This window comes from Victivallis lenta (genome assembly GCF_009695545.1).
In the GTDB taxonomy this organism is placed as follows: domain Bacteria; phylum Verrucomicrobiota; class Lentisphaeria; order Victivallales; family Victivallaceae; genus Victivallis; species Victivallis lenta.
Genome location: NZ_VUNS01000009.1, coordinates 57,672 through 163,395 on the forward strand (window position 1 = coordinate 57,672; position 105,724 = coordinate 163,395).

Here is a 105,724-nt window from a genome sequence, read left to right on the forward strand (position 1 = left end):
GTCTCCATCCCGGCCCGCCCGAGCGTGAGGAACCAGCCGGGCGGGGAACCGCAGATCTGCACGGAGTCTCCGCCCTCCTTGTAGAAGCGTCTCGCGAGCTCCCGCCAGCTGTAGTTGTGCGAGTGTTCGACCCGCGCCTCCGGCACATAGCGGATTTTCCGGCCGCGGCCGACCGCCCGGAGGGCCCATTCGACATCCTCCGAACAGCAGACCGTCTCCGAGAACGGGAATGCCTCCAGCTCCGCGCGCCGGGCGGCCGACGAGGCCAGCGAGAAGAAGAAACGCCACTTCGCCGCCGTCCGGCCGTCGCCGAACGCACGGATATGGTCCTTGCGGACCAGGTACGAAGCGTCGGCGCGCGGCAGCTGGTTCGCATAGGCGGCCGCCAGTCCCGCCTCCGCGAAGAGCGGAGAGGTCAGCCGCTCGAGCCAGTCGTCATCCAGCGGGATTGCATCGGCATTGTTGAAGACCACGACTTCTCCCCGGCACGCCTTCACCGCGGCATTCAGCGTCCGGCCCGGAACATACGGACCGGCGGGCGGCTCGACATGCCGGATCTCCGGATAAGACGCGATGATTCCGCGCGTCCGGTCCGTCGAGCCGTCGTCGATCGAAACGATCTCGAAGCTCCGCGGACAGCGCTGGCGGGCCAGACTTTCGAGCGTGCGGCCGATATGGCGGTCATCGTTGTGCGACCGCATCACAATACTGATTGCCGGGGCCATCGGTCTGCCTTCCGGTTATTTCGCTTCGGCGCCGAACGAGGCGAGCGCCGCGTCGACCGAATCGAAAATCTCGAAGATCCGGTAGACCTTGGTGATGTCGAACACGATCCGGGGCCGCGGCTGCAGGCAGGCGAGCTTCGCGGAGCCGTCCTGCGCGTTCGCCTTCTGCAGCACGTAGACCAGAGCGCCGAGTCCGCTGCTGTCGATATGATTCATCTGCGACAGGTCGAAGAGCAGAAAGCGGTTGTCGGCCAGCCAGCCGGAAACCGTCTCCTTGAACTCCTCCGAACAGGCGGCCACCAGACGGCCGTCCACCGTGATTTTCAGCACATTGCCGATTTTGTCAAATTTGAGTTCCATCATCACCTGATTCCTTTTATTTTGACCAGATTGACATAAGTTCTTATTTTACGGAAAATCTTTCCGCGCTCCTTTTCGTCCGCGACCAGCCGGAAAGAGGCGGCCGGATACAGAATTGCGGCCGTCCCTCCCGCAACGGCGAGCAGCCAGAAATCCGGGATCCGGCCTTCGAACAGCCGCAGCTCCGCATACCAGGCCGCCGCCGCCGGCAGAGTCGCGCCGAGCTGCCGCAGACAGGTGTCGCACAGCAGAGGCCGAAAGCCGATGCCGGTCCGGCGCAGAAACCGCGGCACGACCAGAACGCAGGTGCCGGCAAGCTTGACCCCGAATGCGCAGCAGACCACCGCAATCTCCTGATAATGCGGCAGAAACACGATCGAAAGGATCACAAAGCAAACGCTCTCGCCGATCACCAGCCACGAGAGGAAGCGGTGGCTGTCCGCCATCAGGAAATAACGCTCCGGAATAGTCCGGAACACCAGACTCAGGTAGATCGAAAGCGTCATGATCCGGCAGACGGCGATCGCTTCCGGACTCTCCACCCTGAAGAGAAAACGCAGCAGCACGGGAGAAAAGAACAGGATTCCGACCGTCATCCCCGTTGCCAGAAAGCTGTTCCAGCGCATCGAATTCCGCAAAATCAGACCGAGCCTGCGCACCTTGTTCCGGGAGTGCAGCAGCGCCGTGATCGGCGAAATGTTCTCCTGATACGGCCCGGTCAACTGCCCCATCAGGGCCGGCAGCCGGCCGCCGAGCTGGTAGACCGCCGTCGGGCCGAGGCCGCAGAAGATGCTGATGAGCAGCGCGCCGCTGCGCCCCCACGCCAGCCGGGCGACCGAGGTCAAATAGACGAAGCCGCTGAAGTGGAAGATCTCCCGGAAGAGCTCCGGGTCCGGCAGAACCCGGAACCGGAGGCGGAAACCCGGAATCAGCCGCCGGATGAAAAACAGCATCGACAGCTGCGTCAGCGCCGTCAGGATCACCGTGAACAAAATCAGCGTGATCAGGCCGCCGCCCAGCGCGAAAATCACCAGGATTCCGGCCAGCTCGACCAGCTTCGAAACGACATTGATGTAATTCCGGAGATAGAGCCGCTGCAGCCCGACCAGAATCTCCTGAAACATGCCGAACGGAAACACGAGCGCCGAACCGATGCCGAAGCAGAGGAAACAGCTCCGGAAATAGGCCAGCTCCTCCGGCGAAGAGTGTTCGACATGGAGCAGCACCGGCACGAAAAAAGCGGCGACGCCGGTTCCGAGCAGGATGACGGCGGACATTGCGGCGTGAAACGAAAACACCGTCGATATCGTCCGGTTGTAGCGGTCGATATCACGCCGGTAAAGCTCCGTCGACGTACTCTTCTGCGCGGTCACGCCGAAGCCGAAATCGAGCAGCAGCGAATAGCAGAAGAACGACCACAGCAGCGCCCACAGCCCGTAATACTCCTGCCCGAGGCTGGCGAGCAGCCAGCGGGTCACCAGAATCCCCTGCGCGAGACGGACGGCCATGATCAGGTAGTTCGTCGCCGTATTCCTGAATACCGGGATTTTCATCGGCGCGCCTCCGCGAGCTGCCCGATCCGATGTTTCATAAGCCGGAAATAGTCGGCGACCTGCGTCACATCGTCCGGCAGCGGCGTATTCGACAGGATCGCGGCGGCGGAGTCGCGGTCGGCCGGGTCGAAGCCGTGCATGCCGTTCAACGCCTTGCCGCCCATGTCGGACGGAACGATCTGAATGCCGGGATTCATGAGGAAAATCGCGTCGCCGAACCTGCGGTCCGCGCGGTAGATGCCGTATCCGCGCTCCTCTTCCTCCGTCAGCCAGCGGCCCGAACCGGCGAACGGGGCGAGCGCATCGCAGAGCGCCTGCTTCGCGCCGGGTTTCAGAAAGTGCACTCTCAACATGGTCGAATCGTAGCAGGCCGCGTAATCCTCGCCGAAGCGCAGGCCGCTCTTTTCTACCGCCGCGCGAAGGTCGGCCGTACCGGCAAGCGGCGTCATGCCGTGATCCGAAATCACGGTCAGGCGGAAATTCCGGGCGTGGGCGCGCCCGGTTTCGAGCAGCCGGGCGACCCGCTCCTCATAAAACGCGAGCTTCCGCCGGATTATCTCCGGCCGGCCGACGCACTCGTGCTCAAGCCCGTCGAGCTCCGCCGTGTAGACGAAGAGGAAATCGCACGCTTCCGCTTCGGTCAGCCGGCACGCTTCGGCCAGATTTTCGGCGTCGCTGCTCCGCCAGTCGGAGATATGGAAACCGAGCCCGCTTGCGGCCAGCAGGTCATACAGATTCCCCGCCTCCCCCATCCCTTTCGCCGCGAACAGATTGCGTTTCTCGCAGTAGTCCATCAAGCCGATCCGGTCCAGGGGCATGCGGTAGAGCTGGAAATATCCGGTAAAGCCGTACAGCTTCTTCACCAGGCGCGAAAGCACATTCCGCACCCGCCCCCGCTCCCAGAACGAGCGCGGACGCAGCAGCGGATGCAGCGCGCCGAGCAGCCTGAACGGCGAATGCGGCGGGTCGTAGCAGAACAGGCACAGGTGTCCGTGCTCGGCCGGCGTGCGCCCCGACAGAATCGTCGGAATCGCGCTGCACGAATAACCGAACTGCATGCGGATGCACCGCCGTTCCGGCAGCTCGCGGCTGAGAAAACCGGTCGACTGCACCAGTTCCCAGCCGAGTGCGTCGATAAAGAGGAATACCTCGATGGCGTCTTTCATTGTCTCCTTCTCTTTCCTCAGGGCAGCGGCGCATAGCCGGGCAGCTGCGTGATATCGGCGGCGGGGACGCGTTCCTTCGCTCCCGGCTCCGGCGGATAGGCGCGGTCGAGCAGAAGCCCGGTCGCCGCCGCCGCCGGAGCGATCGTCTCCCAGACCGTATATTCGCTCGCCGCGACGGAGTACGGCTCGACGTTCGCCCAGCGGCGCCAGATCGGCCACGCCCGCGACAGGAGCTTCGCGCTTTCGTCCTCGGCAAGTTCCCTGCCGCCGCGGAGCGACAGCGGCAGAAGCGATTTCGAAATGCCGGCGAAACCGGCTTCGGGCCGCTTGCCGTAATAGAGCCCGTGCGCCAGCCGGACATCGTCCCGCGCGATGCCGTAGGTGTTGCGGTACGGCGTGATGCCGGGGACGAACTCCGCGATCCCGTCGGCGTAGCTCGTAAAGTCGAGGAAGCGGACCGGACAGCGGTAGCCGAGCCCGCTGGTCATCGTCGTCCCGTTCGGATTCGCCCCGTTGTGGAAATCGTTGCAGAGATAGGCCGCATCGAGAAAACTCTTTTCCCCCGAATAAGCGTAAGCGGCCAGCAGCGTCAGCGCGCGCCGGAGCGGATGACAGTTCCCCCAGGACATCCTGCCCGCCTTCCAGTTCCGCGCGCCGTACCACGCAATCCGGTACGGATAGCCGCCATCGATCTGCCCGGCCATCTCGCGGGCTTCCTGAACAACCCTGCCGGTCCAGAAGCGGCGGAGCTCCCCGAACTCCTCCAGCCGGTCCCGGAAAACCTCGAGCTCGACGAACAGAAACGGCGACCAGCGCCATGACTCCCGCCGGATCAGGTCAGCCAGCTCCTTCCCTCTCCCCGCAAGCGGTTCGAGATAAGCGGCATCGCCGTACAGCAGCCGGAGATTCGCACCGGCTTTGAGCAGGAATTCCGCCGGCAGCTCCTTCGGTTCGCGGTAGCTGATCATCTGCTTGCGCTTGTCCAGGTAATACGAATAATACTGAATCTTCCGGTTCGCCGGATTCAGGGCATACTCCCAGGCCCGGCGCGCCGACTCCCGGCAGAGCTCCGAACCGGCGGCATCCCCGGCCTGCCGCAGCGCGAGCGCGAGCATCGACGCATAGGCGGCATATTCGAGCGTGCCCGCCCGGGTCGCCAGGGAGAGCCGGAACGGTTTCTGCGGGCTCGACGGCAGGTACTCGGCCGGTGTCGGGTGATGATCGGTCTCGATCCAGGTTCCGACGCCGCCGTCCGGCTGCTGCGCGAGCCGCAGGTGTTCGAGTCCCCAGCGCGCCTCGTCGAGAATGTCCGGCACGCCGTTGCCGCTCTCCGGAAGATCGAGCTGCCCGTCGCTGAAGTTCTCCGGTTTCAGCAGATACGCCGCAGCCAGGTCACCGACGATCGACAGGTGGCAGGGACGGCGGTCGAAGTCGGCCGCATCGTGCCAGCCGCCGGGCAGGAACAGCGGCTCCGGGTCGGCCGGAAGATTCTCCGCAATCAGGTTGAAATGCTTGACGGATATGCTGTTGCCGTGTGAATCGAAGAATCCCCAGTCGCGCGTTTTCCCTTTCGGAGCGGCGTTGTACTGACCGTCGTCCGGCGGGAACGTGCCGCGCAGGACTTCGCGGTGGCAGAGCGGCGTCGTCCAGTTCGTATACGGCTTCTCCTTTGCGATCCCGCAGCGCTTGTGGTAGAGCCCGCGGGCGTGGATGTAGAAGGCGTCGGCGATGCTGCGGCCGTCGATCCGGAAATCCGGACTGCGGCCGATGCCGGGCACGCGCAGGAAATAGGTTCCCGGCGCCGAAACGGACGAAAAATCGAGCTCCGCCGTCTCTTCGCCGGTAAATGGCGTCCCCTGCGGCGAAACCGGGTCCTCCATCCGCGCCGCGACCGGACCGGAAAACACCGCACTGCCGGTCGCCGCATCGCACAGCTCGAAGCTCCTGCCGATATATTCCTTCATCGGCAGCGGCCCCGCGTCGCCGAGCCATGCGCCGAGATACGCATATTTGCGCCGGGCCTGCGGCGCATAACCGAGCTGGTTCTGTTTGAACAGGAGGGACGGCACATTGTCCGGGTCGAACCGGTAAGCGAGCGTCTCGCCGGTCGGCAGTGAAATCACATAGCCCGCCCCCGGCGCCAGCGGCTCCGCAAAACGCAGGAAGACGAAGTGCGCGACATCGGCGTTCCGCGTCAGCCGCTCCCGTCCGTTCCCGTCCGGAAAGCGGGCCGCGCCGGTCGGATTCAGCCAGTAACCGGCCTTTTCGACGGCGTGCGCGCTTCCGGCGGCGTCCGTCACCCGGATGCGGTCGAACTGCTGAAGCATCCCGGCGATCTCCGGCCGGTACCGGCCGATCACCCCGGCGGCGGAAAAGTTGAGGCCGAACGTCCGCTTCCACTCCGGCGACGGCTGCCGGCAGAGCTCCTTCAGCGCCTCAAGCTTCTCGGCGGCGTAGCGTTCGCGCAGAAAACTGGTATAATCGCCGGTCAGCGCCAGCGTCCTCCCGTCGAGATGCTCGATTCTCCAGACGCCGCGCGGTTCGGCGGCGGCAAGCGACAGCATCGCCGCAACTGCTGAAATGCAAAGCAGAATTTTCATTTTCCCGCCGCCTTTCCCTTCAGGGCGATCAACGGATAATAGAGATACCTGAAGTAACAGCGCACCGGGTACTCCCAGCCTGTTTTCCACGCCAGCAGCAGCAGCGGCGTCGCCAGACGCTTCGCGCGCGGCGCATGACGGGCCACCTCGCGGCAGCGATGTCCCTGGCGGTTGAAAAACTCGAAAAACGCCTCCCGGCGGTCTTTTTCCGGAAACTTCACGATATATTGCGGATGATAGAAGTACCAGAAGAAAACCGACAGCCAGTGCGAAGCCCATACCCTCCTGAGCTCCCCGGACGCATCGTGACTGAACCAGAAGTCGAAAAGCGCGTCGAGCGCCGCGGCGATGTCATGAATCGACTGCGGAATCAGGCTGGTCGTAACCGACCCCGCGTGCTTCCGGTAATTCACGAAGGAGTAGTCGAGCACGGCCGTCCGTTCCGCGAAATACCAGACCCTCGGCACCCATTCGAGATCCTCGTGCCGCATGCCCGGCACCTGAAAAAGCGCGTGTTCCAGCAGAAACTCCCGGCGGTAGACCGACAGGCAGACGCAGACGCTCGGCAGCCGGCCGGCCCGGAGCACCCGCACCGCCGCCTCGTTCCCGGTCATGATCTTCCCGGCGTCGGCGCCGTCCAGATTCAGAAAGCGCCCCAGATAACGGCAGCCGCCGTCCGGCCGTTCCCCGTACTCGCTGCCGCACGCAAACAGAATGTCGAGTTCGCCGTATTCGCGGACCGCTTCGCGAAATCTCCCGATCGACTCCGGCTCGATCCAGTCGTCGCCGTCGAGGAAAACCAGATATTTCCCGGCCGCATGGCGGATTCCGTAATTGCGCGAATTCGACGCCGAACCGCTGCGCGGCAGGGAGATCACCCGGAAACGCGCATCCCCGGCCGTCTCGGCCCGGCAGATCTCCAGCGTGCCGTCGGTCGACTCCTCGACCACCAGAAGCGCTTCGAAATCCGGATCGGTCTGGTTCCGGATCGAAGCGATCATATCCTTCGCATAACGGCCGACGTTGCAGGCCGGCACGACAATTGAAAATTCCGGCTGCGTCACTGCGTCTCCCATCGTTGTTTCCGACTCTGAATGCTGCATGTCACTGCACCTTTCCCGCGTTCCGGCGGCGTCTCCGGCCGAACGCGTCCTTCTTCCGTTTTGCATGGCACAACAGCGGCAGGAGCGGCAGACAGTGCAGCAGGAAAAACCAGAAGAGCCCTCCCGTGCCGGAACCGCCGCCGCCATCTTCCCGGCGCGCCCGCTCCGCCAGAAGCTTCAGCCGCGCCCGGCGTGCCGCCGCGCCGCAGGAGGGGTCGCAGCAGACGGACTGCGCCGCATGATAGTACTCCCGCAGCCGGAATTCCGCGGCCAGCTCCGGATATCGCTCCGCCAGGCCGCTGTTCCGGAAAATCTCCCGCTGCTTCCGGGCCCGCAGAACCCAGTTCCGCTCCCGGTCTAGATCGGAACCCTCCTTGTAATACGTTGCGCACAGAGAAGCTTCGAAGCGCAGATAATCGTAAAGCGGGCGCTCCGTCGCCGTCAATCTCCGCACCAGCAGAAGATATTCGAGCAGAAAGAGTTCATCCTCCTTCATGCTCAGATTTTCCACAAAGCGGATTTTCCGCTTCTCCACCAGGTCGCGGCGGAACAGGCAGCAGACCAGAAAGCCGTTGCACTCCGGACGCCCGCACAGAAGCGGCAGGAAAAAACGCTCGATGATTTCCCCGCGCTCCATGACGGCCGATTCGCCGCGGAACGGAAAATCCGTCAGAATCCTCTCGCCGTCCGGCGCGATCCGGCGGATCGCGCAGCAGCTGAGTTCGGCATTCCGGGCGACGGCATTGGCGTGCAGAACCCGGTAAAGCTCCGGATCGGCCCGGTCGTCGGAGTCGCAGAAAGCGATCCACTCGCCGGCCGCGGCATCGAGTCCCCGGTTCCTCGCCGCGCTCACGCCACGGTTCGGCCCGCTGAAAAACCGGATCCGGCCGGGATCGCGCGATTGAAACGCCCGGCAGATGTCCGCCGACCGGTCGGTCGAACCGTCGTCAACCAGAATCAGTTCGAGATCCGCCGCAGTCTGCGCCAGCAGCGATTCAAGACACGCCTCCAGCCGTTCGGAGGTGTTGTAGACCGGGACGATGATGCTGAGCAGCGGACGTTTATCCGGCATGGCGCGCCCCCTTCTCCCCCGAACCATTCCGGAACAGCGGCAGGAACCGGTTGAGCCAGAAACGGCAGAAATATTCCGACAGCCGGAAAAATCCCCTTTTCCGCGCCAGATACATCAGCGGAATGAACCAGAGCTGCGCACCGCCCGCCGCACGGACGATGCGGCAGTAGGAACGGAACTGCTCCCTCGTGCCGAGGCAGGCCAGCAGCGCCCGGCGGCAATCCTCCCGCGGGACGAGCCTCCGGAGCCGCTTCCCCGAATAGTTCCGCAGCAGGAACGGCGCATGCAGAAAATGACGGCAGAAATGACGCGCCAGCGTCCGCCGGAACGAGGCCGGATACTCCCCCGCCTCGAAAAACCGGCAGGCCGATTTCACGTTTTCGGCCCGGTCGTACATGGTCTTCGGCCCCGGCGCATGCGTCACCGAAGCGGCGTGAATCCGGTAGTCGTAATGCCGGAACGGCGCAACCGCGACTGCACCGGCCTTCAGAAAAACCCGGTAGGTCCACTCGTCGTCCTGATGCAGGCGCCCGGGCGCCTGATAAAGCCCGTTCCCGTGCAGCAGCTCCCGGCGATAGAGATTCATCCAGGTCGCAGGAATCCAGCGGTCTGCGAAATCGACCGACTCCAAAAATGCGACGCCCGATCCGAACCGCGCTCCCGGCGTTCCCTGCATATGGCCGCCGGAACGGACCGGAACTCCATCCGCCAGCTGCCGGTAATCGTATGACCCGCCGGCAATCAGGTCGAGCTTCGGATGTGCCGCCAGCAGCGTTGCAAATCCTTCCAGCGCATCCGGTTCGATCCAGTCATCTCCATCGACGAAAAGCAGATAGCCGCCGCGCGCGTGGTCGATCCCCCAGTTGCGGGAGGCCGAGGCCGAGCCGGAGCGCGGCAGCGTCACGACCCGGAAACGCGGATCGTCTCCGATCGCTTTGCGGATCACCCGCTCCGTGCCGTCATCCGACTCCTCGACAACGGCCAGGCATTCGAACCCGGCATAGCCCTGCGCCCGGATCGAACCGATCATCCGCTCCGCGTACGGCGCGACGTTGCAGCAGACCGCAATGACGGAAAACAACGGCGCTTCTCTCATCTGCCGCTCCCCTGCGTTTTCATCCTGCGGAGCAGGCGTTTGAACTTGTGCCGGTACAGGACCGGGCCGGCGAGGAGAGAACACCAGGCGCGGTTCTCCCGCCGCAGCGAAAACGGCAGCGGCCCCGGCAGCTCCAGCCCCGCTTCGACCGCGTAGTCGACCACGTCGAGATAACGCCCGAACTTCGGCAGCGACGACGGCGTCCACCCGACCCACGGCTTCGGGTGGCAGACGAAATGGACGAAGAGCGCCTCCGGCTCCCGGTCGAGCCGGTATTCGTCCGAGACGCGCGGCGCGCCGGGCAGGAAGCAGAGCAAACTGTTCAGCACCGATTCATCGAGCTGGTGGTAGAACGGGAGCCTCCGGTCGACGACCCCGACGTTGCCGGAGGGAAGCACCCGCGCCATCTGGTCGCGCCAGGCCTCCAGCAGCGAACGATGCGAACGGTGCAGCGAAAGCAGGCAGTCCGAACAGCAGCGCGGAATCCCCGGCGCCGCCTCCCCCGCCCCCGGCACATCTTTCCGCCACGCTTCAAGCACTTCCGCCGGAATCGCCCGGCCGTCGCCGCCGAAGCGGTGGCTTGCGAATGCGAGGGCGTTCTCCGCTTCGCCGCGCATCCGGATATGGATCTCACCGGGCGAAAGCGGAACCAGCTTCTCCGACACGTTCCCGGTAAAGAAACCGTCGCTGTCCACCCAGGTCACAAACTCCGTATCAGCCAGCAGCATCGCATCCGGCTTGCTGCAGGCCAGCGTGCGCGCGGTCGGCGGGGCCGGAACCACCCGCACGCCGCCGAGCCCTTCGAGAATCCGCGATTCGCGCTCTCCGCAGCCGGCGGCGCAGACGATCACCGGTTCCTCCATGCCGCTTTTCCGCATGGAGGCGATCAGCAGGAAGACACCCCACAGATAGCTGCGGTCCCCGATGGTTACAACCGTATTGTTCCTCATAGTCGTTTCACGCCGCGGCGGGCGTCTCCTCCTTTTTGCGGAAGAGGGCTTCGCGGTTCCGTCTCTTCCGGAGTTCGTTCAGATAGCCGACGACGGCAAACACAATCATGATCTGCATGAAATTGATCTGCTGCTTCAGGACCCACTCCAGGACGGACTGCATATAGACCGCCGCAAGGCCGCCGCATACGCCGGCCGGCACATAAAACCGGGCCGTCCCGGCAAGCCGTGGCAGCAGCCGGGCCGCCAGCACCCAGTAATAGCCGAACCAGCCGAGCAGGACGGCGAGTCCGCCGTAACCGCACTCAGCGCCGACCAGCAGATAGATCGTCTCGACGATGCCGTCCTTGTAATCCTCGTGATAGCCGAGAGCCGGGTCGCGGTGCCGGCTGTAGGTGTACGGCGGATTGATCTTGATCCCCCAGTTGTTGACGCCGACGCCGAGGAGCTTGTCGTCCATCATATTGAACGCGGCGACGGCGAAATTGAGCCGGGTATTGCCCGACGCCTCCGGCGCGGTTTCGAAGCGTTCGACGATCCTCGGCAGGAATACGACGAATACGAGCAGCGCAGCCACGCCGGCCGCAGCCGCCGCAGTCAGCTTTCTCCGGTCGAACGAATAGATCAGCGACAGCATGACCGTCAGCGCGCAGCCGACCGGATAACAGGCCAGCGCCCCGCGCGAATAGGTCAGAACCAGCGAGACGGACGCAACACCGAACGCGGCCGCGAAAAACCAGCGTCCGAACCGGCCGCCGCAGTTGAAGAAGCGGGCCAGAAACAGATTCCCGGCCAGGCTCATGTACATGCTCATGCTGTTCTGGTGCGGAAACACGCCGTGCGCCTGATAGACGCCGCTGCAGTACCCCCAGACGACCGCCGGGAAATTCAGCAGCACCACCGTCCCCATCGCATACCAGAAGAGCTCCACGTCGTCCGTCAGCTCCAGGTAATTCCAGACCGCCAGAAACACGAGGTAGATCATGACCATCTTCCAGAGCTCGAAGAACGAGTAAAGCAGACTGTCGGCATTCAGCGTCGAGACGAGGCAGCTCAGGAAATAGGCGCAGTAAAGCCAGCTCCCGGCTCCCGGCAGGAGGCGCAGTCTCCCGCGCCGCATCAGGATCGCCAGCAGAATGACCAGCGCGCAGAGATAGGAGAGCGACACCTCCATTCCGCGCGACGTTCCGCGATACAGCTCATGCGAGAAGAAGTTGATCGCGGTCTGCTGGAAAGCCAGCGCGCAGAGCGGGATCAGGAACGCCGTGATCCGCAGCAGCCTCCGGTCGTAAACCATGAAGAATGCCGCCGGGATCACGCCCGCCGCCGCAATGCTGAACAGAATGTACTTCATCGCCTCGCTCCCGTGTCAGAATCTCGTCCAGTAGAATGCCGGAGTCAGGAACAGATTGATCAGCTGCCCGGTCGGCATCAGCTTGCGGATGAAAACGTTGTACTCGGAGATGTTGTCTCTCGGGATATAGACGATATCCCCGGGTTCGAGCATGACGTTCGGCTTCTTCCCCTGCAGCACGCCGTCGAGGTCGACCCGGTAGTAGGTCGGGTCCGCGATGCCGCCGCGCATGATGACGGCATATTGCCAGTAGGTCTCCCTGAGCCCGCCGCCGTCGGCGATCAGCTCGAGCAGCCCGAGCGTTCTGTTCCAGATCCGCCGGTGCGGATTATGGACTTCCCCGAGGATCGTGACCATCGTTTCGGAGCGGACCGCGATGTAGATATAATCTCCGCGGTGCAGCTTGATGTTGTTCCAGTAGTCGCCCTTCTCGATCGCGGCGGCGAAATCGACGTCGATGATCCGGTCGCCGCGGATGAACAGCGAGTGCTTGAAATCCGCCACATCGACGACCTGCCCGTCGAACAACCGGCTGGAGGAGCCGCCGGCCTTCGCAAACAGGTCGGAGAGGCGCAGGCCGCTGCTTACGCTGTACATGCCGGGATGTTCCACGCCTCCGGCGATCGTCACGCTCTGGGAGTTGATCGACACCGGCGAAATGCCGACCACCGGATTCTTGATGTAAGTCTCCAGCGCCTGTTCGATCCTCTTCGAAGCCTCCGGCAGCGTACAGCCGCCCACCTTGACCTGGCCGACGAACATCATCCCGACATGGCCGTCCGGAGTGACCGGCGTCTGCGTCTCGAGGTCGGGGTGATTGTAGACCTTGATGTTCAGCACATCGCCGGCGTCAAGCTCATATTGCGGATACGGTTCTTCGGCCAGCTTTTTGAGCCGCTCGAAGCGGACCCGCCGCTCCTCCTCGCTCAAGGTCGCGATCTCCACGATCGAAGCGTTCGTCTCGGTCAGTTCCGGATAGTCCAGATAGTTGCCGGTTCCGCGGTCATATACCGTGCAGGAGCAGAGCCCGAGCAGGAGAGCGGCAGACAGGATACAAACATATTTCAACATATCACCTCACCTCGCACCAGCTGCCGGAGTCCATTTCCTGACTCCAGTTAAAATCACGGCCGCCACATGCCCGCAGGCGCGCTGAAGCGCCACGGTATGCCGAAGCAGCCGCCGGGATGTCGCCCCGGCCCCGAAACAAAGCAGCGAACAATCGCTGAATTCCATCATCTGCCGGAAGAAGAGATCGTTCTGCCGAAGCGGCTCTTTCCGCGAAAGCACCAGCAGATCGCAGTTCCGCAGCAGCTCCTTCGCGTCGCTGCCGAGCATTTCGAGCTCGGCGGGCGAAAGCGCCTGCAGATTTTCGACCGGCAGGAATCCCTGCTGGCCGACGCACTGCACCGCCACAAGCGCCTCGCCGCCGGAACCGTCCGCCGGAGAATCAAAGTCACGGGCCGAAACGATGTTGACCTGAAACAGCTTCATGCCGGTCATCGCGGCATTCCATTTCAGCGACTCCTGAATATCCGGAACGATCGCGCCGCCCTCCAGCGCGCCCTCGAACAGGATGTGCCTGCCGTTCAGCGCCTCGCGGAATCCGTAATAGATTTCATGCAGCACGGCCTCCTTCTCGGCCGTCGAACGGAAAAGCTCCGGCGAGGCCGGATACGAACCGACCGGAACCAGGCCGTTGCAGGCCGCCAGCTCCTCAAGGCTTTCCACCCTGCCGAACAGAATCTGCTGCGCCAGCAGCAGCAGCACGGAGAAGCCGGTCACGAAAAACGCAAGAAACAGAATCAACGCGACGACCTTTTTGCCGAACGCGGACTCCGCGTCGGCGGTACCGACCTTCTCCACCTGCTGAATGTCGCTCGGAGTCGAGGCGATCAGCAGCTGCAGATCGCTGATCGACTCCTCCACCGTGCGCAGAATCGCAATGAACGATTCGCGGCGGGTTTCGAGCTCGCTGTATTTCGGCAGCAGCCCGGTCAGCTCCAGAACCGCGCTGCGGTTCCGCGCGATCTCCGTTTCGAATGCGTGTTTATTCTGCTTCAGAAATTCGAGTTTCCCGGTCGCGTCGGCCAATTGGAGCTGCAGGGACTCCGCCATCCGCAAAGCGTCCGGGTCGTAATTTTCGATCTTCTTCTCCTTCAGGTACGCCCGGTAGGCGGCGAGCGCATCGTCATACTCCGAAACGGCGGCGAGCAGCCGCGGATTCTTCTCCGTATACAATTGCCGCAGGCGGGTTATTTCATGTTTCAGCCGCTCCTGTTCGTCCTGGAACGCCTTCAACTGCGCGGCGTGCTTCAGTGCGGTCGCGTCGATATGCGAAAGCTGCTCCTGAAACTTCCTGCTCTTCGCCTCCTCGTTCGCAATCTGCACATTGATCTCCGAAAGCGACGCCAGAGAGGTCGACATGACCCCGCGCAGCCGTTCGAGCTCCTGCGCCGGCGTCATCGAATTCAGGAGCCTGACCAGTTCGCGCTGCTCCTTCTCGCAGCCGGCCACCGACTCCTCGAGCTCCCGCTTGCGCCCCTCCAGCGTTTTAAGCCGATTCCGCAGATCGTCGGTGCGGAAGGAGACGTATTCGTCGATGCACACCTCCGCCACGGTGTTTGCAAACAGGGTCGCCGCCTCCGGCTGCGCATCCTTCACCGTGATCCGGATCAGGTTCGGGCGCCCCTTCTCCTGGTTGATTTCAAGCCGGCTCTTCAGGGTCGCACGATCCATGCCGCCGAGGTTCAGCCGGTCCGCCACCTGGCGGCGCATGGCGAGGCGGGAGAACAGCTCCAGCGTCTGTTTCGCATCCATCGCTCCGTAACGCTTCGTCTGCTTCGGGTAGAAGAAAAGCCCGGTCCTCGCCTCGTAACGCACTCGCGAATTCATGAAGCGAAACTGAAAAAACGCCGCCAGGCCGATCAGGGTAACCAGAAAAATCAGCACGATCATGCGCCAGCGCTTGAGCAGCACCGAAAAGCACAGCTTCCGGTACAGCTCAAACTGCCGCATCCGTTCCTGCTCTTCCGCCAGCAGGTCGTATTCTTCGTCACGATTCATAAGACAACTCTCTTCCGCTTAACTGATTACCCGCCACAACCGATATAAAAGCGCACGCTCTTCCGGCACTCCGGGCCCATTCCGGTCCGGCTCCGCCGCCGCCAGCAGCCGGTAAATCCGGCGCAGCATCCTGAGTTCCGGCGCATCGAGCCAGTCGCATACGGAACCGGGCGAATGCGTTTTCGCCACCCATCTCAACAAATTCCGGATTCCTTTCCGGCCATGCAGGGCGCAACCGGCATGCAGTTGCCGCAGAACCGTTTCCGTTTCCGCATCCGCGGCGCAGCCGGCCGCGCCGGCCACGCTTTCGCACCAGAAACCGCGTGCCCGTTCCCAGGCCGCCCGCCAGTCGTCCGGCGGGCAGACGTGCGGTGTGCGCCTGAATTCGAGCGCCGCGGCATATTCCTGCACCCGCTCCGGCGCCAGCCCCCGCTCCGCGGCCAGCGCCCCGAACGCCTCGAGCCGTTCCCGCGCCCGCCAGCGGTAACGGTGCGCACAGATCAGCTGCGCTTCCGCCCCGCCGAGAACGGCCTTGTTCAGATTGCGCAGAACAAAGCCGGCGTCCTCCGCTCCGTCACGGACCCGTTCGGCCGCCATCAGGAGCCCCATGCCGCGATTCAGCAGAAGCCGCGCGCCTTCGAGCGGCGGCAGCTCCGATTCCCGCAGCGCCGGCAGCGCGGCCAGCACATCGGCCTCCCCGCAGACCTGCCAGTATCCGTGCTTCAGCTCCTGAAACATCAGAGTATGGGAGACCCGCCCGAGGTCGCCGGTATTCTTGACCGGCCCGAAATCGACGTCGATCCCGAGCGCCCGCGTCCAGCGCCGCGCGACCGGCTCGACCGCCCGGTCGATTTCGCGTTTCCGGCGGCGGCCCGCCCCGGAGGAGAACACGAAAAAATCCAGGTCGTTGAACAGCCGCGGCACACCGTCCGGCCCGGCGCAGACGCCGCCCTCGCCGCGACCGTACCCGCCGCCGAGGCAGACGCCGGCCAGCTCGGGGATGCCGAGCGCCAGCACATCGGCGCCGATCGCCGGAACCACGCGCTCGAGCAGAGCCTCCACCTCCGGCTCCCGGTTCGCCGTGCAGCAGATGTGTGTTCTATAACATGTCATCCGAAAGAAACATCCTGTTCACGAACGCCTTGGCCGCCGTCCTGACGATCAGCAGCGGATTGCGGTGATGATAATAGTAACGGTCGTCCAATTTCTGCTGCAGCGCGTCGCGCCGCATCGAAAAGCTGTCGGAGAAACAGAATACGAAATCCTCGTTGCGCCCGGAGCGCCGGATCAGGCTGCCGCGGTGCCGCACCACCAGCCAGAGCTTCGGATAAAGGTCGAAGGAGCACTTGACGAACCAGCGCGTCCTCCGCAGCAAAAACCGTACCGGCAGCGTCGCGGCATACGGAATCAGGAACAGCACGGCCAGGAACAGCGAAAACAGATATTCGAAAGCGCCGGTCCAGTCGATTTTCCCCCAGCCGCCGTCGAGCCCGGACGATATCCCGGCCTCCTCCAGATCGACGGAGGCCTCGCTGACCGGGTCGATGATCCGCCCGGAGACGACGATCTTGTCGGAGAATTCCATGTTCTTGCCGATGTAGGTATGGTCGAACACGACGCAGCGCCGCAGCACATTTCCGCTGTCGATGATGACGTCGTGCCCGATCACGACTCCTCCTTCGAGGCGGCAGTCGCGCTCGAGACAGATGTTGTCGCCCAGCACCACCGGCGGTTTGATTTCGCAGCCGGGCATGATGACGACGTTCATGCCGGTGTGGACCCCGTTCTCGGCCCGGTACCCGGGCAGCACCTGGTTCCGCGGCGTGTTCAGGAGCTGGAAATTCAGCTCGAAATACTGATTCAATGTGCGCATGCTGCGCAGCGGAGCCGGACAGCGGAACAGCCGCCCCTCCCGGAACAGATAAACGCCGTCGCGCCGCTTTTCGCCGGGCTGAATTTCCTCCAGATTGCCGAACAGCGCCTCCCGGCTCTCGAATTCGGGCAGGACCGGTCCCATGACGAGCAGGACTTCGCCTTCCCCGGCGAAACCGCGGTGCTCGTCCAGCAGCTGCGGAATGTCGCGCCGGATGCCGGAGCCGAGATAGTGCAGCACGAGAGACCAGCGGTCTCCGCGCCCGAGCTTCCGCTTCAGCGCCGAATCGTAGTTGTAGTCGAGCAGCGTGATCTCATCGACGCCGAGAATCGAAACGGAATCGATCTGATACTCCGCGAACTCCTTGCCGGCGACCGGCAGCGAACAGATGCTGCGGTCCGGGAAGAACTCCTCGCACCACCTCAGCGTATGGTTGTACGGGTTGATGATCGCCTTCATGATCAATACGCCCCCCGCCCGGTCAAAATCGCCGGAACCGTTTTGACCAGAATCCGGCAGTCCTGCCAGAAACCGCGCGAAGCGATATACTCCTTGTCAAGCTGGACCTGCTTCGAAAACGGAATGTCGCTGCGGCCCGAGATCTGCCAGATGCAGGTGAGCCCCGGAACCACGTTCAGCCGTTTGCGGTCCTCGAGCGTGTAAAGCCGGACCTCGTCGGGCAGCGGCGGCCGCGGCCCGACCAGGCTCATGTCGCCGATCAGCACGTTGAACAGCTGCGGCAGCTCGTCGATGCTGAACTTGCGCAGATACCGGCCGATCCGGGTCACCCGCGGATCGCGCTTCATCTTGAAGATCACTCCGTCGGCCGACTGATTTTCGGCCATGAGCCGCTGCTTGATCCGGTCCGCGTCGATCCGCATCGTGCGGAACTTGTAGAACCGGAAATGGCGTCCGAACCGGCCGACCCGCACCTGCCGGTAAATGACCGGTCCGGACGAGTCGAGCTTGACCCAGACCGCGACGGCCAGCAGGAACGGCGACAGCGCCGCAAGCGCCGCAAGCGACAGCACAATGTCGAAAAAGCGCTTGAGGCGGTAAGACGTCCCGACCGTGAAATACCAGACATGCATATGGAAAGTCCGCTTCATGCGGTCCCGGCGCCGCCGGGCGAGCTCTCCGGATATGCGGGTCAATTCCCGATCCAGGCTTGTCTTGGAATGACTGATCAAAATATCACTCCAATTCCGCCGCAAGACGGATCAGTTCCGCGATCCGCGCATTGCACGCCGCGATGTCCGACTCCTTCGCCCCGTTCTCGATACCGAGCGAGCATTCGTGCGCCGCGGGGTGGCCGATGTTGAGCGCACACCCTTTCAGCGCATGCCCGAGGCGGCGGAGCCGTTCGAAGTCGGCCGCAGCGGCGGCCTCTTTCATCTGCGCGATCGAATCGGTCACGGTCCGCTTGTATTCCGCAATCAGTTCATCCTGGAGCTCGGCGTCGTCGATGCCCAGCGTCCCGGCCAGGTGCGCTCTGAATTGTTCGTTCATCTGTCTCTCTCCTCTCTGCCTTCGGCGTTTTCGTATTTGACGGTGAAAATCGTTTCGTTGAGGCCGCAGAGATGCCTGCGGCTGATCTGCGGCGAAAGCTTGCGGATCAGCGGAATCCCGCGGCCGCTCTCGGCCTTCTTCCGGCTCAGCTCCGCCAGAAGCTGGTCGACCTCCTCGGTGGAATCCTCATCGCCGTTCTCCCAGAACCTGCCCCGGTCGAGCACGGTGACGTTGACGCCCTCCTCGACCCCCCTGATCAGCACGGCGATCACGTCGGTCGCTTTCTTGTAGTTGCCGAGCCCGTGCTTGAAGATGTTGACCAGAAACTCGCTGAGCTGAATCTCGACCCTGCCCGCCAGTTCTTCGGAGTGCAACTGTTTCTCGATGAATTCCGCCGCCTCCTGCGTGGCCCGGTCGATCGAAGCCATGTCGGGCGGAATCTGGCGCAGGAAGATCGTTCTGCCGACCTCCGAACTGAGCTTCTTCAGCGCGAAGAGCGAATAGTCGTCCATCGGCGTGTCGTAGCCGATCTGCTCGAGCGCCCCGGAAAGACGGAACGGAATCTCCACGACATAGTTGTCCTTCACCGCCGCCGAAGCGAGCTGCTGGAAGGTCTTGACATCGACGCCCGCCTGGTCGTTCGGATGCGTTCCGATATCCCACAATCCGTCGGAATGGGCGAGGAACACGGTGTCGTCGGCGAATTCCAGCTCCACATTGTTCGACTCGAGATAGTCCGCCTCGCGCAGCATACCGACCGGCAGACTGCCGCGCTTGCGCGGATTCGGGTCGAACCATTCGCCGTTTCCGGCGTGGAAGCAGAGCAGATCGGGGTGGCCGGCATTGTGGTAGATCAGCCGGTTGTCCCGGAAATTCCAGATACCGATCAGGCAGGTCATGTAACTGCACATGTTGAGCTTCTCGCAGAAAAAATCGTTCAACTGCCGCAGAATCCGGTCCGGCCGCAACTCGTCCGGCGCATGAATCGTGATCATCTGCTTCAGAATCGACTGGACCGCCGTCATGGTCAGCGCGGAATGAATGCCGTGTCCGGAAATGTCGCCGAATACGCACAGGCAGCTCTGCGGATCGATCGGAATCCACTCGAAGAGGTCGCCGCTGATCTTGAAGAGCGGCCGGTAGATGAAGCTGAACTCATAACACTCCGTGAAACGAATCCACGGCGGCAGCATGGCGGTCTGCACCTGCGCCGCCAGCTCGAGGTCGCTCTCAATCTTCTTCTCGAGCTGGGAGATCTCGTTCTGCGCCTGATACGCCCTCACGACCTGATCGAGCTTTTCAAGCAGGCTCGTGCGCGTGAAGTTCTTGTTCAGGTAATACGAATAACTGTCCTTCATGATCTGGTTGATGAGCGAGTTGTCGATGTCGTCCATGAGGGAGGTCAGGAAGATGATCGGAATCCGCTTGTTGTAGTTGCGGATCATGTCCCTGAACTTGAACCCGTCCACCGAATCCATCATGATGTCGGAGAGCACGGCGTCGAACCGCTTCTGCTTGAAAGCGTCGAGCGCCTGCTCGGCGTGGTCCGCCGTCGTCACCTGAAAGGGGCCGTTCTTGAGGCAGGCGGAAACAGTCAGCAGGATGAACTTTTCATCATCCAGAACCAGTACGTTGTATTTGCGATCACTCATACGATATCCGATAATTTGTTGGTTGTTTTATGTTTGCTGCGGAGCATCTCCGCAAAGTCAATCCGTTCGATATACATCCAGCCGACCGTCTCGATCTTCTGGAAGAAATAGAGCCGGCGCACACCGTCTTCAGTGACGAACAGCCGCCCGTTCCGCCTGTCCCGGATCGTCCGCAGCAGCTCCGGATTCGGGAACTGCCGGAACCCGTCGTCCTCCGGCGCGGTTTCGTCCTCCGGGCCGGAACCGCTGCCGATGATGACGCGGCCGCCCCCGTCAACCAGATAACGGTTCGTGACGGCGCGGGAGGCATTGACGTTCTGCAGCATCATTTCACGGAGCCGGGCCAGCGTGATATCCGCCGCCGCGACGCCGAGCACGCGGCCGTCGTCCCCCGTCACCGCCCGGGCGCAGGTGACGATGAGTTCGCCCCGGCCGGTCTTCGCGGCGGCGCCGTGGCCGACGTACGGTTCGCTCCATACCGCCTGACGGTCCGCGGCCTCTTCCGCCAGCCGGTACCACGGCCGCTGCCGCGGGTCGTAATCCTCATCGCAATCGTCGTGGTACGGGTAGCAGACATACAATCCGGATTTCAGCCCGACATAGACCCACGCAAACGGCGGCTTCGCAAAAGAGCGGATCATCTCTTTCTGCTTCTCCTCCCCGGCCGGAACCGGCGAAACTTCCGCCAGGCTCTGCGAAACGAGCCGGAAAAATCCGCGGCGGAGCGGATCGAGCTTCAGCAGCGTCCCGCGCAGTTCCACCGTCTCCGGCCGTACCGCGCGCGGCACCAGATAAACGAAAGTGTCGAGATCGATCTTCCGCCGGTAGACCGGCGAATAGGCGAAGCCGGGCGGTTCGCCTTCCGGCCGCGCCGCGCCGGAGAACCCGTAAAACGTCATTTTCTCCCCCCCGGCGGCCGGGCGTTCGAGCAGAAGCGACGTCTCCCAGGAGAGCGTATTGAGCAAATTCTCGAAGGAGTGCAGCCGGAAATCGAACTGGGTCGCCGCATGGACCCCCTTCGAATAGATCTCCGAAAACGCCGCCTCCGTCTGCCTGCGTACGGCCTCTTTCTCCATCTCCCGGTAAAGAAACAGCGAAACCAGACACATGCAGCCCAGGAGCAGCATCCCCCAGATCAGAAGCAGCGGCCGGTAATTGCGCCGGAAGCTGCGGAACAGCCGGCCGCGGATGCCGTCCGGATTGGCCGAAACCTCGTCGCACCGCAGATAGCTGCGCAGGTCCTTCATCAGCGATTTGACGTTCTGGTAACGCTCCGCCGGCAGGGGGGCGAGCGCCTTGCGGACGATCATCGTCAGATCCCGGTCCACCCGGCAGCGGAAACGGTGATCGCAGAACGCGATGCGCCCCTTCCGCGCCATTTCGACCGCCTCCGGCATCGAGCCGGACGGATAGGCCGGCTTCAGGTAGACCATCTCGAACAGAATCAGCCCGAGCGAATAGATGTCCGACCGCGAATCGTAAGCCTGGCTGTTGATGATCTCCGGCGCCGCATACTGCACCGTGCCGGAGAATTTGCCGGACGCGCTCCCGGCATCCTTCCAGGACTGGTGCTCGGCGATTCCCCAGTCCATGACGTAAGTCTCGCTGAACGAACCGATCATGATGTTCTCCGGTTTCAGGTCGCGGTGAATCACCTTCCGGTGATGGGCATACGCGACCGCTTCACAGACCCGCAGAAAGATCTCGAGCCGCTGCTGGAGCATTTTCCGTTCGCCGCGTTCGACCTGCCTGCGCGGCATCCTGCGGTACAGAGACGCGGTCTTGTCCAGATACTCCTTCAGCGTATCCCCGCGGACCAGCTTCATCGCCAGATGCAGATTGCCGGCGGAATCCGAATAAAGCCCGTGCACCGGCACGACTGCCGGATGGTCGAGCCGGCCGGTCACCCTCGCTTCGGCGACAAAGGCATTCCGGCTGCTGCTGCGCTCCTTCAATGTTCCATTCAGGGTCTTCACGGCGACGATGCGGTTGAGCTTTTTATCGACCGCCCGGCTGATGAGCCCCTGTCCGCCGTCCGCGATCTGCTCCCGAAGTTCAAAGTTTTCGTCGAAATCGGCAAACTCCTCCCTGACCGTGTTTTTCCGCAGTTCGAGCTCTTCGTCGTCCCCGATGTCCGTCCGGCCCGGCAGTTCGCCGGCATTGGCCGTTTTCGACCCGAACCTGCCGAGGAAGAAGCTGAGCCGCGAAACACGGACGGAGCGCTCCCGGACGTCACCGGACACAACGGTGCATCCGGGCATCCCGGTTCCGGTATTCCGCGTCTCGAAACAGCTCTCCCGCCGTACCATCAGATCTGCGCTCCTTCCGGCCGCTCCGGACTTTCGACGGAACGGATATGCTTCAAACACTCCTGCAGCGCCTCCAGCGTCAGCGGCTTCAGCAGAACTTCCCGGAAATGGCTGCGGACATTCCGGCCGATCTCGAGATCCGACGTCACAACTACGACCGGAACCGAAGCCGTTGCCGGATTCCGGGCCAGGAATCCGGCCAGTTCGTCCCCGCCCATCTCCGGCATCCACAAGTCCGTGAACACCGCCGCCGGAATCGCCCGGCCGACCTCGCCGATCGCCTCGCGCGCCGACGCGCAGCAGGTGTGCGGAATTTCCAGGCGGTTGAACATCGCGCTCATGACCTTCAAATTCATCGGAACATCATCCACGAGAAGAACACGGTCGTTCCTCTCCCCGCCGGGCTCCGCCGGCTCCACCGTTTCCGCCGGTGCGGACGGCACGCACGGCAGCTCCCGGAAAACGACGGTGAACGAACCGCCCCCGCCGGAGCCGCCCGTGCATTCGAGGCTGCCGCCCATCCGGCTGCAGAGCCGCTGCGAAAGCTTGTATTCGAGTCCGGCCTCCCCGGCGCCGCCGAAACGGCCGGTGACCAGGGCGCACTCCACCGCATTGCCGGCCGCGATGATCCGGATCGCCAGCTCGCCGTGACCGGAAGCGGCTTCAGCCATCGCGAATTTCGCCGAGATGACCACGCTCCCGTCCCGTACCGACCTGACCGCCCGGCCGACCAGGTTCAGCAGGACCTGCCGCAGCCGCTGCGGATCGAGCACCACCCGCGGCATGTGCTCAGGCAGAATCAGCTCAAGCTTCAGATTCCGGCCCTCGGCGGTCTGCCGGAAAATCATGAAGATCTCCGAAAGCAGCTCCCGCAGATTCATCGGAGAAGGCTGGATCTCAAGCTTGTCCGTCTCGATCTCCGTAAAGTCGAACACATTGTTGACCATGGCCAGAAGCGTGCGCCCGGCCAAGTTGACGGCCTGCAGATCCCGCAGGACCTCCTCGCGCGGAATGCCGTCCATCTGCAGCAGCTCCGAAAAGCCGATCACGGCATCGAGCGGAGCGCGCAGCTCGTGGCTGACCCCGGCGATAAAACGGCTTTTGTCGCGGTTGGCGGCCTGCGCCGACTCCATCGCCTCGCGGAGTTGCTCGCGCTGGCGGACCAGTTCGGTAATATCCTGAATGATGCCGTAAAACACCCGCGCGCCGTTCTCGCCGGTTTGCGGGGATTTCACGAGGCGCATCTCGTAGCTGCGCTTCGGAGTCTCGCCGCCGGCGCGGTAGAAGCAGTTGACCGCGTCCGCGGCGCCCGAGAAGAGCCGGGTCAGCTCGCGGCGGTATCCGTCCAGATCGGCCGGTTCGAGCCACTCCTCGGCCGGAACCGGCCCGCCGTCGCGGCAGCCCCAATGACGGCCGAAATCGCCGAGCGGCGTCATCCGGCCGGTCTCGTCGCAGCGGAAATAGACGATGCGGGCGACCTCGGTCGCATTGCGCAGAATCGCATTCTGCGCATCGAGCGTGGCACGCTTCTCGAAATCGTCCGTCACGTCCCGGAAAAAGAGAACCGCGCCGGAAATTTCGCCGTCCGCCTCGCGGATCGGAGAAGCGCTGGCCGTAACGTGATACCGTTTGCCGTCGCGGGAAAGCAGCTCCGTGTGATTGTCGAAGCGCACCTCTTCGCCACGGTCGAGCACGGCGCGCACGATCGTCTCCTCCCCCTTTTCCCCGGCCGCCGGGACGACGGCGAACACGTCATCGACCTTCCGGCCGACCGCCGTATTCTCCTCCCACCCCGTCAGCTTCCGCGCCATCGGGTTCATCCGGACAATAACGCCGTCGCAATCCGTCACGATCACGGCATCTCCGATCGAATCGAGGATCAGCCGGAAATTGTCGGCAAGCCGGGTCATGCCGGTATACGCCTTGTGCAGCTGCGTCACATCCGCCGAAATCCACATGACCGCCTCGCGCCGGAAAATCTGCCGGGGCAGACTCAGCAGCTCCAGCTGCAGATAAGTGCCGAATACGCCGTATTCGAGCCGGGCCGGCGCACCGGTGCGGAACACCTCGGCCAGCGGCCGTTCAATCTCCCGCAGAAGCTCGAGCGGCAGTTCCGGCAGCCGCTTCGGCCGCCGGGTCGAAAAGACCGGGTTCCCGGCCTGGTAGAACAGAATCCGCCCCCTGCCGTCCACCACGCCGACATGGATCGGCAAAGCGGCGAACAGCGCATTCATCTTTTTCCGGCTCCGGTCCCGCTGCACCGTGAAAAACAGATAAGCGGTCAGCGCAATCAGCACAACCGCGATACCGGCCGCACCCTCCTGATACCACGCCTTCCAGCCCGGACCGGGCCGGTTGACGAACGCGGTCTCCGGCGGCAGCTGTCCCGGCGACAGCTCCAGTTGCGGCAGGGCGTTCCAGTCCATGACCGGCTGCGCACCGCTCCGGAGAACCGGGAGTTCGCCGGCCCGCTCTCCGCCCAGAATCCGGGAAGCGAGCGCCGCCGTCTCCCGTCCGTGCGCGCCGCCCCGCAGCAGAATCCCGCCGGCGGCGCCGTCGCCGAGTCCCGTGTCGAACAGAGTGAACACCGGCCGGCCGGCCGCGGCGACGATCTTTTCCCGCATGAGCTTTTCCGGAACGGACGGCTCCGGCAGGGCGCTCCGCCAGCCGGCCAGAACCACGAAGGCCTCCTCCGGCAACTGCCGGAGCTGCCGGAGCATCTCTTCCGTCCCCATGAACGAGCCGTGCAGGAACACGATTCCGGGACCGTCGAAACTCTTCGCTTCCGCGGCGAATTCCCGATAAAGCGCCTCGCCCTGCGGCGACCCGGCCGTGACGACCGCGATCTTCTGCGTCCGGGGCAGCAGCGACAGGCCGAAACGCACATTGTCCATCAGGCTGCCGGGCAACTCCACGCCCGTCATATTCGGATATTGAACCCGCTTCGTGCGGTCGAAATTCATATAGCCGCAGAAAACGATCTGCGTCTGCCGCGGAATCTCCGCATGGCGCGACATGACCAGCTCCGTCGCCGCGTATCCCTCCGTGACGACGACATCGTACTTTCGTCTCCGCATGGCTTTCAGCAGATACTCACTGTCCTGCCGCCGCACGGCAAACTCCGGATTGCGCAGAATCCCGAGCTCTGCGACGTCGATCTCCGGCCGGGCGTTCCCGCGGCGGATGCCGTCGAGAAACCCGTCGAGCACCTCTTCCGTCCAGAGGGCGGAGCCGTCGGCGGAAGCGATGTAGAGAATCCGCTTCCGGACGGCGATCTCCTCCGCCGCCCCCGCTTCCCGAGGAAGCAGGCAGCCAAGCAGCAGGAGCAGCAGGAACACGGCCGCAGCCGGGCTCCTCTTCCTCCTTATGCCGGAATCATTTGTTCTGCAGAACGCCATGAATCACTTTCCTCAGCACATCCGGGGTTATGGGTTTCAGCAGGACGCCGTTGAAAACGCCCGGCAGGTCGGCGGCGATCTGCGTATCCGCCGTCACGGCGATGACCGGAACCGGCCGGGCGGAAGCCGCGATCCGTTCGGCAAGCTCCGTCCCGTTCATTTCCGGCATCCACAAATCAGTCAGGACGGCGGCAAACGGGCCGCCCGCCCCGAACACGCGCAACGCCTCGGCGCCGGACGAGGCACAGACGCACTCGAGCCCCAGCTTGCCGACCATGGCCTGCAGGACGCGCAGATTCATCGGAACGTCGTCGACCAGCAGGAGGCGGAGCGGCCCGAGCGGAAGCTCCGCCGTCTCCTCCGGTTCGGCTGCATGTTTCTTCACGGCCTCCGCATAGGCGACCTCCGGCAGTTCGAGAATGAAATTGCTGCCCTTGTCCGGCTCGCTTTCCACGCGCAGCGCTCCGCCCATTCCGACCGCGAGCCGCTGCGAAATGGTCAGTCCGAGCCCGGTGCCGTTGAACACCCGGCTGTCGCGCGCGGCATCCTGCTGAACGAACGGCAGGAAAATCCGCTCCTGCGCCTCCGCCCTGATACCGATGCCGGTATCGGCCACGCTGATCGAAAAATGCCCCTTTCCGGCATCCCGCCGGGTGAAGGCCACCGTCAGAAGGATGCCGCCGCGGGCCGTGAACTTGACGGCGTTGCCGACCAGATTCAGCAGAATCTGGCGAAGCCGCTGGCTGTCGACCTCCAGCACCGGCAGATCCGGCGGGACCACGAGCCGCAGGCTGAGCCCCTTCTCCTGGACCTTGTACTGAAATACCGTCATGATCTCGCGCAGCAGCGGTTCGATCTCGGTCGGCTGCGAAACGATGACCATCTGCTCCGCCTCGATCTTCGAAAGGTCCAGAACGTCGTTGATCAGGTTCAGGAGCGCGTTTCCGGCCAGGTTGATCGACTGCGTATACTCATCCCGCTCCGCCGACGGCAGATTCACCGCCTTCAGAAGCTCGGAAAATCCGATCACGGCATTGAGCGGCGTGCGCAGCTCATGGCTCATCGTGGCCAGAAACGCGCTTTTGGCCTTGTCGGCGGCCTGCGCCGCCCGCATGGCGACTTCGAGCTGGCGGCGGCTTTCGTTGACCTCGCTCATATCGATCATATTTTCGAGCACGTGCAGAATCTTTCCGTAACGGTCGCGGATCGGCGCGGCACTGACCAGACACTCGTGCCCGTTGATCCTGATCTCGTGCGAAAACGGTTCTCCGGTGGAAATCACGTTCCTGACCGGACAGAACTCCGGCACCTCCGCCAGTCCGCACAGATGACGGTTGCACGGCCGGCCGGACAGCTCTTCGGCCGAAACCCCGGCCAGCGCCGCCGCGGCCGGGTTGCAGCGGATCAGCGCGCCATTCTCGTCGAACAGGCAGATCGGCACCTGAATCGAGCCGATGATCATCCGGTTCTGGCGGTCCAGCGCATCGAACGACTCGCGCTGGATCTGATGCTCGCGCGAAATGGCGATCAGTTTCGCGGCGGACCGCATGATATTCTGGTCCAGTTCGGAGATCTCCCGGCACTCCCGGATAAAGCCGACCCCGAGAATGCCGCACAGCTCGCGGTCCACCCAGATCGGGGCGCAAATCAGCGTCCGGCAGCCGGGTTCGCGCAGAATTTCCGCATACTCCGAATGGTGGATGTCCGGAATCATCAGCAGCTCGTTGTCGCGGAATCTGCCGTACCATTTCGGGAACTGGGCGTAAAAACGGCAGTCTCGGATATTCTTCAGCGAAGTCACACCGTCGTTCAACCACTCATGGCAGAAACGGAATTCCGCACCGTCGCGCTCGAACACCCCGAAATAAGCCCGGTCGCTGTCGAGCTGCGTGGCGATGATCCGCAGAATCTCCTCGACGTTCCGGTCGAAATCCTCCTCCAGCACGATCTGGGAGAGCCCGGCATTCACGATCCGCTCGTTCTCGACGTAATTGTTCAGCGACTTGATCAGCTCCTGACGTTCCGCCGCCATGGCGATGTCGGCGGAAATATCGAGCAGGACGCCGATAAACAGCTTCCGGTCGTTCCGGTCGCGCGTCACCACCAGCCGGTAGCTGCGCCGGTCGCCGGCCGCGTCCGAACGGCAGACCATCTCAAGCGTGTCGTGCTCCCCGGAGACAATCCCGGTCCGCAGCTGCGAAAACTCCCCGCGGTCCTCCGGAATCAGCCAGTCCTCAAAACGGAACGACCGGCTGTGTTCCACCGGCAGCCCGGTCCCGGTACTGCCGCCGATGATCCTGGCATCGCCTTCCGCATTGCCGGTGAAATAAGTGATCTTCGCAACCGCCGCCGCGTTGTTGAGCAGCAGATTCTGCATCGACAGCCGGCGGGCCTGCTCCTGCTGCTCCGACACATCCAGCGCGGTCTCCAGCACATGGATCATATCGCCGGCGCGGTCGAACACCGGCTGGGTGTAGACGATATACTCGCGGCCGTGCCCGGCGAATTCGACCCTTGCGCTCCGGCGGGTCTTTACGGTCTCCCTCATCGGGCACCACTCCGGCGGAGAATCGCTGTTGCAGAGCACATGATAGCACTTGGAGCCTACCAGCTCGCTCTCGCGCAGCCCGGTGGATTCGCAGGTGTTCCGATTCACGCTCAGGATGTTGAAATCCGGATCGAACAGAATCACCGGGGTCGGGATATTGTCGATCATCTGGCGGTGAATCGCCGCGCTGTCCTCGATCTCCCGCAGGCGGCGTTCGCGCTCATACGCGAGCAGAAAGAGGCTGCACGCATTGCCGACGCTGCCGGACTCCTCCGCCGTGAAGCAGTGAGCGGAGCTGACGAAATCGATGCCGGCAAAGCCGATCAGACGCCCTTCACGCCAGATTCCCGCTATCAGGAGCGACCGGATTCCATACGACACGGCTTTGTCCGCCAGCGCCTCGAGCCCGGGCGGCGGGCAGAGCGCATCCTGAATCACAACCTCTTCATGCGCGTTCAATATATCGCAAAAAGAGCCGAGTTCCCGCGGATCAAGCCTGTCAAGCCGCCCCTTCAGGGAAAGCGCCTCCGTGCGGCTCCACTCGTGCGAATTCAGAAACGTGCCGCTCGGTTCATCGTAAAGAAAAATAAAACAGCGCGCCGCCTCCGACCTGCCGCAGAGCTCCTGCAGGAACGAAGTCACCACGGTGTCGAAATCCCCGCTGCCGGAGACGAAGCCGAGGCAGCGGTTCATGCTCTGCTCATCGCGGACGTGCCCGTTCAGCTTCTCGATATTCTTCTCGAGTTCAAGCTCAAGCTCGTGCTCATGCGTGACATCGATGCCGATGTCGACGATCAGCCGCGCGCCGTCCGCCCGGACCAGCAGCTGCTTGAAAATCTTCAGGTAACAGACGCTCTGCCCGTCCCGGAAAACGCTGACTCCGCAGAATTCCCTGCCTGTCCGCGCAATTTCCTCATCCTGCCTGCGGTAACGCGCGGCCTCGTCCGGCGGAAACAGCTCCGCATCGGTCATGCCGAGACTCGCTTCGGAATGCCAGCCGAGAAGCGGATGATGCTTCCGGTTGACCTGCACGTAGCGGAAATCGTCATCGGCATCCTTCACGAAAACATAGCCGGGCAGATTGTCGAGAATATTCCGGAACATGAAGTTCGTATTCTCGACTTCCGCCCTGCCGGCCTTGATGTCGGTCACATCGCGGATGATGCCGGTGCAGCCGCCGTCCCGGTCCGCCGCGCGCCGGACCCGCATCTCAAAATATCTGCGGCTGCCGGAACGGTCGGAGCGGTATTCGAGAAGAATTTCCTTTCTTTTTCCGCCGAGCAGCTCCGCCCATCCGGCCAGGAACGGAGCGACATCTTCGGGAATGAGCCACTCTTCGACCGGAACCGGAGAACCGTCCCGGAACGGCCAGAACCCCTCGGCGCCCGACGCTTCGAACGCACGGCCGCCGGAGTCGCAGCGGAACGGCACAATGCCGACCGCATCGCAGGTATCCTGCAGAATCCGGCTCCTGCTCTGCCCGCCCTCGGAGAAAACGGCCGGCGGATATTTCCGCCCGGCGGAAACGCGCATTGCGAAAACGACCGCAACTCCGCCGGCGACGGCGCCGGCACAGGCGGCAAACACGATTCCCGGCCATCCGGCCGCGGGAACGAATCCGGTCAGACAGCCGCCTAGCAGCGCCGACGCCGATAAAGCCATTTCGCCTGTCATCTGCTCATCTCCCGTCCGGTCAGAATGTGTTCGAACATTTTATGCAACGACTCCCGGGTGATCGGCTTGAGCAGAATATCGCGGAATACCCCGGTCTTCCCGGCCAGCACCTGCGTATCGGCGGTAACGGCGACGACCGGAATGCTCCTCCAGTCGGCGGACTCCGCAATCCGCCGCGCCAACTCAAACCCGTTCATGCCGGGCATCCACAAATCAGTCAGCACCGCATCGAACCGCGGCGTGTCGCGCAGCAACCGCAGCGCCTCCTCGCCGGAGCCGGCGCAGGCCGCGGAGATGTCCAGTTTCTTCAGCATGGCTTCGAGAACCTTCAGGTTCAGGGCAACGTCGTCCACCAGCAGTACGCGGCGGCAGGCCGTCGCCGCAGGCAGCGGTGCCGGCGCAGCGGAAGGCGGTTCCGCCGTGTCCGCCGCCGGCAGCTCATATTTCAGATTGTCGATCCGCACCGTGAAGGTGGTGCCGGAGCCGGGAACGCTGGCCAGCTCGATCCGGCCGCCCATTTTGTCCACCAGCCGCCGCGAAATCGCCAGCCCGAGCCCGGACCCCTCGTAAATCCGGGCGCCGCGGGTCGTATCGTCCTGCACGAAGGGGTCGAACACCTTGCCGATATTTTCCGGGGAGATGCCGATCCCGGTATCGGCCACCCGGATCAGCAGGGTGCCGGTTCCGGCTGCCCCGTCCGGAACGAATTCGGCATGGACCGACACGCCTCCCGCCGGCGTGAACTTGATCGCATTTCCGACCAGGTTCAAAATCACCTGGCGCAGTCTCTGCCGGTCGAGGCTGAGCAGGAATCTCACGTGTGAACAGTCGACCTTTAAAAAGAGATCCTTCTCCTGCGCCTTCAGGCGGAAAACCGACGTCGTTTCGGCGACCAGCGAGGCGACGTCGGTCCGCGCCTCCAGCATGTTCATCTGTTCCGCCTCGAGCTTCGAAAGGTCCAGGACGTCGTTGATCAGGTTCAGAAGCGCGGTTCCGGCGAAATTGATCGAACGCAGGTACTCCCTCTGCTCCGCGGGCTCGACACTGCCGGTCTGGAGAAGCTCGGAAAACCCGATCACGGCATTGAGCGGCGTACGCAGCTCGTGGCTGACCGTGGCGAGGAAAAAACTCTTCGCCCGGTTCGCGGCCTGCGCCTGCTCCATGGCGGCCTGGAGTTCCTGCTTCTGCAAAACCAGATCCGTGATGTCCACTTCGGACTTCAGGACATAAATCATCTTCCCGTGCCGGTCGAAAATCGGCTGCGAGGTCACGTCGAAGCGGCGGTGATTGTATTCGGCCTCGACATGGTGCATGCGGCCGTCCCTCAGCGTCTCCCGCATCGGGCACCACGGCGGCGGCTCCGGGTTCCGGCAGATCACATCGTGGCACTTCCGGCCGACGAGCTGCTCCGGCGACAGCTCCGTCAGATCCTGGATGCTCGGATTCGCAGTCACAATCGTGCAGTCGAGATTCAGAATCACGATCGGGATGGCGATGTTGTCGACGATCTGCCGCTGCAGCGACACGCTGTCGGCGATCCGCTCGAGCTGCTGGAAGCGCTCGCGCGTGAGCAGAAAAAGGTTGACGATGCTGCGGACGGTATGGATGTCGCAGTCCGAAAAATCTTTCCGGCTCCGGACGAAATCGAGCCCGACGAAGCCCCACAGCTTATTGTCGATCCAGATCCCGCTGACCAGCAGAGAGCGGATCTGCTGCCGCTTCAGGAAGGCCGCCTCGGATTCAAGTCCGGCAGGCGGATGATCCAGGTCGGAGATGACGATCTCCTCCCGGTTCTGCAGCAGCCGTGTCCACCCCGGCGTGTCGGTCATATCGCTGTGCTGCAGATTGGCGATCTGCGGCTCGATTCCGTCGCGGACCCACTCGTAGATGTTGTCGGAATATTCATACGAACCGTCCGCATACCGGAACACGTAACAGCGGTCGGCGCCGCTCTGTTCCCCGATGATGTCGAGCATGCTCTGCACCGCCGCGTCAAAATCGTTCTCCAGCGTGATCTTCGCCAGCGAGCGGTTGATGATCCGTTCGCAGTTGATGTAATTGTTCAGCGTATCGATCGTGCGCGTCTGCTCCTGCTCGAGCTCATACTGGCGCGAAACGTCGATCCCCATGCCGATCAGCAGCCGGGTTCCGTCGGAGCGGACGATCGCATTCTTGATGGTGCGGACGATGAATTCGCGCCCCCGGACATTGCGGAAGACCTCCTGGCAGTCGAACTGTTCTCCGGAGGCGACCAGCCGCGCATCGTCCTCCCGGAATTTCTTCGCCGCCGCACGGTCCATCGGAAAGATCTCATGATCGAAACGGCCCGGAATCTCCTTCGAATCGACGCCGAGCATTCCGGCGAAGATGCGGTTTCCCAGAATATAGCGGAAATTGTCGTCCGCGTTCTTGACGAAGACATATCCGGGCAGGTTGTCCATGATCGTCTCAAGCAGTTTCAGGTTGTCGCGGTAGCGCATCTCGTTCTCCCGCGCATGGGTGATGTCCTGAATCACGCCGCAGAATTCGCGGCGGCTGTTGAGCGGATTGACGGACTCCTCCGCCAGCATTTCAAAATAACGGCGTCTTTTACCCGTTCCGGCGGAGTAAACCAATTGCAGCTCAGATGATTCGCCGGATTTGAGTTTCCTCCACGCCTCGAGGAATTCGGGCAGCTCCCCGGGCGAAATCCACTCTCCGGGCGAAAGCGGACGGCCGTCGCGGAACGGCCAGAACTGTTCCGGGTCCCCGGAAGCCTCCAGCACTCCGTTCTCCCCGTGCCGGAAATAGAGGATCTTCGCAATCTTCGCCACGCTCTTCAGAATCACGGAATTGGCCCGGAGCCGGTCCAGCGTGCGGTAATCTTCGGTGACGTCGCGGAACACGAGCACGCCGCCGGCGATGCTGCCGTCCTCCGGGTTCCGGATCGGCGCCGCGCTGTCGGCGATGTTCCGCCGCTCCCCGGTCCGGGAAATGAGGTCGGTATGATTGGCCAGCTGCACGATGGCGCCGGTTTCCAGCGCCTTCCGCAGCGGCGACTCCACCGGAGCGCCGTCGGACGAGCCTGCAATGCGGAACACTTCGTCCAGCTTCCGGCCGACGGCGTCCCGGTCCGTAAACCCGGTCAGCCCGGCAGCCACCGGGTTGATCAGCGTGATCCGCTCCTCATTGTCGGTGGCGATGACGCCGTCGCCGATCGATTCGAGCGTAAGCCGGAACCGCTCCGCCAGCTGTTCCACGGCCAGACGGCTGTTGTGCAGTTCGGTCACATCGCCGGAGATCACCATGACAACCCGGGTGCGGAACGGATTGCTCTCCGGCATCGGGATGAATTCGGCATGACGGCAGCGGTCCGAAAGCTGGTAATCGATCTCGATCTTCCTGCCGCCGCGGAACGCCTCATCCACAGCGGAAACGAAAATTTTCCGGACCTGCTCCGGCAGTTCGCCGATTTTCCGGAACCGGGTCGGCATCGACGGCTCGCGGCTGTCCGGCACATGGCTGTACAGGACGTTTCCGGCCGTATCGACCACCAGAATCCGCTGCGGCAGGTTGCTGAACATCGCCTCAAGCTTGCGCTGGGTCAGCTTCCGGTAATGAAGCGCCGCGATATAGAACAGCAGGACCGCGACCAGAAGCGCCATGCCGAAAACCAGTTCCGTGCGATGGACGGAAATAAAGTCCGGAGGTTCATTCACAAATCCGGTCCCGGCCGGCAGCGCTGCGGGGTCCAGCCCGCTCTCCCGCAGCGCGGCATAATCGAACAGCGCCTTGTCGCCGCCCCTCAGTACCGGGATGCTCCCGGCCGGAACTCCGTTCAGGATCCGGACGGCGAGGTCGCCGGCCTGACCGCCCTGCTCCAGCCCGCAGACCACGATGCCGCCTGCGGCGCCGTGTCCGATATAGCTGTCGAACTTGCCGAAGACCACTCCCGGAAAAATCCGGCGGATACGCGGCAGAATCGTGTAACCGTTCTCCGGGAACTCCTCCTTCGCGGAACTCCAGGAGTGGAACAGCATCAGCGACTCTTTCGGCCACGTCGCCAGCTCCCGGAGCATCTCCTCCGTGGACAGGCTGTCGCCCCGCAGCACGCGAATCCGCGCCTGCACATCCGGGGGGAAGCTCTGCTTCACAAAATCCATCGGCAGATTGTCCCCGTCCGCCGAAGCGCCCACGACAATGACGACCGGCACACCCGCCGGCAGCAGACGGAGGCCGTAGCGGAGATTGTCGAGCAGATTCCGCTTCGTCTCCACGCCGGTCATGTTGAATTTCTTCTGCAGCTCCGGCGTCAGTTCCCCGTGATAGGAGGAGGCCAGGAGCGGCGTCCCGGGCGGCAGCGTGAGAATTCCGTCGAAAAACAGATTCGCCGCAGCGTTGTTGGTCGTCACCACCAGGTCATAGCGGGTCGCCGCGAGCTTGCGCCGCAGCGCTTCGACATCGGCTCCGGCCGGCGCGATGCCCGGCTGATAGCGGACCCCGAGCTCGTACTTCTCGTAATTGACCCTCAGCCGGGTCCGGTTCAGGCTCGACCGGAAGCCGCGGCCGAGTTCCACCGTCCAGACATCCGCCGATGAATGGGAATCGACCATGAGGATGCGCTTCACCTCCCGGTTCGCGTCGCCGCCGCACAGCCGGCTGCCCGCGGCAAGGACCGAGAGCAGCAGGATGACGCGGAAACCGCCGCAGGCGGCAATCGGGAGGGAGAACATTTCGCGCATAAAATCATAAATCTGCAAATAAATATGCAAAAAAGAAGCTCCGGAACATGTTGCGGAGCTTCTTCTGCTGCGGTTGTTTGCTGTATTCACATAATTAAAATGCTTATCATAAATCTGCATCGGCAGATATTCCCCCGGTCGGTCCCTGCGATCGACACAATTTTTCATGTTTATTATTATATTGCATCCGGACCGTTTTGTCAAGTGTTCGAACGATCCGGACGATCATTAAAATCATAAATTTTTCCAAAACCGGGTTGACATCGGAACCGCCGCAGGCTAGATTAATGACTCAACCCTGAACCCCCAGGCATGAATGTCACGTATGAATATCCGGGAATTCGCCAAACTCTGCGACGTTTCGCCTTCCACCGTTTCACGGGCGCTCGGCCGTCCGTGGGAGAAGTCGGAGCTGAGCCGTGCCCTCTATGACCGGATCCGCGGCAAGGCGGCGGAGGTCGGCTTCCGGCCGAATTTTCATGCCAAAGCCATGCTCGGCCGCCAGTCCGGCTGCATCGGCTTCATCGCGGGCTACAAGATGTCCTTTGCGGTCGGAACCCTTCTGGAAGGAATCTCCTCGGTGCTGACGCCGCTCGGTAAAAATCTCTCCATCTACCCCTGCCGCAACCAGCGCGACCTTGAGGCGGAGGCGTTCGATACGCAGCTTTACTGCGGCGTCGACGCGATCATCTACCTGCCGTGCCTGCAGCCGTTCAACCGATACGACGCCGACCATATCCGCGGGCAGCTCGACCGGCATTCGCAGCTTCCGCCGGTCATCACGCTCTATTCCGGCAGCGAAATCGCCGCGTTCCACCAGCTCCGCTTCCGGGATTACGAGATCGGCAGCCGCGCCGCGCTGCGCCAGCTGGCTGAAGGCAGCAGCCGTTTCGGGATCATCGACACCATCATCACCACGCTCAGCAACCGGGAGACCGCACGCGGCTACCGCGAAACCCTCCTGCTCCACGGAGTCCCGGCTGAGGAGGTCTGCGAAGTGCTCCTGTACACGCCCGGCCACGAAAAAAACCTTGCGCCGCTGGCCGGAGCCGACGGACTCCTCTGCAGTTACCTCATCACCCTGCCCGGCTGCCTGCCCGCACTGTCGAAACTCTGCAAGGCGGAGGCGATCAACGTCGACGCGCTCTGCTCGACCGAAACGCAATCCCTGTTTCAGTGGCTGCTGCCGGCCGCGACCGGAGAAAACGGCAGCCGGCAGCCGTTCCGGACCCTCCAGCTGCACATCAGGGATTTATTCGACATCGGCGTACGGTCGGCCGAATTCGCCCGGAAGCTGATCGACAATCCCGGGTCCGCTCCGTATACCGAATACCTCGACGTCGTCTCGGACAGCTACGAAAACGCAATCGACGCGGATATTTTCCGCTGACCCCGGAGCAGAGAAGCCGGTCAGCAGCACGTCTGCGCGCGCAAAGGCGGCAGAGCTTCCCGTTTGAAACATGCGGATTCGGAAGTATATTTCCCGCCTTGTCCGACGATGGAGAACTGCGGCGGCATACCGGGATTTTTTACGGAGCAACAGGTGAAAATGCGTCAGGAGCTCCTGACGGCATCTGCCGCACAGCGGTGAACATTGCGGAAACATGGTGCTTTGCACGAAGCTGCCCGATAGATACCGGCCGCACACGGAACGGGAGTTCACGATCCGAACCGGAAACAACCGGCAATCTCCCTGCCGTGCAGGAAAATCAATTTTATCGTCCGCCATGCCCCCCCGGGGACGGGACATCGAATAAAAATGCAAAAAAAATCTTTTTGCTCTTGACTTTTCACATCGATTTGAATATAATATTAATAGCTTTCAAATCGATGTGAAAAGGTTATTGAGCCATGACAATCTATGATATCGCAAAAGAACTGGGCGTCTCGCCGACAACGGTGTCTCAGGCCTTGAACGGCAACACCCGCGTCGCCGCCAAAACCCGGGCGCGGGTCACCGAGTTCGCAATGCACAACGGTTTCCGGCGCAGCGAACAGGCCAGGAATTTCCGGCTGAAGCGCACCTTCAACATCGCAATCGTCGTGTATAATATCGACAATGATTTCTGGTGCGGCTTCGTGAAAGCGGTGGAGGACGCGCTCGGCGAAGAGTATAATGTACTGCTCTGCAATACGGAGGGGAATCCGGAAAAGGAGAAGAAAATCTTCCTCAACCTGATGCAGCGGAATGTGGACGGCGTCATCGTTCAGCCCGCTTCGGATGAAAAAAAACATTTCACGGACATGGTCCGGAACTCCATCCCCGTCGTTCTGCTGGAAGAGACGGAGGAGCCGGAACTCTCCTTCGTCAAAGGCAACGATCATCTGGCGGCATACCGTTCCACAAAGGTCTGCATCGAACAAGGCTACCGTAAAATCGCTTTCCTGTCGATCCCCCCCGACTGCGTCGGAGGCCGGGAATGGATTCGCGGTTTCAAACAGGCTGTCGCGGAAGAGGATTGCACCGGGGAAGTCCTTTATGTGAAGGAAACCACCTGTGAGGAAGTGGAAAAAGTATTTCTGCCGCGGGTCGGGGAGTTCCCCCTGGTGTTCTGCGACACCCATCTGATCTGCATGCTGCTGCGGGTGCTGTTTACCCACCATGTCCGGATTCCGGAAGATCTGTCCCTGATCGCCTGGAGCAACAAATATTTCCTCTCTTACATGACGCCGTCCATTTCGATCATCTCCATCCCCGTGGAGGAGATCGGCAGGCGGGCGGCCGGCATCATTCTCCGGAATCTGAACGGGGAACCGCATGTGGAGAAAACTTTTATCGATGAGACGCTGATTCTGCGGGAATCGTTTCAGCCGTCTGCCGGCTCTCCTCCGGCCGGCGTTTCCGGTCAGTAAAGCACCGGCTGATTTCATATAACAGCAATCCGTGCGGAAACTCGTTTTCCAGCCGCGGCAGGGGCGTTTTGTGTCCGGCCCCGGAAAGGAAGTGTCCATGAGAGAAGCGGCCCGTTTCACGCTGTCCGAATTATTATTGACAATAGTAATTATTATGCTGCTCTTTTCTCTGGCAGCGGCGGCAGCCGGTTCGGCTCAGGGAAGTTCAAAGGCGGCCGGCTGTGCGGACAATTGCCGCCGCATGGGAATGGCGTTCCATACATATGCAAATGATTTTGAAGGACTTCTGATCTTCATGAACTGGACGGAAAAAGACGGGGTCATCCCGTGGACAAGGGTTGTTTTCAAACGCCCGGACGATCCGCGAAGCCTCGGCTATGCGGAGTATGGAATCGGGAGCTGTCCCGATGATGAAAACAGGACAACCGATGGAATCTGGGTGGGGATGAACGGTCTTTACAACTATCGCCGCGATGCCGGTTACTGGGAAAAACAGCGGAAGACAAACAGGAACGGCCGGGATTTCCCGGGCGAACTGGTCTACCGCATGAATGACGACGACGGCTTTTGCCATATCCGGCTGTTCAGTTCCTTAAAACCCGGTCGAACCATTCTTTACGGGGACTCATACCATAAGGCGCACCGGGCCGGAGCCTGGTATTTCACCGGAGACGCGCTGCAGGAAAACGGCAATATCGGCTTTATCCGCCGGCACGCGGGGAAAGGGACCGTGCTGATGTTCGACGGCCATGCCGAAATGCGGGGACGGAAGAGTTCTCAGTTGAAAATCTCCTTTGCGGAAGACGGAACGCCGCAGGACGACCGTGAAAAGCCATAAACGAAAGAAATCAGATGAATTTATTCCGGACAATACTGCTCTTCATCCTGCCGGCCTGCCGGGTGCTCTGCGCCGCGGATGCCCCGGCGCGGGTGATTCTGGACGATTTTTCCACGATCAGCTCCTACTACTGGGATGACGGCCCCGGCTCCAATCCGGACGCGGAGCGTTACTGGTGCCCGCTCGGCAGTGCGGAGGACTCTTCCCGCGACGACGGCTGGTGCGGACGCCTTGAATTCGATTTCCTGCAGGACAACGGCGAAGGCTACGCCTATAAGAACGAGATTTACAAAACGTTTCTGGATCGGAACGCCGTCGGACTCCGGCTGTGGGTGAATCCGCAGGGATTTTCCGGCCGCATCAGTCTGGATCTGGAACGGAGCGACAGGAAAAAGGTCCGCACCGTTCCGGCTGCCGTCTCCGGCAGCGGTTGGCGGGAGATCTTCATTCCGTTCGAACCGGCGCTGGAGGGGAAGGCTCCGTTCGTCATTCACAACCTGATCTTCACGGCCGACAAGGCAGGCAAAGGCGAAATGCTGATCGACGATCTCCAGGTGGAATATTCCACGCTGCCGGAAGAGTCTGCACCGCTCGGAGCGCTGCCGGTTTACCGGCAGCTCGGCTGGCGTCCCGGAGAGCCGGCCGTGCCGGAATACCGTTTCCGCAACCGTCTCGGGAAGCCTTTCCGCGGCATCGTGAAAATGCGCGTCGGCGAGCGCGAGGTCAGCCGTGAAGTCGACCTGCCGCCTTACGGCGCAAAGGTGATTGCATTTGATTTCGGCGTATTCGACCGGAAGACCGCACTGCCGCTCGAGCTGACATGGGAAGGAAAACTGCTTCACCGGGGGTGGGTTACGGTCTTCGAGCCGAACCGCGGCCGCCTCAACCGACGCCCGATGTGGTTCTCCGTCGAGGACCAGGAGCTGAACAACGCTCCGGCCGAGAACGCGCTGCACGCTTCCTGGCTGCCGCTGCTCGGCGTCGACATGATCCGCGCCGGAGTGATGGGGAATGTCGAGATGACCAAAGGACGCTTCAAGGCGGAGGCGCTGCGTAAACTGTGGCAGCCGCATATCAGGGCCGGCGTGATGCTGCAGATCGATTACGCCGGATATTTCCCCCCCTGGGTGGCCGCCCGCCCCCAGACCTCGCCGATGGATTGCAACTGGGCGGAATTCGATCTGTTCATGGAGCATCTGGCGAAATTCTTCCATACCCTTCCCGGCGCGCGTTACTTCGAGTTCATCAACGAACCGAACTTGCACGACGTGACCACACCGGGCAGCAGGATGACCGATCACTACATGGCCGCCATCCGGCGGATGTATCCGATTTTCAAAAAACATGCGCCGGAAATTCAGGTGATGACCGGCGGCGTCTGCCCGGATGTCCCGTATTCGCAGCCCGGATTCATCGAACGGCTGATGGCGCAGCCGGAAACCTTCGACGCGGTCGCCTACCACGAACATTCGGAATATCCCCGTTATGCCGATACCTTCGGCACCATGCGGCGGCTCATGGGGGAGATCCGCAAGCCGGTGTTCAATACCGAAGCGGGCTTCCGGTCGCGTTACACGGAGCCGGATCAGTTTTACCGCCAGGCCGCCCAACTGGTCAAAAAGATCGCTTACAGCAAAGCCGCCGGGATGGAAGGATACAACTGGTTCATGGTTCAGGACTTCTGGGACAAGGGGCGGAATGCCGAACGGGACGACACCTTCGGTCTGGTTACGATCCACAATCAGCCGAAGCCCTCCTTTGCCGCTTACGCCGAACTGATCCGGCAACTGGCCAACCGCACGCCCGGAGAAGCGGCAGAGCTCGACCGGCGGCTTGACGGCTGCCGCTTCGAAGGGGAGACGGACGAAGTGTTCGTGCTTTGGCCCCGGCGGGAAAACGAGACCTTCGACTTCATGGTCCGCTCCGACGTTCCGGTTGAATACCGCGACATTTACGGCAACAGCGAAATGCTGCCGCCCCGGAACGGCATCGTCATGCTCAGTGCTTCGGAACTGCCGTTCTACCTGCGGACGCCGAAAAAGGCGCTGACGGCGATTGAACCGCTGCTCTCGTTCCGGTCTCCCGTATGCGGGATGCCCGGCGATAAGGTTCCCGCGGTTCTGCTGCTGAACAATCCGTACGGAGAGGAGCTCGCCTGGTCGCTGGCAGTGGGCGGAATTCGCCGATCCGGACGGATCGGACCGGGAGAACAGCGGGCTGTACCGGTGACGGTGGCGGTCCCCCCGCATGCGCAGTCGGGAATGCGCACCCTGACCCTGCCGCTCACGCTGCAGGGGAAGCAGGAAAAGCCGGTCTATCAGGGTGGAATTTCGCTGAACTATTTCTGCTGCGGAAAAATCGCCGGAACCAGCCGGAAGGCGCAGCCGATCATTCTTGATTCCGCATCGTCGCTGCAGGAGCTGGTGTTCGATCCCCGGCTGCCCGCCTGGCAGGGGCCGGAGGACCTTTCCGCCGAAATTGCGGTATGGTATTCCGAAGCGGGGCTTTCCTTCGATTTCAAGGTCACGGATCAGGAGCATTGCGGAAATGAGAACGGCATTTACCTCTGGCGGAACGACTGCGTCCAGATCGGCATTGCCCCGATGGAGGGAGAGATGAGGGAGTATGCATTTTCCCTCACCTCCGCCGGGCCGGAAGGCTACTGCCATATTCCTCCGCCGGGCATGGAAGCGGGGCCTTTTCAGGGCGGTTTTTCCATCGTGCGCGAGGGTAATCTGACCCGGTACCGAATCACCATTCCCGGTAATCAACTGTTTTTTCCGCTCCGGCCCGGAACGGCTTTCCGGATGGCGCTGCTGGTTTGCGACAACGATTCCGGCGTGCGTCTCCGCACCATGAATTACTTTGCCGGAATCGACGGCGAAAAGAATACCCGGCTGTACGGAGTCATGCAACTGAGTTCGGAACAATGATTTTTCCATAACGCGGCCGGCGCCGCCTGCCACCGGCCGCGCCGATCCACCCAACATGAAAGGAATAGGAATGAAACAGAGCAGCAAACGGCCGTCCGGAAGCGGGAGAAACAGCTTCGGATTTACACTCATCGAACTTCTGGTCGTGATCGCGATCATCGCGATTCTCGCAGCCATGCTCCTGCCGGCGCTGAACAAGGCGCGGGCGCGGGCGCACAAGATATCCTGCGCGACCAATTTGAAAACCATGGGCACCGGCATTGCGCTTTATGCCGACAGCTACGACAGTTATGTGCCTTACGGCCACTGGTCAAGCTCCTGGGATCACCATTCCCGCATCTGGACGCAGCTGCTCTACGGAGTGATCGGCAACGCCAAGGTCTTCCAGTGTCCGGCCGATTCAAGTCGATTGCCGTTGGAACACGAAGTTTTCTATTTTTATGATCAGAACGATCAGGAAATTTCCCGTTATAACTCCTATGGCGTGAATGGTAATATCGCCGGTTCGTTTTCCCAGCCGAACGTTGCAAGCGACAACTGGCTGACCTGGCCTGCCGTAAAAATCGTCAGCCTGAAAGCTCCCTCGCGTCAGGTATATGCCACAGACTATGCCGGTACCGGAACTACGGCAAAATTCATTTATGCCGCTCCAGAAATTCCGTTGGATTACGCCTTTGAAAGTTTGGTGAAATCCCACGGGGACAGCATCAATCTTCTTTGTACAGATGGTCATGTTTCTTCTGCCCGGCCGCGTTTGACGGATGCGAGCTGGAGCAATGAATTCCGTTGGTGGCGTGATACGACGCGCCTTGCCGGCGGAGCATACGAATAGTCGGGACAGCAGACACATCCTGATGAAACTCGTCACACTTTTCAACGTTAATTTACCTGAAGACATTCTCATGAATTTAAAATTTCTCAAACTCAAGGGGTTGCTGTTCTGCTGCCTGACGGCGGCCACCGCAACCGCGCAGCCGCCGGCCCGGGTGATGTTGGACGATTTTACGACCATCACGACCTGGCAGAACATGGGAGGCACCGAGAATCCTGAAGAAAACATCTACTGGAGCCGCTGCGGCAGCTTTCCGGACGCTTCGCGTCCCGACGGATATTGCGCAAAGCTCACCTTCGACGCCGCGGGACGGGAAGCCGAGTTCGGCATGGGCAACAACCGCGTCTTTCTCCAGAAGCTGGACGAAAATGCGGAAGGCATTCGCCTGCAAGTCAATCCATGCGGTTTCAACACCCGCTTTACGGCTGATCTCAAGTTGAGCGACGGACAGTTGATCCGTACTGCTTATGTACCCGCCTCCGGCGACGGCTGGCGCGAAATCTTCATCCCCTTTCCGAAAGAGAAGATCGCCGGACGCCATCCCTTCTCCGTTTACCGGCTGGTGGTGTGGTTCTCCGGCCCGGCCAGAGGGGAGATCTTCTTCGACGATGTCGAGGTGGATTTCAAAAAACTGCCGGAAGATCTCGCTCCGCTCACCGCCGAACCGGTTTACCGCAAGCTCGGCTGGCGCCCCGGCGAACAGGTGACGCCGGAATATCTGTTCCGCAACCGACTTTCCACGCCGTTCTCCGGCGAAATCACGGTAAAGGGAGCCGGGAAGGAATTCACCCGGAAGATCGAACTTCCTCCCTACGGGCTCTGCTATCAGCAATTCGATTTCGGCAGTTTCGACACGCAGGAGCCCCATCCGGTCGCCGTCGCGTTCGGCGGCGAGCCGCTGCATCTCGGCTGGATCTCGGTTTTCGAACCGAACAGCGGCCCGGTCAACAAGCGGCCGATGTGGTTTTCCGTCGAGGACCAGGAGCTGAACAACTGTTACGAAGAGGGAGTGCTGCACGCCTCCTGGCTGCCGCAGCTCGGCGTCGACATGATCCGCGCCGGCCTGATGGGCAACGCCCAGATGGCCAAAGGCAAATTGCGCGCCGAAGCGCTGCGCAAACTCTGGACGCCTCCGATCGAGGCCGGCGTCAAACTGCTGATCGATTATGCCGGGTATATGCCGCCGTGGGTGATCAGGCCGAACCCGACTTCGCCGCTCGACTGCCGCTGGGAGGAATTCGACGCGCTGATGACCGAATTCGCCAAATTCTTCGGCGCCATGCCGGAAGCGCGGTATTTCGAGTTCATCAATGAACCGAATCTCAACCACTCCCGGACGATGACGGATGATTATCTGACCGCCCTGAGCCGCCTGTATCCGATCTTCAAAAAACATGCTCCGCATGTAAAGATCACCACCGGCGGCTTCTGCCCGGCGATCCCCGGCTCGCAGCCGCAGTTCATCGAGCGCCTGCTGGCCCGCCCGGAGATCTTCGACGTCATCGCCTACCATGAGCACGGCAATTACCCGCACTACCGCTTCACGTTCGACATCGTGAAGAAAATCGCGGGCCCCGGCCACAAGCCGATCATCAATACGGAGGCCGCCACCCGTTCCTTCATGGCCGCCCCCCGGGAATTCTACGCCCAGGCCGACCAGCTGGTCAGGAAGATCACCTACAGCAAGGCGGTCGGCATGGAATATTACAACTGGTTCATGATGCAGGATTACTGGGACAAAGGCATCGGCGCCGACGACACCTTCAGCCTGGTGACGGTCTACAACCAGCCGAAACCCTCCTTCCTGGCTTACGCGGAACTGATCCGGCAGCTCTCCAACCGTGATTTCAGCGGCATGGCGGAGCTCGATCCGCTGCTGGAAGCCTTCCGCTTCACCGGAGAAACAGACGAAGTGACCGTCGTATGGGAAAAACGCCGGGCGGATGGGCTGAAATTCGTCCTCCGTTCCGACGTTCCGGTCCTCCGCACCGACATTTACGGCAACACCCGGACACTGAAGCCGCAGAACGGCCTGGTCACAGTGGAAAGCGCAAGTCTGCCCTTCTACCTGAAAGCACCGAAGGGAAAACTCCAGGCACAGCCCCGGCTCCTTTCCTTCCGGGACGGTTTGGCGGCGGTGCCGGGAGAACGTGTAAAGACGGTTGTGACCCTCGTCAATCCCCTGCCCCAGGCGCTGCGCTACCGGCTGAAGCTCGGCGGACGCTCTTTTTCGGGTGAGCTCAAGCGGGGAGAAAGCAGAGAAATTCCGGTGAATGTCACGATCCCGGCGGAGCAGCTCCACGGCGAAAGCGTGATTCCCGCCGAACTGATCCTTTCGGACAGAAACGGAAAGGTGTTCGAGGATTCGCTGCCGATTCCTTATGTCTGCTGCGTCGAAATCCCGGAGAAAGGCGCTCCGGAAAAGACGGTCGTGCTGGATTCTCCCGCCGCGCTGCGCGAACTGGTGTTCGTGCCGACCATCCCGCGCTGGAGCGGCAAAGAGGATCTCTCCGCGACGCTCTCCTTCAGCTGGTCCGGGGAAGGGCTGCATGTCAGATGCCGCGTGACCGACCAGGAGCACAACGGCGACCACACCGGCCCCCATATCTGGAAAAACGACAGCATCCAGTTCGGCCTCGACCCGATGAACGGCAGGAACTGGAGCGAATACACCTTCTCGCTCACCGGCGACGGCGCGGCCGCCTGGAACCATAATCCGCCGGAAGGATTCAAATCCGGAAAATTCGACGGAGCCTGTTCCGTCACCCGCAGGGGCAACCTGACCGAATACAGCTTCACGATTCCTCCGGAGCGGCTCGGCTTCGAGCTGAAGGACGGCACGCAATTCCGCATCGCCCTGCTGATCAACGACAGCGACGGCGGCATCCGCTCGCGCACGATGCTGTTCTTCGACGGGCTGGACGGCCACAAGGACACCGGCAAGTTCGGCCTTGTGCAGCTGCGTTCCGGGCGCAGGAAATAACCCGGACCAAAAGACCGGGACCATCGTGTTTCGCCGGCCGGAGAAGGACGGCGGGACACAATCGTCCCTTTTTCACCCGCCGACAACCATATTGACATCAAACCTGAACCGGAATAAAATGCTTGACTCTATTCTCTCCCGTCTGCCGGCCCCCGGCAAAGAATTTCGCGGCGCTCCCTTCTGGGCGTGGAACGGCAAACTCGAACCGCAGGAGCTGCGGCGGCAAATCAACGATTTCCGGGGAATGGGCTTCGGCGGATTTTTCATGCATTCGCGCGTCGGCCTCAACACGGAGTATCTCGGGCGGGAGTGGTTCGAGTGCGTCCGGGCCTGCATCGACGAAGCGAAAAAATGCGGCATGGACGCCTGGCTCTACGACGAGGACCGCTGGCCTTCCGGCGCGGCGGGCGGGCTCGTCACCCGCAATCCGGAATACCGCAGCCGTTTCATCCAGTGCATTTCCGGGGACGAAGCCCGGGCGGAGGACGGGTGCCGGACGCTCGGCTGTTTCGCCGCGGCCGACCTGAACGCGCGCCGCTGCTCCTCCTTCCGCCGCCTGGAAAGCGCCGGTGAACCGCTGGCCGAAAATGAAACGCTGCTGCGCTTCCGGCTGTCCGTCGCCCCCGACAGCTCCTGGTTCAACGGCGAAGCCTATCTGGATGTGCTGAATGAAAAAGCTGTGGAGGAATTCATCCGCGTCACCCATGAGAGATACCGGGCTGAACTGGGTTCGGAATTCGGCGGCACGGTCCCGGGAATCTTCTCCGACGAACCGAATTTCCGGACCGGGTTCCTGCCGGGCAGCATGAGCATGCCGTGGACGGAATCCCTGCCGCAGACCTTTGCAGAATTGAGCGGCGGCATGAAGCTGTCCGACCGGCTGCCGGAGCTGTTTTTCAAGGTGGGTGACGAAGATTTTTCGCCGGTGCGCATGCACTACTACAACACCCTGACGCATCTCTTCGTCAATGCCTTCAGCCGCCGGATCGGCGCGTGGTGCGAAAAAAACAACCTGCTTTTCACCGGCCACGTCCTTCTCGAAGACAACGTCGTCAGCCAGAGCAGTTTCGTCGGCAGCGCCATGCGTTTCTATGAATATATGCAGAGTCCCGGAATCGATCTCCTGACCGAGCATTGGAATATTTTCCTGGCGGCCAAGCAGTGCGTTTCGGCCGCCCGCCAGTTCGGGCGGTCTCTCCGGCTCAGCGAAACCTACGGCTGCACCGGCTGGGATTTTCCCTTCGCCGGGCACAAGGCGCTGGGCGACTGGCAGACCGCGCTGGGAATCAACTTCTTCTGCCCCCACCTGGCCTGGTACACGATGGAGGGGGAAGGCAAGCGGGATTATCCGGCCGGCATCTCCAGCCAGTCGCCGTGGTTCGAATCCTATCACCGGATCACGGATTATTTCGCCCGGATCAACCTGGCCCTCTCCGGCGGCGCCGAGGTGCGCGATCTGCTGGTCGTGCATCCGATCGAATCGACCTGGGGCGTCTTCTACGAAGGGCGCGACAGTGCGGAGCCGGAGTGGAACACAGCGGAAGAAAACCGGCTGGTCCATCTGACCAACTTCCTGCTCGGGCAGCATCTGGATTTCGATTTCGGCGACGAAGAGATCATGGCCCGGCACGGCGCGGCGGAAGAGGCCGGACTCCGCATCGGCCAGGCAGTTTATCAGGCCGTGCTGCTGCCGGAAATGCGCACCATCCGCAGGAGCACGCTCGAACTGCTGACTGCGTTCCGCCGCAACGGCGGAACGGTCTGTTTCCTCGGCGCGCCGCCGGAACGGACCGACGGCGCAATTTCCGGGGCGGCTGCGGAGGCTTACCGGAATTTCCGGAAGGCGGCGGAGCACGAACTCGCGGCGGCACTCGGCCCGGCGGTGCGTCATCTCTCCATTGCCGCCGCCGGAACGGAGGCGGAAAGCATTCTCTGCCAGTTGCGCCGCCATGACGATTGCGAAGTTCTCTTCTGCTGCAACACCGGGGTGGAAATGCGCGACCGTCAGATGGAGATGCCGCTGGTGCGCGACCGCAATCTGGAATATCCCGCAGTCCGGATCGCCTGGAAGCTGCCGGCCGCTTACCGGATCTATGAAATCGACCCATCATCCGGGGAGATTTTTCCGGTCGACGGCTTTTATGAAAACGGCTGCCGGGCGGCGGACACCTCCTTCGCCGCGCTGCAATCCCGGCTTTTCATTGCTGCGCAGGAGATTCCGGCCTGCCGTAAACGCCGGGACGCCGCGCCGGGCGCCCCGGTGGTGGAAATCCCGGCGGGCGTTCCGCTCCCCGTCCGGCGCAGCGAGCCGAACGTGCTGCTGCTGGCGGAGCCGGAATACCGGATCGACGGCGGCGGCTGGCAGGCGTCGGAACCGGTTCTGAAGCTGGACGACCGTCTCCGGGAACGGCTCGGAGCCCGGCCGCGCGGCGGCGAAATGATCCAGCCGTGGCTCGCCCCCCGGCGGGAACCGGAACGCAAACTGGCGCTGGAGCTGAAATACGAGTTCGACTGCCGGGATATTCCGCCGGAAGAGTGCCGTCTGGCGCTGGAGAGGCCGGAACTGTACGAGGCCGAATTCAACGGAGTTCCCATCGCGCCGCTGCCGGATGCGTGGTGGGTGGACCGTTCCCTGCGGCTGCTGGCGCTCCCCCGTGCGCTTTTCGTACAGGGCCGGAACCGGATTACGCTCAGAACCGCCTACCATGCCGGAATGCCGGGGCTGGAATACTGTTATTTGCTCGGCGAATTCGCGGTCGGGGAGAACGCCGTTCTGACCGCTCCGCCGCAGACGCTGGTCCGCGGGGACTGGACGAAGCAGGGACTGCCGTACTATTCCGGCAACCTGACTTACCGGTTCGACCTGCCCGACGGCACGGCGGATGGAACGGTTCTGGAGCTCGGCCCCTGGCGTGGAACCGCAGTGCTGGTATCCGTCAACGGCGGAAAGGCGGCGATGGCCGCCTGGCCGCCGTACCGCACGGTACTGACGGGGCTGACCGGCCGCGGCGACCGGGTGGAGGTCACCATCCTCGGTCACCGCCGCAACTCCCACGGCCCGTTCTACCTGAAGGACAAGTGGCCGGTCTGGACCGGGCCGTTCGAGTTCCGGAAGTACGAGACCGGAGAGCCGCAGCTGGTGCCGGCGGGGCTTCTGTAACCGACGGGAGCGAACGCATCCGGCAGGGCGCGTCCGCTCCGGCGCTTCCGGAATCAGCGGCCGCGGCGCCAGGACGCGACGGTTTCGGAATCGTAGAGAAGCCGGATGAAAAGGCCGCCGACCACGGAACGGGCCTGAAAGCCGACCTGCGCCCCGCTTCCGGTATCATACCAGTCGGTCATCGGCACCCGGCTGGGCGACTCCTTCAGGAAATCGATCACCGGAGACAGCAGGGCCTGGAAATCGTCATCTTTTCCGGTCAGGCAGGCGCAGTAGAGAAGCCAGTCCAGCTTGGTGTAATCCGCCCGGCTGTCGAGCGGCAGTCCGTAGCGGTTCTGGTGCGCCCGGTAGAAGGCGACCTCGCGCTCCGCCAGCGACGCAGGAAAAAGCTTCAGTTCGAGCAGCCGGTCATAAACCAGATTGTATTTCTGGCTCCAGGAACCCGCCTGATCGAAGGCCAGACGGGTGCATTCGCCGCCGTCGGCGGCCTTCAGCCATTCAGCGGCGAACTTCTCGGCAACGGCGCGGAAATATTCCGCATCGTCCGTTTCTCCCAGGATTCCGGCCGCCTGCGCGAAAGCGCCCAGCCCGAGGATCGCCTTCAGCGCCAGATTGGCGTTGTGCGCCAGATGCCCGGCGAAATCGTCGGTACAGAGCTGGGAAGCCGGGTCCATGCCGTTGCCGACCAGGTAAACCGCCCACTTTCTGAGCTGTCCGTAGTGGCGGCCGACGAATTCACGGCGGTCGCCGAATTTGAGCAGAGCTCCGGCCAGAAGCAGCATGTTGCCGCATTCTTCGACCGGCATCTGCGTTTCCGGGTTGCAGTCGTACTGGCCGTTGGCCAGCGGATAAGTGCCGAGATCATGCGGGGCGAAATCACATTTCCAGCGCCGCGATTCGAGAAACTCAAATATCGGGACCAGCATGGCTTCGAGCAACTCCGGCGCGACGAGCAGAAACAGCGGCGCCGAAGGATAAGTCACGTCGACCGTCGCAATGCAGCCGTTGGAATGGTTCTCCTTTGAGAAGAACAGCGCCCTGCCCCGCCGGTCGGCGGCCAGCTTATGGGCGGCGACTGCCTGCCGGTAAGCGCCGGCGCAGAGCACGGCATAGTTTTCGCCCCCGAGTTTCCGGCAGTCGGCAAGCAGCCGGTCATCGAATTCCGCCGCACGGCGCTCGATTCCGGGGTAGTCGGCAAAAGCCCTGCCCAGCATGGCGGCGAAACTTTCTCCGTCTTTGCGCCAGTAATCGACCAGCTTCTCATTCAGGAACTCTATCGCGAAAATATCGTCGCAGGCCACCGCCAGCCGCAGCGTCTCCGGGTCGGCGCCGACTCTGCCGAAATCATGTGACGCCGCGCAGACCGGCCAGTTGAAAAGCAGGGTGGTCATCGGGTCAAGCAGATCGTCGCAGCCGTCGATGGAACCGTCCCGGCAGAAACTCCCGCGCAGGATTTCGGCTTTCTGATACCGCAGCACGGTTGCCGGATCGGCCGGAGCGGCCAGATAGAGCCGCCCCCAGTCGATCTTGACGATATCGCCGCATTCGCGGAGCGGATGGTCGTTCAGGCCGCCGGCAAACGCCAGCTTCAGCCCGGCCGCTTCGCCGCGGCCGCCGGCAACCTGACGCCCGGCGCCGTTAACGATCCAGTCGGCGCCGCAATCCAGGTAGAACTGCACGTCGTGTTCACGGCCGTCGATGGCGCGGACCTCCGGAACCAGATAGCAGAGCGGGCGGCTGAGAAGTTCCGGATCATCCGGCAGCAGCGGCGAAAGGAAAGTGAATTTCAGCTCGACGCCGCCTGCCGAAAAGGTATAGATCGTCCGGGTCGGCAGAACTTCGCAGCCGGTCTGCTCCATCGCCTCGCCGCCGTCGGGACCGGCGAAACGCAAACTTCGGCCGTCGATCCGCAGAATGCCGGAGAGCCTGCTGTCGGCTCCTCCCCAGTGGCAGCTCCAGCTTTCGGTCAGCCGGTCGGAAAAGCTCCAGACGCTGAAAAAGGGGTCATGGACGACCAGCGGAACAGCGGGATAACGCCTCTGTTGTGTCATAATCGAAAATCCTTTTCTGTACGTGAAGATTGAAGATTCCCAAATTCCTGCGGTCAGGGCATGTCCGCCTGCCGCCTCAGCCAGCCGGCGGCAAGCAAAGGCCAATCCGCTACCGGCCTGCCGCTGCGGAGAATGCCGTAACCATGCCCGCCTTCGGCAAAAATATGAAGCTCCGCCTGAACCGATGCCCGTTTCAGGGCGCGGAACCAGCCGAGCGAATTCTCTACGCGGACCTGGTCATCCTCCGCCTGAACCATGAAAGCCGGAGGAGTTCCGGAGTCGATACGGAATTCCGGCGCCGGCGCAAGAGCGTCGTCGCAGAGATAGGCCGGATAAATCAACGCGGTGAAATCCGGCCGGAACGGCAGCCGGTCCGCATCGTCAACCGGCGCATACGGCACCGGCTCCGCGGGGGCGGCAATCGACGCCGTCAGGTGCGCTCCCGCCGAGAAGCCGAGACAACCCGTCCGATCCGGCTGGATATGAAACGATTCCGCATGGAAGCGGATGAAACGCATCGCTCTCGCGGCGTCGGCGTGCGCGGCCTCCCGGCGATCCGGGCAGCGGTATTTCAGCAGAAAAGCGGAAAAACCGATCGAATTAAGCCAGCCGCAGATATCGCGGCCTTCATGGTTCCAGGCCAGAATCTCATAGCCGCCGCCCGGACAGACCAGCACCGCCGGGTGCGGTCCCCGGCCGCTGGCCGGGAAGAAGGTCAGCGTCGGCCGGACGACGTCCGTCAGCCGGTCGATCCCGTCCTCCGACGCCAGAAAACGTTCCGTGACAACACAATCCCCGTCCCGGGCGAAAGGAGCGGGCAACTCCCACAATAAATACTCCGGATTGCCGGCTCCCGCGCCGGTCACGCCGGAAGAGAAGCGCAACTCCTCCGGGACACCTTTGATACTCATCGGAAAATCCTCCGTTTCAAACTGTCAGTTCCTGTCCGCCGGAAAACATCAGAACCGAAGTTCCAGAAGTCCGGACTTCGAGAACGGTATCCGGGAAAGCCCGGCGGCGAGCGGCGCTCCGGAAATCCTCCGGCCGGTCGCGTCAAACCGGACGGCCTCCCGGGCCGGCAGCGGCAGGTCCAGCAGCAGCTGATCCGCACCGCTGCCGTTGACGATCCAGCAGCACGTTCCCGGCCTGCCGGGGACCCGTACCTCCGTCCCGGCGCCGTAAACGGCAATCACCGTTTCCGCGTCCGTCTCCGCAACCACCAGCGGATAATTGAGTTCCGGGTGGTACGGAGTCAGTTTCCCGAACAGCAGGACCTCCCAGTGGACGCGCATGAAACCAAGCCAGAACTTCAGCATGTTCCGATGCTCCTCCGGAATGGCGGCCAGCCGGACGGAGATCTGCGGCACGCTGAAAATGACATTCAGCAGCTGCAGCGCGGCGTTTTCCGCCGTATCCCGCGCACTCCACTCCAGCATGTCGGAGTGAACCGCGGTATTGCCGGAGCTCAGCCGCAGATCGATCGTGCTCAGGCGATTGGACAGAATATCGCCGGGGCAGTCTCCGGCCCGGAACAGATTACCGTATTTGCGCACCGCCGGACCGATATAGCTCTGGCGGAACTCGATCAGGATTCCCGGCCTGATCCGTTCCAGGCGCGAACGGGTTTCCGAAAGCAGGCGGTTGACCGCCTCCGGCAGCGATTTGAAGTCCCGCCCGGCGTAATTTTCCCGGATGGCGGGGTCCTCCCCCTCGAAGCGGAAGCTGTCGATGAAATCGAGCTTGAAGCCGTCGATATCCCACTCCCGCAAGGTCTTCACATACGTGGAGATCAGAAACTCCCTCACCTCCGGAAAGCGCGGGTCGAGCACCGCCGTCTCCAAAGCCGGAATCCGGTAAAGCACTTTATCCCGGAAACGCTCCCGGTTCCGGCTCCTGTCGCCCACGAACGGAACGGAGAACCAGACCAGATATTTCATCCCGAGCCGGTGAATCCGTTCCACATGCGCCCGCATGTCGGGGAAGCGCCTCTTCGAAATCTCCCAGTCGCCGCAATACGCATACCCGCGCCGGTTGTCATCGGTCTGCCAGCCGTCGTCGACGATCAGCCCTTTCATGCCGTACTGCGCGGCAAGCGCGCATTCACGCTCCAGCTCCGGCGCGAAGAGCTCCTGGTGGTAGCTGTACCAGGAGGAGTAGAACGGCTCGTAAGCGGCCGGCGGAACGGCGGCGGCCACATATTCCGGAAAGGCGGCAAACCAGGCGAAGGCGTCGCGGATCGCGTCGGCATAGAAGAGCGGCCGGAAATCGAGCCGCAGCTCCGCATGATACGACGAAATCGGCGCTTCCGGACGGGAAAAGAGTTCGACCGAGCAAATGACTTCACAGCTTTCCTCGTGCACTCCGGCTTTGAACCGCACGGGACGCATGGCCTCGGAAACGGCGAACAGCAGACGGTTTTCCCCGGACTGGCTGCCGAGCAGCAGCACCGGCGCGGAGGTCGCCAGGTCGGAATTCAGCGGCGCACACCAGTCGGCCGGAATTTTTCGGACGAAAGCCCCGTTCGGCTGCCAGAGGAAGTGCATGTCCACGAGCGGCATGCGCCATTCGACAGTCAGCCGGGGCGGCGTCTCCGGCTCCGGACACTCCAGGTCAAGCCGGATCAGTTCCAGCCCGGGTTCAACAGTCTCCCGGGCGGCAGCCGGCCGCCAGCGGCCGAGCTCCCCGGTCAGCTCGATCTCTCCAATCAAACACGCGATTTTCATTCAATCCTCTAATCCTGTGATGCAAAATGAACGGCGGCCGGCGCATCTCCATCCAGCAGCCGCTTCAGAAAAGCCGGATAAGTTTCGCCCGTCGCACTCCCCTGCCCTTCCATATAGGCGCCGCAGGTGATGCTGTCCCCCAGACAGACCACCCGGCGCGGATGCCAGTCAAACTCCTGAAACCTCCGGTACAGCGCCCGGGCCATCATCCGGTATCCTTCGGCGGTCGGATGCACGCTGTCAACCGCTCCGCTGTTGGCCGGATTGCGCAGCGGGGAGTCGAAGCTGTCCAGGTCGAAACGCGAGAAAATCCGGTGAATATCGCACACAGAAAGCTGCAACTCCTTCTCCAGACGCTCGATGACCGCATTGCCGAGTGCAATGCGCTCCGTCGGCGTTTCCGTCCATTTCTCCGCAGGCTGGAGCTGGTACTCCCGCTCCTCCGCCACGGGCGGGATGGTCAGCACCATCACCCTGCCCGCCGCCGAGAGTGCGGAAATCAGATATCTCATGTTGCTCTCGTACTCCTCCGGAGAAACTCCGTGACCGGCATCCCCGAGCATATCGTTGGTTCCGGCCAGCAGGAGGAAAACCTCTCCTCCCAGAGACAGCGCCTCCGGCAATTCCCGGCGGATGATGTCGCCGGTCCTGGCTCCGCAGATGCCGAGGTTGAAAACTTCCGATTGACGAAACGGTGAATTCATACTGAATCTTTCCTGTATTGGGTTGAATAAACAAACAGCTGATCTGCAAAGGCTATTCGGCATCCCGCCGTCCGCCCCTGTCGACGGATTCCAGCTCGGCTTTGTCGGCGAGAGACATGTGCCCCTCCACGACGCCGTTGTCGAGGTCGTTGACGGCGGTGCGGCTTTCGAGGTCCCGGAACAGCCGGAAAAGGTCCCGGACTCCCCCGATGCCGAACCAGACGGTGGTTACCGCCGCCAGTACCAGCGGGATCGCCAGCTGAACCACGAAGAAGTAGTGTCCCCACCACTCCAGCGGCCACGGCGAGAACAAATTCCAGAGCAGCACCCCCAGAAATGCCAGGCAGAAGGAGTAGACGAAGCTGTAGCCGAACAATCCCCACGCGATGACCCGGTCGCCGCGGGTGTACTCCGGCGTTATGCCGATCACATTCGCGAAAAATTCGCGCGGCGACCAGTGGAGTTTGAACCGCTTCGTCCCGTCGATCGCATATTTTCCGCGGTGGAGCATGCGGTCGAGGTTGAACGGCTCCCGGCAGGTCGCATACGAAACCAGGCAATAGAGCACGAAGGTCACGATCATGGTGAGGAAATAAAATTCGTAGGAGTTGACCGGGCATTTGACCGCATCCATCTTCCAGACGATCCAGGGGTGGAAGGGTCCGGAGAGCGTCTCGAGCGCATTCCCCACCGCGACCGCCAGCCCGTTGCCGTCCAGAAACGGATAGATCGTATCGGCCCAGTTCCGCTGGATCAGAACTCCGCCGACCGCCATGACCATTCCGGTGATCAGCGAGGTGAAAGCCCCCGCCGTGGTGCCGAACCGGCTGTAAAGACCGAAAATCATCACGGGAGCGCAGCCGCCCAGCCAGATGGAGGTCATCAGCGTCACGAACAGGTTGATGTAGTCCAGCTGCGACATGAAGTACGAGCCGCAGAAGAAAAAGACGCCGACGCCGATCGACACCAGCCGGATCACCCGGATATGCGACTCCGGCCTGAGCGGTTTTCCGCACAGCGGAACGATCACGTCCTGCGTAATCGTCAGCGAAGCGCTGTAAATGCGCGTGTCGTCGGTGGAGAGCATGGCCAGCACCAGCAGCAGCGCGAAAAGCCCGAGGATCACCGGCGGCAGAAGCTCGCGCATGGCGACCGGCAGCATCAGCTGATAATAGAGGGTGCGGAACTCCTGGAAAACGGCATTGCCGTTCCCGGTCTCCTGCAAAGTCCGGTGGACCGTTTCAAGATATGCGGTATCCAGGTTGTTCCGGTCGGCAAGCGGAGCGTCGCGGCCGATCACATGCTTCTGCTCCGGAATATCGCGGAGGCCGGCGACCAGCTTCGAACGCATCCCGTCATCCGGGACAAGTCCGTCCGCGATGCGGGTCGAGAGCCGGGTGCGGATCTCCCGGGCCTCATGGGAGAAACTGCCGTGGTTGAGCACGACGATCACCGCCACCGCGACCAGCAGATAAAAGATCACCCCGAGCATATTGCGCCAGGTGCCGAGCAGGCCGGCCATCTTCTGTTCGTGCGGAGATTTCGCGGCAGAGGTGATTCCCGCCCCGATCCAGCTGGCCTGATGCACGATCATCGTGGTAAAGGTGACGACCAGCATGAACACGTTGAAATCGCGCATCTCATCGACGTCGAAGGGGTTCAGAAAGCTTTCGCCGGCCACGCGGTCCATCATGACCGGCACGATTTCAGTGCTCCATGAAAATCTGTACAGCACGAACACGATCATCACCACCAGCAGCGGATAGCAGAACATGCCCTGAATCGCATCGGTGATCACCAGCGTCAGGGTTCCCCCGCAGCAGATCAGGGTGATCGCCATCACCAGCACCAGAACCACCAGAAGCATGAAGGTCGGCAGCTCGCAGCCGAAAAACCCGATGCGTTCAGGCAGATCGAAGAAGTAGATGAAAAAACGCGCCGCCACCGCGGGCATGATCATATTGGCCAGCATTTCCGAGAGCGACCGCAGCGTCGCGGCGAAAATGCGCAGCGGGCGGCTGTAGCGCATTTCGAGGAACTGGCCCAGCGACATCGCCCGGGTTTCGCGGAAGCGGTAAGTGCAGTATCCGGTCAGGGCGATCACGATGCTCAGCGGCATCGCAAAGCCGTTCCAGAAGCTCAGGGCAAAGCCGGTTTTGTACTGCGCTTCCACATAGGCGACCAGCCCGATGATGGCCAGCGCGTTGGCCACGTCGCCGACGCTGATCACATACCGCCCGCACAACCGCCCCGCGACCAGGAAATCGGCCACGCTTTTCACGTATTTGCGGGAATAAAATCCCATTCCCATCACAAAGAGCACGGGAACTGTCACAATCAGCCAGTCAAGAAGAGTCATTGATCCGCAACCTTACTATCTGTATTTTCGCGCCATCCTGCCTTGCGCGGGCGCGACGGAAGAGAAAGCCGCCGTTGGAGGAGCGGCTTTCCGCATGTTGTAGAGCGATTCCCGGGAAAATCCCGGTGTTTTCCGGAAAACGGTTATCTGCCGGTAATCTCCAGCCAATCGTCCAGAATCTTGTAGCCGGGCTTGTCGAAATCCGCGACATGGCCGTCGCCGTAAAAGATATTCATGCCGCCGGGATGGGCCGCAAAGGGGCCGACGGAAAGAGCCGCCGTGCGCCACAGGTAGAATTCGGAAAACCATGCGGCATCCGGATTCTCCAGCCAGAAGCGTTTCCAGGAGTCGCCGATGCAGATGACCCGGGACGGATTTCTCCGGTCAAGATCGCTCCGGGTGAAGAGGAACCATTCCCTGGGAGCCGGCCCCCAGGGGTTGTCCCCCACAAATTCGTTGTAACCGTAACTCAGGGGCAGCCGGGTCACCTGCCAGGCGTCGTGTCCGGAGTCGGCCGGGCAGCTGAGCACGGTCCGGGCCGTGGTCTCTTCGCCATAGTGGCCGATATACAGCTTCACCAGAAGCTCCCACCACGGCAGCTGAGGATGAATGTCGGTCTTCATGCTGTTCGGCAGGAGATGTCCCGCGTGATCGTCGGAGTAGATCGCGTAAAAAGTCCCCACCTGCTTGAGATTTCCCTTGCACTTGACGCTGTGAGCTGTCGCGCGGGAGCGATTCAGGGCGGGCATCAGAAGCGCCGCCAGGATGGCGATGATCGCAATCACGACTAAAAGTTCGATAAGTGTAAAACCGGACACCGCTTTGCGCGTGTTCCCCTTCCGACCGTACCTGCACATATATTTACTCCTGATTTTATTGGTTAAGACGCATCCGCTCCCGGCAAGGCGAAGCGGATGCGGCCCGTTCACACCTGTTTACTTCTCCCCGGGAATGAAAGCCTTCAATTTCTCTTTTTTGAATGCTTCCATTGCCTCGTCCAGAGCAGCAGCGTCCTTCGTGCCGCACATCGTCCGGATTTCGCCGCTGACGTCGATGCCCTTCTGCCGGAGGGCGGCGACCAATGCGTAATCATCGATTCCCAGCTCCCACAGCGCCCAGCGGCGGGACGGATAGCGCACGCCGTTTTCATCCAGATAGGTCATGCCGTAATTGACGACGCCCTCCGGCGGCGTGATCGAAGCGTGCCGGAACTGCAGGCCGGTCAGGCTCCAGAACGTGAAACCGTCCCACCCGCGCTGCACGGAATTCAGCGCCATGCGCCGGTAGTTGTTCAACGGATGCCGCGGCTGCGAATCGCACTCGTAGATCCAGAGCGGCTTCCCGGTGCTTCTCAGCAGCTCGACGGCCTTGTTCCCGTTGTTCGCGTCTTCCTGCAGGAACCATGATCCCAGGCAGAAACAGTCCAGATAGGGAAGGAACGGACGCAGCTGTTCCGCAGTCGCCGGGGGCGGGTCGGAGAAGATGCGGATCTGCGGGTCCAGCCGCTTGATATTTTTCGCGCCGTTCAGGAATTTGTCGTTCAACACCTCGTCGAAGCAGTGAACGATCCACTGGTCGTAGCGATAGCCGCGGGACTTCATATAGGCGGCAAGCTGCAGGTAGTAATTGTCCAGGTCCGCGTTCCACCTGTCGGCTGCCCCGGTGAACCAGTTTTCCAGGAAAAAGGTAACCTTGCCGCGGTCGCCGTTGGCATCGACCCGGTCCAGAACCTGCTTCAGGTTGCTCTTTTCCCAGTTGACGGCTTCCTTCGCGTCGTATCCGCCATCGATATGGAAGACATTGACGCGGGCGTTGCGGAGGAACTCATAATCCGCCTGATCCTTCGTCACGCCGTAGTCCCAGTTGAAAACCGCCACCGGCAGCTCCTTCGGGGATTCGATCGCCGCCACGGTCTGACGGACCGGCACCCGAAGCTCCGCCGCGGCGGCCGGGTCCAGCGGGGTGAAAACCAGAGTGCCCCGGTAGACGCCCGGCTTCCAGTCGCGGCTGCGGAGATCGATCCAGATTCCCCTGGTCTCGCCGTCCGCCACTTCAAACACGCCGTCGAACGGCAGAGGGGGCATCGCATCGAAGAATCCGCCGACCGGAATCATGCGCCGCAGCTGCGGAGCCGGGACGTCCTTCGCTTCCCAGCGGGGCCGGAAGTACTGGGTGCGTCCGGAATGGTTGCGGATAAGCAGGATTTTCGCCTCATAGCCGTTCACCGGCATCAGCACATCCACTTCCGGCTCCGTCTCCGGGGCTATCGGCGTATCGACGTCGAACTCGGCCGACGGGTTGACGAGCCGGGCTTCCAGTGCATACTGCCGGCAGGAGGCGATCACCGCGGCATCCGCCGGGGTGAGGCGGTCGTTCCTGAAATTGTCCTGCGCCGTCACCAGCTGCTTCAGCAGCTGTTTGTCAACCGGCAGTCCGAGGGCGGCGTCGCGTTTGTAACTGTCCGCCAGGGCGTCGAACCGTTTGCGCTGGGACTGCATCCTGCGCATTTCCACCGAATCAGTGCCAGGAGCTTTCAACTCCGGCAGCGGCGGCAGTTCATCGGCGCATTCGAGCGTCACTTCGTCGATCAGCATGCCGGCGCCGGTGGCTCCGTAGCCGATGCCGACGGCAAGGCTCGCCATGCTTCCCGGCGTATGTTCGCCCTCCACCACAAGCCGTTCCCAGCCATGTCCTCGGGTGGTCGCCACCCCCACCCGGCCCATAACTCCGTCGCAGTAGGAGTGGCCGTCGACCAGACCGGCTTCGGCCTTTCCGGCGAAGTCGCTCTTGCACCAGGCGGTAAGACGCATCTTCCTGCCGCGGAGCCGCTCCGCCGGGATATCGACCATCAGGAACATCCACTGCGCCTCGTCGGACGATTCCAGGTAAAGCGCCTGCCTGCCGAAAGCCGCCTCCTTCGACGGCACATGTATCCAGGGCCGGGGTTCCTGCCCCCGGTAAAAAACCGTAATGGGCCATGCCGCGGGGTCCCCCTCAAAATCTTCGTGATAAACGATCTCCGCCGCTGCCTGAAGCGCCGCGCACACCAGCAGCGCCGCGCACACCGGCAGCGTCAGTCTCCGATACTTACCCATGTCTCACATCTCTCCTTTGTGTTTGAACCGTCTCCCACTCCGATCGTCAATGGAAGCATTTCCGGCAAGATAAAACTCCAGACAAAAGCAACCGCTTCCGCCGGAATATGATACGAATTCTCCGCCGAAGCGGGGGCAGCCCGTTCCGTTCCCACTCCCCGAACCGGTCCGCAGGCTTTTCAGGCAATACCGGGCCGGCACGGCATATTTATTCAAAGACGTGCCGGCAGTCGCGGTTCAGGCCGCCGAACTCCTCATTTCGGACACTCGATAACCGATTCCCGATGAACAAGCTGCGGAGAAATCATGACGGAACGCAGCGGAGCGTCGGGCTCGTCGATCCTGGCCAGCAGCAGTTTTACCAACTGCTCCGTGATCTCCGAAAAATCCAGATCGAAGGAGTCCAGTGCGGGAGACAGGAATGCAGTCATGAACGAACTGTCAAGCGCGATCACCGATAGATCGTCCGGCACCCGGATTCCGAGCTTCGCGGCGCTGGAAAGCGCCGCAATCGCCTCCGTATCGCTATGACAGATCAGCGCATCCGGAATGGCGCCGCCGCACTCCCGGTAAAATTTGCCGAACGCATCCAGCGGGCGGCGGCTCCAGAAAGTCAGTTCGAAAATCCACTCGGGTTTCGATTCCAGCCCGCAGCGGCCCACATGCTCCCGGAAAAACCGGTTGCGTTCCCCCACGCTCAATATGCCGATCCGGCGATGGCCGAACTTTTTCAGGTGCTCCAGCGCCCGGATGATCATCTGTTCTTCATCCAGAACGACATAATCATAGAATTCGTTCCGGTATCCGTACACCACCGCCGGAATTTTCTCCTCCCGGAAACAGGGCGAGGCATCCCAGCTGATCACCCCGCTGATGCTGCGTTCAAAAAAAGTCTGAAGCGTCTGCGCGTGCAGCTCCGGCGAATCATCGCCGCCCCAGAAGGAGAACAGGCTCGTAAAACCGCGCTTTTTGATTTCACGCTGCAATTCGAGCGCCATATTGCCGTAGATTCCGGTACCGGACATCGGCATCGCCACGCCGATGGTCGAGGACTTCCGCGCCCGCAGCTCCCGTGCCGCCGTATTCGGCCGGTAGTTCAGCGCCTTGACCGCTTCGGCCACCTTGCGGCGGTTCTCCGGCGTGCTGTTGCGATAACCGGAATTGCTGATGATGAAAGCGACCAGGCTTCGTGAAAGTCCACAGTAGTCCGCCACATCTTTGAGCGTAACCCGTTTTTGTCGTTCCGGCATCCTAAGGTCCTTGCCATATTGTTGTAGATCGTTCTACATTAATTATACCACAGACGTTTTGCGATGTCAAGAGCCGAAGGAAAAAAAACCGGAAATAATACGGCGGATTTTCCGGCGCCGGGGCTCAATCGTCTCCGCAGAAATAACGGTTGAACCGCGCCTCCCGGCTGCCCCAGAGACACGCCACGGCCGCCGGGGACATCGGCGCGACGTGGCCGTCGAAGAAGCCGACGTTCACCATTCTGCGGTGACGGTAGACAAGCCTCCCGTTCGGATTCCCCTCCTCGCTTTCGGGGAAACAATCCGGATTATTCTGCGCATAAGCGCCAAGCGTATCGAACCATGCCGCCGAACCGGACGGCTTCAGGATACGCGGCAGCCGGAAGGCGTACCGGCGATAGCCGTCCCGGGAGAGGTTGTCCCGCGTCATGCCGTACGAGAAACAGGCTAACGGACGGTTGAGCCGCACGGCGGAAGATGCGGGGCAGAGCAGGTCCGGGGGAAACGCCGACTCGGCATTCTCCAGGCCGTTCTTCGGCCGGACCGGCGCTCCGACCAGACGCCGGAACTCGATCCGGTCGTACCATGCCGGATTCGCCGGGGGAATCCAGTAATCCGAGAAGCTCCCGGCATACAGCACGCCGGCCTGAGTGAAGCTTTTCAAATTGCCGGTGCACTTGAGACGCCGGGCGCTGATCCTCGCATCGAAAAGAGCGGGAATCAGCATGCCGGCCAGAACCGTCACGCTCGCAACCACGGTCAGCAGCTCAATCAGCGTGAATTTTTTCACGCGCTTCACTTGATTAACAATAAACTTCATACAAATCAATAAAAGTCAAATCGACGCGCTTCCGGTTCCGAAAATCGGCAATATTTCAATTTCCGGTCATGGTAAATCGGGCAGAAAACACAGTCGAAACGAGGAGCACAAAATCATATAACCACATAATTATTAAAATATTACACACAAAAAACAAGAATTAATCTAACGCACAAGACCGGAAAGTCAAACCGGAAAAAGAAGAAAATCGAATCCGGCCTCCCCGAAAGGGCATCCTCATCAGCAGGAGTTCCGGCTCCCGACCTCCGCACGGCATAGCCATGCCTTTGCGGGAAAGACGGCTGACCGGTGCTGAATCCGCCGATTTCCGATGAGTGAAGATTGTAATTTCCCGATATGGTGATATTTTGTCCTGCCGCACCTGATTCGCCAGGCAGCCGGAAATCATCGCGCAAAGAGAAAAATACCGCTTCCGGAGCAGCAGTGAAAGATGAATTTATGAAGATCCTCCGCGACTCATCGATCTTTGACTCGGAAAAGGGGACCTGCTGGCGCAGCGACCCCACCTTTGTCGGATATGGAGCCGGATATCCGGAACAGGTCGAACTTCTCAATTTCACGGGCCGCCCGTCGGACACAAGCATCCCCTGCCGGATGGAGGTCATGCTTCATTCGACCGTGCAGACCAGATATTATCAGCACCGCACCAGGCAGACGCAGAAATTGTCGGTCTTCTGCATCTGTTCCGGCAGGATGTATTTTCGGAGCAACAGCAGCGTCCTGTCGGCCGAAGCGGGCGACTGCGTGCTGCTCAAGCCGCATTGCAGAAATGACTTCCTGTATGCAGATGAAAGGCAATGCTCCTATTATGAGTTTATCCTGACCGGCAATATGCTGGACGAGTTTCTCCGGATTTATGATCTGGAACAGGTGTTCGGCCTGAAATTGAACGATGAGAAGTTTTTCCGGAAGCTTTTCGAACGGATGAAGAACCTGACGGATGTGAAGCCGCTTTCCGCCATCTTCCCCGAGCTGACCGGAGTCGCCTTCGAGCTCCTGCAGAGAATTTCATCCGCCGTTCAAATCCAGGCCCGCTCGTCGTATGTCGCCGAAATCCGTGACTTTCTGGAGCAGCGGATCAAAGAAAAAATCTCCATGCCGGAGGTCGCCGGAAGGTTCAAGATCGACATTCACGATATGAACCGGGATTTTCAGGATGCGTTCGGGGTGACGCCTTATCAATACCTGAAACGGTTCCGCTTGCGGAAAGCAGCCGAAATGCTGCGGGCCGGAATGCTCGTGAAGGAGACTTCGGCCGCAGTCGGCTATCGCAACGTCAAAACATTTTCCGCGGAATTCCGCCTGTTCTACGGCAAATCCCCGCTCGATTGCCGGAAACGCCGTCCCGGCAGGTGACCGCCGAAAAATCGGCTCGCACGATTCCGAACCTTTATTCATTTTTCATGGCTCAAATTTCTCCTGCCTCCTATTGTGATTTCCATTCGTTTCAGGTAAAATATTAACATGAAACGCGGGGGGCCGGAACCGGCCGCTCGTTTTTCCGCAGGGAAAAGAAGGTCCGTTCACCATCAAAGAGGGGCCCGATTGGAAAAAGCTGGAACTCAGGCGCCGGATCCTGCCGGGCAGTCCGCTGGATTTCTCCGCCGTGGTGCCGCAGGATGCACCGGCCGGCCAATACGGTTTCGTCCGTTCCAACGATCAGGGTGAATTCGTTTTTGAAAATGCGCCGGGGAAGAAGATCCGTTTCTACGGCGCCAACCTCTGCTTCACCGCCAACTTTCTCGACAAGGCAGTCGCCGACAAGCTGGTGGAGTATCTGGTCCGCATGGGCTACAACGCCATCCGCTTTCACCATCACGACGGGCGGCTGGTCGATCCCGCCGTTTCGGATTCCGTGAAACTGAATCCGGAAACGCTGGACAGGCTCGACTACCTTTTCGCCCAATGCAAAAAGCACGGCCTCTACGTGACCACCGACCTCTACGTCAACCGGAACTTCAAAAGCCCCGCCACCGGCTGCTACGGACTGAAAGCGCAACTGCCCGTCGATGAACATGCGATGGAAAGCTGGAAGGATTTCGTGCGCAGCTGGATGACGCACCGGAACCCGTATACCGGACTCACCTGGGGGGAAGACCCCGCGCTGATCTCGCTGTGCCTGGTCAATGAAGACACGCTCAGCGCCAATTGGAGCGCGAATCCGAAGGTCGCGGCCCTCTACCGCAGCAAATTCACGGAGTGGAAGAAAGGGCGGGAGGGCGACGACCAGACGCTGTTCCGGGAATTCCTGTTCGAATTGCAGGGAAACGTACTGGACCGGCAGATCGATTTCGTCAAAAATGAACTCGGCCTCAAAACGATGATCACCAGTCTGAACTGGATCACGGATGCCCCGCTGACCCGGCTGCGCGAGAAACTCGACCTGGTGGATATGCACCAGTATTTCTCCCACCCGACCTTTCCGGAAAAAGCCTGGCAGATGCCGATCGGAGTCGATCAGGGCTCATCCATCCGGCGCGGCGCGAGCCTGCCCCGCGAAATGATGCCGACCCGGATTTTCGGCAAGCCCTTCACGGTCACCGAATTCAATTTCTGCAACCCGAACCGGTTCCGGGCCGAGGGCGGCCCGCTGATGGGCGCTTACGCGGCGCTGCAGAATTGGGGCGGGTTATGGAGATTCTGCTGGAGCCACTCCGATGCCGGAATCATCCGCAATCCCGGCCAGAACTCCTTCGATGCGTCCAACGACCCGATGCAGCAGCTCAGCGACCGCATCATTCTGGCGCTGTTCCTGCGGGGAAACCTCGCGCCGTCGAAAGCGAAAATCTCTTATCCCGTGGCGCCTTTTTCCAAAAACAGCCCGGCGATGTCTTATCCCGGCGATTTCGCCAATCTCGGGCTGGACGCCCAGATCGGCTCCCACGCGGCGGAACGGAAACTCCCCGCCGGAGTCGTGTGCTGGCGTCCCGGCATGAAAACGCAGGAGCCCCCCCGGATCAGACTGGACCGGAAGGCCGGAACGCTGGCGGTTTCAACACCGCTGACGGAGACGGCGACGCTGCCGGCGGGAGACCTCGCCGTAAAGAAGCTGCGGGTCAAAGACGCCTCCAAATTCATGACGGCGGCAGCAATCTCGCTGGACGGCAGGCCTTTGACCGAAAGCGACAGCATCCTCGTCATCCATCTCAGCAACATCAGCCAGAGCGGAGCCGGTTACGGCAGTTCCACCCTGCTTCGCGCCTGGGGGAATTCACCGGAACTTCTGGTCGAACGCTGCACGGCGACACTGGAACTTGAATGTCCGGGGACGCCGTGGCGGGTGGCTGCACTCGCGCTCGACGGCTCCGAAACCGGCGAAGTCCCGGGCAGCCTGAAAAACGGAGTTTTCCGCTTCACCGCCGACACGACGGCCTTCCCCGGCGGCGTTCTCGCCTACCACCTGTCGCGCTGAAACAACTCCCCCTTCCTATCCTGCCGTTCCTCCCGGCGGCAGGATTTTCATAATTCCATCATCGCTCAAAAGAAAGTGCCCTTTTTCCATGAACACGCCCGCCTTGTGCCCGGAAACTCCCTGCTACCGTGCGGAAATCAAAGTCGATATCCTCACGCCGACCGTGTTTCTCTACTCCACCGTCAACAACATGGCCATTTCGCGCGAACTGCCTTCGCTCCAGAGCATCACCGCATTCGAAAGCGAATTCCCCAGCGAAGACGTGATTATCGTCGGCGATCCCGTACACTCGAAGTTTCTGCTGGCCGGCGCGGTGACGGCAAATCGTTCCTTCACATTCTTCACGGCGGTCCGAGAAGCCCGGCGGCTGGTCAAAATCCTAGTTCGCCAGCCTTCGATCGGGCCGGAGGAGCCGCCGGAGGAAATCCTGATCCTGACCGGCAGCGACTGGCGGGAACTGCTGGTGCAGTATGCGGAGGCCGTGGCGGATAAAGCGGGCGTCAAACCCATGAAACCTGCGGAGAACCTGACCGGCTACTGCACCTGGTATTATTACTATACGGCAGTCTCCGCACAGGATTTTCAGGAAAATCTGAATGCGCTGCAGCTCCACAGGGAGAGTTATCCGGCGCGGGTGGTCCAGATCGACGACGGCTACCAGACCTTCATGGGCGACTGGTTCGACCGGAATGAACGCTGGCCGGAACCGCTTGAAACCGTCGCCCGGAGAATCCGCAAGGCCGGAATGAAAGCCGGCATCTGGCTGATGCCGTTTCAGGCCTCCACCGCCAGCCGGCTGTACCGCGAGCATCCCGACTGGTTCGTCACAGACGAAAACGGGGAAACCGCCGTCAGCGAGGGGTGGTCGCCGGACCCGGATCATCTCTGGGCCTGCCTCGACGCCACGATTCCGGCAGTGCGCGGCCACCTTGCGAATATCTTCCGGACATTCCGCGCGCAGGGCTTCACCTATTTCAAATTGGACGGTCTCGGCTTCGCCCTGAAGAACGGCCGCCGCCGCGACCCGGCGGCCACCGCCGTCAGCGCCTTCCGGCTGGGGCTGAAAACCATCCGGGAAGCCGTGCCCGATGCGTTCCTGCTGGGCTGCTGTTCGCCGTACCTGCCCTGTGCCGGCCTGGTCGATATGTGCCGCGTCGGGCCGGACACCCAGCCGGAGTGGGGAACCATGATTCCCCGGGCGATTCACTGTTCCCTGGAGCGCTGGTGGATGTTCGACCGCTGGTTCCGGGCGGACCCCGACGTGATGTTCACCCGGACGGACCGCATCAGGCTGACATTGGGGGAGTGCCGGCTCACGGTTCTGGTTGGAATTCTGACCGGCGTCACGCTGACCAGCGACAACCTCGGAACGCTGCCGCCGGACCGGCTGGCGCTCCTCCGCCGGGCGGCGCAACTGCGGATGCGGAACGTGCGGCCCGCGAAATGGCAGCTTAATTGTTATTTGAATACCTTTTCCGGCACCGTGGACGGCAAAGCGGCGCTGGCCGTCCTGAATGAGACGGAGCAGGAGATGACCGTGAATTTTTCCGATTTTGATCTGCCGGAGGAAATGGAGGAAATTCTCCAGCCGGCCGGAATGCAGAAAAGCCAGATTACCGTGGCGCGCCATGACGCGGTCCTGCTGGTTGCGAACCGGAGGGAAACAAAATGAAAAAACTGCGCAGATTCTTTGCATACCGCTCGTTCTGGCCGGAACTGGAGACCGTTCGGCGTTTCGGAGAAATCGGAATCAATACCGTGGCGGTTTTCCCTTCCAACACCTGCAATTCGCTGGGGGAACCCTACAGCAAATATCCGCCGAACTGGCTCTGGTTCGACACATACGATTTCGAGCCGGTCAAACGGCAGTTCGACGACCTGCTGTCGGCCAATCCGAACGCGGAATTTCTGGTCATGCTCGACCTGAATTCTCCGCTCTGGCTGACGCGGCAGCTGTATGCCGTAAACGGCGACAGTTATGCCAATCTTTCCGAAGCGGTTTCGATTCCGCGCTGGCGGGAGGCGACCGGAACCTACTGCGATGCGCTGGTTGACTTTCTGGAGGAACATTACGGCAGTCGAATCCGCGCCTATATCCCCGCCTGCGGAAGTACCGACGAATGGATGGATCTCTGTGACGGCGGCGCCGGAAAATATAAATCGGAACGCTATCGGGCCTGGTGCCGGGAAAAGGGCCTGCCGGTTCCGGACGACGTCCCCGCGCGTTCCCGGCGCAGCAGGTTCGGATTTGAAAATGTGCTGCGCGACCCGGCGACCGATGCCGAAAGCATCCGCTACTGGCGTTTCACCTCCAGCCTGGTCTGCGATACAATCCGGGAATTCGCGGATCGCGTCCGCAAACGCTGCGGCCGCGAAATCGAACTCGGCGTCTTCTACGGCTACATCCTCGAACTCGGCGGCGACTGGGTCAAGAAAGGTCACCTCGCCTATCAGGAACTGCTTGCTTCCGGCAGCATCGATTTCCTGATCAGCCCCGGCACCTATGAGCACCGGAAGATCGGCGACGGAGGCGGATTCATGGTTCCGATGGGAACGGTGCGCCGTTTCGGGCGGAACTACCTGCATGAATGCGACCAGCGCACCCACTGCTTCAATCCGAACCTTTCCCGGGCCGTCAGGCTCGAATTCCAACACTGGCAGGACGAAGCGGAAGATATCGCCGGGATGCGCCGGGAAATGGCGCTGTCCCTGATACACCACACCTCGCTCTGGTGGTTCGACATGTGGGGCGGCTACTATCAGTCGCCGGCGGTCTTCGACAATCTCGCCCGGATGAAGGAGCTCTGGGACCGCTATTCCGGCGACGATTCCCCCGGGCGCGCCGAGATCGCCCTGGTGGTCGATCCCGACGGGGCCGCGCTGGTCAACGATGAAGCGGCGGGGGCGGACCGTTTCCACCGCGACCTCTGCCATCTGCTCAACCGGGTCGGCGCGCCGTTCGAGGCGGTCAGCTTCGACGACCTGCTTGAACCAGGCGCGGCGGAAAAATACAAATTTCTGGTATTCGCCTCCATCTTCGAACTGAACGAAGAACGGCTTCGCCGATACCGGGAACGGATTGCCGGCGGCGGACGCACGATCCTCTGGCTCTATGCCGCCGGAATCAGCGACGGCATACAGATCCAACTCGAACGCAACCGGGAGCTTGCCGGAGTTCCGTTCGGCACTCCCGGTCTCTCCCTGACCGAATATGACAGCCACCGGACGCTCTACCTCTGCCGCCCGGAGGAGCTGACCGTGCCGCTGCTGCGGCAGGCGGTCCGCGATGCCGGAGTCCATATCTGGACGGAAGAAGAGGCCCCGGTATTTGCCAATGCCCGCCTCGCCGCATTTCATACCGCCCGGGGAGGAGAACGCAGCCTGATGTTTCCCGCGGAGGTGGCTGCCGTTACCGAACTGTTCTCCGGGCGGAGATTCGAGTTGAGGAATCACTGTCTGGCATACCCGTTCGACACGCCGGACACAGTGCTTTTCGAACTCCACGCCGACAGTTCCGGGCCAAGATGACCGGCAATGTGAAGCTATGAAAACGGCAGAAGAAACGCATACGGCATGTGTGCTCAACCGAATAATGTAAGGATAACTGAAGTGCATTGGATCGATTGGTGTATTGCAATAATCCCCCTGATTGCCATTTTGGGGCTGGCTGTCTATTCCGGACGTTACATCCGGGGAGTTGTGGACTTTCTCGCGGCGGGGCGCGTCGCGGGGCGCTATGTGATTTCCGTGGGCGACATGGCCTCCGGGCTGAGCGTCATGCTTCTGGTGGCGATGTGCGAGCAGAAATACCAGATCGGTTACGGCATCGACTTCTGGGCCAAAATCATCGTGCCGGCGGGCATCATCTTTTCGCTCACCGGTTACTGCACCTACCGCTGGCGCGAAACGAAGGCGCTGTCGTTCGGGCAGTTTCTGGAAATGCGTTACAACCGGCCGTTCCGCATATTCGCCGCCGCCCTGCGCACCGCCTCGGAAATGATCGCCAACGCGCTCAGCCCGGCGATCGCGGTGAATTTCTTCATCTATTTTCTGAAACTGCCGCACACGTTCACGGTCTGCGGCGTCGAGATTACCACATTTTCCTTTATTCTGGTCACCCTGATCATCTTGGCGTTGATCTGCATCTGGCCGGGCGGACGGGTCTCCCTGCTGCTGACGGACACGTTTCAGGGACTGCTGGCCTATCCGGTCTTCGTGATCATCACCGGATATGTTCTGCTCAATATCTCATGGGGGGCGGAAATCGCCCCCACCATGATGGACCGGGTACCCGGAGAAAGTTTCCTCAATCCTTATGACGTAAGCCGGCTGCGGGATTTCAATATCTTTTCGCTCGTCGTCTGGCTTTTCTCCACCCTGCTCAACCGTGCCAGCTGGTACGGCAACGACACTTCCGGTTCGGCGAAGACGCCGCATGAACAGAAAATGGCGGGAATTCTCGGCTCCTGGCGGAGCGGTTTCTCCACTGTCATGCTGATTACGCTCGCCATCATGGTCATAACCATCATGAACCACCGGAACTACGCGCCGCAGGCCAAAGTGATCCGCGACGCCCTTTCCGCGCAGGCAGCCGCCGAAACCATCGAATCCGATGCGGAACGCCGGCAAGTCATCGACGCGATCACGGCCATGCCCGAGCAGCGGCATATCATCGGCGAGGATCAGCCGCTGTCCCGCAAAGCCAACCTTGATACCAACGTATTCCGGAAAGTCCGGGACGTCGTCGGACAGGACGGCGACGGCAATTTCAAACTCCAGAGATTCCGCACTCTCTACCAGCAGATGATGCTGCCGGTGGTTCTCCGGGAAACGTTGCCGACCGGCCTGCTCGGGCTGCTTTCGCTGCTGATGATCATGCTGGTGCTTTCGACCGACGATTCGCGGATATTCAATGCTTCCGCGACCATTCTGCAGGACGTCATCATGCCGCTTCGCAAGAAGCCTTTCACGCCCCGGCAGCATCTGCTGCGGCTGCGGCTCTGTTCCGTCGGAGTCGCGGGATTTTTTCTGACCTTCAGCTTGTGGTTCGTTCAGCTGGATTATCTCAATATGTTCATGGTGATCATGACATCCATCTGGCTCGGCGGAGCCGGCCCGGTGATGATCGGGGGGCTTTACAGCCGCTTCGGCAATACAACCGGCGCATTCGCCTCGGTTTTCGCCGGTTCCGGAATCTCCGTCAGCGGCATTATTCTGCAGCAGAAATGGGCACGGCATATCTATCCCTTTCTGCAGGACCGGGGATGGGATGAAAGCGTCGGCAGCTTTCTGGCGGCGGCCAGCAGGCCGTTCAATCCGTACATCGTCTGGGAAATATCTCCGGAAAAGTTTCCGATCAATTCCTATGAAATTTTCATGATTGCAATGATCTCCGGCATCATTGCTTATACGGCCGGCTCGCTGGTCACTTACAGAGGCCCATATAATCTGGAACGCCTGCTGCATCGCGGCATTTACAGCACCGACGGCGAAAAAAAGCTCCATTCCGCCTGGACCTGGCGGAATATCATGAGCAAGCTGATCGGCATTACGCCGGAATACACCCGCGGCGACCGGATCATTGCGTGGAGCGTATTTTTCTATTCCATTGTCTATCAGCTGGGGATTGCATTCGCGGGGGTCGTCATCTGGAATCTGTTCGCGCCGTGGCCGCTCGAATACTGGAGCATATACTTTTACATCACGATTCTGCTGGTTCCGGCCGTCAGCGGCATCATCACGACGGTATGGTTTACCTGGGGCGGCGTGCGTGATACGCTTCAGCTGTTCCGGGATTTGAAGGCGCGGGTGGACAATCCGCTCGACGACGGAAGAGTGGCCGGCCAGGTTTCTCTGGCGGATCGGTTCGTCCTGGACAAGGCGGCAGAGAGAAAGAGCGTCAACGCGAATTTCACAGGAAAAGACGAATGAGGTTTTCCGCGATTCGGGCGAAAAATCCGCACGGTCCGTTGCGCGAAGCGCAGAGAGGCCGCGCCACGCAAAAGGGGCGCTTCTTTACAGGCGTCAAAGCGTTCGGAAATCCAATCCGAAGCGGGCCAGGTACTTGCTCAGCCGGTCGGAGTCGTTCGAAGAGCTCTTGTTCCGCCGCGAAACCGCGAACAGCTTCTTACCCGCTTCCGCCAGCGTTTTCGACTGCCGGCAGATCTCGACAACCTTCTTCAGCTGCGCCAGGTCAAAAAGATCATACCGGACGGCATAGTCCGCTCCCAGCAGCGAGGCGAGCCCGGCATCCGGCTCTGCGTCCGGATGACGGCCGGACGCCCGGGCGATCTCCCGGTTGACTGTCTCAAGATCGATCCGGCCCCCGGAAGCGAGCGTCGCCATCCGAGTCACCATCGCATTCAGGTCGCGGAAATTCCCCGGCCAGGCGTTCCCCGGCGCGAGCGCGAATTCCAGAAAGCGTTTGCGCGCTTCCCGGTTGAAGGTGACGCGCTTCCCGCTTTTTTCCGCATAACGGTTTAATTCATACTCCAGATTCGGTTCGATGTCCTCCCGGCGTTCGGCCAGTCCCGGCAGCTCGAAACTCCAGAGGTCGATCCGGGCGAGAAGGTCACTCCGGAATCGCCCGGCCGCAACCTCCGCATTCAAGTCCCGGTTGGTGCCGCAGATCAGCTGGAAGGAACTGCCTTCCTCGCGGTCCGAGCCGAGCGGCAGGAACCGTTTCTCTTCGACCGCGCGGAGCAGCATCGCCTGCTCATCGCTCCCGAGCTCACCGATTTCGTCCAGAAACAGAATGCCGCCGTCAGCGGCCTTCAGGAGACCGGCCCGGTCGGAAACGGCTCCGGTGAACGCCCCCTTCTTATGGCCGAAAAGCCCACTCATCGCCTGATCTCCGCGCAGGGTCGCGCAGTTGACGTCCACAAAGCTCCCCTTGAGCTGGCCGTTCATCTTCTTGAGTTCATAGATCCGCCGGGCCAGCTGCGACTTGCCGGCTCCGGTCGGCCCGGTCAGCAGGATCGGCTCGGTCGAACGGATCGCCACACGCTCGATGGTTTCGATCAGGCCGTTGAACCGGGCATTCCGCGTGGCGATGCCGGATTTCAGGAAATCCAGATCATTGTCCCGTTCGACGGCAAAGCGCTGCGCCAGCAGGTCGTAGCGGGAGAGGTCGAGATCGATGACCGTGAACGAGCCGCGCGCGCAGTTCCGCCGGGTCGGCTGCGTCTGAATGAGCTTTCCCGGCAGATGATGCGACTCATTCAGCAGGAACAGGCAGATCTGCGCCACATGCGTGCCGGTGGTGATGTGGATATAATAATCGTGCTCCTCGGCGGAAAAGTTTTTCTCCCGGCTGAAGTCGTAAAGCTTCGAGTAAACCTCACCGAAATCCCACGGGTCGCGGAACGCAATCGCTTCCGCAATGACCTCCGTATCCGGGGAGCAAGTCCGGATATCTTCCTCAACCCTCCGGCACAATGCCCGGAAGTCCGGCTGATACAGCAGATAATAGCGGTCGAAATGCAGTTCCTCCTGCATGGCGAGCGCGACCGAGGGGCGCCAGACGCCCCAGCGTCCTTCGCCGCGCCCGTGATTGTCCAGCGTACTGCCGAGAAGCGAGACCAGAATATTCATTTTCTATCTTATTTTATAGTTATTATCTGAAATAATAGAAAATAATCTATCACATCAAATTCATTTTGCAAACCGGAAATCATGTTTGAGCGGCGGAATGCACATCATCAGAAGTTGGCACGCTCTTTGCTGAAGATATCGCAAACACCCGTTCCGGGCAGGACAAAAACAGGAGGATCACATGGGACGCTCCAAAGCTTTTCGACGTTTTCAGGACAGACAATGGAAAAAGAGGGCAAAGGAGCTGCTCCTGATGCACCGGCAGAATCTGCATGAATGGGAGTTGCCGGACAGCAGAGAGATCGGCCGCCTGGCCGGTTGCCACTGTCGGCCGTGTTCCTGCTTTATGTGTGGTAATCCGCGCAAATTTTTTTCAGAGCTTTCTTTGCAGGAACGAAGAGTCGAAATTGATTTTCAGGAAGAAGTGCAGTCATATCGGCAGGCTTCTTGACGGAATACGACATAAGGGGAAACGGAAATGATTGAAATCGACGGAAGCTGCGGCGAAGGCGGCGGGCAGATCCTGCGCAGCTCTCTCTCCCTTTCGGCCCTGACCGGCCGGGAGATGCGTGTTACGAATATCCGGGCGAAACGGCGCAAGCCGGGCCTGATGCGGCAGCATCTGACCTGCGTGAAGGCCGTCGCCGAAATCTCCGGAGGTTCGACCTGCGGCGCCGAAATCAGTTCGCAGGAACTGGTGTTCTCGCCGGGGAAACTCCGGGCCGGCGATTACCGCTTTGCGGTCGGCAGTGCCGGAAGCGCCGTCCTGATCGCGCAGACGGTCCTGCCGCTGCTGCTGCACGCCGAAGCGGCCTCCCGCGTGGTGATCGAGGGCGGAACCCATGCGGCGAACGCTCCGGTCTTCGACTACTTCGAACGGGTGTACCTGCCCTGCCTCCGCCGGATGGGAGCGGAGGTGACGGCGGTGCTGGACCGGGTCGGTTTCTATCCGGCGGGCGGCGGAAAAATCGAGCTGTCGGTAATTCCGGTCCGGGAGTGGAAGCCGCTGGTCATCGACGAAACAGGGGTTCCGAAAGCCGCGCGGCTCGTCTCGATCAGCCACGGCATCGATGCGAAAATCCGGGACGACGAACTCGCATTCTGCCTCGCCGCGCTGGATCGGCCGGACGGCTTCGAAACGGAATCGCGGGAGGTCGATTCCCCCGGCCCCGGCAACGTGATGTTCGCGGAGCTGGAGTTCGAACACGTCACGGAGCTTTTCAGTGTCTGCGGCGACTTCGACCTGTCGCGCAAAGCGGTCGGCGAACGGGTTGCGGGCATGGTCAACCGGTACCGGGCACTTTCGGCGCCGGTCTGGCGGTTCCTCGCCGACCAGCTGCTGCTGCCGATGGCGATCGGCGCGGGCGGAGCATACCTGACCTGCCCGCCCGGCAGACATACGCAGACCAATATCGAAGTCATCCGGAAGTTTCTGGAAATCGGAATCACCGTGGAAAACAGACAGAACGGTCAATACAGGATTGAGGTGAAACAATGAAATGGATCAAGAACGAAGAGTCGTACCGCATTCCGGTCAAAAGCTGGTGTGCCGAGGTCGAACCGGGCGCGCTGAAACAGGCCGGCAACCTCGCCGCCCATCCGGTGCTGGCGCACCATGTCGCCCTGATGCCGGACTGTCATCAGGGTTACGGCATGCCGATCGGCGGAGTCGTCGCGGCCCGCGACGCAGTCATTCCGAGCGCGGTCGGCGTCGATATCGGCTGCGGCATGGTGGCGGTGGAGACCGGTGTCCCGGCGGAACGCCTCGCCGGGATGAGCTTCCGGCGCAGTATACTGGACCGGCTCAAAGAGCGCATTCCCGTCGGCGAAGGCGTGTCGCACCGGGAAAAGCAGGAGTGGGAAGGCTTCGAATCCTACCTCGACAACAACGGGCAGGTCGCCGATTTCGCCAATGCGCTCGACCGGAGAAATCTCGGAACGCTCGGCGGCGGAAACCACTTCATCGAGATCCAGAAATCCGACGCCGGTTTCATCTGGCTGATGATTCACTCCGGCAGCCGGAATCTCGGCAAACGCGTCGAAGAGCTGTATCACCGCAAAGCGCAGAGACTCAACGCGCTTTACCGCGTGACGCTTGCCGACCCCGACCTAGCGTTCCTGCCGATCCGGGAACAGGAGGGGCACGACTATTTCCGCGACATGCTTTTCGCGCTGCGTTATGCGCAGGAGAACCGCCGCCGGATGATGGCGGTTTTCAAGGAGACGCTGACCGAATTCGTGCCGGAGACGGAATTCCTCCGCGAAGTGAACATCCACCATAACTATGCGGCGTTTGAAGAGCATTTCGGCGAAACGCTCTGCATCCACCGCAAGGGTGCGACCAGCGCGAAATCCGGCGAAATCGGCATCATCCCCGGTTCGATGGGAACCGCCAGCTATATTGTGCGCGGACTCGGGAATCCGGAGTCGTTCATGAGCTGTTCGCACGGCGCCGGCCGCCGGATGAGCCGGATCGCGGCCTGCTCCACGCTCACCGTGGAGGAGTGCGATGCGGCGATGGCGGGAATCGCCTGCGGACGCTGGCAGCCCTACCGGAAGCACGGCAAGGCCAAAGGCCGTCTTGACCTCTCCGAAGCGCCTCAGGCCTATAAGGCGATCGACGAAGTGATCGAATCCGAGCTCGATCTGATTGAACCGCAGGTCCGCCTGACGCCGCTGGCCGTCCTGAAGGGATGACCCGGTTCCCTGCCCGCGCCGTGAATCTCCATGGTGCGGACAGGATGGACAAAGGGAATATTTTCCCGTTTCCCGAGTCGTTATCTGAAATTCGCGTGCTATATTACCGGAAGTATGTCTGCGGAATTCTTTATTGATGTCAAACCAAACGCAAGGAGAGTCCATGCTTTATTCGGCATATCGCCCGACGCCCCTGGGACGCATTCTGCTGGCTGGTGATGGGGACCGGCTGACCGGTTTGTGGTTCGAAGGGCAGAAATACTTCGCCGCATCGGCCGGGGAGCCGATGACGGAGAAGTCGGATCTGCCGCTGTTCCGCCTCGCCGGCAGCTGGCTGGATGAGTATTTTCACGGTCAGAATCCGGCGATTGCCGATCTGCCGCTGGCGCCCAGGGGCAGCGTGTTTCGCCGCGCGGTCTGGGATATTCTCCGTGAAATTCCGTATGGGGAACTCACGACTTACGGAGCAATCGCCGCACGGCTGGCAGTCCGGACGGGGCGGAAGAGCATGTCCGCCCAGGCGGTGGGCGGGGCGGTGGGACACAATCCCATTTCGATCATCATTCCCTGCCACCGGGTGGTTGGAACTGACGGCAGCCTGACTGGTTACGCCGGCGGCCTCGACCGGAAGATCAAGCTGCTCGAACTTGAAGGCGCGAAGCGAACCTGCCTGTTCGTTCCGAAAAAGGGAACCGCATTGCAGGCAGAAGAAAATTTCCGCAGCTACTGTTGCCGGAAGCCTGAAAAATCGCGTTTTTGAGGAAAAAAGTCCAAATTTTTTCGATTTTCAATTTGCCTTTTTCCTCAAATCGTACTATGTTAAGAAACATTGAAACGCTCCGGCATAGCTCAGCGGTAGAGTAGGTGGCTGTTAACCACTTGGTCGCTGGTTCGAATCCAGCTGCCGGAGCCATTTTTACCCTCAAAATGTACCCTAAAGGTGCCATTCTTTACCACCAAGACTTTCATTTCCCAGTTCAACGGCTATATTGAGCCAAAACAGGATTTTACCACAAGGAGTGCGTAAGATGGGAAAGAAATGCAAAGTCAAACTTGACGTTGGAACCGTTTACCAGAAAGAGGAAGGCGGCACCTACTACTTCCGTTACCAAGTCCAGCATGAACGCAAATGCGTCAGCTTGAAAACCTCCAATCAGGAAGAAGCTCTCGAAAAAGCCCGGAAACTGCTCCCGATTATTCAAGCCACCACCGAGGAAGTCATCTCCGCTCACGTCAAAGTCGCACGGCACCTCGTGAAACAGGCACGCCCGCTGCCTCTCTCCGAAATCTGGAACGTCTACTCTAAACACCCTCAGCGCGCAATCCCCGCCACCGTCCGGGAAGAACTGGCCTATCACTCCACGCTGGACGAAATGATCCGCTACTTCTCCCGTTACAGCAACGTGAAAGATGTCAAGGATGTTACACCGGCCATGGCGGAGGACTTCGCAAACCATCTCAGAACCATGCAGATTTCCGTGGCAACCCATAACCGGAAAATCGTCCGTATCCGTCGAATCTTCGGAACGCTGAAAGATTATCTGAGCATCGAAAATCCTTTTGGCTCATCGGTATTGTTGAGAAAGGAACGCGAAGAACAGGGAACCTTGGTACGCCGCATCGCCTTTACGCGGGAACAGGAGGAGGCCATCCGCAGGGAACTGGACAATCCCCACCGCAAGCTGATGAATAAGGCGGAAATCAAAGTCGTCTATTACATCGGGATGTATACCGGTCAGCGTCTGAAAGACTGTGCGCTGATGCAGTGGCGAAACATTGATTTGGAACAGAAGCGTATCTGGGTCAAACAATTCAAAACCGGGAAAGAAGTGCTGATTCCGATTGCGGAACCGTTGCAGGCGGTTCTTCGGGAAGCTCGGAAGTGGCAGACGGATTCCTATGTCTGCCCGAAGGTCGCCGCCCGCTATCAGATCGTGGATGAAAGAGGCAAGGAAATTGGCGACAGCCTGGTCAATATTGATGTTCTGCGGGTGATCAAATGGATCGGGCTGGAACCGTCCGTGGCAACCCCGGGACGTAAAAGAAAGGCCACGGTCTACGGCTTTCACAGCCTCCGTCACAGTTTTGCCAGTTTCTGCGCCGAAGCCGGTGTCCCGAAAGCCGTAGTTGTTTCGATCCTCGGCGCGGATTCTTCCATCATCGACCGCTTCTATACCCATGTGGGCGAGGATGCCCAACGCGCAGCCATCGAAGCGATCAGCGGTGGAACTTCGACGACTCCGGAACAGCGGATCAAACAGGTGCTTGAATATGTCGGTTCGCTGGCGACTGTAAGTTCTGAAGTTTCTCATATCGTTTCTCTGCTATCCGGAAAATAATAAGATTTTTCTTGTCAAAACACTTCGCCGACTATCCTTTTCGGAACAGTCAGCGAAGTGTTTTGTTGTTTCAAATTTCATAAATTTCACAGCGCATCACTCTCATTTTCGCTTTGAGTTAGAAATATATACTTTTGCATATTTACAAATATAATTATCGCATATATACAAAGGTAATTTACTGATTGTAAAAATATAATTTAAATATAAAATCACTTGATTTTCTTCATTTTACGTTTATTTTATATTTACAGAAATGGTCATTCCATTTTTCTGAGCCCGTAAAAAGTATCACAATTGAAACGGAAAGTGAAAACAATGTCGGAACCGCCAACATGCCTTATTCCGCAAAATGCTCAGACGCCTTTTGATTGCTGGAATTTGCCAGATGAGGGAAACAGGATTTTTTGGCATCCAGAATTGAATATCCCGGCGGAAGGGCTGACGCTGATGACCGGCGAAGGTGATCTTACCGCTTTGGCCTTCGATATTGCGTGTCGTTGTATGAATCTGAACTTGGGGAAACTGTTATATTTGCGTTCCGACAACTTTCCTGAACATAGTCCTTTTCCCGCATTTTTAACCAAATGCCTCCCTGCGCCCTGGGGAGTCATCAATATAAAATTCAGTACCGATTTGCAATATTGGCCGCTTGATCTCAGCGGTATTCCGCCGCAGCGAAATTTCATGTGGCTTGTTATGTCCAGCAAAAAAATGATTTGGAAACGTTGGCCGTATGCCACCTCAAATACACGATCCAGCCTTGAAGCGAATTTGGATCTTTGTGCAAAAGCCGGAAACAAGTTCACATTTCTTATTCTGGAAGGTCAGGTGAATTTTGAAGAAAAACCTGATTTTTATGCCACGATGAAGCGTCTGAAGAATAGTGGAATGACCGTTTTGATCGTGACCCCCAAGCCGCCCCGTGGAATCTCCCGCAATGCCATATGGGATACTGTTATCACGATGAAAAAATGGCGAGCGCATCACTGTGGAAATCACAGACTGGTCGCCGATATTCGAACTCGTACCGGCAAGCGAAATTGCCAGGTACGTTATCAGGAATACGGGAACCTCTGGATTTGCGTCCCGGATAAAAGAGATCTTCTTCGGGAACCGGTCAGGGAAATGATGGCTGCCGGACTGAATGCAAAGCAAATCGTCGCAGCCATCAATGCACGGTATCAAGGATTGAATAAACCGCTGACCGAATCCGCTTTGGCCGCGATGAAGCGTTTTTGGGGATTTCGGACTTACAGGCCGGAAAAGAAACCACGGACAAAGCGAACGGTTCAGCGGAACGTTGGAGCTTCAGATTTCCGATGAAATAATGTAGTCAATCACATCGGTATTGCGGTACCGCACCGCTGATCCGACCATTTTTCTTTTGAACGGGAAAGCACCTTCGGCTTCGAGTTTTTTAAAGTTGCTGTGACTGATTCCGAGCATTTCTGCGACCTCCTGCTGATCCAGCAATTTCGGAATAACTGCGGGCTTGGGAATGCCGTGCTCCGCAAGGCTGGTTAGCTGAGAAATCGCCTCGTTGTATTCCGGCAGCGAAATAATTCCCTCTTCCGCGACCGGGCGCATAATCCGTTTGAAAAAGCGGACGGTTGTCATTGAAATTCTGACTTCATTCATGTATGCGCCCCTCCTTTTGAGCGCATACGATTGCGGTCTGCGAATATTTTTTACCTTTGATCCTGCATTATCTTATAGGATTCCCTAACTGTAAAACTCCCTCCATTCTGCATTGCCGACAGTCGCCATATGAAAAACTGTGGAAATGCGAGCGGCAGACAGCTGTCTCCAGTCCGGTTATTAGAAATAGCAACCATAAAATAGCAACGATAAGAAGCCATAACCCATAAAACCATAACAAACGATAAACAGAAAATAAAAGAATAGCCTAGAGATAAGATACGGAAGTTGATTTCTGATGATTGTTCGAATCCTTCATGAGAACAATTACTGAACAGAAATCAACCATACCATATTCAACAGAAACTTATTCGAAGGAAGAAACCATGCCGAAAAGACACCATCATACGGAAAGCCGGTTAAACAATTTATCCGTAAATGCCGATCCGGAGCATCCCGTTTATCGTGAAGCAACTACCGAGATTCAAAAACGATTGCGATATATGGTTGACAAACACAGCCAGGTATTTGTAGGGCATTTGGAGTTCCGTTTCCCTCCTGAAATGGAAACCCAGAATAACAATCGGCATATTTCCAATGCGATACGCAAATGCCGGATGAAGTTGAAGCGGGAGGGGATCGACGCCCAGCTTGTCTGGGCACGAGAACAACGTAATTCCGATCAACCGCATTATCACTGCTATCCGATCTGTGACGGCAATAAAGTACAGCATGTTCAGCGGGTGGCCGGATTCCTCAATGAAATCTGGTCCCGTGAGATTGGCGCATCCCCTGAATCCAATTATGTACGGTATTGCCCTCCGCAGGAACGGGCGGACAACAATACCGGCATACGGATTCGCCGTCATGGTTCGGATGCGGAGGAGCAACTGCATAATGCCTCTCACTGGATGAGTTATGCCGCAAAAGTGAATGAAAAAGAGAAGACACCGGAGGGATGTCGGATGTTCGGATTTACGCAGATACCGAAGGCATGATTGAAACGGCTGTAAAAAAATACAGCACGCTTCCTATGATATGAGAGTCCGGCAGGGACCGGCTGATGATAATTGGATTACCGGCTCGTGTGCGGTAAAACGCACCGGCCGGACAGCTCAAAAGTTCGTTTTATTTTTGGAACAACAATATTATGACAGGCATTCTCCTGCCGTTTGCTCATAACACTCCAAACGAGGTAAAATCATGACCAATGCAGAATTGAACACATTTCTCGACCTGGAATGGAACTGTGCCGCTTTTACGCCGGAAAAAATATCCGTTTCAGCGCCCTTATCCCCGAAGCAGTGGGCGCGCATCATCTCACGGCATCCGGAACTCCAGGAGTTTTGTTCGTTTGCGGAGTTCACTCCCGCCGACTGGGTTGTCGTCCTTGAAAAACAACTGCCTTTTGCATGGCGCTGCTCCTGCTGGAAAGATTTCACCCCGCATCAGTGGCAGCGACTGTTACGGCACCAGCCGACTTTGCTCCATTATTGCGAAATACCGGATCATCCGGCTGTGCGGAGTGGGCTGCTGGCGAGTGACTGGCCCCTTGAAAAAGAGATCGATACGAGTGATTTTACGCTCGGCGACTGGTTTTGGACCGTCAAGCATAATCCGAGCACGTGGTTTCAATGTCCCTGCCGGGAACAGTTCACGAAACCGATGTGGTGGAGCCTCCTGTACAGCTCCGCTGATCTGCTGCCGGATTGCCCGTGCCTTGACCAGTTCAGTGACGAAGACTGGCGTCGTCTTAATATCGTTCCGAAATTAAAGGACCGGATACGCAATTGCGAGCAGTTCCGGAAATTGATCGACCTGACCAAGTATCCGTTCCGCAATTCCAAATTCAATGAATGATCCATCTGATATTCCGGCATGAATCGAAAAAAGAGACACGCATCGTTACTGCGTATCTCTGAGTTTTCAGCCATCTACGCTTTGAATCGCAGATGACATTTCGGACAGCGGTACAGACCGATTACATTTTCATCGATCAATTTGCCCGCCTGAGCGCCGATCACACCCCCAGAAGTGATTCCCCAGAGGAGATTCAACACGACTCCGGCAGCCGCACCGATGGCAGTGCCGGCAACTCCCAATGCACTTCCCGCACGGGCGCCGCGAACCATGCCGACGATTACCGTTGCTCCTCCCGCTGTAATCCCGGTTGCGGTTCCGATCGTACCGGCTTGATGAAGCGGGTTGGCAATGGAGGAACATTTTGGACAGAAAACTTTTGCCATAATCACGATTCCTTGTTTTAAGATGATAAGACCGGCGACCGAGGCCGCCGGGGTGCATGATACTCCGGAAATCGCACCATTTTTTCCGGAGGGCGTACCAGGGCAGAGCGCCGTGGACTACTTCCAAAGTTCCGCCGGTTTGCCGTCCAGTCCGAACAGCCGGGTCAGGCTGCGGTAACACTGGTCAGTACGGGCGGGACTGTATTTCTTGGCGGTTTCGGTGAAGGCGTTCAACAGGCTCCACCGGGTCGGTTCGGCAAACTCCTCATGCCGGGGATGTTTGAATTCCTTCCAGACGGTCAGAATATCGCACGATGGAATCGCCTGACGCTCCGCCGCCACCACCAGCGAAGCACGAACTTCATCATCATTGAGTTCATCGATCTTCAACTCCTCTGCTACATTTTCCAAAGTCAGAAACTCCAGTTCCAGAGCGTTCACGGCTTCCAGAACCAGACCGTTCAGTTCGATCCGGGAGGTGTGGCGACGCTTCAGAACTGTACTCCCTCCGAAGCATAAATTACTGCACACGTGGACACTGATCCCGGCGGACAACCCAACCGCAATCGTGCGGTCGTGGCTGTTGCGGATGCCGATGCAGCGGCTCCACTCCATGCTCGAACTTTTGTTGATCCGGATCATGCCGAACATCCGCTGTCCGTCACGGGCCAGGCCGTACTGCTCCTCAAGGATCGTCCAGCGATGCGCTTTCACGACATCCGTTACAGCGTCGATCACCTCGCTATGGGGAACCGGCTTCCAGCTCGCGGTAGCGGTCGGAGTCGGAACCAGTGCGATCTCGTCACGTCCGACGAACTTCCCTTCACACATCGTCAATCCCATAATCTTTTACTCCTGTTGTTGTTTTTTATTGAAATGATTGTATATTAGAGGAAACAGGAGGGATACACCATGAGTCCGACAAAAATCACCGAAGTAACTTTGCCGAACGGAGTAACCGTTCCTGTCGTTTCTGCCGTGGAAACAGATGATGCCACCACAGAAACCTTGCGAAATGTTGCCGCGAAAGCCGGTTCTCATGCGGTTGAAAACGCCTTGTCGCGCGGCGTGTCCGTTACTGTCGCCAAAGCAGACAAGATTATAACAATCCATCCGGACGGCAGCGAAAGCATCATCGGAGCGTTGTAGACCGATGACTCCGCGTCTGAGAATGCTTGCCGGTCCCAATGGCTCAGGAAAATCGACTCTTGCAGCCCAGCTGAGTTCAGATTATGCCGTCAATCTCTATCGCTTTTTGAATGCGGATCTGCTCTTTGCCGAAGTGGAGCAAAGCCACCGGACGGCCTGTCCGTTTTCAATCGACAATGCCGAACTTGTGCAGTTCGTAGCCCGGTCAACCTATCCCCGGGAATATAAACGTCCCTTTGAATCGGGGGAGATTTATATTGACGGAGAAGATTACCTGCACTTTTCGGCGAACGGAATCAATTCCTATTCCGTGGCAATCGTCGCCGACTTCTTCAAAGAGCAATACTTGAAGCACCGGATCAGTTTTTCTTTTGAAACGGTGTTTTCACATCCTGCCAAAATCGATGTCCTCAGACGGGCACAGGCAGCCGGATTTAAGACCTACATGTACTTCGTTGCGACCGAGAATCCCGTGATCAACGTAAACCGGATCAAGGAACGGGTCGCCCTGGGAGGACATGATGTTCCGGAAGAGAAAACCCGGTCGCGATATTTGCGCTGCATGGAACAAGTCCGTTATGCTTTGCCATATTTAAACCGGGCCTACTTTTTCGACAACTCAACGGAGCAGTCGATTTATCTGGCGGAGTATGAATCGGAGGTCGGCTTCTCTCTGCATTCAGAGCTCCTGCCATCCTGGTTCAGACGCTTCGTGCTGGGTGAGTAGACTGAGGTCGAATGCCAGGATTTACAACGTTCCCGATACGGACACTCCGCACAGGCGAACGATGTTTCATTCGGCAGGAACACGCCTTTGTTGATCGCATCTTGCGCCCGGTTCGCCAGCGCCTCGAAGCGCCGGAAATCGTGAAATCCGCGACTGGTATAGTGCGATTCACAACCCGGATTCTTCGTCTTGGTGATGACATCGAACCGAAAGAGCGGAGCCGTGCCGTTCAGCTTCTCATAAGCATACGAAAAGACCGTCGCCTGAAGATCGCGGTCGGCTTTCCCGGCTGGCCAGCGGCTCGCGGAGGTTTTCCAGTCCACGATACAGGCATCCCGTCCGTCCTGAACAATCAGATCGTACTCACCGATCAGGGGCTTGTCCAAACCGGGAACGTCAATCCTGAACGCCTGCGCAACGCCCTTGACAGTGTAGTAATCCGGCCAGTTTGCCAACGCCGCATCCAGCATCTTGGTCGCAAGAGCGATCACCGTGTCGAAGTTCTCGCCTTCCTTGTAGATCAGGTTCGGGGTAGCTTCGGCTTCGATCTTGAACGCCTCTTCAAACTGTCCGACGATCTCATCACGGGTCAGCGAGCCACCCATCATGCATTCCCACGCCTGGGCGGTCAGCGCCGCGTGGAATGCCCGTCCGAACGGGAAACAAACCGAAGTTCGTTCAACCTCAGCCTGTTCCACGTAACGGTAGAAATACTGCAACTGGCAGATATTCAAATAAGTATTGAACGCGCTGTAGCTCCAGTGTGGTTCCTGCCGCAGTTCGTCGATGGTCGCCATTACGCCGCCCTCCATTCGTCGATCTGATCCGAACACTGCTGCCGGGTCAGATGCTGGATGTCCGGCACCTGAAACCGGGCCGCGATCTGCTGCGGAGTGATGCCGCGCTGCCGGGCGAGATCAAGCAGATACGAAAGCTGTTTCGGGCTTGCCGGACCATTGTTCTGACGGTCTCCAGCCCTCCTGCCTTGCGGAGCGTTTTTCGACCTGTTTGAAGCCGGATAAGTACCGTAATTACGAGGGGAGTTCCCATGCAGTTCCGCTTCGACCGAGTTTCGTACCAGATCGAACGTTTCGTGAATCCGGGCCTGAAGAGCCTCGCCGGACAACCCGTCCGGCAGTTCCACTTCGACTGACGCATGATAGCTCTGGCTGGAATATTCCTCTCCGGCCGGAACCTTCTTTGAATATGACGCATTGAGTTTCAACATAATCATTCCTCCATAAAAGACGGATAGCCGGGAGCCTCGCAGCTCCCGGCTATCCGTCCGTTTTTGTTTTGTGGTATTTCGCTAAATCGCCATCCTGATCCGCTCGATGGCGCGTTTCGCCTGAACGAAATCCCGCTCTTTCTGCTTTTGCGCAAGCTGAACTTCCTTGACCTTGCGTACCAGCAGGGTTGATTCGTCCAGGGCGAGTTTGAGTTTATTCCGGAACGTATCGATGGTATTGCAGAGTTCATCCAGCGGATTGGTTCCGGGTTCATGGTTCGGGGCGACCGTCTGCACCGGGGCAGACACCACTTTGTTTTCGATGTTTTCCATTTTGCTTGTCTCCTTTTCTGGTTGATGTTTGGGTAATATGTGAATCGGCATCGCAAGATACCGGCCGCTGCCACCCTCGGCAATGACCGGTATCCTGCCGTCCGAATGTGCCCGAAACTTCGTGTAGCCCTGCTGAAGCATCCGCAGCAGAACATACTTGTTGAGCGCCAGTACCGCGCGGGGTTGAGCGCCGATCACCGTTGCCTCCAATCGCAGTTCCATATTCGGGAAGTTGTTCGGAATCACGGCGACGCCGCCCGGAACCACGTTCAGCTCGATCGCGTGAAACGGCGGACTGTCGGGAACCGCTTTCAGAAACGTGATGACCCGTTCCGGCTCGTGAATCTCAATCTGATAATCCAGCGTCTTGTCGGCAGGAATCACCTGCTTCCAATCGGGAAAGTTGCCCGGCAATGCCTTGCCCTGCCACTGGAAACCGCCGATTACGATACGGAACAGCCGCTCATTCCGGCAGCGCCAGAGGTGCAGCGTGCCCGCTCCCACCAGCCGTGCGGTCAGCAGCGCCAGCGGAAACGGCAGCGTCATATCCTCCGGGATTTTCAATGGACACGGCAAATTGAGCAGCTCCTTGCCGTTCGTTGCGGTCACGCCGTCGCGGGAAAGGTTGATCCCCCGCAACGCAAGTCGCGCTTCACGCAGATTCACCACCGGGGCCGCCAGCGCCAACAGCTTGCCGAAATCCGGCGGCAGTTCGACCGTTACCGCGTCATTCGGGACGACCTCCATTTCCGGCCAATCGAGCCGCTTGCCGTTCACTTCGACCTCGCCGCTACGCGTGGAACGGATCAGTTCCCGCAGAGCCTTATATTCGACCGCGAACTCCTCCATCTCCCCGGCATCGCCGATTACTTCGACCGTGACGGATTCCACGCCATCGGTAACGGTCAACCAAACCTGTTCCCCGACACCGAGAAACCGCACCGACCGCTGTACCTCCACCGGAGAAGTCTGCGACACCACCTTGCCGAGCACTTTCAACGCCTCAAGCAACACACTCTTCCTGAGCTTCATCTTCACCACCTCCATGCGATTAAAACCAATCAGCCCCACCGGTCACAAAGACCGACAGGGCTGATCACTCATTCAGGCCGATTACTTCAGCCTGCCATCACGAAGGTTATATATAGATGAAATTCGTCTGAACTGCACAAAACAACAATTATTGTCGTCAGACCCAAAAATGTTCAATTGAGAAGGAGGAAAATTTAACAGACTTAAACACTTCCATCTCAATATCCGTTTTATCTTTAACCCATATAGAACAGGATGAAAGAACTCACAGCTTGCAGCGTGCTTTACCGGGAGAAATGCCGTGCTTGCGCCGGTAGAGGCGGATAAAATAACCGGCACTGTCGAATCCACATTCGGCAGCAATTTCCGCGATGGAGAGGTAAGAATTCTTCAGCAGTTCTTCGGCACGGGCAAGGCGGAGATCATGCAGATAGCCGAGTGGCGGAGTCCCGCAGTAGTCCGTAAAGAGCTTGCGCAGCAGTGACACACTGATTCCGGCATACTCCGCCGTCGCTTGGACCGTGACGGGACGAGTGAGATTTTCATGCAGAAATTCAAGGGCTTTGCGGAGTTTCGGGTGCTGTCGGGTGGAGAGGGATTGTTTCTGCTCGAAAGCGGAGAGCCTTTGCAGAAAGCTCAGCAGCAGAGCCGATGCCCCCGTAAGATCGTTTTTCTCGGTCATATCGCACAGTTCAAGAAACATGCGGATGGTCCGCGTTTCACCGCCAAGGTCAAGAGAACGCCAGTGTTGGGCGAAAAGAACCGGATTCGCTTGAAAAACACAGAAGATGTTGTCTTCGCCCGGATCATCGATCTGGTTATGGATCACCTCCGGCGGGATGACCAGCAGTTTGCCGGGAGTGCCTTCAAAGATTCCGGCCGGACTTTCTACCCGGCAATGCCCGTCGAGTACATAGATCAGTTCACAGCCGCCGTGTTGGTGTGGAGCGACATTGCCTATTACCTTGCGCCGCCACGCATAGAAGAGCAACGGCAGTTCCACCGATTGTACGCTCATATCGATCCCTTTCGTTGATGGGTGCAACATAACGCCGTTTTTCGGCATTTTCCAGCGATTCTGGCGATTTGTGCCATTTATTTATCTATTTGTACCCAAAATACAGTTGGTTCGGATTATAAATTACGGTATAATATAAAAAGAAAAACAACGAAAGGAACCATAATGACAAACTGCGGCCCCAAACCGATTCCGACCATTCTGGATACGGACATCGGCAACGATATCGACGATACCTGGGCGCTCGGGATGCTGCTGAACAGCCCTGAATTTGACCTGAAACTGGTGTTGACCTCAACCGGTGATGCCCGTTACCGGGCCAAGGTTGCGGCCGGATTTCTGGAGGCGTGCGGCCGCGACGATATTCCGGTCGGCATCGGCGTCTCGCGTGCGGACGATTCACCCGAAACCATGCATGAATATGCCGACTCTTACCGGCTGGAACAGTACTCCGGAGGCATCTGGGAGGACGGTGTGGGCCGGGCGCTGGAACTGATTGCCGCCGAGCCGGAGCTGACGGTGATCGGTATCGCGCCGCTGACCACTCTCGCCGAGCTTTGCCGCCGGGATGAACGGGCGGTCTCCCGATGTCGCCTGATCGTGATGGGCGGTTCGATCGCGAAGCGGCATCGCGGCGCAGCCGGAATGATTGCCGAATACAACATCAAACTCGACGTGCCGGCGGCGCAGCGGACGTTCCGGGCGCCGTGGCGTGAAATCCTCCTGACGCCGCTCGATCATTGCGGCGATATCGCGCTGTCGGGAGTGAATTATCGGAAAATCGCGGAATCAACCGCACCGGTTCCCCGGAACATTCTTGCCCAATATGCCGTCTGGCGAAATTATTGGAAACATGACGGCCCGGCACATGCCAGCAGCATCCTTTATGATACAGCGGCGGTCCATCTGGCGTATTCCGGGGAGTTCACCCGCCTGGAACGCCTGAAACTTGTGGTGGATGACGGCGGCTTTACGCGAATCTCTCCGGAAGGGCGCGAGATGCTGGTCGCTATGGAAATGACCGACCCGGCCGCTTTTCAGCAACGGCTGGTTGAGAGACTTATTACAACCCAACCAACAGAAATGACCGACCCGGCCGCTTTTCAGCAACGGCTGGTTGAGAGACTTATTACAACCCAACCAACAGAAAGGATTGAAAATGAAAAATTTGCACCGTTTTACCCTTATTGAGTTGCTCGTAGTTATTGCAATAATTGCCATTCTCGCCTCGATGCTGCTCCCGGCGCTGAATAAAGCGCGGGCGAGCGCTAAAGCTTCAACCTGCAAAAACAACCTGAAAACGCTTGCTACCGCCAATCTCTTATATGCGGGTGATTTTGATGATCACATAGTCCCCGTTTATGTGAATGGTATAGATGAGTCAAATTGGCATTACAATAAATCATTTGCCCAACAGATCGGCGTCAATATAAAAGAAAGTGAGGAAAATCCTTTATGGCCGAAAGGGTTGCTTTGCCCTCTTTCTCGCGGAATAATGTACCCGAAGGAAGGCAACTATTGCAAGATCATCGATTCCTATACGCTGAATAACACCTTCTCAAACGGCGACTGGGGCTCCCCTGCTATACGCAGTATCCGCATCAGCCGGCTTTCCGCTCCTTCTCAAAAGTACATGTTTCTTGATGGATTAAGAGATAGTCTCCTGTATGGCAACAGTTTTGTTAACCGCAACGATTATCTTGTATCGGGAGAAAATGCCAATACTGCAACTGCTTATCGTCACAACTCTGGTATTAATTATTCATTCTTTGACGGACACGTCGATTGGAGCGATTATAACTGGCAGAACTGGCCGGGAGGCAACGGCTACACTCGGAATTGGGCATTCTGGCAACCGGGTTGGAGCGATGTGAGCGTTCGTTTCTGATCTGAAAACGTGCATGGGAGAAAGATGGTTTTGAAGCGATACGGAAAGTTGTTGTGGGCAGCGTTGCTCTTCTGGGGGCAGACCGGTTTTGCCGATGGAGGCAAAGTGGCCGAATCTTTCGATATGCCTTGTCCCGACGGGATGTCGCGCAGTCGGCTGATGACACTTAGTGATGCCTGGCGTCAAACGACGCCGACCCGGGAACGGATCTCTCTGAACGGTTTGTGGGAGTTTCATCCGGTGCTTACGCCGGATGAACTCGAAAAAATCCCGGGACCGGGAACCGGCTGGGGATGGTTCAAAGTGCCGGGAGCATGGCCGACGGAACCGAACGGCATGGCGTTTTATCTGAAGCCGGAGATTCTCGCACGCTTCAAGGTGGCAGAGTTGAATTCCGCATGGTATCGGCGGGAAATCGATGTGCCGGAAGAGTGGAAGGGGCGGCGCATCCTGCTTTCGGCCGATCTGATCCAATCCTGCGGCATCGTGTTCGTCGACGGCGTGAAAGCCGGAGTGCTTTATTATCCCGGAGGCGAACTCGAATTGACCGGCAAACTGCTGCCGGGAAGCCATCATACGCTTGCGGTGTTGGTCAGCGCCAAACCGGAAGAACAACTCGAATATATGGGGCATGATCGTCTGGTCAAGCTGAAATCGAACCTGCAGAACCGGGGAATTTGCGGCGACCTCTATCTGGAGTCATTGCCGATGACCGCCGCAATTTCCGATGTGCATGTGATTACCTCCGTCAAAAGCGGCAAAATCACTTTCGATACCGGTTTCACGACGCTTCCGGCGGGAACGTACCGGCTGGAAGCGGAGATCTCCGAAGGGGGAAAGGTGGTACAAACGTTTTCCTCGGAGCTATTTACCGTCAAAAAAGGGAAAAATATCCGCCATTCCTTCGGCGGCCTCTGGAATGATCCGAAACTTTGGGATATCGACATTCCGCAGAATCTTTACGTCGCCGATGTGAAGCTGCTTTCCGCCGAAGGTGAGATTCTCGACCGTTTTCTGCCGCAGGAATTCGGTTTCAGGGAGTTTTCCATCGACGGACGCGATTTTTACCTCAATGGCAAAAAAATTCATCTCCGGGCGCTGGTTACTCGCGGCCCGCAGGACGCTGACTTTGGTTCCGCCGAGCGAGTCGACCATATGGTCAGGACGGCCAGGCAGTTCGGCGCGAATTTCCTGATCGGCTGGAATTACAGTTTCACCCCCGGAGTTTTTGCATATCCGGCGGGGTATCACCGGCACACTTCAGAGCGCGGCATGCTCACTTCCCTGACGCTGCCGCATATCAAAGATTTCGGCAATGATCTGGAGAATCCCGCAAATCTGGCGGAGTACCGGCGGCAGACGGAACATCTGATCCGGCGTTTCCAGAATATTCCCGGCGTGGTCATGTACGTGATGAACCATAACCGGCTCGGCTATATGGGGGACCAGAATCCACTGCGAATCGGTAATGATTACCGTCCTGAACGGTATATCGCCCTGCCGAGCAGAAAACAGGGGCGCATCGCGGAGAAAACCGCTAAGGCATTCGATGCTTCCCGTCCGGTCTACCACCATGAAAGCGGCAACTTCGGGGACGTCTGTTCCTTGAACTGTTATCTGAACTGGGTGCCGCGCCAGGAACGGGGCGACTGGCTAGAACCGTGGGAAAACAACGGAACCATGCCGGTATTTTTTGTCGAATGGGGTTTGCCGCACGTGGCAAGCTGGTCGAGCTGGCGCGGCCCAGAATTCATTTGGGCCAGCAAAGTACCGCAGTGTTTGTGGGTAAACGAATACAATGCGGCGATTCTCGGCGAGGAGGCCTATCGCTTCGAGAAGGCGAAGGGGGCGCTGTACGATCTTCAGGCGGAGAAAGCTTCCGGCAATCGCCGGGTTTTCTTTTCCGATCTCGGTGCCAACAACAGGCTGACCTGGATTGAAGATGTGCGGCGGGTGCGCGCATGGTTCGCTTCGGAGGACTTCCCGAATCTTCGCGCCCGGGGTATTTCCGGGCTGTTGCCGTGGGATCAGGCACAGCTCTGGAATTGGCTTTCGCGGGGCGAGGCGGACCGGGACAATCCGGCACGCTTCGAAAATCTGAAACGGCCCGCCCTGGTTCCGGACCGGATTGAATCCCATGGAGAAGCAATCAACAATCCTGTTTGCAAAGTTCGTCTGAATGTCGCCGGAGAGACGGTTCAAAAGAACTTTCAGGAATTTCTCTGCCGGATTGCGGGCAAAGTCGGCGATTTCACGGAAAGGGGTCACAATTTCCATTCCGGAGAAACCATTCGGAAAAGTCTGCAACTGCTGAACGACTCCCGTCATGATGCGGAAATCGGCTGGAAGTGGAGCGTGCCGGAATTCGGATTTTCCGGCACGGGCAGTTCAATCGTTCCCCCGGGAGGCAGGACGGATATCCCTCTGGAATTCACCGTACCGGAGAATGCCGTCGGAAAAGCCGTCCTGCGGGCGGAATTCACTCTGCCCTCCGGGAAGAAGCTGGAAGATTCTTTTGCTCTCGATCTCTTTGCGGCGCCGTCCGCAGTAAAGATCAAGTCGCAGGTCGGTCTGTATGACCCGGAAGGAAGCGCGGCGCCGCTGCTGCAGAAACTCGGCGTGCCGTTCCGCCGGGTTGTGAACCGGCATAATCTTGATGGTGTGGAATTGCTGGTGATTGGCCGGAATGGCTTGAAGGATTTCCCGTTCGAGCTTTCCGGACGGCTGGAGTCGGGGCTTAAACTCCTGCTGCTGGAACAGAATGCGGAAGAACTTCGCCGTATCGGATTGCGCTGTGTGGAATTCGGAATGCGCGAAGCCTTCCTGCCCGACGGCGAAAAGCTGCACGACTGGCGCGGCAGCTCCACGATGCTGCCGCCTTATCGCAAAACCAATGACTTTGAATGCAGTTATCCGCTGGTCAATGCGAACTTCTTCCGCCAGACTCGTCCCTGGCGCGCCGGAAATCGCGGCTCGCTTGCCGATGTCGTTGTGGAAAAACCGCAGATCGGAGACTGGCTGCCCGCGGCTTCATGCGGATTCGATCTGCAGTATGCGCCACTGTTGCGCCTGACGGAAGGACGCGGCTGTGTCATGCTTTGCCAATACGCGGTTTCGGGGCGCACGGAATCTGATCCGGAAGCGGAAAAAATTCTGGCTCAGGCGCTGGTTGACCTGGATCGTTACGAGCCGGCCGCCAGACGGACGGTCTTTTATTCCGGAGACGCGGCCGGAAGTGCTCTGCTGAAAGCGCTGCACATTCCATTTACGCCGTATCGCGATGCCGCCTCGCTGCCGGAAAACTCCCTGCTGGTGGTGGGGCCGGGCGGGGCCGGAGAAAAGCTTTCCGAATTGGCTGCGGCGGGAACGAATATTCTCGCGCTCGGACTTTCCGCGGAGGAGCTGAACCGCGCTTTCCCCGGAGAGTTCCAGACGCAAAATGGAGAATTTTATTCCGATTATGTCCCGGGATTGGCGAAGATTCCGGAATTTGCGGGCATCGGCAATGCGGAACTGCATTGGCGCGGGAAAGTCCGGTTCGACGCCTTCTCTCCGGACTCGCCGGGAGGGCGGATGCTCTGCCGGAAAGAGATAGGAAAAGGCTGCGTCGTTGCCATGCAGCTGCCGCCGTGGAAATTTTCCGAAACGGAATTCAGCTGCCGTACCACGCGACGCCGGACTGCTTATCTGGTGTCACGGCTGCTGGCGAATCTCGGAGCCGCTTACCGTTCCGGCTTCTTCGCGATGCTTGACCGGACCGCGGGACGGCGGGAATTCGAGCTGCCGAATGACTGCTGGCAATTGTGCGCCGATCCGCAGGACAAGGGAGAGCAGCAGGGATGGCAGAAAGCGAGCTTCCGCCCGGGGCGCGACTGGCGCAAGGTACGGGTTCCCGGCTGGGTCGAGGAGCAGTTTCCCGAATTGGCGCGCGGGAACGGACGTTTCTGGTTCCGGCTGGAATTCACGTTGCCGCCGGGGCTGGCGGAACGGCTGAATGAAGTCTTTCTCGGCTCGATCAATCAGGAGACGCACATTTGGATCAACGGAGTCCCGATTGCCTCTGAAACCGGTGAAAAAAGACGCTGGATCACCCGGGAGTACAGAATTCCGGCCGGAGTGCTGAAAACCGGCAGGAATGTCCTGGCGATACGTTGTGTGGATACCGAACATCAGGGCGGCATTCTGAACCTTCCGTTGCTGAAAGGAGCTGCAGGCAAGAGCTTTTATACGGACGTTCCGAAGGCGGCAGACGATCCCTACGGGTATTTCCGCTGGTAGCGGTAAATCAATGATTGAAAGGTAAAAACGAAACTTGCCGGCTTGTTGTTCATAAGAAGCGATGGCTCCTCTGATCGCAACAATCGAAAGAGGAGCCTCTATTTTCAGGCAATGGCATTCCGGTCGCAAAGAACATTTTCATTCACAAGTTTACTCGTAATCATATTTCGTCTCTTTATATCGTAAAGGCATTTGCGAAACTGAAATGATTTTTCAAGGACCATTGAGTGTTGCCCGGCAGCACCGCAGTCAGAAATTTTATTATATCTTCAATCTCATCAACGGGCTCTCTTATATGTGCCTCGGCGAAACGGTGATCATTCTGCTTGCCGTAAAGATCAAATCTCCGGACGCGATCGTTGCGGTACTCGGTTCCATGAGCTTTTTCGGTTATTTGATGCTGCCATTGGGAAAAAAGCTGACTTCACATGTCGGGGCGGTGAAAACGCAGGCGATCTGCTGGGTGCTGCGAAATGTTTCGGCATTGATTGTCGCTTCAAGCGCGATTTTCTATTGGCTGGATCTGACTGTTCCGGCAATATGTCTGCTGTTGGGAGGGGCCTGGCTTTTTTATGGATTCCGTTCCGCGGGAGTGGTAATGTCCCAGCCGCTGGTTGGCGATATTGCCGCCGAAAGGGAGCGCGGCCGGGTGCTGGCAATCAGCAATGCGCTCTTTTTCGGCAGTTGTTTGCTGGCACTGCTCGGCATCACATTGCTGCTGCAGCGGAACCAATCGATCTGGATGCTGATCGGAGTCATTGTTTTTGGAGCCACGTGCGGTATTTTCGCATCGGCGATTTTTTACCGGGTGGATGAAACTGCCGCACTTCGGGATTCTGCCGGAAAACCATTGGGCGGGGATTTTCGTTATGCAATCCATTCGCCTTCGCTGCGAAAGCAGATCTTTGCAATATTTTTCGTCAATTCAGGAACGATTCTTCTGCTGCCGATTTCCATTCTTGCGTTGAAACGCGGATACGCGCTCTCTGATTTTGAGATATTGAAATTTGCATTGCTCCAATTCGGAACAAGTTCTCTGATGTCGTTGCTGACCGGACGGCTTGCTTTGCATATTGCGCCGGAAAAAATACTTTTCGGCGCTTATGCCGCGTTGCTGATGCCGGTGTTGTTCTGGCTGTTCGCCCCGAAGCAATATGCATTCTGGTATTTTGCGCCGCTCTGGGGGATTGCCGGTGCGGCAACCGTTTCCGCAACGAATGCCGCGACCCATTATTTCCTGCAGAGCGTACCTGTCGCAAAACGGATTGCAGTTTCCATATTCCTTTCGATTTTTACCGGTGCCGGTGCGGGGATTGCGGGCATGGCGGTGGGCAGCGGGCTGCTGAAGCTTTGTGCAAGTTTTGCCGGTTCTTCAGAACCGTTGACACAATATCGATGGTACTTTTTATTGGCGGGGGTGCTGTTGTTTCCCGGAATTATTCTGATCGGCCGCCTGCCGCATTTTCAATCTCGCGCCTGAAGAAGAAAAATCACAACCTTTAAGGAATCATGATATGATGCAAAACAATTTTTTCAAGATTGAGTTCAAGCCGGAGACCGGAACCGTCAAGTCGCTGGTCATGAATCATGACCCGGATGGCATGAACTGGGTTGAAGGGCTTTTCAGCTGGGGGCTTCCTGCGGATTTTGAGTTTGTCGAAATGAAGTCGGCAGGCAATGAAGTCCATTCCCGCTACCGGAAGGAGACGCTGGAACTCGAAGTCATTCGCACTCTCGAACCGGATCGCCTGACTGAACGTTATATTTACCGCAACACCGGTTATTATGATCTCTATTTTCAGCGAGGCGGCCTCGGCATTTACGCTACCTTCAACGACAGCTACCCTGAAAGCGATATCTGTATCAAAAAACGTTGTCACGCGCATATCTGGTGTGGCGGTGAACACTCCTATATTCATGCACGGAAGATGGGACCATTTCCGACTGAGCTTGCGCTGATTCTCACGCACGGTTCGCTGGATTCCTACAGCGTGGAGCGTATTGAACAGGAAATGAGCAATGATCGCGGTGACTTTGTGCTGCATCCCTCCCCATGCCATCTGCTGCCTGGCAGTGAAATGGTGCTGGAATGGCAGCTTGTCGCTTTCCCGCAAGGCAAATTTCAGGAAACTTTGCTTGCCGTGAATAATGGGATCTGGGTGGAATTTGCGCGGGAAACCATTTTTCCGGAAGAAAAATTCGAAATCTCCGTCGAGAGCCGCCATTGGGAAGGCAAGATCTCAGTAAGCTGCCGCGGAGAAAGCGTACCGTACAAGATGCGTGATGGCCGACTTCTTGTCGAATACACTCCACAGGCGCTTGGAGAACACCGGTTCGATTTTCAAATTGGTGAAAAACAGTTCCATATTTACGGATACTGCTGCCCGCAGTTCGATGAGCTGCTTGAAAAACGTGTGCGTTTCATTCTGAAACACCAGCAGATGAAAGATCCCCGCAGCCCGCTTTACGGCGCGTTCATGATTTATGATAATGAAGAACACTCCCAATATTACAACTACATCTGGCGCGATCACAATACCAGCGGAGAACGGGGCAACATGGGACTGCTCATCTGCCGCTGGGCTCAGATGCATCCGGAGGATGCCGAAGCGAGAGAGGCGTTGGAACTTTACGAACAATATCTTCTCCGGGAAACCTATGAAGTGGAAACCGGCATCGTTCATGGTGATATCGGGAAACATTCCTGCCGAGTCCGGCTTTACAATACTACCAACCTGATTAACTTCTGGCAGGAGCTCTACCGTCTCAAAAAGGAGGTCAAGTATCTGCGATGGATCGCCCGTTCCATCCGGCTTTTCTATTCGAATGGCGGCATGCATTTTTATCCCAACGGTACGCTCTTTTCCGATGCGATCGACATGATCCGCGAAGCGGGGCTTGCGGCAGAGGCCGATGAACTGACGGAACTGCTGCGTAAACATGTGACGCAGATTCGAACCATCGGACTTTGCTATCCGCCGCATGAAGTCCGTTTTGAACAGACGATTGCAACCCCGGCCGTGGCGATACCGGCGGCATTCTATGACCGGATCGACGCGGACCCGGAAATTTTGCGCGACATTGCCGTGCAGCTGGATGTGCTGAGTCGTTTTTCAGGGAATCAGCCGGATTATCGGCTGAACGAAATCCCCATTCGTCACTGGGATGAATTCTGGTTTGGGAAACGGCATCTTTATGGAGACACTTTCCCGCATTACCTGAGCTGTCTCACGGCAAGAGCGTATTGGCTCTACAGCAAAATTTCCGGTGAAGTTATTTATCGGGAGAAAGCCAGGAAGTGTCTTCGAAACTGTCTCTGTGTATTTTCCCCGGACGGCACGGCCTCCTGCGCGTATCTCTATCCATTTTCAGTGACGATGCGTAATCCGGACGGTTCAATTCATACACCGGCGCAGCGTGGTGAATTTTTCGATCCTTTCGCCAATGATCAGGACGGCGTACTGTATATGATCCTGCGCATGGGCGGTCTTGACGCATTGCGGTAACTGTAGGAGAAAGTAAATGCACTGGGTTGATTGGGCCATTATGCTCGTGCCGTTGCTTATGGTATTGGGAATGGCTTTTTATTCCGGACGATATGTACGCGGAGTTGCGGATTTTCTGGCGGCCGGACGGGTCGCCGGACGCTATGTGATGTCTGTCGGGGATTTGATCTCGGGGCTGAGCGTAATTACGCTGGTGGCGCTGTGCGAATCCAAATATCAGACCGGATACGGGGTGGAATTCTGGGGAAAACTTTTCGCTCCGGTTGGAATCATTTTTTCTCTGACCGGATTTTGCGTCTACCGCTGGAGAGAAACCAAAGCATTGTCATTCGGACAATTTCTTGAAATGCGTTACAACCGGGCATTTCGCATTTTCGCATCGACTTTGCGTACGATCTCGGAGATGGTGACAAATGCGCTGGGACCGGCAATCGCAGTAAATTTCTTTATTTACTTTCTTAATTTGCCGCGGCATTTTACTGTATTCGGATTGAGTATCCCGATGTTCGGATTCATTCTGGTGGTGCTGATGACCGCCGCGCTGATTTGCATCTGGCCGGGGGGACGGGTTTCGCTGTTGATTACGGATACGATTCAGGGACTTTTGTGTTATCCGGTATTTTTGATTATCATCGGTTATATTTTAATCAATGTTTCATGGAACGGTGAAATCACACCGACAATGGCGGACCGGGTATCGGGGGAGAGTTTTCTCAATCCCTACGATGTGGATAAATTGCGCGATTTCAATATCTTTATGCTGATTGTGAATTTGCTTGCCTCAATTTTGAACCGGGCAAGCTGGTTCGGCAATGATACGACTAATGTGGGACGCACGCCGCATGAACAGAAAATGGCCGGAATCCTCGGCGCCTGGCGTAACGGCGTAAGTTATCTCATGCTGATCGTAATCGCGGTACTGGTCATTACGATCATGAACCATCAGAATTATGCCGTGCGAGCCAAGGAGGTTCGTGATATTCTCGGTACTAAAGCAGCGGAGGAGACCATTCAGGACCCGCTTTTACGCAGCAAGGTGACGGCGGCAATCAGAGCAATTCCCGAACAACGTCATAAAATCGGGGTCGACGAACCATTATCCCGGGTGAAAAATCTGGATACCCCGGTATTGGAAACAGTGCAGAAACTGGTTGGTGACGATGGGGAAGGAAGTTTTACCTTTCAAAAATTCCGCACAGTCTACCAGCAGCAGATGATGGCGGTAACGCTGAACCGGACATTTCCGGTCGGGATCATCGGGCTGTTCGGACTGCTGATGATTCTGCTGGTTCTTTCAACTGACGACTCGAGAATTTTCAATGCGTCGAGTACGATCATGCAGGATGTCATTTTGCCATTCTGCAGGAAAACGCTTTCTCCCAAAGCTCATCTGCTGGGATTGCGGCTCTGTTCCGTAGCGGTGGGAATATTCTTCCTGATGTTCAGTCTGCTGTTCGTTCAATTGGACTATATCACCATGTTTATGACGATTATGTGTTCTCTCTGGCTGGGAGGAGCCGGACCGGTAATGCTGGGGGGATTATACTCCCGATTCGGAACGACTGCCGGAGCTTTTGCATCGGTACTCACCGGATCGTGCATTTCGATTGCCGGGATCATTATGCAGAACAACTGGGCAAAGCACATCTATCCCTTTCTGGTTGCGCAGGAGTGGGATGAAGCAGTGGGAAACTTTTTGGAATGGTGTAGCGCACCGTTCAATCCCTACATCGTCTGGGAAATGACACCGGAGAAGTTTCCGATCAATTCTTTTGAAATTTTCTTCATGGCGATGCTCTGCTCCTGCATTGCCTACGTCATCGGCTCGCTGATAACCTGTCCCAAGGGAGGATATAATCTTGATCGTCTGCTTCACCGCGGAATTTACAGCATTGACGGAGAAAAAAAGATCTCTTCATCATGGTCTTGGGGCAATATCTGGAACAAACTGATCGGTATCACGCCGGAGTATTCCCGTGGCGACCGGATCATCACTTGGTCCGTATTTCTGTATTCCTTCATCTATCAGCTGGGAATTTCATTTGTGCTGGTGATTGTCTGGAATTTCATTCAACCGTGGCCGGATGAGTGGTGGGGATACTATTTCTATATTACCACATTGATAATCCCCGGATGTGCCGGAGTAATTACGACGATCTGGTTTATATGGGGAGGGACAAAGGATATCATCCAATTGTTTCGTGATTTGGAAAAACGTGTCGACAATCCGCTTGACGACGGACGGGTTGTCGGCCAGGTATCTCTGGCCGATAAGAACGCACTGGAAGAAATTGACAGGAAAAGGATGTAAGGTTTTCTGATGAATACACAAGATGAACTGAAAGATTTTTTTGTTGATTTTTTTGTGCCGATCGACAATATCCCGGAAAATACAACCCGGCGTGATTCGATCTGTATGGAAGCCCGTGCCTCGTTGCTGATAGAGGCGAATTGTACCAGCGAGTACTTTCCGGCATTCATGAAATCCGGTGTGCCCGGCTCAAACTGCTGGATCTACAAGTTTTCCCAACCATGGAGCTGCAAATGTTTGCATCACTTTAACAATAATTATAAGTTAAGTTGGTCTTTTAAGGAGTTCGAAATTGGTACTCCTTCGATAAATTGGAATTGGCATTCTGCAAATACCTGGCGTTTGAAGATTGATATGAAGAGCAGTGCCAATCTTAATATTATTAACGAATTTGATCCGCCTTTTAATTATGTACAACTAATTGATTGGGAGAACAGTGATGCGCCTCGCCTCTCCAATAACATATTGAAAGCAGATTTTGAGCAGGTCAATTCATATTTTCAGCAAGTTTATCGTTCTCGTTTTCAGCTTTGTTCCCAGATTTCTCCTTATAAGACACCTGAACAGGTGTGTCGCTTTTTCGGAAATCGCGGGGAGGTTTTTGCAAAGCTGAAAAGCGACAGTATGCGTCCTGATTGCTTTCTAAAAGATCTTGATCAGACAGTACCGAGACGAAGCGACCAAGCTGATTGGTCAGAAGCTCGTATAGAACAGGAAATGTTTTTAGAGATATTGCCTTGTTCGCCGCAAGGAGCTTCGCTGTTGCCGCTTTGTCACAAATATAATGGCTGGTTTTGTCAAGTATTCCCGTTTAAGGATGAATTCGATGAAATCCGGATGCAGTTAATCAAGTTGTACATGCCGAAAACACAAACAAAATGCCTTGTTCCGGTGACAACTTGGATACGTGAAAACTATCCTTATAATCAATATTTCTGCGTCCCGTTGCCGAAGGACAAGCAGCCGCTCTATAATCTTGATCTGCTGCTTAAACCGGAAACAGAAACAGTCATTTTGACAGATAGCGTGGAGTTGGCCGATTCCAATCAGCGTAATGCCTTTGATGGTATTCTATTCACAAGCTTCATTTGTTCACCGGAACACTACGAGCAGGTGGATTGGGCTCCGTTGAGAAATAAAACAATTTATTATTTGATTACAAATCATTCTGGCATTTCTTTAGAATCAGCCGCATTGAAAGCACGGAAGTTGAAGGAATATCTGGTCAAAGAGGAACCTGAAATAAAACTCTTTTTCGTTACACTTCCTGTGGATTACAAACTTGAAGGACATTTGGGGCGTTCTCGGACTTTCAAAAGTGTTGATGATATTCTGCAGAATTATGAGGAATGGCCTCCGGTTGTGAAAACGACTGAAATCAAGTTTTGGGAATCAGACGAAGAATTTCTGGAATTTTGTGCAGAGGCAGAGGAAATCATCAAAAGTCATAATATTATAAAACCACCAACCTTAGCAGAGATTACAAGATATTGTCAACAAGAGGAAATATTCTTTTCAGAATGGATGTCGCGTCCTTCTGAATAATATTAAAACTTACACCTTCCTCTGCTGTCACACAACAGCAGAGGAAGGAATGTTATAAATTTCCATATTACAGGAGCAATGGTTGACCAGCCAGATACGATTGATAGATATACTCCGGATTTTCAAAAAACATGCTGCTGTTGTAATCATCCAGCCGGTCGGCTATCCAGGAGTTGTAAACTTCGATCAGTGCATCGGAAAAGTCAATCCCTTTTGCTTGAGAAACCGCAATGATCAAGCGTTTATAGACTTTGCCAATATCAAAAATGGAAGGAACAGTATAACGGCAGGCTGCGACATTATTGAAGGTTCCCTGCAGTATATGGTATTTCTCTGTCAGATTGTCGATCAGCTTCTCCATATTCTCGCTGTGATAGATGTCTGCCAGCTCCAGCAGATGACGAATCTCGGCAATTCCAAAAGCGTTTACGACTACACGCCGATGGTTCTTTGTCTTCCGCCCAATCGCTTCGATCAGCGAACAGACAAAGAAAAGATCGTTTTCCTGACGGTCTTCACGTCCGGTCATCGTGTGACCTCCTTGCTTTCCAAGAAAGTCAAACAGGACAACGCTCTCGGGGTGCAAAACGTAATCTGATGAGTTGGATGCTTGAATTTTGCCAATACCCAGAATTGTTCTCTGGTGAGAATTCCGCTGATGAAATCGGCAACATAGTTCCATATCTGATCGTTGGCCATCGCTCCAACTACGATGTCATGAGAATGCGGAGTACCGTTCCGGCAGGCTACGATGAAGTCAAGCCACTCTTCCGTCATCTGATCGAAACTCAGAATATCCAAATCAGGATCAGGAGTGTATTCATAAAAACTGACAACAGGGGTATCGAACCGCCTTGACCAGCGTTCCGCTTGCGATAGCAACTCCGTGCAATAGAAACCGGGACCGAAATCTTTATTATTCCGGCTCGGTTTTATTTCCGGAGTCCGTATTTCACAATATCCGCCGTGGTAGACAATCATTGCGACCTTTCCTGTTCAGCAACTCTTCAGTTTATATCTTCTCTAAAATCTTGAACACGTAAAATATATCATCCATGGAGACATTTGCAAATCAAGGTTTGACTTTTACTGACGGAGCCATTATAGTAAAAATATCATCGTTGGGAACTATGAAAGTTCTTTGAAATGGTAACAAATGGTAATTTTACCATATTGACGAGGTATGGGTACAGGAAGACGGAGTCAGAAAAGAGGGTGCCATCAGGTGTCATTTTCAAGGTGCAAACGCCAGAAATTACCGTTTGAGCCTTCTTTTTTCTCTTATGTGAAAGCGGCCAAATTCGCCACTTTTGAGTTCAAATCTTCCTGTTTAGAGATGTTTTGAGGTGAAGAAAAACTCTTCGGATGTTCCAGCTGCCGGAGCCATTTTTTACCCTCAGAATCGGAAAATCGAGACCTTTTTGCGACCTCTTCGATTTGATCCGGGTAAACGCTTCTTCATGAAACAGCATACGAATTCTCTACGCTACAGAACGGATTAGAATATGCCGGTCTATTACAGCGGTAAGAAGTTTCACTACCGTTTCCGGGTCAAGGGCAAACGCCATTACGGAATCTGCGAAGGCTGCACGACGGAAGAGCAGGTGCTCGCCTACGAAGCCCAAGTCAATGCCAGACTCCGGGAAGAGGTGAAGGCAGCTCAGGAAAAGCTTCGTCAGGAAGAACAGAAAATTGCCTTCAACAATAATGTCCGCTCCCTTGTTGAAAATTATCGTCAGGTCCTGAATGACGGCAAAAAGGTTTCGCTTGCGGACGCCTATGCCTTGTACAGCCGGAAACTGTCCCGGAAACGGAAATGCAGTGACAAGACCCGGAAACAGAAAGAAAGCTACTGGCTGGATTTTCTGGCGTATATGAAGGAAACTTTCCCGGAGATCATCGATCTGGATAAAGTTTCAAAGGCGCATTGCGAAGACTATGTGACTTTCCTGATCGATTGCGGACGTTTCCTGAAAGAGAAAAAGGTAAGCCTGAAAACGCATGGGAAAGTTGTACCAGTCTCTTACGAACAGCCTTTTCTGATCGGCAATAAGACGATTAAGGAAATCTGCAGCGTCATTAAAAGTGTTTTCGAGCGCCTGAAGGATGATGCCGGTCTGCTGGCGAATCCCTGGAACGATGTGATCCTGCCTGCCGTAGACGACTCCATCGAGCGGGAGATCTTCTCGCTTCATGAATTGAATTTGATCCGAAACGGACTGGCGAAAAATCATTTTTGCGCGCCTCTGTTCACGGTAGCCGCCGTTACCGGTCTGCGGGAGGGAGATATCTGTACCCTCAAGTGGAAGGAAATCGACTGGACCTCAGGAGTCATCCGCCGGATTATGAGAAAAACCGGCAAAGGCGTAACCATTCCGATTCTGTCCTCGCTGAAGGTGTTTCTTGCCGGACAGCCCCGCGTTTCCGAATACGTGTTCCCGGAACATGCGGAATTATACCGGCGGTGCAGTTCAAAGGTATCGGTGCGAATTAAAGATTTTCTCGAAAACGAGCTTGATATCAGGACGACGGTTCAGCCGGAGAACCGGAAAAATATTTCCATCAAAGATTTGCACTCCATGCGGCATGTATTCTGTTACTATGCCGGTAAAGCCGGAATACCGATCAATATCGTCCAGTCGATTGTCGGTCATATGAGTCCGGTGATGACCTCTTACTATCAGAATCATGTTGTTCTGGAGGACCAGAAGCAGGAATTGGAAAAACTGCCGTCGTTCCTGATTTTCAACTCGGTCAATCTGGATCAGGAAGAACAGAGAAAACGTCAGGAATTGATTCGTCTTGTACAGGAAATACCTGTGGAGAAACTTCAGGAGTTCATGTCGATTGCACAGAAGTTCACCATGAGAGATCAGGAAGAAAACGTAGATGCAACGGCATTGCACAAGGCGTCATAACATGTTCATAATTAAGAATAATTGTTGTGATATGCGACTTGACGGATGAATATGTCGCGGTTATATTACTTCTTAATTCGGAGAAGTAGCAGGGCAGGACCTCCATGCCGGAAATATGGTATGGAGGCTTTTTTATGACTGTAGCACTTCATGGCATGAACTATCGTTATCGTTTTCGCGTAAAAGGAAAACGGTATTTCGGGCTTTGCGTCAATTGTCACACGGAAGAAGAGGCGTTGGCCTTTGAAGCGCAGGAACGTAATCGTCTGCTTGCCGAGTTTTACGAAGCGGAAAAACGTTCCGCGGAATATGCCGCTCAACTCCAGATCGAACAGGAAAAAATCAAGTATAACCGGAATGTTCGGGCGTTGGTAGAGAATTACCGCTATGTTTTAAATGGCGGTAAAAGCGTTTTACTTTCCGAGGCGTATGAACTGTTTCTGGCAAAGCCCCGGAAGAGAAGAAACATTTCCGAGAAATCCCGCAGACAATACCAGGCTTATTGGGGTGATTTTCTGGCATTCATGCAGAATACTTTTCCTGATATCAATAAGCTGGAACAGGTCATGTCATTGCATTGTGAAGCATACGTCTCTTATCTGATCAGCAATGGCCGTTTCAACAGCAAGAGTGATTACCAGCTTGGGAACAAAACCATTTGCGAGATCGCAAGCTCCATCAAGGGAGTATTCAGGCGCCTCAAACGAGATGCCGGTTTGCTGGAAAATCCCTGGGATGATGTGATCTTGCCCGCAATGGACGATTCGCTTCGCCGGGAGATTTTTACGGTGGACGAACTTCAGAAGATACGTTGCGGGATTCTGCATAATTCATTTTGCCGGCCATTATTTACAATTGCGGCGGCAACCGGATTGCGCGAAGGTGATATTTGTACTTTGAGGTGGAAAGAAATAGACTGGGTCGGTAAAAATATCCGTAGGGTCCTTAACAAAAACAGAAAAGACGTTTCCATTCCCATTCATCGGATGCTGTACGATTATTTCCTGCGGCTTCATAATGACGATGAGTATGTTCTTCCTGAGCACGCGAGAATCTATCTATCCTCGCCGACTACTGTTTCGAAGCGGATCAAAACTTTTCTGGAAGATGATCTGGGAATTGTCACGACAGTTCAGCCGGAAAACCGCAGAAGCATTTCGATTAAAGACCTGCACTCCATGCGGCACGTGTTTTGCTATTATGCGGGGAAAGTCGGGATTCCAATTTCCGTCGTTCAATCAATCGTCGGCCACATGGATGAGCGTATGACGGCATATTATCAGAATCACGTGCAGGAAGAAACGCAACATCAGGAGCTCGAAAAGCTGCCGTCTGTCTTGCTGCTGGATGCTGAATATGCAAAATTTGCGATATAAAAATGACAATACTGTTGTTCATAATGGGTTTGCAGGATGGTGTTATAATTCTTCATCATCATGAAACTTGAAGGGACGCGCCGCTCCGAACAGGGACGCGGGACGTTCGTAAACGTTCCGGTCGCGCCACGGCCGGTTTCCGGGCTGCGGCAACTCGTCTACATTGCATCGAACCTCTAGGAATTCCTGGCCCATCGGGCGTTAGTCGGTGTGGAAAGCATTATAGCCATAGGTCAGAATATCCGGCACGGCAAACGCGCTGCAGCTCCGGCTCATCGAAGTGCGGCGGCCTGGCGCGTCATTCGTGTAGCCGTATTTGCTGACGGAACCGTTCGCCACTTCGGTGACCAGATCGCGGTGCGGTTCGTAACTCCACGCCGTGTTTACCCCGTTCGGACGGGTCAGATTTTCAATCAACTCGCTGTCTGCCAGTCGGGTATAGGTGAAGTTTCCGGCTGGGGTGGTAATCTGGTTCAACCGTCCGTAGCTGTCGTAACTGTACGTATAATTATTTACATCCCCGATCTGCATACCGGTTATTCTCCCTTTGTACCCGGAATCGGTATAGCCCTGATAAGCGTCTTGTTATAAATACCATTGATCGTCTCGGATATCAAGTTGAATTCAGCATTATATGCGAAGGTTCTTGTTCCGGCCGCGTCGGTTACGGTTACCGGCTGCCCAATCCAATTATGGGTATAGGCGATATCCGGCGGATTTTCTAAACAAAAACAAAAATTTGAGTAATACAGTTACTAACCAAAACGTAAAAAAGATCATGCATACTGGTAGGATTTCTGGTGAAAATCTTTGATGAGCAGTAAATAAGCATATCACAAAAATACTCATAATTATAGATATAACGATTATGAAAGTGGAAAGAATTCTTTCTTTACTTATTTTTGTATATAGTAGTGATAATCATTCCATGAGATATTAATTTTTGATATATTATAAAAACAAAGAATGAAATAAACAAAGATATCTGGTACAAGCCAATAAATATATAGGTTCATGACATCTTTAGCGGATTATTTCGACATACCTTCAATAATAATCGATAGATATCATGCTTTCTATAATTGAATCGAAATTCGCATTCTTTCAAGTGCAAGTAAAAGGTATTTTTCGAGATG

The 105,724-nt window shown here is 58.3% G+C and carries 72 protein-coding genes, 1 tRNA gene and 1 pseudogene (1 of these 74 running past the window's edge); 32 read left to right on the forward strand and 42 right to left on the reverse strand.

Features of this window, described 5'->3' with window-relative positions:
- The 21 genes from FYJ85_RS09895 to FYJ85_RS09995 form a co-directional block, all read right to left on the reverse strand.
- Positions 1-725: the 5' portion of a glycosyltransferase family 2 protein gene (locus FYJ85_RS09895; RefSeq protein WP_106055229.1), read on the reverse strand. Its footprint begins 139 nt before the window's first position; the window shows 725 of its 864 coding nt (coding positions 1-725); it begins with the start codon at positions 723-725; its stop codon lies off the left edge, out of view.
- Positions 726-740: 15 nt separating this feature from the next.
- Entirely contained in the window at positions 741-1,088 is a 348-nt protein-coding gene (locus FYJ85_RS09900; RefSeq protein ID WP_106055228.1) for an STAS domain-containing protein, read from the reverse strand.
- Positions 1,088-2,638: a lipopolysaccharide biosynthesis protein gene (locus tag FYJ85_RS09905; RefSeq protein ID WP_106055227.1), complete on the reverse strand. Its 1,551-nt coding sequence runs from the start codon at positions 2,636-2,638 to the stop codon at positions 1,088-1,090. The genes FYJ85_RS09900 and FYJ85_RS09905 overlap by 1 nt, the downstream gene beginning before the upstream one ends.
- A complete protein-coding gene (locus FYJ85_RS09910; protein ID WP_154418227.1) occupies positions 2,635-3,804 on the reverse strand; it encodes an alkaline phosphatase family protein in 1,170 nt (389 codons plus the stop codon). Before FYJ85_RS09910 ends, FYJ85_RS09905 begins: the two co-directional genes overlap by 4 nt.
- A gap of 17 nt (positions 3,805-3,821) precedes the next feature.
- Positions 3,822-6,404, reverse strand: a complete 2,583-nt coding sequence (locus tag FYJ85_RS09915; RefSeq protein WP_206213085.1) for a glycoside hydrolase family 9 protein — start codon at positions 6,402-6,404, stop codon at positions 3,822-3,824.
- Complete coding sequence (locus FYJ85_RS09920) at positions 6,401-7,480, reverse strand: glycosyltransferase family 2 protein (protein ID WP_158704309.1); 1,080 nt, start codon at positions 7,478-7,480, stop codon at positions 6,401-6,403. Before FYJ85_RS09920 ends, FYJ85_RS09915 begins: the two co-directional genes overlap by 4 nt.
- 28 nt (positions 7,481-7,508) lie before the next feature.
- Complete coding sequence (locus FYJ85_RS09925) at positions 7,509-8,579, reverse strand: glycosyltransferase family 2 protein (RefSeq protein WP_158704308.1); 1,071 nt, start codon at positions 8,577-8,579, stop codon at positions 7,509-7,511.
- Complete coding sequence (locus FYJ85_RS09930; RefSeq protein WP_154418231.1) at positions 8,569-9,675, reverse strand: glycosyltransferase family 2 protein; 1,107 nt, start codon at positions 9,673-9,675, stop codon at positions 8,569-8,571. The genes FYJ85_RS09925 and FYJ85_RS09930 overlap by 11 nt, the downstream gene beginning before the upstream one ends.
- Complete coding sequence (locus FYJ85_RS09935) at positions 9,672-10,625, reverse strand: hypothetical protein (protein WP_154418233.1); 954 nt, start codon at positions 10,623-10,625, stop codon at positions 9,672-9,674. The genes FYJ85_RS09930 and FYJ85_RS09935 overlap by 4 nt, the downstream gene beginning before the upstream one ends.
- A 7-nt stretch (positions 10,626-10,632) precedes the next feature.
- Positions 10,633-11,979 carry an O-antigen ligase family protein gene (locus FYJ85_RS09940; RefSeq protein ID WP_106055220.1) on the reverse strand — a complete coding sequence of 449 codons (1,347 nt, stop codon included), beginning with the start codon at positions 11,977-11,979 and terminating at the stop codon, positions 10,633-10,635.
- A 15-nt stretch (positions 11,980-11,994) separates the two neighbouring features.
- Positions 11,995-13,050: a polysaccharide biosynthesis/export family protein gene (locus FYJ85_RS09945; RefSeq protein ID WP_154418235.1), complete on the reverse strand. Its 1,056-nt coding sequence runs from the start codon at positions 13,048-13,050 to the stop codon at positions 11,995-11,997.
- A 6-nt stretch (positions 13,051-13,056) separates the two neighbouring features.
- Positions 13,057-15,045: a GumC domain-containing protein gene (locus FYJ85_RS09950; protein WP_154418237.1), complete on the reverse strand. Its 1,989-nt coding sequence runs from the start codon at positions 15,043-15,045 to the stop codon at positions 13,057-13,059.
- 18 nt (positions 15,046-15,063) lie between these two features.
- Complete coding sequence (locus FYJ85_RS09955; RefSeq protein ID WP_154418239.1) at positions 15,064-16,158, reverse strand: hypothetical protein; 1,095 nt, start codon at positions 16,156-16,158, stop codon at positions 15,064-15,066.
- Positions 16,145-17,377 (reverse strand): glycosyltransferase family protein, encoded by a 1,233-nt coding sequence (locus tag FYJ85_RS09960; protein WP_154418241.1) that lies wholly within the window; start codon positions 17,375-17,377, stop codon positions 16,145-16,147. Before FYJ85_RS09960 ends, FYJ85_RS09955 begins: the two co-directional genes overlap by 14 nt.
- A gap of 2 nt (positions 17,378-17,379) precedes the next feature.
- Positions 17,380-18,027 carry a sugar transferase gene (locus FYJ85_RS09965; protein ID WP_154418243.1) on the reverse strand — a complete coding sequence of 216 codons (648 nt, stop codon included), beginning with the start codon at positions 18,025-18,027 and terminating at the stop codon, positions 17,380-17,382.
- A gap of 85 nt (positions 18,028-18,112) precedes the next feature.
- Positions 18,113-18,427, reverse strand: a complete 315-nt coding sequence (locus FYJ85_RS09970; RefSeq protein WP_154418245.1) for an Hpt domain-containing protein — start codon at positions 18,425-18,427, stop codon at positions 18,113-18,115.
- Positions 18,424-20,079, reverse strand: coding sequence for an ATP-binding SpoIIE family protein phosphatase (locus tag FYJ85_RS09975; protein WP_154418247.1), 1,656 nt, complete (start codon positions 20,077-20,079; stop codon positions 18,424-18,426). Before FYJ85_RS09975 ends, FYJ85_RS09970 begins: the two co-directional genes overlap by 4 nt.
- Positions 20,076-22,388, reverse strand: a complete 2,313-nt coding sequence (locus FYJ85_RS09980; RefSeq protein ID WP_154418249.1) for a serine/threonine protein kinase — start codon at positions 22,386-22,388, stop codon at positions 20,076-20,078. The genes FYJ85_RS09975 and FYJ85_RS09980 overlap by 4 nt, the downstream gene beginning before the upstream one ends.
- Positions 22,388-25,786 (reverse strand): PAS domain S-box protein, encoded by a 3,399-nt coding sequence (locus FYJ85_RS09985; RefSeq protein ID WP_154418251.1) that lies wholly within the window; start codon positions 25,784-25,786, stop codon positions 22,388-22,390. Before FYJ85_RS09985 ends, FYJ85_RS09980 begins: the two co-directional genes overlap by 1 nt.
- Complete coding sequence (locus FYJ85_RS09990; protein WP_154418253.1) at positions 25,764-30,008, reverse strand: PAS domain-containing protein; 4,245 nt, start codon at positions 30,006-30,008, stop codon at positions 25,764-25,766. Before FYJ85_RS09990 ends, FYJ85_RS09985 begins: the two co-directional genes overlap by 23 nt.
- Positions 30,005-34,759, reverse strand: a complete 4,755-nt coding sequence (locus FYJ85_RS09995) for a PAS domain-containing protein (RefSeq protein ID WP_206213086.1) — start codon at positions 34,757-34,759, stop codon at positions 30,005-30,007. Before FYJ85_RS09995 ends, FYJ85_RS09990 begins: the two co-directional genes overlap by 4 nt.
- 295 nt (positions 34,760-35,054) lie before the next feature.
- On the opposite strand from FYJ85_RS09995, the gene FYJ85_RS10000 reads away from it, so the two are divergent.
- The 7 genes from FYJ85_RS10000 to FYJ85_RS10030 all read left to right on the forward strand — a co-directional run bounded on the left by FYJ85_RS10000 (position 35,055) and on the right by FYJ85_RS10030 (position 48,328).
- Complete coding sequence (locus FYJ85_RS10000) at positions 35,055-36,119, forward strand: LacI family DNA-binding transcriptional regulator (RefSeq protein WP_106055208.1); 1,065 nt, start codon at positions 35,055-35,057, stop codon at positions 36,117-36,119.
- A 461-nt stretch (positions 36,120-36,580) separates the two neighbouring features.
- Positions 36,581-37,582 carry a LacI family DNA-binding transcriptional regulator gene (locus tag FYJ85_RS10005; RefSeq protein WP_154418326.1) on the forward strand — a complete coding sequence of 334 codons (1,002 nt, stop codon included), beginning with the start codon at positions 36,581-36,583 and terminating at the stop codon, positions 37,580-37,582.
- A gap of 97 nt (positions 37,583-37,679) precedes the next feature.
- On the forward strand, positions 37,680-38,420 hold the full coding sequence (locus FYJ85_RS10010) for a type II secretion system protein (protein ID WP_106055206.1): 741 nt from the start codon (positions 37,680-37,682) through the stop codon (positions 38,418-38,420).
- Between the two features lie 14 nt (positions 38,421-38,434).
- On the forward strand, positions 38,435-41,353 hold the full coding sequence (locus tag FYJ85_RS10015; RefSeq protein ID WP_154418259.1) for a DOMON domain-containing protein: 2,919 nt from the start codon (positions 38,435-38,437) through the stop codon (positions 41,351-41,353).
- Positions 41,354-41,423: 70 nt separating this feature from the next.
- A complete protein-coding gene (locus FYJ85_RS10020) occupies positions 41,424-42,185 on the forward strand; it encodes a prepilin-type N-terminal cleavage/methylation domain-containing protein (RefSeq protein WP_154418261.1) in 762 nt (253 codons plus the stop codon).
- Positions 42,186-42,255: 70 nt separating this feature from the next.
- Entirely contained in the window at positions 42,256-45,168 is a 2,913-nt protein-coding gene (locus FYJ85_RS10025) for a sugar-binding protein (RefSeq protein ID WP_206213087.1), read from the forward strand.
- Between the two features lie 118 nt (positions 45,169-45,286).
- Positions 45,287-48,328, forward strand: a complete 3,042-nt coding sequence (locus tag FYJ85_RS10030; protein ID WP_154418265.1) for a hypothetical protein — start codon at positions 45,287-45,289, stop codon at positions 48,326-48,328.
- 53 nt (positions 48,329-48,381) lie between these two features.
- Here the strand turns inward: FYJ85_RS10030 and FYJ85_RS10035 are convergent, their stop codons facing one another.
- The 9 genes from FYJ85_RS10035 to FYJ85_RS24290 all read right to left on the reverse strand — a co-directional run bounded on the left by FYJ85_RS10035 (position 48,382) and on the right by FYJ85_RS24290 (position 61,300).
- Positions 48,382-50,379 (reverse strand): glutaminase family protein, encoded by a 1,998-nt coding sequence (locus FYJ85_RS10035; protein WP_154418267.1) that lies wholly within the window; start codon positions 50,377-50,379, stop codon positions 48,382-48,384.
- Between the two features lie 53 nt (positions 50,380-50,432).
- Positions 50,433-51,290, reverse strand: a complete 858-nt coding sequence (locus FYJ85_RS10040; protein WP_154418269.1) for an alpha/beta hydrolase — start codon at positions 51,288-51,290, stop codon at positions 50,433-50,435.
- Positions 51,291-51,338: 48 nt separating this feature from the next.
- Positions 51,339-53,102 carry a glycoside hydrolase family 36 protein gene (locus FYJ85_RS10045; protein WP_154418271.1) on the reverse strand — a complete coding sequence of 588 codons (1,764 nt, stop codon included), beginning with the start codon at positions 53,100-53,102 and terminating at the stop codon, positions 51,339-51,341.
- Between the two features lie 8 nt (positions 53,103-53,110).
- A complete protein-coding gene (locus tag FYJ85_RS10050) occupies positions 53,111-53,806 on the reverse strand; it encodes an SGNH/GDSL hydrolase family protein (protein WP_206213088.1) in 696 nt (231 codons plus the stop codon).
- A 52-nt stretch (positions 53,807-53,858) separates the two neighbouring features.
- Positions 53,859-56,165: a sodium:solute symporter family transporter gene (locus FYJ85_RS10055; RefSeq protein WP_106055197.1), complete on the reverse strand. Its 2,307-nt coding sequence runs from the start codon at positions 56,163-56,165 to the stop codon at positions 53,859-53,861.
- 143 nt (positions 56,166-56,308) lie between these two features.
- Positions 56,309-57,022, reverse strand: a complete 714-nt coding sequence (locus FYJ85_RS10060; protein ID WP_106055196.1) for a prepilin-type N-terminal cleavage/methylation domain-containing protein — start codon at positions 57,020-57,022, stop codon at positions 56,309-56,311.
- A gap of 78 nt (positions 57,023-57,100) precedes the next feature.
- Positions 57,101-59,260, reverse strand: a complete 2,160-nt coding sequence (locus FYJ85_RS10065) for a hypothetical protein (RefSeq protein ID WP_154418275.1) — start codon at positions 59,258-59,260, stop codon at positions 57,101-57,103.
- A gap of 254 nt (positions 59,261-59,514) precedes the next feature.
- Complete coding sequence (locus FYJ85_RS10070; protein WP_154418276.1) at positions 59,515-60,510, reverse strand: LacI family DNA-binding transcriptional regulator; 996 nt, start codon at positions 60,508-60,510, stop codon at positions 59,515-59,517.
- A gap of 124 nt (positions 60,511-60,634) precedes the next feature.
- Entirely contained in the window at positions 60,635-61,300 is a 666-nt protein-coding gene (locus FYJ85_RS24290; protein ID WP_206213089.1) for a prepilin-type N-terminal cleavage/methylation domain-containing protein, read from the reverse strand.
- A 474-nt stretch (positions 61,301-61,774) separates the two neighbouring features.
- Here FYJ85_RS24290 and FYJ85_RS10080 point away from each other — a divergent pair, with 474 nt between their 5' ends.
- From FYJ85_RS10080 to FYJ85_RS10100, 5 genes are all read left to right on the forward strand, one after another.
- On the forward strand, positions 61,775-62,707 hold the full coding sequence (locus FYJ85_RS10080) for a helix-turn-helix domain-containing protein (protein WP_206213090.1): 933 nt from the start codon (positions 61,775-61,777) through the stop codon (positions 62,705-62,707).
- 250 nt (positions 62,708-62,957) lie between these two features.
- The gene (locus FYJ85_RS10085) at positions 62,958-64,763 is read left to right on the forward strand and encodes a glycoside hydrolase family 2 protein (RefSeq protein ID WP_154418282.1); all 1,806 of its coding nucleotides are present in this window, start codon (positions 62,958-62,960) and stop codon (positions 64,761-64,763) included.
- 88 nt (positions 64,764-64,851) lie between these two features.
- Positions 64,852-66,435 carry a glycoside hydrolase family 36 protein gene (locus FYJ85_RS10090; RefSeq protein WP_154418284.1) on the forward strand — a complete coding sequence of 528 codons (1,584 nt, stop codon included), beginning with the start codon at positions 64,852-64,854 and terminating at the stop codon, positions 66,433-66,435.
- A complete protein-coding gene (locus FYJ85_RS10095; protein ID WP_154418286.1) occupies positions 66,432-68,291 on the forward strand; it encodes a hypothetical protein in 1,860 nt (619 codons plus the stop codon). The genes FYJ85_RS10090 and FYJ85_RS10095 overlap by 4 nt, the downstream gene beginning before the upstream one ends.
- Positions 68,292-68,372: 81 nt before the next feature.
- On the forward strand, positions 68,373-70,694 hold the full coding sequence (locus FYJ85_RS10100; protein WP_206213091.1) for an SLC5/6 family protein: 2,322 nt from the start codon (positions 68,373-68,375) through the stop codon (positions 70,692-70,694).
- Positions 70,695-70,787: 93 nt separating this feature from the next.
- On the opposite strand, the gene rtcR is transcribed toward FYJ85_RS10100, so the two are convergent.
- On the reverse strand, positions 70,788-72,356 hold the full coding sequence (gene rtcR / locus FYJ85_RS10105; protein WP_154418288.1) for an RNA repair transcriptional activator RtcR: 1,569 nt from the start codon (positions 72,354-72,356) through the stop codon (positions 70,788-70,790).
- 181 nt (positions 72,357-72,537) lie between these two features.
- Between rtcR and FYJ85_RS10110 the strand changes: the two genes are divergently transcribed.
- The 7 genes from FYJ85_RS10110 to FYJ85_RS10140 all read left to right on the forward strand — a co-directional run bounded on the left by FYJ85_RS10110 (position 72,538) and on the right by FYJ85_RS10140 (position 78,718).
- A complete protein-coding gene (locus FYJ85_RS10110; protein ID WP_154418290.1) occupies positions 72,538-72,807 on the forward strand; it encodes a hypothetical protein in 270 nt (89 codons plus the stop codon).
- A 27-nt stretch (positions 72,808-72,834) separates the two neighbouring features.
- Positions 72,835-73,854 carry an RNA 3'-terminal phosphate cyclase gene (rtcA, locus tag FYJ85_RS10115; RefSeq protein ID WP_154418292.1) on the forward strand — a complete coding sequence of 340 codons (1,020 nt, stop codon included), beginning with the start codon at positions 72,835-72,837 and terminating at the stop codon, positions 73,852-73,854.
- On the forward strand, positions 73,851-75,053 hold the full coding sequence (locus FYJ85_RS10120; protein ID WP_106055187.1) for an RtcB family protein: 1,203 nt from the start codon (positions 73,851-73,853) through the stop codon (positions 75,051-75,053). Before rtcA ends, FYJ85_RS10120 begins: the two co-directional genes overlap by 4 nt.
- A 163-nt stretch (positions 75,054-75,216) precedes the next feature.
- Positions 75,217-75,813 (forward strand): methylated-DNA--[protein]-cysteine S-methyltransferase, encoded by a 597-nt coding sequence (locus tag FYJ85_RS10125; protein ID WP_154418294.1) that lies wholly within the window; start codon positions 75,217-75,219, stop codon positions 75,811-75,813.
- A 78-nt stretch (positions 75,814-75,891) separates the two neighbouring features.
- A tRNA-Asn gene (locus FYJ85_RS10130) sits at positions 75,892-75,966 on the forward strand.
- Between the two features lie 115 nt (positions 75,967-76,081).
- On the forward strand, positions 76,082-77,392 hold the full coding sequence (locus FYJ85_RS10135; protein ID WP_154418296.1) for a tyrosine-type recombinase/integrase: 1,311 nt from the start codon (positions 76,082-76,084) through the stop codon (positions 77,390-77,392).
- A gap of 318 nt (positions 77,393-77,710) precedes the next feature.
- The gene (locus tag FYJ85_RS10140; protein WP_154418298.1) at positions 77,711-78,718 is read left to right on the forward strand and encodes a cytochrome c-type biogenesis protein; all 1,008 of its coding nucleotides are present in this window, start codon (positions 77,711-77,713) and stop codon (positions 78,716-78,718) included.
- On the opposite strand, the gene FYJ85_RS10145 is transcribed toward FYJ85_RS10140, so the two are convergent.
- A complete protein-coding gene (locus FYJ85_RS10145; RefSeq protein ID WP_154418300.1) occupies positions 78,704-79,033 on the reverse strand; it encodes a helix-turn-helix transcriptional regulator in 330 nt (109 codons plus the stop codon). The genes FYJ85_RS10140 and FYJ85_RS10145 overlap by 15 nt on opposite strands.
- 386 nt (positions 79,034-79,419) lie before the next feature.
- Here FYJ85_RS10145 and FYJ85_RS10150 point away from each other — a divergent pair, with 386 nt between their 5' ends.
- The gene (locus tag FYJ85_RS10150; protein WP_206213092.1) at positions 79,420-80,031 is read left to right on the forward strand and encodes a YagK/YfjJ domain-containing protein; all 612 of its coding nucleotides are present in this window, start codon (positions 79,420-79,422) and stop codon (positions 80,029-80,031) included.
- A gap of 205 nt (positions 80,032-80,236) precedes the next feature.
- On the forward strand, positions 80,237-80,893 hold the full coding sequence (locus tag FYJ85_RS10155; protein ID WP_154418304.1) for a hypothetical protein: 657 nt from the start codon (positions 80,237-80,239) through the stop codon (positions 80,891-80,893).
- Between the two features lie 74 nt (positions 80,894-80,967).
- On the opposite strand, the gene FYJ85_RS10160 is transcribed toward FYJ85_RS10155, so the two are convergent.
- Both FYJ85_RS10160 and FYJ85_RS10165 read right to left on the reverse strand, forming a co-directional pair.
- Positions 80,968-81,279 (reverse strand): hypothetical protein, encoded by a 312-nt coding sequence (locus FYJ85_RS10160; RefSeq protein ID WP_154418306.1) that lies wholly within the window; start codon positions 81,277-81,279, stop codon positions 80,968-80,970.
- A 117-nt stretch (positions 81,280-81,396) separates the two neighbouring features.
- Positions 81,397-82,122: a DUF932 domain-containing protein gene (locus FYJ85_RS10165; RefSeq protein WP_106051790.1), complete on the reverse strand. Its 726-nt coding sequence runs from the start codon at positions 82,120-82,122 to the stop codon at positions 81,397-81,399.
- Between the two features lie 69 nt (positions 82,123-82,191).
- On the opposite strand from FYJ85_RS10165, the gene FYJ85_RS10170 reads away from it, so the two are divergent.
- Complete coding sequence (locus FYJ85_RS10170) at positions 82,192-82,428, forward strand: hypothetical protein (RefSeq protein ID WP_106051788.1); 237 nt, start codon at positions 82,192-82,194, stop codon at positions 82,426-82,428.
- 4 nt (positions 82,429-82,432) lie between these two features.
- Complete coding sequence (locus FYJ85_RS10175) at positions 82,433-83,155, forward strand: ATPase (protein ID WP_154418308.1); 723 nt, start codon at positions 82,433-82,435, stop codon at positions 83,153-83,155.
- Here FYJ85_RS10175 and FYJ85_RS10180 read toward each other — a convergent pair.
- The 4 genes from FYJ85_RS10180 to FYJ85_RS10195 form a co-directional block, all read right to left on the reverse strand.
- Positions 83,065-83,967, reverse strand: a complete 903-nt coding sequence (locus FYJ85_RS10180) for a PD-(D/E)XK nuclease family protein (RefSeq protein ID WP_106051786.1) — start codon at positions 83,965-83,967, stop codon at positions 83,065-83,067. The two genes, FYJ85_RS10175 and FYJ85_RS10180, sit on opposite strands and share 91 nt — an antisense overlap.
- Positions 83,952-84,383 carry a hypothetical protein gene (locus FYJ85_RS10185; protein ID WP_106051258.1) on the reverse strand — a complete coding sequence of 144 codons (432 nt, stop codon included), beginning with the start codon at positions 84,381-84,383 and terminating at the stop codon, positions 83,952-83,954. The genes FYJ85_RS10180 and FYJ85_RS10185 overlap by 16 nt, the downstream gene beginning before the upstream one ends.
- A gap of 81 nt (positions 84,384-84,464) precedes the next feature.
- Positions 84,465-85,748: a hypothetical protein gene (locus FYJ85_RS10190; protein ID WP_154418310.1), complete on the reverse strand. Its 1,284-nt coding sequence runs from the start codon at positions 85,746-85,748 to the stop codon at positions 84,465-84,467.
- Between the two features lie 265 nt (positions 85,749-86,013).
- The gene (locus FYJ85_RS10195; protein WP_106051782.1) at positions 86,014-86,814 is read right to left on the reverse strand and encodes an AraC family transcriptional regulator; all 801 of its coding nucleotides are present in this window, start codon (positions 86,812-86,814) and stop codon (positions 86,014-86,016) included.
- Between the two features lie 117 nt (positions 86,815-86,931).
- Between FYJ85_RS10195 and FYJ85_RS10200 the strand changes: the two genes are divergently transcribed.
- From FYJ85_RS10200 to FYJ85_RS10230, 7 genes are all read left to right on the forward strand, one after another.
- Positions 86,932-87,957, forward strand: a complete 1,026-nt coding sequence (locus FYJ85_RS10200) for a nucleoside hydrolase (protein WP_106051780.1) — start codon at positions 86,932-86,934, stop codon at positions 87,955-87,957.
- Positions 87,926-88,654: a prepilin-type N-terminal cleavage/methylation domain-containing protein gene (locus FYJ85_RS23080; protein WP_106051778.1), complete on the forward strand. Its 729-nt coding sequence runs from the start codon at positions 87,926-87,928 to the stop codon at positions 88,652-88,654. Before FYJ85_RS10200 ends, FYJ85_RS23080 begins: the two co-directional genes overlap by 32 nt.
- A 159-nt stretch (positions 88,655-88,813) precedes the next feature.
- Positions 88,814-92,932 carry a beta galactosidase jelly roll domain-containing protein gene (locus FYJ85_RS10210; protein WP_206213093.1) on the forward strand — a complete coding sequence of 1,373 codons (4,119 nt, stop codon included), beginning with the start codon at positions 88,814-88,816 and terminating at the stop codon, positions 92,930-92,932.
- Between the two features lie 205 nt (positions 92,933-93,137).
- Entirely contained in the window at positions 93,138-94,412 is a 1,275-nt protein-coding gene (locus FYJ85_RS10215) for an MFS transporter (RefSeq protein WP_154418312.1), read from the forward strand.
- A 34-nt stretch (positions 94,413-94,446) separates the two neighbouring features.
- Entirely contained in the window at positions 94,447-96,438 is a 1,992-nt protein-coding gene (locus tag FYJ85_RS10220) for a hypothetical protein (protein ID WP_106051774.1), read from the forward strand.
- 16 nt (positions 96,439-96,454) lie between these two features.
- Positions 96,455-98,749: a sodium:solute symporter family protein gene (locus FYJ85_RS10225; protein WP_106051773.1), complete on the forward strand. Its 2,295-nt coding sequence runs from the start codon at positions 96,455-96,457 to the stop codon at positions 98,747-98,749.
- A 9-nt stretch (positions 98,750-98,758) separates the two neighbouring features.
- Positions 98,759-100,294, forward strand: a complete 1,536-nt coding sequence (locus tag FYJ85_RS10230) for a hypothetical protein (protein WP_154418314.1) — start codon at positions 98,759-98,761, stop codon at positions 100,292-100,294.
- A 67-nt stretch (positions 100,295-100,361) separates the two neighbouring features.
- On the opposite strand, the gene FYJ85_RS10235 is transcribed toward FYJ85_RS10230, so the two are convergent.
- Both FYJ85_RS10235 and FYJ85_RS10240 read right to left on the reverse strand, forming a co-directional pair.
- Entirely contained in the window at positions 100,362-100,823 is a 462-nt protein-coding gene (locus FYJ85_RS10235; protein ID WP_154418316.1) for a hypothetical protein, read from the reverse strand.
- Positions 100,820-101,275: a DUF3990 domain-containing protein gene (locus tag FYJ85_RS10240; RefSeq protein WP_106051768.1), complete on the reverse strand. Its 456-nt coding sequence runs from the start codon at positions 101,273-101,275 to the stop codon at positions 100,820-100,822. Before FYJ85_RS10240 ends, FYJ85_RS10235 begins: the two co-directional genes overlap by 4 nt.
- 623 nt (positions 101,276-101,898) lie before the next feature.
- On the opposite strand from FYJ85_RS10240, the gene FYJ85_RS10245 reads away from it, so the two are divergent.
- Together FYJ85_RS10245 and FYJ85_RS10250 are read left to right on the forward strand one after the other, a co-directional pair.
- Positions 101,899-103,212: a tyrosine-type recombinase/integrase gene (locus FYJ85_RS10245; protein WP_206213094.1), complete on the forward strand. Its 1,314-nt coding sequence runs from the start codon at positions 101,899-101,901 to the stop codon at positions 103,210-103,212.
- Between the two features lie 134 nt (positions 103,213-103,346).
- A complete protein-coding gene (locus tag FYJ85_RS10250; protein ID WP_206213095.1) occupies positions 103,347-104,588 on the forward strand; it encodes a tyrosine-type recombinase/integrase in 1,242 nt (413 codons plus the stop codon).
- 201 nt (positions 104,589-104,789) lie between these two features.
- Here the strand turns inward: FYJ85_RS10250 and FYJ85_RS10255 are convergent, their stop codons facing one another.
- The gene (locus tag FYJ85_RS10255; protein ID WP_154418322.1) at positions 104,790-105,119 is read right to left on the reverse strand and encodes a hypothetical protein; all 330 of its coding nucleotides are present in this window, start codon (positions 105,117-105,119) and stop codon (positions 104,790-104,792) included.
- Between the two features lie 481 nt (positions 105,120-105,600).
- A pseudogene (locus FYJ85_RS23085) lies at positions 105,601-105,724 on the reverse strand (IS1595 family transposase); the annotation flags it as partial.

Bases quoted from the DNA above. Each gene is read 5' to 3' on its own strand.
- FYJ85_RS09900 (WP_106055228.1), bottom strand. From the start codon at position 1,088: ATGATGGAACTCAAATTTGACAAAATCGGCAATGTGCTGAAAATCACG.
- FYJ85_RS09905 (WP_106055227.1), bottom strand. From the start codon at position 2,638: ATGAAAATCCCGGTATTCAGGAATACGGCGACGAACTACCTGATCATG.
- FYJ85_RS09910 (WP_154418227.1), bottom strand. From the start codon at position 3,804: ATGAAAGACGCCATCGAGGTATTCCTCTTTATCGACGCACTCGGCTGG.
- FYJ85_RS09915 (WP_206213085.1), bottom strand. From the start codon at position 6,404: ATGAAAATTCTGCTTTGCATTTCAGCAGTTGCGGCGATGCTGTCGCTT.
- FYJ85_RS09920 (WP_158704309.1), bottom strand. From the start codon at position 7,480: ATGGGAGACGCAGTGACGCAGCCGGAATTTTCAATTGTCGTGCCGGCC.
- FYJ85_RS09925 (WP_158704308.1), bottom strand. From the start codon at position 8,579: ATGCCGGATAAACGTCCGCTGCTCAGCATCATCGTCCCGGTCTACAAC.
- FYJ85_RS09930 (WP_154418231.1), bottom strand. From the start codon at position 9,675: ATGAGAGAAGCGCCGTTGTTTTCCGTCATTGCGGTCTGCTGCAACGTC.
- FYJ85_RS09935 (WP_154418233.1), bottom strand. From the start codon at position 10,625: ATGAGGAACAATACGGTTGTAACCATCGGGGACCGCAGCTATCTGTGG.
- FYJ85_RS09940 (WP_106055220.1), bottom strand. From the start codon at position 11,979: ATGAAGTACATTCTGTTCAGCATTGCGGCGGCGGGCGTGATCCCGGCG.
- FYJ85_RS09945 (WP_154418235.1), bottom strand. From the start codon at position 13,050: ATGTTGAAATATGTTTGTATCCTGTCTGCCGCTCTCCTGCTCGGGCTC.
- FYJ85_RS09950 (WP_154418237.1), bottom strand. From the start codon at position 15,045: ATGAATCGTGACGAAGAATACGACCTGCTGGCGGAAGAGCAGGAACGG.
- FYJ85_RS09955 (WP_154418239.1), bottom strand. From the start codon at position 16,158: ATGACATGTTATAGAACACACATCTGCTGCACGGCGAACCGGGAGCCG.
- FYJ85_RS09960 (WP_154418241.1), bottom strand. From the start codon at position 17,377: ATGAAGGCGATCATCAACCCGTACAACCATACGCTGAGGTGGTGCGAG.
- FYJ85_RS09965 (WP_154418243.1), bottom strand. From the start codon at position 18,027: ATGAAGCGGACTTTCCATATGCATGTCTGGTATTTCACGGTCGGGACG.
- FYJ85_RS09970 (WP_154418245.1), bottom strand. From the start codon at position 18,427: ATGAACGAACAATTCAGAGCGCACCTGGCCGGGACGCTGGGCATCGAC.
- FYJ85_RS09975 (WP_154418247.1), bottom strand. From the start codon at position 20,079: ATGAGTGATCGCAAATACAACGTACTGGTTCTGGATGATGAAAAGTTC.
- FYJ85_RS09980 (WP_154418249.1), bottom strand. From the start codon at position 22,388: ATGGTACGGCGGGAGAGCTGTTTCGAGACGCGGAATACCGGAACCGGG.
- FYJ85_RS09985 (WP_154418251.1), bottom strand. From the start codon at position 25,786: ATGGCGTTCTGCAGAACAAATGATTCCGGCATAAGGAGGAAGAGGAGC.
- FYJ85_RS09990 (WP_154418253.1), bottom strand. From the start codon at position 30,008: ATGACAGGCGAAATGGCTTTATCGGCGTCGGCGCTGCTAGGCGGCTGT.
- FYJ85_RS10000 (WP_106055208.1), top strand. From the start codon at position 35,055: ATGAATATCCGGGAATTCGCCAAACTCTGCGACGTTTCGCCTTCCACC.
- FYJ85_RS10005 (WP_154418326.1), top strand. From the start codon at position 36,581: ATGACAATCTATGATATCGCAAAAGAACTGGGCGTCTCGCCGACAACG.
- FYJ85_RS10010 (WP_106055206.1), top strand. From the start codon at position 37,680: ATGAGAGAAGCGGCCCGTTTCACGCTGTCCGAATTATTATTGACAATA.
- FYJ85_RS10015 (WP_154418259.1), top strand. From the start codon at position 38,435: ATGAATTTATTCCGGACAATACTGCTCTTCATCCTGCCGGCCTGCCGG.
- FYJ85_RS10020 (WP_154418261.1), top strand. From the start codon at position 41,424: ATGAAACAGAGCAGCAAACGGCCGTCCGGAAGCGGGAGAAACAGCTTC.
- FYJ85_RS10025 (WP_206213087.1), top strand. From the start codon at position 42,256: ATGAATTTAAAATTTCTCAAACTCAAGGGGTTGCTGTTCTGCTGCCTG.
- FYJ85_RS10030 (WP_154418265.1), top strand. From the start codon at position 45,287: ATGCTTGACTCTATTCTCTCCCGTCTGCCGGCCCCCGGCAAAGAATTT.
- FYJ85_RS10035 (WP_154418267.1), bottom strand. From the start codon at position 50,379: ATGACACAACAGAGGCGTTATCCCGCTGTTCCGCTGGTCGTCCATGAC.
- FYJ85_RS10040 (WP_154418269.1), bottom strand. From the start codon at position 51,290: ATGAGTATCAAAGGTGTCCCGGAGGAGTTGCGCTTCTCTTCCGGCGTG.
- FYJ85_RS10045 (WP_154418271.1), bottom strand. From the start codon at position 53,102: ATGAAAATCGCGTGTTTGATTGGAGAGATCGAGCTGACCGGGGAGCTC.
- FYJ85_RS10050 (WP_206213088.1), bottom strand. From the start codon at position 53,806: ATGAATTCACCGTTTCGTCAATCGGAAGTTTTCAACCTCGGCATCTGC.
- FYJ85_RS10055 (WP_106055197.1), bottom strand. From the start codon at position 56,165: ATGACTCTTCTTGACTGGCTGATTGTGACAGTTCCCGTGCTCTTTGTG.
- FYJ85_RS10060 (WP_106055196.1), bottom strand. From the start codon at position 57,022: ATGTGCAGGTACGGTCGGAAGGGGAACACGCGCAAAGCGGTGTCCGGT.
- FYJ85_RS10065 (WP_154418275.1), bottom strand. From the start codon at position 59,260: ATGGGTAAGTATCGGAGACTGACGCTGCCGGTGTGCGCGGCGCTGCTG.
- FYJ85_RS10070 (WP_154418276.1), bottom strand. From the start codon at position 60,510: ATGCCGGAACGACAAAAACGGGTTACGCTCAAAGATGTGGCGGACTAC.
- FYJ85_RS10090 (WP_154418284.1), top strand. From the start codon at position 64,852: ATGAACACGCCCGCCTTGTGCCCGGAAACTCCCTGCTACCGTGCGGAA.
- FYJ85_RS10095 (WP_154418286.1), top strand. From the start codon at position 66,432: ATGAAAAAACTGCGCAGATTCTTTGCATACCGCTCGTTCTGGCCGGAA.
- rtcR (WP_154418288.1), bottom strand. From the start codon at position 72,356: ATGAATATTCTGGTCTCGCTTCTCGGCAGTACGCTGGACAATCACGGG.
- FYJ85_RS10110 (WP_154418290.1), top strand. From the start codon at position 72,538: ATGGGACGCTCCAAAGCTTTTCGACGTTTTCAGGACAGACAATGGAAA.
- rtcA (WP_154418292.1), top strand. From the start codon at position 72,835: ATGATTGAAATCGACGGAAGCTGCGGCGAAGGCGGCGGGCAGATCCTG.
- FYJ85_RS10120 (WP_106055187.1), top strand. From the start codon at position 73,851: ATGAAATGGATCAAGAACGAAGAGTCGTACCGCATTCCGGTCAAAAGC.
- FYJ85_RS10125 (WP_154418294.1), top strand. From the start codon at position 75,217: ATGCTTTATTCGGCATATCGCCCGACGCCCCTGGGACGCATTCTGCTG.
- FYJ85_RS10135 (WP_154418296.1), top strand. From the start codon at position 76,082: ATGGGAAAGAAATGCAAAGTCAAACTTGACGTTGGAACCGTTTACCAG.
- FYJ85_RS10140 (WP_154418298.1), top strand. From the start codon at position 77,711: ATGTCGGAACCGCCAACATGCCTTATTCCGCAAAATGCTCAGACGCCT.
- FYJ85_RS10145 (WP_154418300.1), bottom strand. From the start codon at position 79,033: ATGAATGAAGTCAGAATTTCAATGACAACCGTCCGCTTTTTCAAACGG.
- FYJ85_RS10150 (WP_206213092.1), top strand. From the start codon at position 79,420: ATGCCGAAAAGACACCATCATACGGAAAGCCGGTTAAACAATTTATCC.
- FYJ85_RS10155 (WP_154418304.1), top strand. From the start codon at position 80,237: ATGACCAATGCAGAATTGAACACATTTCTCGACCTGGAATGGAACTGT.
- FYJ85_RS10160 (WP_154418306.1), bottom strand. From the start codon at position 81,279: ATGGCAAAAGTTTTCTGTCCAAAATGTTCCTCCATTGCCAACCCGCTT.
- FYJ85_RS10165 (WP_106051790.1), bottom strand. From the start codon at position 82,122: ATGGGATTGACGATGTGTGAAGGGAAGTTCGTCGGACGTGACGAGATC.
- FYJ85_RS10170 (WP_106051788.1), top strand. From the start codon at position 82,192: ATGAGTCCGACAAAAATCACCGAAGTAACTTTGCCGAACGGAGTAACC.
- FYJ85_RS10175 (WP_154418308.1), top strand. From the start codon at position 82,433: ATGACTCCGCGTCTGAGAATGCTTGCCGGTCCCAATGGCTCAGGAAAA.
- FYJ85_RS10180 (WP_106051786.1), bottom strand. From the start codon at position 83,967: ATGGAGGGCGGCGTAATGGCGACCATCGACGAACTGCGGCAGGAACCA.
- FYJ85_RS10185 (WP_106051258.1), bottom strand. From the start codon at position 84,383: ATGTTGAAACTCAATGCGTCATATTCAAAGAAGGTTCCGGCCGGAGAG.
- FYJ85_RS10190 (WP_154418310.1), bottom strand. From the start codon at position 85,748: ATGAAGCTCAGGAAGAGTGTGTTGCTTGAGGCGTTGAAAGTGCTCGGC.
- FYJ85_RS10195 (WP_106051782.1), bottom strand. From the start codon at position 86,814: ATGCCGAAAAACGGCGTTATGTTGCACCCATCAACGAAAGGGATCGAT.
- FYJ85_RS10200 (WP_106051780.1), top strand. From the start codon at position 86,932: ATGACAAACTGCGGCCCCAAACCGATTCCGACCATTCTGGATACGGAC.
- FYJ85_RS23080 (WP_106051778.1), top strand. From the start codon at position 87,926: ATGAAAAATTTGCACCGTTTTACCCTTATTGAGTTGCTCGTAGTTATT.
- FYJ85_RS10210 (WP_206213093.1), top strand. From the start codon at position 88,814: ATGACACTTAGTGATGCCTGGCGTCAAACGACGCCGACCCGGGAACGG.
- FYJ85_RS10215 (WP_154418312.1), top strand. From the start codon at position 93,138: ATGATTTTTCAAGGACCATTGAGTGTTGCCCGGCAGCACCGCAGTCAG.
- FYJ85_RS10220 (WP_106051774.1), top strand. From the start codon at position 94,447: ATGATGCAAAACAATTTTTTCAAGATTGAGTTCAAGCCGGAGACCGGA.
- FYJ85_RS10225 (WP_106051773.1), top strand. From the start codon at position 96,455: ATGCACTGGGTTGATTGGGCCATTATGCTCGTGCCGTTGCTTATGGTA.
- FYJ85_RS10230 (WP_154418314.1), top strand. From the start codon at position 98,759: ATGAATACACAAGATGAACTGAAAGATTTTTTTGTTGATTTTTTTGTG.
- FYJ85_RS10235 (WP_154418316.1), bottom strand. From the start codon at position 100,823: ATGACCGGACGTGAAGACCGTCAGGAAAACGATCTTTTCTTTGTCTGT.
- FYJ85_RS10240 (WP_106051768.1), bottom strand. From the start codon at position 101,275: ATGATTGTCTACCACGGCGGATATTGTGAAATACGGACTCCGGAAATA.
- FYJ85_RS10250 (WP_206213095.1), top strand. From the start codon at position 103,347: ATGACTGTAGCACTTCATGGCATGAACTATCGTTATCGTTTTCGCGTA.
- FYJ85_RS10255 (WP_154418322.1), bottom strand. From the start codon at position 105,119: ATGCAGATCGGGGATGTAAATAATTATACGTACAGTTACGACAGCTAC.